The organism is Vibrio salilacus (genome assembly GCF_002811245.1).
Taxonomy (GTDB): Bacteria; Pseudomonadota; Gammaproteobacteria; order Enterobacterales; family Vibrionaceae; genus Vibrio; species Vibrio salilacus.
Genome location: NZ_NIVQ01000003.1, coordinates 115,343 through 230,685, shown reverse-complemented (window position 1 = coordinate 230,685; position 115,343 = coordinate 115,343). Strand labels below are relative to the sequence as shown.

Below are 115,343 nucleotides of genomic sequence, written 5' to 3'. Positions count from 1 at the left end.
GCATCAACATCGGTACGAAAATAGGCGCAGTTACCGCCCACTGAGCCGATGCAGAGCCGATCATCAAGTTGATGAAGCCACACATCAGGATGAAGGCGAAGAACAACATCGGCCCGGTTAAGCCAATGCTTTGCAGAAAGTCAGCGCCAGCAACGGCAAAGACTTGACCAAAGTTGGTCCACTTAAAGAAAGCAACGAATTGCGCCGCAAAGAACACCAATACGATGTACATACCCATTGACGACATAGACTTAGCCATAGCATCAATAACATCGCGGTCTGTCTTCATCGTGCCGACCACTTTGCCGTAGACAAAACCAGGAATCGCAAAGAAGACGAAAATGAACGCCACGATACTCTTAAGGAATGGAGAGCCTGCAACCGTACCTGCGTCAGAACGTAAAATACCGTCAGCAGGAACAATCGTCCACGCCAGTAGCGCAGAAACAACCACGATCGCAATGCCCGCCAGTTTTAGACCTTTTTTCTCAACTCCAGACAGTTTGCCCATCTTATCTTGAGACAGATCTTCCGCCGAATCGTCATCGTTGTACTTGCCAAGCTTTGGCTCAACAATTTTCTCTGTGACGAACGCGCCCATCCCTGCAATAAAGAAGGTTGATACAAACATGAAGTACCAGTTAACTTCAGGGCCAACCGTGTAAGACGGATCAATCATCTGCGCTGCCGTTTCAGTAATACCTGATAGAAGCGGATCAACAGTACCGATCAGTAGATTTGCAGAGTAACCGCCAGATACGCCAGCAAACGCGGCGGCGAGACCTGCAAGTGGATGACGACCTAAAGAGTGAAATAGCATCGCTGCCAGTGGGATAAGAACCACGTAGCCAAGCTCTGATGCCGTATTAGAAATGATACCTGCAAAAACGACGGTCACCGTAACCATGCGCTTAGATGCGCCCATCACCATGCCACGCATGGCCGCCGACAATAGACCTGAGTGTTCTGCAATCGCAACACCAAGCATCGCGACCAGCACGGTACCTAATGGCGCAAAACCAACAAAGTTTTTCACCAAGTTAGTCACGATCAACGCTAAACCGTCTGCATTCAGTAAACTAACGACATGAATCATGCCATCGGCAGCACGGCCTTTGGCACCTTCTGGGCGAGGATCCATCACCGAGACTTCAAAGTAACCGGCAATTCCGGAAAGCACCAGAATAGCAAGACAGAAGATGGCAAAAAGAGTAATTGGGTGAGGTAGAAGATTACCCAAATATTCAACAGTGTCCAAAAAGCGCGTGAACCATGGCTTTTGGGGAGTATTTTGTTTCATTGAAGCAGATGAACTCATCTGTTCCCTCCTTGTAGTTTTCCCTGAGCAAATGTGAAACAAATGTTCCAAGTGCGGGCGGAAGGTTACTGGACAAAACACTCAATTAGAAATCTAAAATGTCACAAACTGTGTGACAAATCATATTTTTTAACGTTAATTGTACATTTCATTAGCAATTAATACTAACTTAAACTCAATTATCAGAATTATAAGTCATACAAAACCATTAATTCTACTTATATCGCACTCGGTAAGTTGTTGAACCATAATAACGAGACAACACCTATTTACTTGGCAAACAATTGATTTAACCTACCACGCTTATCGAGTAAAACAGCATCACGTTTGCTCCTATAGCAAAGATAATTAACAATTATATTACAGCTCAAGTAGGTTATTTTTGAACCGCCTTAAACCTTGGGTTCGTTTTGCAAATTACGTATAAACGGCCTTTTCTTTTGACGATCTGACAATCTGGATGGCGACGCTTAGCACTTTTTAGCGACTTAACGACTTTCATAACCTTTCCTCTTGATTCTTTTATCCAACCGATTCACCGTCATTGTGCTCTTAAAGCCCAATGACTGTCTCTATGCGATGACTGAGTATTGATGTCACTGCGGGAAATAATGTTATGTTATAACATATCATTTGGCAATGATTATCAAAGAGAAACGTAAGTGCTTTTGTGATATTTTCTCCATCACCATTTTGAATAAAGTAGTCACCATGTACTCAATCGAGCCTATCGGCATTATTGAAAGTCCATATAAAGAGAAATTCGCAGTTCCTCGCCAACCGAAATTGGTTACTGCGGCGACCTCAAGAGTACGCTTACTAGGATCTGCAAACTGTCTTGAGTCTGTGCGAGGAATCGAGCAGTTTAGCCATATCTGGCTACTGTTTATGTTTGACCAAAATTTGCAAGCAGGATGGAAACCAACGGTGCGCCCTCCGCGTCTTGGGGGTAACGAACGTGTTGGTGTATTTGCTTCCCGTGCAACATTTAGGCCCAATGGCATCGGTATGTCTGCCATTCCATTGCACGGAGTTACTCAGCAAGCAGAGCAAATCTATCTCGATTTAGGCAACGTTGACCTTGTCGATGGTACGCCGATTATTGATATCAAACCGTATATTCCCTACAGCGATAACATCAGCAATGCCTGTGGCGGTTATGCCGAACAAGAGCCCGAGACGCTAGCGGTTGAGTTTTCAACTCAAGCCAAAATGACACTGGCAAAACGGCGCGATCAAGCAATGGAAACTCAAGTCATCGCCCAAGTACTGGCGCAAGACCCACGTCCTGCCTATAAGAAAGGTAAGCCAGATGATAAGCAATACGCGGTAAATTTGTTCGATTTGAACATAAGATTCAGCGTAAGCGATAACTTAGTAATGGTTACTGCAATTGAACGCTTTTGACAAAGCCAATAGGCTGATATTATAAACGGCTTAACTTTATTCCCCTTTCAATAAGGGAATGTCTGTCAAACATTAATAAACGGATACCATAGAATGCGTACCAGTAAATATCTTCTTTCTACTTTGAAGGAGACTCCAAACGACGCAGAAGTAGTGAGCCACCAGCTCATGCTACGTGCAGGTATGATCCGTAAGCTGGCTTCAGGTCTCTATACTTGGCTGCCTACCGGTCTACGTGTGCTGCGTAAAGTCGAAAACATCGTTCGTCAAGAAATCAATAATGCCGATGCTGTTGAAACCTTGATGCCCGTTGTACAACCGTTTGAACTATGGGAAGAGACAGGCCGCAGTGAAAAGATGGGCCCTGAGCTACTTCGCTTTACTGACCGCCATATGCGTCCGTTTGTTCTTAGCCCGACAGCTGAAGAAGTGATCACTAGCCTAGTGCGTAATGAAGTCAGTTCATACAAACAGTTGCCACTAAACCTGTACCAAATTCAGACTAAGTTCCGTGATGAACGCCGCCCACGTTTTGGCGTAATGCGTTCGCGTGAATTCTCGATGATGGATGCCTACAGCTTCGACATTGATAAAGCAGGTCTGCAAAAATCTTACGACGCAATGCACGATGCCTACTGCCGAGCATTTGATCGCATGGGTCTAGATTACCGTCCTGTACTGGCCGACAGTGGTGCGATTGGTGGTAGTGGCTCGCAAGAGTTCCACGTGCTTGCAGAAAGCGGTGAAGACTTGATTGCCTTCTCAACAGAGTCGGATTATGCCGCGAACCTTGAAAAAGCAGAAGCGCTAGCGCCTGCTGGCGAACGTGCACAGCCAACTCAAGCAATGACGCTGGTTGATACGCCAAATGCGAAAACCATCGCAGAACTTGTCGAACAGTTCGATCTACCTATCGAGAAAACTGTTAAGACACTGTTTGTTAAAGCCTCTGACGAGATTGAAGCACCAATTATCGCGCTTATTATTCGTGGCGATCATGAACTCAACGAAGTCAAAGCTGAAAACTTAAAACAAGTTGCAGCGCCACTTGAGATGGCTTCAGAGCAAGAAATTCGTGAGCTGATCGGTGCGGGTCCTGGCTCTCTTGGTCCTGTAGGTCTTAAACTGCCGTTTATCGTTGATCGCACCGTGGCAGCAATGAGTGACTTTGGCGCTGGTGCCAATATCGACGACAAACACTACTTCGGTATTAACTGGGGCCGTGATGTTGAACTGAGCCAAATTGAAGACTTACGTAACGTAGTCGAAGGTGATCTTAGCCCATGTGGTCAAGGTACAATTCAACTTAAACGAGGTATCGAAGTCGGTCACATTTTCCAGCTAGGTAACGCTTACTCTGAGAAAATGAACTGTGGCGTACTTGGGCCTGACGGTAAGAACGCCATTCTTGAGATGGGGTGTTACGGTATTGGTATTACCCGTGTGGTTGCCGCGGCTATCGAGCAGAACCACGACAAACACGGCATCATCTGGCCTGACGCACTGGCACCATTCCAAGTTGCGATTGTACCGATGAACATGCACAAGTCAGAAGAAGTACAGCAAGCCGCAAGCAAGCTGTACGATGAACTGACGGCCATGGGTATTGAGGTCCTATTTGATGATCGTAAAGAACGCCCTGGTGTGATGTTCTCTGATATGGAACTGCTGGGTGTACCACACACTGTCATTATCGGCGACCGTAGCATGAAAGAAGGCAACTTCGAGTACAAGAACCGTCGCAATGGCGAGAAATCTGCCGTAGCAATGACGGATATTGTTGAGCATATTAAAGCTCAGCTTGCTTAATTAATTAGGTACGCCAATAAACAAAAAAGGCTGATGTACAAACATCGGCCTTTTTTGTGGGTAACGGTCAGGTAGATACGATCGATACTGAAGCGGTTCTACTCGAGCGGCTGAGTCGGAGCCTGACTGGTCACCTTCTTCGGCGCAAAAGCAACCTCGGTCAGTTCGTCAGCATTGCCATCAACAATCTCACCAAAGTGGAATATCCCGAACTCACCGGGCTTCATTCGGTGCCACGCTTCATTGTCGGTCAGTGGTTGCGTGGCAATTACCGACACGATGTCATTGGGTGTTGTCTCTTCCTGGAAATTAATCTCTACGTCTTCGTCAATCAACGACGCTTTGCCAAACGGTGCACGACGCGTGATCCAATATAGGTGATTGGTGCAAAAGGTCATCACATATTGACCATCAGAAAGAAGCATATTAAACACTCCTTTCTGCTTGAGAATGTCACAACATTGAGCAATAAAACGAAACACACCGAGCATGTCTTGCGGCGGCTCTGGGTAACGATCTTCCATCTGTTTCAATAACCAGCAAAATGCCAATTCACTGTCCGTTTGTCCAACCGGTCGATGACGCCCTGTCACTAAATCAGCATAGTCGCTAAGCTGGCCATTATGAGCGAAAGTCCAATAACGTCCCCATAACTCACGGGTAAATGGATGAGTATTTTCTAGATTGACCGCCCCACGATTGGCTTGCCGAATGTGGCTGAGCACTGCGCGGCTTTTGATCGGATAGTTTTGCACCAACTCAGCAATTTTAGAGTCACAACTCGGTTTTGGATCTTTAAAATTACGAAAGCCTTTGCCTTCATAAAAAGTAATACCCCAACCGTCTCGGTGTGGTCCGGTATTCCCCCCTCGTTGCATCAACCCAGTAAAACTAAAACAGATATCCGTTGGTACATTGGCACTCATTCCGAGCAATTCACACATGGTTTACGACTCTCCTATGCAAACCACAGTATCGACATCGTTGCCGATACTGTTTAAACCAATATTGTCGTGCTTATTTTTCCATCTCTTTTTCAATTAACTGAATGATGATATGGATGATCTTAATGTGGATCTCTTGAATACGGTCGGCATAACCAAAGTGCGGTACACGGATTTCGATATCCGCAAGACCTGCCATTTTGCCACCATCTTTACCGGTTAAAGCAATGGTCTTCATGCCTTTTGCTTGCGCCGCTTCAATCGCTTTTAGAATATTACCCGAGTTACCTGACGTCGAAAGGCCAAATAACACATCGCCTTTCGAGCCAACCGCTTCAACATAACGCGAGAATACGTACTCGTAACCAAAGTCGTTGCTCACACAAGACAGGTGACTTGGATCAGAGATAGCAATACCAGGTAAGCCAGGTCGATTTTCACGATAACGTCCAGTTAACTCTTCAGCAAAATGCATCGAATCACAGTGAGAACCACCGTTACCACAAGAAAGTACTTTGCCGCCTTGCTTGAACGAATTGGCAAGCATTTTTGCCGCCGCTTCGATCTGAGCGATATTGTGGTCATCACTCAAAAACTGATTCAATACATCCGCCGCTTCCGTCAATTCACTTTTAATTAAATCCTGGTACATAGGTTTATCTCTAATCGTTGTCATAGATAGTTCTGCAATAAATACAGAAAGCGTTACTAACAGAGTTTACCCAAACATTTGTCACTGTCGATAGTGAGTTGAGAACAATTCCACTTTTGTCGTCACTCTTCGCTCATAAAACTGGCACCAGTTGGCATTTTTAGACTAACCACTCTACTTAGATCACTTTTTAAGCAATTATCCGTTTTACATTTCATTAATATTTTGATTACACTTAACTGGTTAGACCTCTTACTACTCATCGACGTAGAACAAACTAATAATCGTCGTAAAAGGAAACATATATGGACATCTTGCTCTCTATACTTGGCTTTATCGTGGTGCTCGCCACCTGCCTCTACCACCGTAGCTCACTATTGACTTCCATTGCTGCACTGACCATCACTATGGTGGTGCTTTCAGTGTTTGGCGGTGTCGGTTCACTAAGCTGGTTACTCTATATCGCCGCCATTGCTGTTTTAGCCGTGCCATCAATAAGACAATCTCTGATCAGTAAAAAAGCGCTATTGTTGTTCAAAAAAGTGCTGCCAGCGATGTCAAAAACCGAGAAAGAAGCACTCGACGCCGGCACAGTTTGGTGGGAAGCGGAACTATTCAAAGGCAAACCTGACTGGAAAAAACTCCATCAGATTCAAGATCCTAAGTTAAGCGCTGAAGAACAAGCGTTTCTCGATGGTCCAGTTAACCAAGTGTGTGCCATGGTTAATGACTATCAAGTAACCCATGAATTGGCCGATTTACCCCCCCATGTTTGGCAATACCTAAAAGATAACAAGTTTTTTGCCATGATCATCAAGAAGAAATATGGCGGCTTGGAATTTTCTGCTTACGCACAATCGTTAGTCTTACAAAAACTGACCGGCGTATCGGGTGTCCTGTCATCAACCGTTGGCGTACCGAACTCTCTTGGCCCTGGTGAACTATTACAGCACTACGGAACCACTGATCAAAAAGATTACTACTTACCTCGCCTCGCTCAAGGCAAAGACATTCCATGTTTCGCTCTCACTAGCCCAGAAGCAGGCTCAGATGCGGGATCAATCCCCGATTTCGGTGTGGTGTGTAAGGGCGAATGGCAAGGCAAAGAAGTGCTTGGTATGCGCCTGACCTGGAATAAACGCTACATTACGCTGGCACCTGTCGCGACAGTACTTGGTCTGGCGTTCAAGCTGCGTGACCCAGATGGCCTATTAGGTGACATTACTGACCTTGGCATTACTTGTGCATTGATTCCAACGGACCTTGAAGGGGTCGAGATTGGCAACCGTCACTTCCCGCTTAACGTGCCGTTCCAAAATGGCCCAACGCGTGCCGAAGACCTTTTTGTACCACTTGATTTCATCATTGGCGGACCTAAGATGGCAGGTCAAGGCTGGCGTATGTTGGTTGAGTGTCTGTCGGTAGGTCGTGGCATTACCTTGCCATCCAACTCAACGGGCGGCATTAAAACGGCCGCGTTGGCGACTGGCGCTTATGCCCGAATCCGTCGTCAATTTAAACAACCGATTGGCCACATGGAAGGCGTTGAAGAGCCGTTAGCGCGCTTAGGTGGTAACGCCTATGTGATGGATGCCGCCAGTGCACTCACAGTTGCGGGTATCGATTTAGGTGAAAAGCCATCGGTGATCTCGGCCATCGTTAAGTACCACTGTACTCACCGCGGTCAACAAAGCATCATCGATGCGATGGATATCGTCGGCGGTAAAGGGATCTGTTTAGGCCCATCAAACTTCCTTGCGCGAGGTTATCAAGGCGCGCCTATTGCTGTCACTGTTGAAGGGGCAAATATCCTCACCCGCTCGATGATCATCTTTGGCCAAGGTGCGATTCGTTGTCATCCTTATGTGCTTGACGAGATGAACGCCGCTTATTCGCAAAGTTCTGACGCTTTAGATAAATTCGATGCCGCGCTTGTCGGTCACGTGAGCTTTACGCTAAGTAATCTAGTCCGTAGTTTGTGGTTAGGTATTACCGATGGCCGCTTATCTGCCGCGCCAACCAATGATGCCACTAAGCGCTACTATCAACAGTTAAACCGCTACAGTGCGAACATTGCGTTCTTGTCGGATATCGCAATGGCGGTCTTAGGTGGCTCGCTGAAACGCAAAGAGCGCTTGTCTGCCCGCTTAGGCGATATACTAAGTCAGCTATACCTCAGCTCAGCAACGCTTAAGCGCTTTGAGTCAGAAGGTCGTCAGCAAGAAGATTTACCATTGGTACACTGGGGTCTTCAAGACAGCTTGCAACAAGCTGAGCATGCCATTGATGAGTTCTTAGCTAACTTCCCCAACAAACTGCTGGGCAAGGCTCTGCGTCTGGTGATCATGCCGTTTGGTCGCATACGCACGGCACCGAGTGACAAACTAGATAGCAAAGTCGCTCAAATCCTGCAAACACCAAGTGAGACACGTTCACGCATCGGCCGCAATCAATACCTTGAAGCCAGTGAATTCAATCCTGCGGGTAAAATCGAGCACGCGCTTGGGGTTATTTTGCAAGCGGAACCACTGTTCGATAAGGTATGTAAAGAAACTGGCCAACGACGTCCATTCTTGCGCTTGGATGAAGTCGCAGAACTGGGGCTAGAGAAAGGTATTTTAGATAAAGCGCAAGCCGAATTGCTTAAGCAAGCAGAACAGCAGCGTCTGTATGTGATTAATGTTGATGACTTTAGCCCTGAGGACCTCGCCGCAAAGCCAATGCCGGTGCATGCACCAAACATGGTTGAAGTCGCGTAAGCTGGAATAAAACAATTAGGGCTGCGATTGCAGCCCTTTTTTATCTTAGCTACATCTTTGTGTCTACTTTTTCGGCATCTCTAGCTGCATCTCTGGAACGACTTGCTTGCTTGCCCGTAGTTTACTGCGCACAAACCAGATAAGAATACCAAGGATAAGAGCAATTAAGTTGCCAACAGCGATGATAATAAAGCTGCGAGTGCGTTTTTCTTCGCGCATTTTGATCAGTTGCATCTCCTCCATCAATTTCTGCTGTTTGAGACGCTCTTGTTCCTGCAGACGGCGAGTGGCAGCGATATCGACCTCTTCAACCACACTATAGGTGTGTTCCGTCAGCGGGAAAATAAGCGGTCTATTTGAGCCCATTTCACTGGCAAACACTTTGCCCGTCCATGAATACAAGCCAATATTATCGCTATATGGAATTTCAAGTTCGAGTTTACTGCTTTCTTGTTGCGCTGAGCCTTGAATAGTAATGGCGTTGTCATCAGGATCGACATGTTCCACATGACCAACAATAGAGCCAGGTTTAATCATTCCCTGCTCACCGGAGAAAACCAATTTATTGGTGACCCCCTCTTCTCTTGACTGAACAAAAGTCGAGATAATTGGCATTGGATAAACCAGCACTTCTTGCTCCTGAGCACGCAAGAATACGCCATTGCCCGAGGTGATACGCACACGATATTTACCCGGCTCACTCGTAATTGGTAGAGCCACGGTAAAAATACCATCGCCAGCGACTTCATCAAGTTCTTGACCATCATCGGCAAACTCACCGATCACTTGTGGAATAGGTCGAGCTTCTTTGACTAAGGTCTCCTCGTTCTCAGTAAACTTAGTAAACGTAACTTTAAGTTTGACTCGGTCGAGGAAGTCCCTCAATACTAAGGGTTTATCATCTGACGTCAGACGCGCTTCAAATTTAAGTGACTCGCCTTGGAACAAACGCTTAGGCAGTACATCACTTGATAATTCGAGATGAGATATTAGCTTGATTTTATTTTTAGGCGTGACCTTACCAATCGCTTGCCAAGGTCCTGGCATTGGATCGTCTATCGAGATGATGTCCATTGAAGACTCTTGATACCAACGGACATTATCAGGGCTGCGCCAAGCGTAGTACTTTTTGCCATCCGGCCTGACCAACACCACCGGCTGTGAGCTTTGCGCTCGATAGATAACAAACGTAATCTGTTTGATCGACGGATCGACTCGAAAGCGATTGTCGAGCAGAGACATTGAGGAACTTTCGGCGCTGTAACAGAGCGCACTCAATAACAGACCAATGATGGTAATCCAGAACCTCAACATCCTTTCTCCTACTGACGCCAGAGGCAGCTTCCGCTCTTCTCGACGATATCTAATCTATTCTTATGGGCTTCTAATTCATCGGCGGATGCACGTAAAACCTTTAGCGCTTTTCGTCCGCTCGCGACACGTTTTATCTCTTCACCACCGCTGTCATTAGCATTGCCTGCGTTAAACTGCAGCGATGTTTGCCCACCGGTCATTAGAAGATAGACATCCGCTAGAATTTCAGCATCGAGCAAAGCGCCGTGCAAAGTACGATGCGAGTTATCAATTCCGTAACGGTCACAAAGCACATCAAGGTTATTTCGCTTACCCGGGAAAATCTTTTTCGCCATGGCAAGGGTATCGGTTACCTTGCAGTAATCCACCGTTTTCCCGATGCTAGGATCGAGCATCGCAAACTCAGAATCCATAAAGCCGACGTCAAAGGACGCATTGTGTGCGACCAGTTCGGCGCCTTTAATAAAATCTAAGAACTCAGCGTGAACCTCTCGATATTCTGGCTTATCGACCAAGAACTCATCGGTAATACCGTGAACTTCCACCGCTTCAGACTGAATTTGACGATCAGGTTTGATATAAACGTGAAAATGACGCCCAGTCAGTTTACGGTTAATGATCTCAACCGCACCGATTTCAATAATTCGGTGACCTTGATAATGAGGCCCGCCATCCAGGTTCATACCTGTGGTTTCAGTATCGAGAACGATGATGCGGTGCTGGTTTGAATTGCTGCTAGTATTCATAACAATATGTGTGTCAGACTATGCCAATAATGTGCTTAACCCAATAGTATCAAATCATGACGAAACAGGTGGAAATTTTCACTGATGGTTCTTGCTTAGGTAATCCAGGCCCTGGCGGTTACGGGATTGTATTACGTTACAAGCAGAAGGAAAAAACCTTAGCCAAGGGTTATACCCTGACGACCAATAACCGTATGGAAATGTTGGCGACCATCGTTGCGCTGAAAACCCTCAAAGAACCGTGTGACGTTATTTTAACTACCGATAGTCAATACGTTCGTCAAGGTATCACTCAGTGGATCCATAACTGGAAAAAACGCGGTTGGAAAACCGCCGACAAAAAACCGGTCAAAAATGCCGATTTATGGAAAGCCCTTGATGCCGAGGCAGAACGTCATAACATCGACTGGCGTTGGGTCAAAGGCCATGCCGGCCATCGCGAAAACGAAATGTGTGATGAGCTTGCACGTACCGCCGCTGAAAATCCAACCGAAGAAGACACCGGCTACATCCCCAACTAATCGCTGTTTTGGTGACGATTTTTTACATTATAATTGACGCCAAGTGGCGTCAATTTTCGTTTCAGCTGCCAATGTGGTTTAAGTAATTTAAGTGGGTAAGTACGCTTTCGTGCAACAATAAAGTACAAACTACCCATCGGTGACGACCACTCTCCGAGACTGTTTTCCAACCACGTCCACATGGTTCGATAGCGTTGCATCGGGAATAAAGCATAGCTGTCACATTCAATCACTTGATAATTGAGTAACCCGAGCCAATCCTTGATCCGGCCAGGCGTATACATCCGCCCACTCCAAGGTAAGTTGTTTTTTCGCCACGGCATCAAACTGGCAAGGCCAGTTAAACTTAACGGATTAAACCCGGTGATGACCAAGTAGCCATCATCCATCATTACCCGGTCGACTTCTCGCAATAGCCGATGCGGATCACGGCAATAATCCAGTTGATGCGCCATCAACACGGCATCAAAACTTTTCTCTAAGAAGGGCAGATCAAAGCTATCAGCAATCACATTGTGCAACGGATTGTGAATATCTAAATTAACTTGATGTTGAATGTTACAATTGAAGCTGGTTAACTCACAACTTAGGCCGCCAAGCTTAAGCAGATGGTAACCAAATAGTTTTGGGCACCACTCGTCGATGCGGGTCTGAATTGAGTCACTCACCCATTGACCATTTTTAAGCTGAGACCATGAATGTGGCTGCTCAAGCTTTTTCTTGCTACGGGCTGGTTTCATATATAACCTGCTCACTCTTGGTAACTGGAGGCACCACCATGTTGAATATCAAAAGCATACCTGCATTTAATGATAATTACATCTGGCTGATTGAAAATAGCGATCAGCGTTGTGCTGTGGTCGACCCAGGTGATGCGGCGCCAGTTTTAGCCTATTTAGAGCAACATCAACTCAGCCTAGAAGCGATTTTGATCACCCACCATCATAACGACCATATCGGCGGTGTGTCTGAGCTAGTGCGCCAATTTCCTCAGGTCAATGTGGTTGGCCCTACCAACGAGCCGATCCCAACGTTAACTCATGCGGTTGACGCAGGAGATCAAATCGAGCTGTTTGATGAAATTTTCCTCGTCCTCGGCCTTGAAGGGCATACATTAGGCCATATTGGTTACGTTGGAGACGGTAAACTGTTTTGTGGCGATGTGCTCTTTTCAGCTGGCTGTGGCCGAGTGTTTGAAGGCACCATGGATCAGATGCATACCTCATTGAGCAAATTAGTGGCGCTTCCTCAAGAAACTCAAGTGTTTTGTGCCCATGAATACACCGCCAGCAACCTCGCTTTCGCACTCGCTGTCGAGCCCGATAATCAGCAACTGCAACAGTATCGCGATCAAGTAAACCGCTTGCGCGCACAAAATCAACCCACACTGCCTACCACCATTGGTCGTGAAAAAAGCATTAATCCATTTTTGCGTACTGACCAACCAAGTATTATGCGTTCAGTAGCAAACCGTACCTCTCAAACCGACTCACTCGCCATTTTTACTGCATTACGTGAGTGGAAGAACGAATTTTAACGATTTGCTGCTTGTCACTGTGGGATTGTGACAAGTATTATCAGCAGCCAAAAAGAAAAAGGGCTGTGAAATGCGAGTAAAACACAGTTGGGTATTAGCGCTTCTGTTGACCGGTTGTCAGCTTACCCAGCCGACCGACACTGGAGAAGCCGTTACTCCAGACACCAACCAACCAACGACCATCAAGCCGTCTGAGTCGAGCACTCAAACGGCCAAACCTGCGGTCAAACCTATGCCAAAGGTGACTCCGCAAACACAGCAAGATGTGTGGCAACGTATCGCCATGCAGATGCGACTGCCTGTTCCCGAGCACAAAAGTGTTGATTACTATCGAACTTGGTATCTAAAGCATCCTAATCATCTTAAAACCGTCTCTAAACGTGCCCAACCTTTCCTCTACCTGATCACAGAAAAAATTGAACAACGTGGTTTGCCGCTTGAATTAGCCTTGTTACCTGTTGTCGAGAGCTCTTTTGACGCTTTTGCATACTCGCATGGCAGCGCGGCCGGATTATGGCAATTTGTGCCTGGCACCGGAAAGATGTACGGTTTAGAACAAAATTTCTGGTATGACGGCCGTCGTGACGTCGCGGCTGCAACCGATGCCGCCCTAGATTACCTGACCTATTTAAATAAGCGCTTTGATGGTGATTGGACACACGCGATTGCCGCCTATAACAGTGGCGGCGGCCGAGTGTCGAGTGCGATTCGAAAAAATACACGATTAGGTAAACCGACTGACTTCTTCTCACTTGACCTACCTAAAGAGACCAGTGGCTATGTACCTAAGCTGCTTGCTTTAGCAGACATTGTCGCTAATCAAGACAAGTATGGTATTGAAATACCAGCGATCGCCAATCATCCTGTGGTTGAGTTGGTTGACCCGAAAGAGCAGCTCGACTTAGCCATCGCAGCAGAGTACGCCGGAATTTCGGTCAAGCAGTTGCAGAGTTTAAACCCTGCCTACAACCAATGGGCCACTGCGCCAGAAGGTGCTCAAAAGCTGCTATTACCAAGCGAGAGCGTGGCGAAATTTAACCAAGCGGCGGCGGCTAATCGTGGTAAAGGGATGAAGGTTGTACGCTACAAAGTTAAATCAGGCGACAGTCTTGGCGTGTTAGCCAATAAATATAACACCACCACTGGCGTTATTCGCACCGCCAATAATCTTAGTGGCAACACTATCCGTGTTGGCCAACACCTGATGATCCCCACCTCAACCAAGGGTGATAATGCCTATGCGCTGAGCGCAAGCAACCGCCTAGCAAAAACCCAAGCAACGGCACGCGGTAAGTACAAACTTACCCATACGGTCCGCTCTGGCGACAGCTTATGGTCGATTGCCAAAGCCAATAAGGTTTCACATCAATCTTTAGCCAAATGGAACGGTATGGGCCCACGCGATACACTGCGCATCGGCCAGAAACTGGTCATTTGGAAAAACAGCTCTGATGGCGCCATTATTCGCACTGTGTTCTATAACGTGCGTAGCGGTGACACCATCAGCGGTATCGCTAATAAATTTAAAGTTAAATCGAGAGACATCGTGAAGTGGAATGATCTGAGTGCCCAGAAGTACCTTAAACCCGGTCAAAAGCTCAAGCTGTATATTGATGTCACTAAGGTAAGTGTATGAACCCGTCAAGTAACCCTTTAATCATGCTAGTGGATATTTTTCGCTCGCCTAGCGCCTGTTTCTTAGCCTTGTATCAACGAGGGGCTTGGGGTTGGCAGCCTTATATCTTTTTGATTCTGTCGCCGTTTCTATTTTGGGGCGCCTACTTTGACATGGTCAACGTTGAGTGGCTCAAACAAGCCTTGAGTGCTCAGTTGGCCGTTACCAATCCACAACAGTTGCAATTACTTGATGCTAACACGCTGATGGCGAGTGAAATCATTAGCGATATTGCAGGCCGAACTCTGACCATTTTAATGTTGGCCTTCTGGTTCAACTTAGCGACGAAGCCAAGCCAACATCAGCACGGTTTTTGGAAATGGTTTGCCGCTGGCGCGGTTATCACCTTTCCAGCAATCATTGGCGATCTGGCGAGCTACGTCAGTGTACTGCTCAAGCATGGACAAGTGATGGTCTACGCGGCTGACTTAAATAGTCTCAACGGCTTACTCAAACTTCCGCTGACCAATCCGTGGTCGCAGTTTGCAAGCTCGTTCCCGCTACTGCTCCCTTGGTATATCGCTCTTGGCTATGCCGCTGTTGGCACTTGGACGGAGTTTGAACGTGGTCAAGCATTGGTTATTTCTGCTCTACCATGGCTCGGTTACTATCTGATTTGGGCGCTGTACATCATCATTGCTTAATCGGATTTTTTAACCGAAAGTGAACCACTATCGGATTATGATCAGAGGCATCGGAAATCGGCGCCTCTGCTGTCTCGAGAGTTAAACCACGAAACAGAACATGATCCAGAGGCAACCCGGTGACAAACTGAGTTCGATGATCTGGGTTATAGCTCACCTCTTGTAACGCTAACCCTGCCAGCACTTGCATCATCACACTTAATCGCTCACGGCTCCAACTGTTAAAGTCCCCCGCGACAATGATCGGCCCTTGGTGCTGCTCAAGTTCTTTGGCTAATTTCTCTATTTGACGTCGATATTCAATCGTGCCGTAAGTAAAGTTAACCGCATGAATATTGACAACAGCGAGCTCTTCACCATTCGATAATGGGTAAGTTGCATACAAGGCAGACTTGGGCAGCCTTAACCAAGGTTCTAATTCAGTATACGCGCAGGCAAGACTTGGTGGCGCATAAGAGAGGTTTAACACCCCCGCAGTGGTTTTGAAGGCTTTGAATGCATCGACTTGGCTACCAAACCACTGATTACGCTCGATCCAGCCAACAAACTCAGGCGTCATACTCGCCTCTTGCAACAGCACTAATTGTTTATCCTGTGATAGCCGTGTGAGGCTTTGTTGCCAATTGGCGTTGCTCTGCTTGTAGATATTCCAGACCAATAAATTAAGCTGGCCCTGGCTGTCTAGCACGCTGGTGTTTTCGTTGTGATAACATTGCAACGAAAGCTGGACACCCTGCGCAGAAATCGAAGAGATGTGGGACTGCTTAGGCAAGGTAAAAATGCCCTGATAAGCAGAAAAGGCGACCAAAGCAATCACCACTGGAACAACGAGTAATCGAGTCTTTTTCATTACAGTCTACAAAAAGTAAAAAAGAGCCTAGCGGCCCTTCTTAATCAACCTGTTTAGATGGCGTCTTCGTCTTCTTCGCCAGTACGGATGCGAACGATGCGTTCAACATCAGTGATAAAAATCTTACCATCGCCAATCTTACCGGTTTGCGCGGTTTCAATAATGGTATCAACACACTGATCAGCCACTTCGTCTGTGACGACTATTTCTAGTTTTACTTTAGGCAGAAAATCGACCATGTACTCTGCACCACGGTATAGTTCTGTATGGCCTTTTTGACGGCCAAACCCTTTAACTTCGGATACCGTCATACCGGTAATTCCAACTTCAGCTAAGGCTTCACGGACATCGTCTAATTTAAACGGCTTAATAATGGCTTCGATTTTTTTCATGTTATTCCCTTAAACTGTCGTCAATGTTGCTATTATCCCATGATCATCGGCTAATAAAAAGCCCGAGCACTGCGGCTCGGGCCTAATTATCTAAGTATACTCATTTTAAGCTAGCGTAGTATGCCGCTAAGTTAGCAATATCGGCATCACTCAACATCGACGCTTGCGCTTGCATTACCACGGCTAAAGCGCCGTTACGCTGCTTTGCTTTATAAGCATTGAGTGAAGAGACGAGGTATTGCTCGTTCTGACCTTTAAGGTGTGGGTAACCGGGAATAACCGCCATACCATCTGCGCCATGACACGCCGCACATACCGCCGCTTTGGCTTTCCCTGCTTCAATATCACCAGCAGCCAGAGCTTGACCACTGAATAAACCTAAACCGATTATCATTCCAATAGCGATGTTCTTCATTGCTCTTCCTTATAATCCCATGATAGTTGGATGTTTTTATCTATATAGTTTTACACAAACCCTGCAGACTTGTCCCAGACTAGTTCACAATCTTGACCTATAAAGTGACGATCAATGAACAAATCACCAACGGCAACCACGTACTCACCGCAGAGGATTATAGGAGTTCTACGTCTCAACCAACTAGGGACATCATACTCTTGAAATAATTTTTTTAACTTGCGGCTATGACCACGATCGCTTGGATGGGCACTCAGTCCTTGTGGGTTAAACACCACGCGCAGTTCGGCCTTATTCAGCGCAGCCAATGACAAATTCCCCGCTTGAGCTTGACGTATATTCAATACCCCTAGGTGATCGGGAAGTTGAATCGGCTGATTGACCCTGATAAATTGCTGCCACTGTTCAAGTGATTGCCATTGACGCACCACGTACAAACGCTGCTGGAAACGACGCACCTGAACTTGTCCAAGCTGCAACTGAGGATTGGCGTCTTGCTGGGCAAGAGCGACTTGTTGCCAAATCAGAGTTAGTTGATCGCGCGAAGGCATTTTTAGCCCGCTTAACGCTAACCACATTCGGAGTAAACGCGTACGCACTTTGTCACTGACATTCATCACTGCGACAACTTTAATGCTGCCATCACGGTACAGCGCCTTACGCAAGGGTTCAGCTAACAACTCATCTAACAACTGCTCTTGTTCAGAGCAAAGTTCGGCCGTTCTTAGTACCGTTTGTTGGATATGCGGCCAGCGCTGAGTTAACTCAGGCGTAATACGATGGCGAATAAAGTTGCGATCAAAGCGTGTATCTTGATTGCTCTCATCGTCTACCCACTCTAATTGCTGGTGCTTAGCATAACGGGCAATATCAGCTCGGGTAACCGACAACAGTGGTCGAACGATCTTACCAGCAGCAAACGTCATCATAGGGGCCATCGCCGCCAAGCCTTTTGGTCCACTGCCTCGCTTAAGAGCTAATAAAAGCGTTTCTAATTGATCATCAGCGTGCTGCCCTGTTAGCAACAGATCATTGTGATTAATGTGTTTGGCTAATGCCGCATAGCGCGCCTCTCGAGCGCTCTCTTCAAGACTTTTCCCTTGACGCTCAATGCTGACAGACTCTAACAAAAAAGGCACACCGAGTAACTTACACCACTGTTGGCAACGCTCAGCCCACGCTTTCGCATTGACGCTTAAACCATGATCGACATGGACTGCCAAACAGTCGATCGACTGACTGCGTGCGTAGCTTGCCATCAATTCTAGCAATACGCGTGAGTCCATTCCGCCACTGAGTCCAAGGACCAAACGGCCATGGGCTTGAAGATGAGGTTCAATCGCGGCATTAAATGTGGTTTGTAGTGTCATAGTGGCTTTGGTTGTATAACGGAATAGCATTAGTTTATCACTGGCAACAAAAAAGGCTGAACCTAAGTTCAGCCTTTAAAGACAAAAATCGTGTTATCAGCAATAACCGTAGTTCATCAAACGCTGGTAACGACGTTCAAGCAATACTTCAGTATCAAATTGCTCAAGCTCTTCTAACTGACGAACCAAGGTTGCTTTCATATTTTTCGCCATCTGCTGATGGTTGCGGTGCGCACCGCCTAGTGGCTCTTCGATAATTTCATCGATAAGCTCAAGCTCTTTAAGACGAGGAGCAATCAGGCCCATCGCTTCAGCGGCTTGCGGCGCTTTATCAGAGTCACGCCACAAGATTGACGCACACCCTTCTGGTGAAATAACGGAGTAAGTCGAGTATTGCAGCATGTTGACATAATCACCAACGCCGATTGCCAGAGCGCCACCCGAACCGCCTTCACCAACAACGTTACAAATCACAGGCACAGTCAGACCGGCCATGGCTTTAAGATTGGTTGCAATTGCTTCTGACTGTCCACGCTCTTCTGCGCCAACACCTGGGTAAGCACCCGCTGTATCGATGAAAGTAATGATAGGCATGTTGAAACGCTCAGCCATTTGCATCAGACGCAGCGCCTTACGATAGCCTTCAGGCTTTGGCATACCAAAGTTACGTTTGACTTTCTCTTTGGTTTCACGACCTTTTTGATGACCAATAACCATCACTGGTCGGCCATCTAAACGCGCCATACCGCCAACGATCGCTTTATCATCCGCATAATGGCGGTCACCCGCTAACTCGTCGAATTCAGTAAAAGCATGCTCTAGATAGTCCAACGTGTAAGGACGCAGTGGATGACGAGCAAGCTGGGCCGTTTCCCAAGCACCAAGATCGCTGAAGGTTTTCTTCTTAAGCTCTAGGCTTTTCTTCTCTAACTGTTCAATCTCTTTGTCAAGATCAACACCAGAGTCACCACCATGACGCGACACGTCACGAAGTGCTTCAATTTTTGCTTCAAGCTCTGCGATTGGTTTTTCAAATTCTAAAAAATTCAGGCTCATCTATAGATCCTTTCTTATTTGGCAGCCACGCGCCAAACTTAGTTAAATTCGAGTTCTACCTGGCCTTTCCCAAGTAGTTGTTTTAAATCATCTAATAATGCGTCGCTTGGCGTTACTCGCCATTCTGTACCTAACGTTAAACGCGCCCGTGCATCTGAGCGTTGATAGTATACATGGACAGGGACGCTCCCCGCCCGATGAGGCTCTAGGATTTGACTAAAGCGCTCAAAAAATCGGTCATTGATTTGAGATTGTTCTATGGATATCGACAGGCCGCGAGCGTATTTTTCACGAGCGGTGCCGAGATCCATAACCTCACGCGCCGACATTTTAAGACCACCATTGAAATCATCAAAGCTGACCTGTCCGGAAATAACCAAAATTTTATCGTTTTCTAACAATTCTGCGTACCGATCCAGCGCATCGGAGAATAACATCACCTCCATCCGGCCACTTCGGTCATCGATCGTCATCAAACCAATACGTGTTCCACGCTTAGTGGTCATGACTCGCGCCGCAATCACCAAGCCTGCTATCGTGACACTTTGATCGCGACGAGTCGGCGTGGCATCTTTTAGTCGACAACTGGTGTACTTACTCAGTTCCTGCAAATAGGCATTTATTGGATGTCCAGTTAAATAAAGGCCGAGCGTATCACGTTCTCCCTCTAACCAGACTTTTTCTGGCCAAGGCTCCACTTTAGTGTATTTATGCTCAACTTCTTCAGGTGCTTCAGTCAATACACCAAATAGGTCGGTCTGGCCGAACGCTTCTGCTTGGTGATGTTGACTGGCCGCCTTTACCGCATCATTTAGCGAGGCCATCATTGCCGCTCGGTGTGGCCCCAACCTATCAAGAGCGCCGGCATAGATCAATTTTTCTATCACGCGCTTGTTAACCTTTTTCAAGTCAAGACGAGCACAGAAATCGAACAGATCTTTAAAATAACCACCTTTATTACGCGCTTCTAAAATCGCGTCAATCGGGCCTTCTCCGACCCCTTTAATCGCACCGATACCGTAGACGATTGCCCCTTCTTCGTTGACATTGAAGCGGTACAGGCCGGCGTTAATGTCTGGTGGCAACACTTTGAGCTTCATGCGTAAGCACTCGTCGACTAAGCCAACCACCTTCTCTGTGTTGTCCATATCAGCGGTCATTACCGCCGCCATAAACTCCGCAGGATAATGGGTTTTAAGCCACAAGGTTTGATAAGAAACCAACGCATAAGCGGCCGAGTGCGATTTGTTAAATCCGTAACCGGCAAACTTCTCTACCAAGTCGAAGATCTTCATCGCCAATTCGCCATCAACGCCGTTTGCTATCGCACCTTGTTCAAAGGTCGCCCGCTGTTTGGCCATCTCTTCTGGCTTTTTCTTACCCATGGCACGACGTAGCATATCTGCGCCACCTAAGGTATAGCCAGAGAGCACCTGAGCAATCTGCATGACCTGCTCTTGATAGAGGATAATGCCGTAAGTTGGTTCAAGAATCTCTTTTAGTGAGTCGTGTTGCCACTGTTCATCTGGGTAAGACACCGCTTCTCGACCATGCTTACGGTCGATAAAGTTATCAACCATGCCAGATTGCAATGGACCAGGCCGGAACAGCGCCACCAATGCGATGATGTCTTCAAAGCAGTCAGGTTGAAGACGCTTAATCAGCTCTTTCATACCGCGAGATTCGAGCTGGAAAACCGCGGTCGTTTCTGAATTTTGTAGTAAACGGAAAGACGCTTCATCGACCAAAGGGATCGACTCTATCCGAATTGGCTCTTTGCCCTCTTTCTCTAGGCGCGGGTTGATCAAGCCTAACGCCCAGTCGATGATCGTCAGAGTTCGAAGGCCTAAGAAGTCGAACTTGACCAGACCTGCGGTTTCGACATCATTTTTGTCAAACTGCGTGACCGGAAAATGCCCTTCTGCGTCGGCATAAATTGGCGCAAAATCGGTGATCGTCGTCGGAGAGATAACCACACCACCCGCGTGCTTACCCGCATTTCGGGTACAGCCTTCAAGAATGCGACACATGTCGATCAGCGCTTTGACATCTTCGTCGTTTTTATACAACTCAGGCAGCGCTGGCTCGACGTTGAACGCTTTCTCCAGCGTCATGCCAGGATCCGGCGGCACTAATTTAGAAATGCGGTCGACAAAACCAAAACCGTGCCCCAGCACACGACCGACATCTCGAATGACCGCTTTAGCCGCCATGGTGCCGAAAGTAATGATCTGAGATACGGCGTCACGACCGTACATTTCCGCCACGTGGTCAATAACTTTATCGCGCTTATCCATACAGAAATCGACGTCAAAGTCAGGCATCGAAACTCGCTCTGGGTTCAAGAAACGTTCGAAAAGCAGATCGTATTCAAGTGGGTCAAGATCGGTGATCTTTAACGCATAGGCCACCAGTGAACCAGCACCAGAACCACGCCCTGGACCAACAGGAATATCGTTATCTTTCGACCACTGGATAAACTCCATAACGATCAAGAAATAACCAGGAAAACCCATGTTATTGATCACTTCGAGTTCAATGTCTAGACGTTCGTCATACTCGGGGCGACGCTCAGCACGCACTTGTGGATCAGGGAACAGAAACTCTAAACGCTCTTCCAGACCCTGTTTGGATTTCATGACTAGGTATTCGGTCTCTTGCATGCCTTCTGTTGGGAAAGCTGGCAAGAAGTACTCATCTAAGCGAACTGTTACGTTACAGCGCTTAGCAATTTCGACACTATTTTCTAATGCTTCAGGGATGTCGGCAAACAGCTCACACATCTCTTCTTCCGTACGCAGATATTGCTGAGGACTGTAATTTTTTGGTCGGCGAGGATCGACTAAGGTGTAACCATCATGAATCGCAACACGAATCTCATGGGCATCAAACAGTGTTTCATCCAAAATCACCACGTCATTGGTGGCAACCACAGGCAGTTCAGCTTGCTCGGCAAGCTCTAAAGCGAAATGAAGATAGTTTTCCTCATCGGCGCGGCCGGTACGAGTCAACTCAAGATAAAAGCGATCGGCAAAATGGGTTTTATAGAAGGCGACGTTATCATCAACAATCTTCTGATTGCCTTTGAGCAGAGCGCGACCTATCTCACCACCTTTGCCACCAGAAAGAATAATGACTCCCTCTGATAGTTCCACCAGCCATTCTTTATCAATCACAGGCTTGTGTTGAACATGACCTCGCAAATAAGCTTTGGAAATCAATAGGGTGAGATTTTTGTAACCGATATTGTCTGCCGCAAGTACAGTTAACTTGGTCAGCTCATCGCCAAATTCAGGCGACTGCATCATGAAATCGGCGCCAATGATCGGTTTAACACCACAACCATGCGCCGTGCCATAGAATTTGACCAAACCACACAAGTTAGTAAAGTCGGTCAAGGCGACCGCCGGCATACCCAACTCGGCCACTTTCTTAACCAGTGGTGGCACTTTGGATAAGCCGTCAACCATGGAATAGTCACTATGTACTCGAAGGTGGATAAACTTAGGATCTGACATTATGGTTTCGCAAATAGGGCTTAATCGGAAAGATAGTCTGGGTATTTTACGTGATATAAGATCGGAGATATACCCTAATTCGGTAGGCTATTTCTCCGCTGAGCTTATTCAAGACCAAGAGCGCGCTTAACTGGCTTAAAACTCTTGCGGTGCTGAGCAATCACACCATGTTGCTCAATCGCTTCAAAGTGCGCTTTCGTCGGGTAACCTTTATGCTTGGCAAAACCAAATTGCGGATAAAGGGCATCGAGCGCTTCCATCTCTTGATCGCGCACCACTTTCGCGATTATCGAGGCCGCGCTGATTTGTGCAACCCGTAAATCGCCTTTCACCACCGCTAGCGAGTCCATCGGCAATGGAGGACAACGATTACCATCAATCAACGCCAAATCAGGCTGAATCTTGAGCCCTGCAATCGCTCGTTGCATCGCAACCATAGTCGCCTGAAGAATATTAAGCTGATCAATCTCTTCCGGCGAGCAGCGACCAACTGACCAAGCCAGCGCCTTGTGCTTAATTTCAGGAAACAGCGCCAAACGCTTTTTCTCCGATAGCTTTTTCGAATCATTCAAGCCGACAATCGGGTTATTCGGATCAAGAATAACTGCCGCCGTTACCACATCCCCAACCAGTGGACCGCGGCCGACTTCATCGACTCCGGCGATATATAGGTATCCTTGCGGGTACTCAAAAGCTGGCAGCTCTTTGGTTTGTTTAATCATTGTTACACTCTTTACCGATCAGTTTAAGTACTGCTCCAGCAGCTTGGGCGTCAGCATTTTTACGTATCATCTGATGCATTTGAGTAAAACGCTCAATTAAAGCATCATTATTGCTGCTTAACATAGTCTCTACTGCTGGGACTAAGTATTCAGGGGCACACTGTTCGAGAATCAATTCTTTCACCAGCTCTTCACCAGCGAGAATATTAGGCAATGACACATATTCGGTAATCGCCAGCTTCTTCACTAACCAGCCAGTGAGTCGATTCACTTTGTAACCGACGACCATTGGGCGTTTAAGTAACATACATTCCAACGCGACCGTCCCAGAGGCAAGAAGTACCGCATCAGAGGCTGTAATGACGTTACGCGCAGTATCTTGAACAATAACAAAATCGAGTTCTGGGGCCACCGCTTGCCAAATTTGTTCAAACTGTTGACGGCGTTTATCATTGACGGCCGCAACAACAAAACCAATCTCAGGATACTTAATCTTAATTTGACGACAAGTTTGAATAAAAGGTTCAGCGATTAACCCCATTTCACCGCCACGACTGCCCGGCAGTACAGCTAACCACTGTCGGTTTGGATCGAGTTCGAGCAGCTCTCTCGCTTGTTGCTGATCTGGATGGAGAGGAATAGCATCCGCTAAACTGTGACCAATAAATTCACAAGCGACATTATACTTATCGTAAAATGCTTTTTCGAATGGCAAAAAGGCCAACACGAGATCGGTCGCTGCATCGATTTTAAAGATACGTTTAGGTCGCCAAGCCCAAACCGAAGGACTCACGTAGTGGACGGTTTTAATGCCCGCTTGCTTCAGACTCAGCTCAAGTCGTAAGTTAAAATCGGGGGCATCAATACCGACAAATACATCAGGCGGATTATCAGTAAAATACTTGACCAACTGCGCTTTAACTTTAAGCAATCGCGGTAAACGGCCTAGCACTTCAACCAGCCCCATTACGGCCAGCTCTTCCATATCAAAAAGAGACTCGCAGCCTTGAGCGATCATTTTAGGTCCGCCAATGCCGACAAACTCAGCATTAGGATATTGCGCCTTCAGCGCTTTAATAAATCCTTCGCCTAAGGTATCGCCCGATAATTCACCCGCAACGATACCAATTCGTAATGGTTTATCCATTGTCCAATCACCTATTCATGGATTGCTATAAAACGCAAAAAAGACCGCAACCTTGTCAGGCGCGATCTTCTGTTATTGCTTTGCTATCAGCGTTAGCGAATAACGCCACGCTCAGAAGTTTCCACAAAATCAATAAAGTGCTTAATTGACGGCCACTCTTGCGCCATTTCTACCAGCACTTGCTTGGCTTCAGCTTGAGTCTTACCTGCACGGTAGAACTCCTTGTACGCATTGCGTAGCGCTCGAAGCTCAGCTTTCTCGAAGCCATTGCGTTGCAAGCCAACTAGGTTGAGACCAAATGGTGTAGCATGGTTACCCTGGGCTAACACATAAGGAGGCACGTCTTTCACCACGGCAGAACAGCCACCAATGTAGCTGTAGGCACCCACTTTACAAAACGGATGAATAGCAGAGAGCGCCATAACCCCGGCATGATCTTCTACCGTCACATGACCGCCTAGAATAGCGTTGTTACCAACGTGAGTGTGGTTACCAACGATCACGTCATGAGCAATATGCGCATTAACACACAGTAGATTGTCATTACCGATGACTGTGGTTGCTTTATCTTGAGTCGTACCGCGGTGAATCTGAACCGCTTCACGAATCACGTTGCGATCGCCAATCACTACCGTTGTCTCTTCCCCGCCATATTTCTTGTCTTGGTTCTCTTCACCAATCACAGCATGCGGGAAAATACGGTTGTCTTTACCAATCGTGGTGTGACCTTTTATCACAACATGCGACATAATTTCTGTCCCTTCACCAATCTCAATGTTTCCTGAGATATAAGTAAAAGGTCCAACCGTCACATTAGCCGCAAGGGTTACGTTACCTTCAATCACCGCTGAAGGATGAATTTGAGCCGTTTCATCAATCATATTAAAACTCTCGACGAGCACACTTAAGCTCGGCTGAACACACAACATCGCCATCGACTTTTGCTACGCCATTAAACGCAGCAATACCACGACGCTCTTTAATAAATTCGACTTCGATAATCAATTGGTCACCAGGAACGACAGGCTTACGAAACTTGGCTTTATCGACACTCGCAAAGTAGTAAAGTTCGTTGCCAGACGGCGCACCAAACGATCTAAATGCCAATAAGCCGGTTGCTTGAGCCATGGCTTCAAGGATCAACACACCAGGAAATACAGGCAGTTGAGGGAAATGACCGGTGAACTGAGGTTCATTCACTGAAACATTCTTAATCGCCGTTAGGTATTTCTCTTCTTGAAAGTCGATAACACGATCAATAAGCAAAAACGGGTAGCGATGAGGCAACAATTCCTGAATTTCAGTGATGTTCATCGTTTTATTTTCAGTAGTCAAAGTCATATTCCTATGTTGATGCAATTTTTATCTGTCAGGCATTATAGATGAAAAAGACTCGCGATACGCGAGCCTTTTGAGTCGACGATAAGGCATTAAGCGTCGGATGAATTCTCAAGCTGTTTTTCAACTGCTTTCAAACGCTTATTCATCTCATCAATTCGATGCACACGAGCGGCAGTTTTACGCCACTCTTTATTTGGCTGAAGTGGGATGCCCGAAGAGTACATGCCTTTCTCTTCAATACCACGCATGACCATACCCATTCCGGTGATCGTCACGCCATCAGTAATCTCGATGTGGCCATTGATGACCGTGCCACCGCCAATGATACAGTACTTACCAATTTTAGTACTGCCAGCAATAATCGTACCACCAGCGATGGCGGTACCATATCCGATGTGTACGTTGTGCGCGATTTGCAATTGATTATCGAGAATAACATTATCTTCAATAATCGTATCGTCTAAGGCGCCGCGGTCAACAGTGGTACAAGAACCGATTTCAACCCGATCACCAATTCGAACCGAACCGAGCTGTGGAATTTTAATCCACTCCCCTTTTTCATTGGCATAACCAAAGCCGTCGGAGCCAATGACTGAGTTTGCTTGCAGTAAGCAATCGCAGCCAAGCTCGACATCGTGATAGATACTGACATTTGACCACAGTTTTGTATTGGCACCAATTTTGGCATTTTTGCCAATAAAGCAGCCAGCACCAATCACGGCATTGTCACCCAGTTCGACCCCAGATTCTATAACAGCGTTTGCACCAATCGAGACATTACTGCCCAATTTCACATCCGCCGCAACAACGGCTGAAGGCGCTATTTCACTGGCAGGTAACGGTGTGGTGTCAAGCGCTTGAGCGACCCTAGCAAATGCGACGTAAGGGTCTTCAACCACTAAGACGTTACCCTTCGCATGATCACGTTGAGCTTCTTTAACCATAACAAGTGTCGCCTGGCACTCAGCTAAATGTTTCGCATATTTGGGATTAGACAAGAAGGTAACATGCCCTTGTTGTGCTTTATCCATTGGCGCTACCATGGTGACCGTTGTATTGCCGTCACCATAAAGCGTTCCCCCGGTAATTGTTGCCAAATCGGCTAAAGAGAGAGTAACCATAATGTACTATTTTAGTTGTTTAATAACTTGTTCAGAGATATTGAATTCAGGTTTACCGTACTGCATTGTTTGAATATCAACAATGATGTCATAGCCTTCTTTTTCAGCCACTTTTTGCACTGTATCTTGAATCACTTTAAATAGTTTTTGCTTCTCTTCCGCTTCACGACGGGCCGAGGCTTTTTCTAACGCTTGAGCTTTGATCTTGTACTTGCTATCAAGTTGACCAATTTCGATTCGTAATTTTTCAACCTCGTCTTGACCTAGCAGCTCGCCGTCACGTTGAAGTTTCTCAATTTTAGTCTTAGCTTCAGCTTGAATCGCTTTTAGCTCATCCGCTTTGTCTTTGAATTGCTCTTGCATTTGCTGCACAACCACTTCACGCTGAGGAAGCGCTTGAAACACTTGTGCAGTATTCACATAGCCTATTTTTTGCGCCGCTTCTGCTGCATTTGCAAAAAGTGAAGACGTCATGACTACTAGGCCTAAACCAGCCGCTTTGATTGTTTTATTCACTGTTACTTCCTCTAAATTAGAAGGTTCTTCCGATGGTGAAAGTGAAAAATTCTTCATCATCACCTTCGTAAATTTCGATTGGTTTCGCTACTGAGAATACCAATGGTCCCATTGGTGACATCCATTGCAGTGCAGCACCGTAAGATGCACGAAAGTTCATTGGATCCGAATAATCGTAGTAATACGGATCGTTCTGATGTCCAGGGTCAAAGGCAAATTCTGTATCCCACACGCTAGCTGCATCAACAAAGACACTGGTACGGATCTGGCTTCGAGCTTCCTCCGATGCAAACGGCGTTGGCACGATAACCTCAAGACTTGCTAGCGCGACAGCGTTACCACCTACAGAGTCATCGGTGGCAGAGACACAACTGGCGCTATTGCAAGTATCAGGATTACCATTCGTGCTGTACACCGCTTTCGGGCCCGCTGTATTTGAACCAAAACCACGCAACGTAGTAAAGCCACCTGCATAATAGTTTTCGTAGAATGGGAACAAGTTATCGTTACCATCCGTTTGACCATAGCCATTACCGTATCCCAAACGACCACGCATCAATAGGGTAAACTCGTGTTTCTTCGTTAGCGGGATGTACTGACGGACATCGTACTGCAATTTGAAGTACTGGGCATCAGAACTTGGCATCGTTGCTTTAGCAAAGGCGCGCTGATAGTTACCTGCAGTTGGGAAATAGCCTCGGTTAAGATTGCTGCGAATCCATGAAACATTCACATCAAAATCATTGGTTAGAATATCCCCGTCTTCTTGACCGATGCTTTGCGCAAAGCGCTGCGCTTGATCGTAAGTCGGAACATTACCAATTTTGTTGTGAGTATAACCCACGCCGAATTCAAAACGGTTAAGCTCATCAAACGGGAAGCCCCAGGTTAAACTCGCACCATAACTTTCGTTGGTATAGTCAACAATACCGGCTTCCGATGCTTCAAACTCATTGTAGAAAATTTTACCTCCCATACTGACACCATCTAGGTTCCAGTATGGGTCACGGTAATCTAGGCTGATATTCTTCTGATAGTCATTCATCATCGCATTGATACCGACGCGATTACCACTACCCACAAAGTTATCTTGCTGCAAGCCAACTTGGAAGCTAATACCAGATTCAGTCCCGTAACCAACACCGAAGTTGACACTACCAGAGTTGGCTTCTTTAACGTTGTAAACTAAGTCAACTTGATCTTCACTGCCGGGGACACGTACTGTCTGTACATCCACCGTTTCAAAGAAACCTAAACGGTTAAGACGATCTTTACCGGTTTGAATCGATTTTGAATTCAGCCAACTGGCTTCCATTTGACGCATTTCACGGCGTAAAACTTCATCTTTAGTTGCATTATTTCCAATAAAACGAATATCACGCACATAAATTCGATTACCCGCTTCGACATTGACAATTAAAGAAACAGATTGGTTTTCATCATCAAATTCAGGGATCGTACGTACTTGAGGGTACGCATAGCCTGCTTCGCCCAACAAGCGCTTAACTCGCTCTTCTAAACTGGTTACCGCCGATCCGTTATAAGTGTCACCGTACTCAAACGGAACAAGCGCTTCAAATTCGTCTTCTTTACCTAACAGCTCACCGCGGAATTTGACCTCCTTCACTGTGTATGGCATCCCTTCGTCTAATCCCAGAGTGATGTACACTCCTTTTTTATCCGGAGAGATCGCAACGTGAGTAGAGTCGATACGGAATTTGAGATAGCCGCGATCCAAGTAGTAAGACTTGAGCGCTTCAATATCACCCGCCAATACTTGTTTTTGATATTTATCATCAGCTAAGAAGTTCCACCACGCGACATCAACGTTCAAGTTAAAACGGCCGAGTAGTTCTTTGTCGGAAAACTGTTGATTACCTATAAAGTTAATCTGTTTAATCTTGGCCGATACACCTTCAGTGAACACGAATTTCAGATCAGAACGGTTACGCGGCAATGGCGTCACCACCGCTTTCACCCCAGCGTTGTATTTACCAACGCTATAGTAAAAATCTTCCAGACCTTTTTCAATGGTGGACAAGGTCGTACGATCTAACGCTTCACCGACGCGAACACCGGATGCATCTAGGTTCTGCTGCAGTTGCTCTTCTTTAATAGCTTTGTTACCAGAGAAAGAGATACTGGCGATAGTTGGACGCTCTTTGACCTGAACGACAAGCACGTCGTTGTCACGTAGGACCTTAATATCTTCAAAGTTGCCCGTTGCGTAAAGCGCACGGATCATCTCTGAAACATCTTGGCCATCGACAGAGTCACCAATTCGTACTGGCATTTTCAGCAACGCCGCACCCAATGCAACACGCTGTAAACCTTCAATTTGGATATCTTGAACTACAAAGTTCTCGGCACCGTTTGCGCTGACACTTGTTGCTAACAAGGATGCAAACAGAATATTTTTCATCGCCATATTTGTTTTAGTTATTCCTTACTTCAACCTATTGCTCTGTTACAAGCGAGCAAAATCATTGAAAATTGCCACAATCATGAGTGAGAAGATAATTGCCCCGCCCACGCGGTAGCCCATTTCCTGAACCTTTTCAGGTACAGGACGCTTTATTACAGCCTCAATGGCAAAAAACAATAGATGCCCACCGTCCAACATTGGCAACGGTACAAGGTTAATAATCCCTAAGTTAACACTAATCAGAGCTAAGAAGCCTAAGAAGTAAACTAAGCCATAATCGGCAGTTGTACCCGCTCCTTTCGCGATGGAAATAGGACCACTCAGGTTATTCAGCCCTACATCCCCAACAATGAGTTTCTTCAACATACTGACGGTAAGATTGATCACCTTACCCGTTTTCTCTACCGCTTTTCCGACTGATTCAACTACACCATATTGTAATTCAAAGCGATAGTTTTCTGGCCATTCTGCGACAGCAGGAGCGATTCCTGCAAAACCGATAACACGACCATCCGATAAATCTCGACTATCCGGAATCAACGTTAATAACAACGTTTGGCTTGCTCGTTCAACCGTTATGTTAACCGGCGTATTCGGGCTTTGTTGAATTTTTTCAACCACCTGCTGCCAAGACGTTACGTCTACCCCATCTAGCTTAACCAGTAAGTCACCAACCTGCAGGCCGGCTTTAGCGCCAGCACTATCTTGTGACACGTTGGTAAGCCTTGCCGTGATCTCTGGCGTATAAGGCATGAAGCCGAGCGCTGACATTGCAGACTCTTTTTCGGGATCAAAGTTCCAGTTGGTTAAGTCCAAACGCATGGTTTCTTCAATGCCGATGCCATCAACCGGAACCACTGTTAATGTCAGTTCCCTATCGCCGATGTGGGAGATAAGCCCCATATTCACCGATTCCCAATCCGCAGTTTGGACGCCGGAAACCGCTTTTAGTTCCATTCCAGATTGCAGGCCAGATTCAGCCGCTATCGAAGCCGGTGTGATCTGTCCTACCACCGGTTTTACCGCAGGCACGCCTATCAAAAAAACTAACCAATAAGCAAAAATTGCAAATAGGAAGTTGAACAGAGGCCCAGCTGCGACGATCGACGTACGCTTCCATAACGGTTTAGCATCGAAGGTGGTGTGTTTATCTTGCTCCGCCACGTCATCAACTCGACTATCGAGCATTTTGACATAGCCACCTAAAGGGATGACAGACAAGCTGTATTCGGTGCCGTCTTTTGCGACTCGGCTCCAAATCGACTTACCAAAGCCAATTGAAAATTTTTCAACTTTGACACCACAACGACGGGCGACCCAAAAATGACCAAATTCATGCACCGCGACCAAAATACCCAAGGCGACAACGAATGAAGCAAAGTTCCAAATAATACCGCTCATAACTGACGCTCACTTACGAAGTTGCTGGCAAGTCCTCTCGCCATTCTATCGAGCTCGAGTATGCTTTCCAAGTCACGACATGATGATGGGGTGTAAGTCGCGCAGACTTTATCCGCCACTTGTTGATTAACCAATGCGATATCGGTAAAACGCAGTCTTCGATTTAAGAACGCCTCGACCGCTATCTCGTTAGCTGCATTGAGTGCCGTCGTGGCATGCTGACCTTCGTAACAGGCATCCATTGCCAACTTCAGACAAGGATAACGCTGAAAATCAGGCTCTAAAAAGCTCAGTTCACCGACTTTGGTAAAGTCGAGAGGTGCAACGCCTGCGTCCACTCGCTGCGGATAGGAAAGTGTTAACGCGATCGGCGTCGCCATATCAGGTTCCCCCATTTGCGCCAGTACGGAGCCATCGCGATACTGAACCATTGAATGAATAACAGATTGGGGATGAATCAAGACCTTAAGCTGCTCTCGTTCGGTATTAAAAAGCCACTTAGCCTCAATATACTCAAGACCTTTGTTCATCATGGTCGCGGAATCAACCGATATTTTAGGCCCCATCGACCAATTGGGATGTGCAATCGCTTGCTCTGGAGTCACACGGCTGAGCGACTCAATATCGCTGTAACGAAATGGGCCACCAGAGCCGGTGAGGAGGATATGCGAGATACCGTGCTCAGTTAAAGAGCAGCGACCCAAATTGGTTTGAATCTCATTCGGTAGACACTGAAAAATAGCGTTGTGTTCACTGTCAACTGGCAATAGTTCAGCACCATAGTGTTCCACTGCATCGATAAACAGCTGACCAGACATGACTAATGCTTCTTTATTCGCTAATAGCACCCGCTTACCAGACTTTACCGCCGCCATAGTCGGTAACAGCCCTGCCGCGCCGACAATCGCCGCCATCACAGTGTCTACCTCATCCATTGATGACACCTGACACATCGCTTCAACCCCCGACATTACTTGGGTGTTGATGTTAAGCTCTGTCAACTGTGCTTTAAGGCGCTGGGCTGCAATATCACTCGCCATTACCGCATATTCAGGCAGCCACTTTTGGCAAAGTTCACGCATTTTGTCGACATTTTGCCCTGCAACGAGCGCAAAAATAGAGAATTTAGTAGGATTCTGTTCGATGACTTTAAGCGTACTAGCTCCGATAGAGCCAGTTGCACCAAGAATCGTTAACTTACGCATAGCAAGAACCAATGTATGAGCAGGACAAACCTAAACTCACCTTAAGAGATAAAGTACAAGAACGCAAAAACCGGGAAGGCAGCGGTTAAACTGTCAATGCGATCCAACACACCACCATGCCCTGGGATAATATTGCTACTATCTTTGATGCCTGATGCGCGTTTAAACATGCTTTCAACCAAATCACCCAACACTGAGATCACCACGGTGACTAAGGTGATAAGCACCATAGCCCATACGCTTGAAAATTGAATTTCAAACCACTCAGCCATCGCCCAGCCGACAATAATCGCAGTGATAATTCCACCGATGAGCCCTTCAATGGTCTTATTTGGGCTGACGTGAGGCGCCATTTTGTGTTTGCCCAAGCTCTTTCCAGCAAAATAAGCACCACTATCTGCTGCCCAGACAATCAGGCACACATACAGCACTAGCTTAGCGCCGTGATAAGGTTCAAGATCAATACCTTCAGCGCGCAACAAAAGAACACTCCAGAAAAAAGGCAATAGGGTCAGAAGACCAAAAATGTGGCGCAGTAAATTCGAGTGTTGCCAAAGCGATGAGGATTTAGGATAAGTGATAGCAAGCCCACTGGCGACTAACCACCAGACGCAGCCAAGCGTTAAAATGGCATAATGACTGCCACTAAGAAGGTTTAAACTGATGGCATCAAAAGGGACAAACCACAGGCTCGCGGCTCCTATGACCACCGCCGGTATAAGCGCTATCGTACGTGAAGATGCATTGACAAACTGAGTCCACTCCCAAAAGCCAATTAACGTTACCGCCGCAACGGCAAGGATAAAGAGGGGTAAAGAGAGCTTGAAAATTCCTAAAATCACCAGAGGAGCAAGGATAAGCGCCGTTATAATTCGTTGTTTCAAACTTTGATCCTTTATTCGCTTTCCATCAGTGCCTTAACTTGTTCACCGGTGCAACCAAAACGTCGCTCTCGATTAACAAACCAAGTCACTGCTTCGATTAAGCTGTTTTCATCGAACTCAGGCCAATAGATAGGCGTAAAGTACATTTCTGCGTACGCCATTTGCCAAAGCATAAAATTGCTAATGCGACATTCACCGCTGGTTCGAATCATTAAATCAACTTCAGGTAAATCTGCCATTGTCAGGTGTTGGCTAATCAGATCTTCAGTGATCTCATCAGTCTGCAATTCACCTGCGACAACCTTAGCTGAAATAGCTTTTGTTGCTTGCATGATATCCCACTTACCACCGTAATTCGCCGCAATATTAATGACCATACCACTGTTGGTTTGAGTCAATGCCTCAGCTTGAGCAATTTTCTTTTGTAGACGTTGACTAAATCGTGACGTATCACCAATCACTCGCAGACGTAGGTTATTCTTATGCAGTTTCTTAACTTCGGTTGATAGTACGCTGATAAACAGCTCCATCAACACCCCAACTTCTTCTTCCGGTCGGCGCCAGTTCTCGCTGCTAAAAGCAAACAGAGTGACCGCTTTAACCCCCAGTTTCGCTGAAGTTGAAATTGTTTTGCGCACCGCAGCAACACCATTTTTATGACCAAAAACACGGGGTTTACCTTGTGCTTTTGCCCAACGGCCGTTGCCATCCATGATGATTGCAATATGTTGTGGAAGTAATTCAGGGGAGAGTTGTGAATTTTGCATAAGACGTTGATTGGTAATCAGCAGGGGACAGAGAGTAGCATAAAAAAGCGCTGTACTGCGAGCACAGCGCTTTAAAAGCGAAAAGTTTGTGGATAAATCAGACTTCCATCAACTCTTTTTCTTTCGCAGCGAGAACGTCATCGACTTGTTTAACCGCAGCGTCCGTTAGTTTTTGAATCTCTTCTTGACCTTTGCGATCCTCATCTTCAGAGATTTCTTTGTCTTTTAGTAGTGCTTTAAGCTCACCGTTCGCATCACGGCGAATGTTACGAATCGCAACACGACCGCCCTCTGCTTCACCACGGACAATTTTCACTAGATCTTTACGACGCTCTTCCGTTAGTGGTGGTAGTGGTACGCGAATAACCGTGCCTGCTGACATTGGGTTTAGACCAAGATCTGACATCATGATCGCTTTTTCAACTTTTTGCGTCAGCTCTTTATCGAATACGGTGATAGCAAGAGTGCGTGCATCTTCAGCAACAACGTTCGCAATTTGGTTTAGCGGTGTCGCTGCACCGTAGTACTCTACGTTGATACCAGCAAGTAGGCTTGGATGCGCACGGCCAGTACGAATTTTAGAAAGGTTGTTTTTTAGCGCTTCAACGCTTTTATCCATGCGCTCTTGAGCGTCTTTTTTGATTTCGTTAATCACAATATCACCTTAATGTGTAAATCTTTCTTGAAGAAAGCCTAACTTGGAGTCTTCAAAAGGCAATACCGCAGCAAAAGTCCACCCCATGCTGCGGCGATTGGAATTACTCTGCGTCGCTGATTAGCGTGCCTTCTGCTTCACCCATTACCACGCGACGTAGTGCGCCTGGTTTATTCATATTGAATACACGAATTGGCATTTTGTGGTCACGAGCCAATGTAAATGCAGCCAAATCCATTACTTTCAGTTCTTTTTCAAGCACTGTATCGTATGAAAGCTTATCATACAGTTCTGCGTCTGGGTTTGCTACAGGGTCTGCGCTAAATACGCCATCTACTTTTGTCGCTTTTAGAACGACGTCAGCTTCAATTTCGATACCGCGCAAACAAGCAGCAGAATCGGTCGTGAAAAATGGGTTACCAGTACCTGCAGAGAAGATCACCACGCGGCCTTGACGAAGTTCACGAATCGCATCGGCCCAATTATAATCATCACACACACCTTTTAATGGGATGGCAGACATTACTCGCGCATTGACATAAGCACGGTGCAATGTGTCGCGCATCGCTAGGCCATTCATTACTGTCGCCAGCATCCCCATGTGATCACCAACAACGCGGTTCATACCCGCTTCTGCCAAACCGGCGCCACGGAACAAGTTACCGCCGCCGATAACCACACCGACCTGAACACCCAGTTCAACCAGTTCTTTTATTTCTTGGCCCATTCGGTCAAGGACCGCTGGATCGATACCAAAACCTTCCTCACCTTGGAGAGCTTCACCACTCAGTTTTAACAGAATACGTTGATATGCTGGTTTAGGGTTCGTAGTCATGGAGTTTACCTTCCAAAAGAGAGTTGTTGATTAACAGTCATGGATAAAGACTCTTATAGTCTGCATCCATCACCGCTAGACACTTCATCGTTAGTCATAAAAAGACCGCAGCCTTGGCTACGGTCTAAACTTTGTGCGCTTGCTCAGGATTAACCTTTTTGAGCTGCTGCTACTTCTTCAGCGAAACTCATGCCTTCCGCTTTTTCAATGCCTTCACCTACTTCTAGGCGAACGAATGTAGCAACTGAAGCACCGCGTTCTTTTAGAATTTCACCAACCGTCTTCTTAGGTTCCATAACGAACGCTTGACCTGTTAGAGAAACTTCGCCAGTGAACTTCTTCATGCGGCCAACAACCATCTTCTCAGCGATTTCTGCAGGCTTGCCTTCGTTCATTGCGATTTCAACTTGAACCGCTTTCTCTTTTTCGACAACGTCAGCTGGTACATCTTCTGGGTTTACGTAATCTGGACGAGAAGCAGCAACGTGCATAGCAACGTGCTTAAGCGTTTCAGCATCACCTTCACCAGCAACAACAACACCGATTTTCTCACCGTGACGGTAAGAAGCAATCGCTGCGCCTTCAACGTACTGTACGCGACGGATGTTGATGTTTTCACCAATCTTAGTCACAAGAGCAACACGCTCGTCTTCGAATTTAGCTTGTAGCTCTTCAGAAGTCGCTTTCGTTGCTAGTGCTTCAGCAGCAACTTTGTCTGCAAATGCAGTGAAGTTTGCGTCTTTAGCAACGAAGTCTGTTTGACAGTTCACTTCAAGAAGTACAGCAACGCCGTTCTCTTCTTTGATGATGATTGCGCCTTCAGCAGCAACGTTACCTGCTTTCTTAGCAGCTTTAGCAGCGCCTGATTTACGCATGTTTTCGATTGCTAGTTCAACGTCGCCGTTAGTTTCAACTAGCGCTTTCTTACATTCCATCATGCCTGCGCCAGTGCGGTCGCGCAGTTCTTTAACTAGAGCAGCAGTAACAGCCATTCTCTATTCCTCAGTTGATTCAGAATTTGGTAAAAAACAGGGGCCAATAATGTCGGCCCCTGTTGATAACTATAACTTAGTTAATGCGACAATTAGATGGCACATAAACTAAGTGTGACTTGGAGCCAGCTATTATTCAGCTTCTACGAAACCGTCTTTTTCAGCCGCTACAGCAACATCTTTATTACGACCTTCAGTTACCGCTTGAGCAGCAGCGTTAAGGTATAGCTGTACCGCACGGATCGCGTCGTCGTTACCTGGGATGATGTAGTCAACGCCGTCTGGGTTAGAGTTAGTATCTACCACAGCGTATACTGGGATACCTAGGTTGTTCGCTTCTTTAATCGCAATGTGTTCGTGATCAGCATCGATTACGAATAGAGCGTCTGGTAGGCCGCTCATATCTTTGATACCACCAAGAGATTTCTCTAGCTTCTCCATTTCGCGAGTACGCATTAGAGCTTCTTTCTTAGTTAGTTTATCAAAAGTACCGTCTTGAGATTGAGCTTCAAGTTCTTTTAGACGCTTGATTGACTGACGAACTGTTTTGTAGTTTGTTAGCATGCCGCCTAACCAGCGGTTGTTAACATAGTACTGGTTGCTTGCGATAGCAGCTTCTTTAACAGCTTCAGATGCAGCGCGTTTAGTACCTACGAATAGAACCTTACCTTTCTTCTCGCCTACTTTAGCTAGTTCAGCTAGAGAGTCGTTGAACATTGGTACAGTTTTTTCTAGGTTGATGATATGAACTTTGTTACGAGCGCCAAAGATGAATGGCTTCATTTTTGGGTTCCAGTAACGAGTCTGGTGACCGAAGTGAACACCAGCTTTAAGCATATCGCGCATTGATACAGTTGCCATTTTAAAATCCTCTATTGGGGTTAGGCCTCCACATCCCCCATAACTCCGACTAGGCTTCTGCCCAGCACCCCGGAATATGTGACGGAATGTGTGTGATTTAAAGATATAAGTTAGTTGGAAGTAATCGGCTTCGCCAATAAAATAGAATTTCACTAGAGACAACAGACCACATTTCCGGCGCGCTTTATACCATATTTTGACCCACTATGGCTAGAAAAAAAACCGCAACTGAACGCTTTTACCCCTTTTGCGTACAAGGTGTCGATGAAGAATAATTCTCATTATGTCCTCTTCCTGTTAGAATGCGGCCATTCGTACCAAGAGGTATAAAGAGCTAAGTAGAGAAAGCCAATGTCAATCAAGATTAAAACAGCTGAAGAAATCGAACGTATGCGAACCGCGGGCGCGTTGGCCGCTGAAATCCTAGAAATGATCGAACCACACATCAAAGAGGGTGTGACGACAGATGAGTTAAACCAAATCTGTCACGATTACGGGATCGAAAAAGGCGCCTATTCGGCTCCGCTTGATTATCATGGATTTCCTAAATCTATCTGTACGTCGATTAACCATATTGTCTGTCACGGCATTCCAGCCCAGCAAGACGAAGTGGGAAGTAATGGTCAACTCAAACCTGCCGTATTGAAAAGTGGCGACATCATCAATGTCGACATTACCGTAATTGTCCCCAATGAAGAAGGGGTCGACCTAAGCGTACGTCCAGAAGGCTACCACGGCGACACGTCTAAAATGTTCTTGGTCGGTGATGTTTCAGCTGCAGATAAACGTCTGTGCATGGTGACTCAAGAAGCCCTTTACGTGGGAATGCGTAAAGTCAAACCTGGGGCAACTGTTGGCGACATTGGTAGTGCGATTGAAAAATACATCAAAGAGAACAACAAAAAGAACCCACGTAACAAGTTCTCGATTGTCAAAGATTTCTGTGGTCATGGTATTGGCAATGAATTCCATGAAGAACCGCAAATCGTTCACTACAAAAACAGCGATCGCCGTGTATTAAAAGAAGGCATGTGTTTCACCATTGAGCCAATGATCAATGCTGGTAAGTTTGGGGTTACGGTTGATGCAGAAGATGACTGGACGGTCTACACCGGTGACGGTAAAAAATCTGCGCAATACGAGCACACTATCGTCGTAACTCGTGATGGCTGTGAGGTGCTGACGCTACGCAGCGATGACACCATTCCACGCCTAATGAATAACACCTAATCATTTATATCATTCCATATCCTCGCTCTGGCGGGGATATTTTTTATCGGTCGACCAAGTGCACGACAGTAAAACAACCACAAAATGGGTTGAGCTATTTAGCTTGGTAACGCACTTTGATAGATTAGTTCGTAACAGGACTATTTTGCATGGATTCGCTGTATGCCTTTACAATCACCACTGACACTCTCAGATCAACAAATCGTTATTAGTCAACTGAAACAACAATTGGAAAAGTTTGCTGACGTTCAAAAGCAAGAGTTTCTCGCTCACCATCCCGTCACCGATTTGGTGCTCGGACGCGCTGAATATATCGACTTACTCCTCAATCGGCTATGGCAACATTTTGGTTTTTCCTCACTGCCTAACCTTAGTTTGGTCGCCGTGGGCGGTTATGGCCGAGGAGAATTACACCCTCTGTCGGATATCGACATTTTAATTGTCTCACGCCAAGGTCTGCCAGAGTCATTATCCAGTAAAGTCAGTGAATTTATCACCCTATTGTGGGATCTGCGACTTGAAGTCGGTCATGCTGTACGCAGCGTTGAAGAGTGTGCCGCGATTGGCAGAGACGATTTAACCGTCGCAACCAACTTGCAAGAATCGCGCTTACTCTGCGGTTGTGAAGATACCTTTCATCAGCTCCAAATGGTGATTCATTCCGAATCCTTTTGGCCAAGTGAAGTGTTCTACAAAGCCAAAGTCCAAGAGCAACGCAACCGTCATGCGCGCTATCACGACACCACTTATAACCTTGAGCCCGACATCAAATCGACGCCCGGAGGTCTGCGTGACATCCATACCTTAAGTTGGGTGGCTCGACGCCACTTTGGTGCGACCTCTCTATTCGAAATGAGCCATTACGGTTTTTTAACCGATGCCGAATACCGTGAATTGGTCGAATGCCAAGACTTCTTATGGCGGGTGCGTTTCGCACTGCATATCGAACTTAAACGCTACGACAACCGCCTGACGTTTGCCCATCAAGCGCAAGTGGCAGAGAGTCTAGGCTATGTCGGCGAAGGCAACCGCGCCGTTGAGATGATGATGAAGGAGTTCTACCGCACGCTGCGCCGCGTGGCTGAGCTCAATAAAATGCTGCTCAAGTTGTTTGACCAAGCAATATTAGATAACGGTGTGGAAGCGAAGCCTGAAATTCTCAGTGATGATTTCCTTCGTCGCGGTCATCTGATTGAAGCGCGTAAGCCAGCCCTGTTTCAAGCTCGTCCAGAAACCATCTTGGATATGTTTTTGCACATTGCCAATGACTCAACTATTGAAGGGGTTGCGCCACCGACCATGCGCCAACTGCGCACCGCTCGACGACGTTTAAACAAATTCTTACACACCATTCCAGCAGCGCGGGAGAAGTTTCTCGACCTTTGTCGTCACCCAAATGCGCTGCATAAAGCGTTTGGTTTGATGCACAAACTTGGCGTATTAGCTGCTTACTTGCCTCAATGGAGTCAAATTGTTGGCCAAATGCAGTTCGACTTATTTCATGTTTATACCGTTGACGAACACAGTGTCCGTTTACTGAAGCACATCAATACGTTCGGCTACGCCAGCAATCACGATAAACACCCAATTTGCTGCGAAATCTACCCGCGCTTACAGAAAAAAGAGCTATTGATCATCGCGGCAATCTTCCACGATATCGGCAAAGGGCGCGGCGGCGATCACTCGATCATTGGTGAAACCGAAGCGTATGATTTTTGTCTTGAGCACGGATTATCAAAACCTGAGGCGAAATTGGTCTCTTGGCTAGTGCGCCACCACCTTTTGATGTCCGTGACCGCCCAGCGACGTGATATCTATGATCCTGAAGTGATCACCGAATTTGCCAAACAAGTTCGCGATGAAGAGTATCTTGAATACTTGGTCTGCCTAACCGTGGCGGATATTTGTGCCACCAACCCAGAGCTATGGAACAGTTGGAAACGCACCCTGCTCGCCGAGCTGTTTTATTCAACCCAGCGGGCACTGCGTCGAGGGTTAGAGAACCCGGTCGATGTGCGTGATCGCATTCGTCATAACCAGCAACTGGCTTCAGCTCAGCTGCGTAAAGAAGGCTTCAATGCCCGCGAGATTGAGGTGTTGTGGCAACGTTTTAAGGCCGACTACTTCTTGCGACATACCCACAAACAGATCGCCTGGCACTGTGGCAATCTACTGCGCCATCAAGATCACGCGCAGCCATTGGTGCTCATTTCCAAGAAAGCGACCCGTGGCGGCACAGAAGTATTTGTCTACAGCAAAGATCAACCCGCGCTGTTTGCGTCTGTGGTTGCCGAGCTCGATCGCCGAAACTTAAACGTTCACGATGCGCAGGTCATGACTAGCAAAGACGGTTATGTACTCGATACCTTTATGGTGCTCGATCAACATGGCGAAGTCATTGATGAAAGTCGCCACAAAGCCGTGATCAAACATCTCACTCATGTATTAGAAGATGGCCGACCAACCAAAATTAAAACGCGCCGTATTCCGCGAAATTTGCAACATTTCAAGGTAAAGACCAAAGTCGACTTCCTACCAACTAAAAGTAAGAAACGTACCTTACTTGAGTTCGTCGCCCTTGATACGCCAGGTTTACTGGCAACGGTTGGCGCCACCTTTGCTCAGCTCAATATCCACTTGCACGCAGCAAAGATTACTACCATTGGTGAACGTGCCGAAGATTTGTTCATTATCACCAGTCAAAATGGCGGCAAGCTAACGGAAGAGGAACAGCTTGAGCTGTGCGAAAAACTGATAAAAAACGTTGCGGAACTAGCACCTTAGGCGATCAAGAGCACAAGTTATTAACTTGCTTGAAAAAGCACTGTCTACCACGATCATAGACTGCTACATTAATAATTGATTGGTTATTCTCTGGCCGGTTGAGCCTGAGAATATTACTACAACACAATAGAGGTAGCCTATGTATCCACACCTCACAGGTTTAGGTATTCACGATCCTAAACAAATTGAGCGCTATTCCCTTCGTCAAGAAGCGCACAAGGATGTGTTAAAGATATATTTTCACAAACAAAAAGGTGAGTTGTTTGCGAAAAGCGTCAAATTTAAATATCCCCGCCAGATTAAGAATGTTCTCGTCGATAGTGGCAGTCATCAATACAAAGAGGTCACGGAAATAAACCGTAATCTTACCCTAGTGATCGACGAACTGAACAAGCTCACTAAGCCAGAGAAACCAACAGAAACAGACGTCAAGAAAAAAATCCTCTCTGATTTACGTCATTTAGAAAAAGTGGTCTTGAGCAAAATTGCTGAAATTGAATCAGATTTAGCGAAACTTAAATAGAAGTGAAATAATGATTAAGGGTTGACGTAACAGTGTCAACCCTTTTGATTTGTGTCGATTGCGTTGGTCATTAAAGGTTAAAGCCAACCTGCGTATTGTCCGACGAAATAAAGCACTATGCCCGCCATCACACCAGCAACAATATCATCGATCATAATACCTAAGCCACCGTGGACGCGCTTATCTAGCCAACCAATCGGCCACGGTTTCACCATATCGAAAAAACGGAACAAGACAAATCCCGTCACTAACCACTTCCAATCCATCGGATTCAAATTGAATAATGGCACCACTAGCATCGCAATCCAAAAACCAGCAAATTCGTCCCACACGATGCTACCGTGATCGTGTACGCCCATATCATCCGAGGTAACCTGACATATTTTAATGCCGAACAGTGATGCAACCACCACAGCCACCAGATACCAAGAGAGCGGCAGTTGAACTAACAGTAAATAGAAAGGGATTGCGGCTAACGTGCCCATAGTGCCAGGAATAATCGGTGACAATCCACTACCAAAGCCAGTCGCGAGTATATGCCAGGGATTTTTTAATGAGATGAGTGATAATGGATTTGTCATAATGAACTACTGCTGAGTAAAGTGATCATAACCGCTTAAAGACCAATCTATCGCTTGACCTTTATTATGCAGTTCAAAAGTACCGTATGGGCGAATTTGCCCAATACAGGTCGCCTTAACGCCACAATGCGCCAACGCACTTTCGATGGAACCTTTGTTCTGCTCTGGGAGTGTAAAGCAAAGCTCATACTCTTCCCCGCTGGTTAATGCGTATTGTTGCGCTTTGGTCATACAACCTAAAAACTGAACCAACTCATTAGAAACAGGAAGCGTGCTAACGTCAAGACTTACTCCAACCCCTGAGCGCTTGGCGATATGCTTAATGTCGGAAATCAAACCGTCCGAGATATCAATCGCTGAACTAGCCAGATTAAGCAATGCTTGTCCTGCCAATACTCTTGGGGTGGATAAATAATGACGTTGTTCAAGCTCTGCGGCAAACGGTGTACTGCGGCGTTGGGGGTCTAAGATGACATCTAACCCCGCTTTACTGTCACCGAGATTGCCCGTGACATAGACCCAATCGCCAACGCGAGCACCATCTCGACGCAGCGCTTTGTCCGCATCAACCAAACCTTGTACGGTTAGCGTGACGCTCAGCGGCCCTTTGGTGGTGTCTCCACCAATCAACTGAATACCGTAATAGTCCGCCAATTCAAAGAACGCCTCGCAAAATGGTGCTAGCCAAGTTTCATCGGGTGTCGGCATTGTTAAGGCAAGCGATACCCAAGCTGGCGTTGCGCCCATCGCAGCAAGATCACTGATGTTGGAGCATAGGGCTTTGTGCGCAACCCAAGCCGGATTCGCGTCACTCAGAAAATGGGTACCGGCGACCAAAGTATCGGTACTAATGGCGACAGAGAGGTTGTTAGGCACCTTAACTAAAGCGCAATCATCACCGGCGGCAAGCAAGACATCTTTGCGCTGTTTTTGCCGACCCACAAAGTATTTTTCTATCAGATTAAATTCACCAGGCATAGCGTGACCATTTACAACTTGTACCAACTTGTCTGTCGAGGTTGGTATTAAAAGACACTAGACATAAAAAAGGTCAGCGATTGCTGACCTTTTATAATCTTGGACGATTATTTTTTACGTACGTGCGGTGCAGCTTTATCTAGCACACCATTGATAAACTTGTGGCTCTCTTCTGCAGCGAAGACTTTAGCAAGTTCAATCGCTTCGTTGATGACCACTTTATAAGGGACATCTTCGCGACGTGTCATTTCATACATAGCAAGACGCAACAGAGCAAGCTCCATCATATCCAAATCTTGCATTGGACGCGCAGTATATGGACGAATTTTACAATCTAGCTCTGTGTGACTTAGCACAACACCTGTTAGTAGGTCACGGAAGTATGCAACATCTGTGTCTGGAGCAGAAAGTGCAGGTTCTTGAGCATGATGTTCTTCTTCATCATACTTACCACCTGACAAAAATTGCTCTTCAATCGTAGCAACATTTTCTTTAGTAATTTGCCAAGAGTAGATCGCTTGCAAAGCGAATCGACGTGCATTACGACGTGCGGCTGGTTTCACACTGGCCCCCATTAGGAATCGATTTCTGAAAGAACATTAATCATCTCAAGTGCGCTTAGTGCAGCCTCTGCACCTTTATTACCAGCCTTGGTTCCCGCGCGCTCAATAGCTTGATCAATAGTATCAACAGTCAGTACACCGAACGCAACTGGAAGGCTGTATTCCAGAGACACTTGTGCAAGACCTTTATTACATTCACTACAAACATAGTCAAAGTGTGGTGTTCCGCCACGAATTACTGTACCAAGCGAAACAATCGCATCGTATTTAGCGGTTTTCGCGACACGTTGAGCAACAAGAGGTAACTCAACTGCACCAGGGCAGCGAACTACGGTAATGTTGTCTTCGCTAACTTGACCATGGCGTTTTAAAGTATCGATTGCACCAGACAATAGACTTTCGTTAATAAAACTGTTGAAACGAGAAATAACGATAGCAATTTTTGCGTTTGGCGCTGGGAAGCCACCCTCGATCACTTTCATAAGCCTTCCTTTAACTATATTCATCAAGTGAGAACCGCCGGATTCTAGCACAATTGTGTGAGCAATATCTAATGGAAATTTAGCATTACTCACCGAGTTAACAACAGAGCGAAAACCAAAGGAGCAAATGATGGTGACCTTTGCCCTCAGGTACGATTAAGCCGAAACGATCAGTCGCTCACATATTCCACCACATTGAGGCCAAAACCGCCCAACGCGTGATACTTTTTGTTCGCAGACGAGAGTAAGCGCATATCGTGGACACCTAGATCGGCCAAAATTTGCGAGCCAACACCAACGCGGCGTGATGTTCCCTGCTTCTTGGCTAACGTCGGAGCTTGACCTTTATCTTGCGCTTCAAACATTTTCACGCGGTGAATCAACAGTTCGCTTGACTCTTCATTGCCCAAAATCACCAAGACCCCCCCTTCACTGCCGATGCGTTGCATTGCTTTGTCCAGTGTCCAACTGCGCTCTGCGTTGCGATCGCTATGGAGTAGATCGGTAAACGTATCTTGCAAATGAACGCGCACCAATGGCGTTTCTTTAGTCAGTTCGCCTTTACACAGTGCATAGTGAATTTGGTTATCGATAATGTCGCGATAAGTCACTAAGTTGAAGTCACCAAACTCGGTCGGTAAATGACACTCAGCAACGCGCTCTATCGTGGTTTCGGTATTATTACGGTACTCGATAAGATCAGCAATCGTACCGAGCTTAATACTGTGCTTTTCAGCAAAGACTTCGAGGTCTGGACGACGTGCCATGGTGCCATCATCGTTAAGAATTTCGACAATAACGCCGGCCGGTTCATAACCAGCCAAACGCGCTAAATCACAGCCGGCTTCGGTATGACCAGCACGGGTTAATACGCCACCCTCTTGCGCCGCTAAAGGAAAGATGTGACCTGGCTGCACAAGATCGGCAGCCTTAGCATCTTTAGCGACAGCCGCTTGAACAGTGCGCGCACGATCGGCCGCTGAAATCCCGGTGGTAACACCTTCTGCCGCTTCGATCGAGACGGTAAAATTAGTGGTGTACTGCGCATTGTTATCTTGCACCATTGGCGGCAAACCAAGGCGCTCACAACGCTCTTTAGTCATTGTCAGACAGATCAAACCACGCCCATGCATCGCCATAAAGTTGATCGCTTCCGGTGTAACGTGCTCGGCAGCCATGATCAAATCGCCTTCGTTCTCTCGGTCTTCGTCATCCATTAAGATAACCATTTTACCCAAACGAATATCTTCAATAATTTCTTGTGGCGTACTAATTGGCATAATTGTCTTCCTATTTTTGGCGTCTGCGGCGAATCGAGTCGGTTAGGTAATCGCTAACCTAAGCAAATCCATTTTGTTGTAAGAATTCCATGGTGAGGTTTGATTGTGGCTGCTCTGACTGACTGGTCAGTAGGCGTTCCATATAACGCGCCAACACATCGACCTCTAGATTGACCTTACGGCCAACATGAAAATCAGCGATGGTTGTTTCGTCTCCGGTGTGCGGAACAATCGTCAGTTTTAACCCGTTTTTACGCAGTGCATTAACCGTCAGGCTAATACCGTCCACTGTTATGGACCCCTTTTCCGCGACATATTTACTGATTTCGGCGGGCATCGCGATCCAAAATTCTATCGCTCGGCCAACGCTATTGCGCTCAACGATTTCACCCACACCATCCACATGACCAGACACGATATGTCCGCCAAATCGAGTGGTGGGTAACATGGCTTTTTCTAAGTTGACGCTATCCCCCACTTGATAGTGAGCAAAGCCCGTTTTTTGCAACGTTTCTAACGACAAATCTGCACTGTAATGACTGTCGCTATAGTCAACCACGGTCAAGCAGACACCATTTGTGGCAATGCTGTCTCCCAGTTTTACATCGGACATATCCAGTTTACCGACCTCAACCGTGACACTTATATCTTCGCCTTTTGGCGTAATGGCTGCCAGCTTACCAACAGCTTGAATAATACCTGTAAACATAGTTACGATTCTTTTTGGCTAATAGTGGCGATAATGCGGATATCTTTCCCCACTTGTCGAATATCTTTAATATCGAGATCAATCACTTGCTCCATCGCCTCTAAACCAAGTGCACCGAGTAAGCCTCGGCCATCACTGCCCATGATTTTGGGTGCCAAGTAAAGCACCAGTTCATCGACTAAATCAGCAGTAATTAAGCTACTTGCCAGAGTTGCACCAGCCTCAACCCAAAGGTGATTGATGTTATGTTGAGTAGCAAGCGTGGAAAACAGAGCGTTAAGATCAATACGTTGATCGTTATTCAATGGCGCAAAAATATCACCCTGTGGAGCAACAATCACGCGCTCGCCTGGAGTGTGAAACAGTTTTAGCGCGGATGTCAGTCTATTTTGACGATCTAAGATCACACGCTTAGGTTGACGCACATCGATTGGATTGTATTGTGCTTGCACATATTTGGGCAGTTCACTCCAACGCACGTTAAGCGAGGCGTCATCGTCAATGACCGTTTGGCTGGTTGATAAAATGGCGCCACTGCGCGCACGAAAAGCTTGGACATCTTTGCGCGCTTCAGCACCCGTTATCCATTGGCTTTGACCGTTGGCTAGTGCGGTCTGCCCATCAAGACTTGCCGCCATTTTTAGTTGTACAAACGGCATCTCGGTTTGCATACGTTTGATAAACGCAGGATTCAGTGCCCGAGCCTGATCTTCAAGTAGCCCAACTTCAACCTCAATTCCGGCATCACGCAACATTTGAATGCCGCGCCCAGCAACTTGGGGGTTGGGATCTTGCATCGCACATACCACTTTCGCCACGCGCGCTTTGATCAACCCTTCGGCACAAGGTGGGGTTCGTCCATAGTGAGAACAAGGTTCTAATGTTACGTAAGCCGTTGCGCCGATCGATTGATCCGCCGCCATGCGCAATGCATGCACTTCAGCATGAGGTTCACCCGCACGAAAGTGGCAGCCTTCACCGACAATGTCACTGTTTTTGGCAATCACACACCCTACATTAGGGTTTGGCGCCGTGGTGTAGATGCCGTCTTTCGCCAGCTCAATAGCCCGCGACATCATCTGATAATCTGTAGCAGTAAAGGTTACCATTACGCTGTCCAATTAATCTTCTAGTCTTGCGATTTCTTCGCCAAATTCACGAATATCTTCAAAACTACGGTAAACCGAAGCAAAACGAATGTACGCCACTTTATCGAGCTCTTTGAGTTGATCCATAACTAAGTTACCAATCATTTCGCTCGACACTTCACGTTCACCCGTCGCACGAAGCTGTGATTTTATCATGCTGATCGCCACATCAACCGCATCGGCGCTGACCGGGCGTTTCTCTAACGCACGCTGCAGACCACCAACCATTTTATCTTCATTGAAAGGCTCTCGGTTGCCATTGGATTTAATCACTCTTGGCATCACCAATTCAGCGGTTTCAAATGTCGTAAAGCGCTCGCTGCACGCTAAACATTGCCGACGACGGCGGACTTGATGGCCGTCGGCAACCAAACGCGAGTCGATCACTTTGGTGTCGTTTTCAGAACAAAAAGGACAATGCATATCACCTCCTAAACTATGCCGGATAGTTTACCGGATTAACTAAAGCTAAGAAAAGCAAAAGGGGCTAGATAGCCCCCTTTTCAATCAATGTTTAACCAGATCTGTTAACTACGCGGCAAGTAGTTTGCTTTACCGACCCATTTGTAGCTAGTGAGCTCTTCAAGCCCCATTGGTCCACGTGCATGCAGTTTCTGGGTTGATACCGCAACTTCAGCACCAAGGCCAAATTGAGCACCGTCGGTAAAACGGGTTGATGCATTGACATACACCGCGGCAGAACCCGCTGAGTTAATAAATAACTCGGCATTTTCTAAACTATCGGTCATGATCGCATCTGAATGACTGGCGTTGTGTACGCGCATATGGTCAATGGCTTCTTTCACATCCGCAACCACCTTGACGCCTAAAGTGTAAGCAAGCCATTCGGTATCAAAATCTCCATCTCCCGCTTGACGAAGTTGTGTTGCTGCTGACATCAACGCTTGCGCTTTTGGTTCTGCCACGAAGCTAACTTTATCATTCATACGCTCAACGATAAGCGATAAAAACTCGGCGGCCACTTTCTCATGCACTAGCAGTGTATCTAGCGAGTTACATGCCGAAGGACGCTGCACTTTGGCGTTTTCGACCACATCGAGTGATTTCTCTAGATTTGCGCTGTCATCGACAAAGATGTGGCTGATACCAAACCCACCAATAATCACAGGAATAGTACTGTTTTCTTTGCACATTTTGTGCAGGCCTGCGCCACCTCGTGGAATGATCATGTCAACATAATCGTCCAACTTAAGCAGTTGAGAAACCAGTTCACGATCTGGCTTTTCAATGTATTGCACCGACGCGGCAGGTAACTCCGCTTTTGCCAACGCGGATTGAATCACTTTGACCAATTCCATATTGGAGAAAAAGGTCTCTTTACCACCACGGAGAATACTCGCGTTACCGGTTTTTAGACACAAAGCAGCAATATCAATGGTGACATTTGGTCGCGCTTCATAAATCACCCCAACTACGCCAAGCGGCACTCGGCGACGTGAAAGCGACATTCCATTTTCAAGCACCTTACTGTCAAGCTCACTGCCCACCGGGTCATTAAGGCTAATAACATTACGCACATCATTGGCAATGTCCGTTAAGCGCAATTTATTAAGCAGCAGTCGATCTAACAGGGCATCAGTTAAACCTGCTTTACGACCATTCTCAATGTCTTTGCCGTTAGCGGCCAAAATTGTCTCGGCATTAGCTTCAAGTTCATCGGCAATAATGGCCAGAGCTTGGTTCTTTTGCGCCGTTGATGCCGTTGCTAATTGGAAAGCCGCTTCTTTCGCTGCTTTACCCATAGAAATCAATTGCATGTATATTGTCCTTTATTCCTGAATTACGACCATATCATCACGATGCAGCACTTGATTGCCGTAGTCATAACCTAATATTCCAATAATGTCTTTACTGTGTTTGCCGACGATTCTGGCCATATCATGACTTGAGTAGCTTGCAATACCACGAGCGATCAGCTTGCCGTGGCGATTAGTGACTCGCACCACATCCCCGCGGGCGAATTGACCACCAACGTGAACAACGCCTTTTGCTAGCAAGCTACTGCCTTTCGCGACAACGGCATTGACCGCACCATCGTCGATCATGATGTCTCCCGATGCCGCTGGCCCGGCAAGAATCCAGCGCTTACGATTTTCAAGCGCTTCTTCGCACGGTAGGAAACGAGTGCCTTGCGGGCTATCGCTAAGAGAATCAAACACCACATTCGGCGCGCTGCCTGCGGCAATAATCACTTCGATCCCTGCACGACGTGCGATGTCTGCCGCTTGCAACTTAGTCGCCATTCCGCCCGTACCCAGCGTAGTACCACTGCCACCAGCAATTTTACGCAGAGTGTCGTCAATGGTTTTGACTTCTTTGATCAGCTCAGCATTAGGGTCTTTACGTGGGTCGGCGGTAAATAAGCCTTTTTGATCGGTCAGCAGCAGTAGCTTGTCTGCACCACACAAAATACCGACTAATGCGGACAAGTTATCGTTGTCACCCACTTTGATTTCACTGGTTGCCACCGCATCGTTTTCATTGACGATCGGGATGATGCCGTTGCCAACCAAAGCATTAATGGTATCTCGCGCATTAAGGAAACGTTCACGATCTTCAAGATCAGCACGCGTTAGCAACATTTGGCCAATTTTGAGCCCATAAATCGCAAACAAAGATTCCCATACTTGAATCAACTGGCTTTGGCCAACAGCCGCCAATAATTGTTTGCTTGCCATAGAGTTGGGCAATGCGGGGTAGTCTAGGTGCTCTCGGCCTGCCGCAATTGCGCCAGACGAAACCATCACCACAGAGTGACCTTGCTTGTTCAGTTCTGCACACTGGCGAACTAACTCAACCATGTGAGCTCGGTCTAACGCTAAAGTGCCACCGGTTAAAACACTCGTACCGAGTTTAACGACCACGGTCTGTAACTGTGGTGCTTTTCCACTTTCTTGATTCATTGCCTTTCTACTATGAAAAATTAAAAATCGTCACGATCTTATTTGCCATACATTGGCGCCAAAGATTGATTAGACCTGATGTTTTAGCAATCAACTAACAAATTCACAAGTAGAAAAGGCGCTAAAAAGCGCCTTTTTGGGGAATAACAACTATAAGCTGGAAAATCTAGACGAATTCAACCGATTCTTCATGCATGACCACCGCAATATCAAATTCTTTTTTCAAGGTATCTATCAGCTTTTGGTGGAACACTTCTTGAGTACGAGTCACATCGGCGAGTGCTTTTTTGGGTAAGGCTTTGTCTTTCCAGTCTCCCGTCACATCATACAGACCGGAACGGTAACGAGCTTCAAAACCTTGCTCGTTAGCGGTTAATTCTAACCACCAACCCCAAAACTCACGTTGTTCGGGTGATTTTTTATCATTAACGCACACCGATAAACAATCGAAAAGGTAGTCGCCTTCTTGGCTTTGTGATTCGCGTAAATAAGGGCCAATGGCCCTTAGCGTTGATAACAAACGGTAATGGGTAGGACTTTTGATCTGCTCAGACATAATGAATCTCCATATTCATTGACTTATTGTTGTACGTAACCCAGGACCTGATAGTTTGGGTAGTACGTTTAAATAAGTGTCATCTAAATTAGCAGAAATGTCATCTCATTAGCTCATCTTCCAACCACTTTATCGCTAAATCGAGGGATTGCTCATACCCTTGTGTAATTGTTTTTGCACTGATTTTCTTCGCTTTACCATAATCACTAAACAACGCGACCATTTGGTTATCACTAAATGGCGAGATGGGATCATTCTCTAAACTCATGGCCAGAATCGGCACACGAGTTTTACGATTGGATAAAATTCCCTGAACTTTTAATGACCAAGCCATCAATTGTCCAGCCAAGCTATGAATATCAACCACCGATTTTCCCAACCGAGATGCTAAGACATCAAGATACATTTTGGGCATCTGTTTGAGCTTTTCTGGCGACGACAGCACCTCATGGATAGGTGCACCTAATGACACACATGCTTTGACTTTATCCGGGTCCATAAATGAGAGGCGCACCATGGTATTGCCACCAAAACGAAAGCCAATCAGGCCGACTTTATGGTGGTCAACCCAAGGAATGTTATACAGTTCATTTAGCACAGCCTGATGTAAGCGCGATGTATCTTCCGTTAGATTCCAATGAACATTATGACCGATTGATGGCATGTCGACGGTCAGCATCGCGATATCTTTTTTCGCCAAGTGATCACGAAACAAACTCCACAAATCAGTTTGCAAACTATCTAGCCCCGCCGTTACGATGACCACAGGTTGAGGCTTATCGGTTTTGGTCAGATGCAAGTGCGCAACAATGTGCTTGTTCTGGTAAGGGATCTCTAAACGTTTAATGGTGTACTTGGTTTTTTTCGCCGCTTCACTATAAGCGCTACTGGCCAATACCTGCGCTTGAATAGCCAAGTTATCATTTTTTAAATGTGGATAGCCCGCGATACTAAAACAAAGTGATGCGTTAAACATTTCGTCAGCGGCCTGTTCGCCCTTAAATTCATTCGAACGTTTTTGATGTAACATACCCAGCTTGGTCCATTCATAGGTCCAATTTCCACTGTGATAGCCCATCACTGTGTCGAGCCACTGCTCATTGGTACGAGAGTGTTTTGAGGCAGCAATCTTTGCCAATACTGATTCAATCTCTATCGGATCAAGCCCCTGCCATGCCCACTGCATACGACGCAAGTTGCGATACCATCGGTAGCCATCTTGCTGCTGTTTTTGCTCTAAAAACGTCTGACTGGTTGGCATATATTGAGTCAAAGCAGAGGTCTCTTTCGCCTGCTTATGTTTAACAAACAGAGTTTCAGAGAGATTTTTGCTTACTTCCTCGGACATGGATACGACCTAAATAATGGGGTTTGATAAATAGTAATAAAAAAAATGACCCAATAAAGGGTCATTTATCAAGAAATCGTTGCTTTGTTGCTCAATCAATTACTTTTGTTTGCGATTAATTGGCTCAACGTACTGGATGGACATATCCCACGGCTGCTCAATCCAGGTATCTTGTGCGATATCGACAACATAGTCATCGAGTAACTCCATACCTGCAGGCTTAGCACAAACGGCAATCAGTTTCGCTTTAGGGTACATTTCGCGCAATTTTCGCGCCGTGTCACCGCTGTCGACTAGGTCTTCAACGATAAGAAAACCTTCACCATCACCCTCTGGTGCTTTCACTACCGTCATATCACGCTGATGATCATGATCGTAACTGGAGATACAAATCGTATCGACATGACGAATGCCGAGTTCACGCGCAAGAATGGCACCAGGAACGAGACCGCCACGGCTCACAGCCCAAATACCTTTCCATTGTTCTGCTGGCATCTGTTTTTCTGCCAATTCGCGACAAAATGCGTGCATTTGATCCCAAGTGATAATGAATTTCTTTGCCATTGTAATAACCTAATAATTGATAAAGTCTGCAACCCCAAAATAACGCCAATACACACTGACGATTGCCTAGAGCAAGTGAGGGGAAAAGCTACGCAAACGATTATTTTAACGCAGCCGCTCTACAATACCAATGGCGAATTTATTTGGGATAAAAATATCGCCATAACCGTCACATGATTATGGCGATAGTGCTCGAAAATATGATTCGGCATCACTACAAAGCGGGGTTACACCACCAAGTATTTAATGATGAATACTGCCGAGAGTACCCAAACACTGATCGATACCTGACGACCTTTACCGCTTAGCAGTTTGATTGCCGCATAAGAGATAAAGCCAAGCGCAATACCTTCAGCAATCGAGTAAGTCAATGGCATCAGTAAACAAGTGACCACGACAGGAGCCGCTTCTGTTAAATCGCGCCAATCAATGCTCACCAGGCCTGACATCATCAAAATGGCGACGTAGAACAGCGCACCAGCAGTAGCATAAGCTGGAATCATTCCTGCCAATGGCGAGAAGAATAAGGCTAATAGGAATAGCACACCCACCACAACCGCAGTCAGGCCTGTGCGCCCTCCAGCAGCAACACCCGCAGTAGATTCTACATATGAAGTCGTACTTGAAGTGCCTAACATAGCTCCGACAGATGTGGCAGTAGAGTCAGCCAGCAACGCTTTACTCAAACGAGGTAATTTGCCGTCTTCTTTAATCAAATCCGCTTTTGTTGCAACGCCTACTAAAGTGCCAGCCGTATCAAACAGGTCGACAAATAGGAAAGCAAACACGACAGAAATCATACCCACTTCAAACACATCTGCGATGTTCATTTGCATCAAGGTTGGAGCAATACTTGGTGGCGTCGACATCACACCACCCCATTGAACATCACCCAGCATCAAACCTAGCGCTGTGATGATCAAAATAGCAATCATCACGGCACCACGTACGCCTCGGTATACTAGACCAATGGTGAGGAAAAAGCCCAATGCCGCCAAGGCTGGTTGAAGACCTGTAATATGACCAAGGCCAACCAAGGTTGCTGGGTTGTCCACCACAATGCCTGAGTTTTGCAAGCCGATAAACGCAAGGAAAAGACCAATACCAGCCGAGATCCCAGTACGCAATGACATCGGGATTGAGTTAATGATCCATTCGCGAACCTTAAAGACACTCAGCGCCATAAAGATGAGACCTGAGACAAACACCGCCCCCAGTGCGACTTGCCAAGTGTGCCCCATTCCTAGCACAACTCCGTAAGTGAAGAAGGCATTTAGCCCCATACCTGGTGCCAGTGCAATTGGGTAGTTAGCAACAAAGCCCATAATGAAACAGCCAATCGCTGCAGCAAGACAGGTAGCGACAAATACCGAACCTTTGTCCATTCCAGCGTCTGCCAGCATCGCAGGATTAACAAAGATGATATAAGCCATCGTCAGGAAGGTGGTAATACCTGCGATGATCTCAGTTTTGACGTTAGTACCGTGTTCACTGAGCTTGAACAGTTTTTCGAACATGATCAAATCCTAAAGGGTAAAAAGTAAACGGTTGCGTAATCGATTGGCGCGAATTATAAAGTCATCAAATAGTAAATTCCAGATAGAATTATGACTCTAATCAATATTTCTATTTATAAATGAAATATTCAAACATATAACGGCGTGGTATAAATATCATTTTATCTTATTTTTCAACAAGTAAATGTGTAATTAAAGTTACTATTCAAATGATGTTTTTTTGCACTGTGTTTTAAACTTTCAGCGCTGCTAGCGCTCGTTCAATCAAAGCTGATAGGTGCTTATACGAATATTATTCGCACAATAAGGCCAGTTTGGAGAAACTAGCAGTAAATTGAGGGGGGATATCGAGATAAAAAAACGCCACTCAATTTGAGTGGCGGTTGAATCATGTCAGCAAATAAACGCTGTAAATAAATTCCAATAATAGGGGGTGAACAAAACTGTTCGAGACAAGCTTATGGGTTAGTAACCGAAGCTTGTTGGGTAAGTAAAGCTGCTGGTATAAACAGAGCTGTTTAACCAAAATGCTGCACTTGGTAAACCTTTCATAACTATCACCTTCTAAATCAATTAAAACAGATTAAATACATTGATTTCTCGGTTCCCTGGAGGCGACAAATCGGACTCATCCTTTGAGCATTTTTTCTTCGCTATCGAAGTTGGTTACTAATATACCTCATAGAAATTTTATTACAACCATTAAAGTGATAAAGGTCACAAAAAATTCATAAATAGGCTAAAAATAGACCTGTCATGTAATTTAATTACAAGAATATCAATTATTCATAGGCTGTTTCGACACGACTTACGCCTATTAACAGGATTGGCTCATGATGTGATTATCGGTTCTGTGATAATGACTCGAGATTTACTCAGTGCTTTTACTACACCCAACTCGCGGTGAATGCTATTCTTCTCTTCTCTCATCAATAGGCCATCTGCGGGTTTTTGTTCTATCTATAGACAATATTACCTCGTCATGATCTGGCATTATTATTTTAAAGGAGTCATCCGTGTCTGAATTCCATTCTGAAATTAGCAACTTATCACCCGCTTCATTATGGCAGTTTTTCGATAAGATCTGTTCTATTCCACACCCTTCAAAGCATGAAGAAGCGTTAGCGCAATACATCGTCCACTGGGCAACCGAGCAAAACCTTAACGTTCGTCGAGATCCCACTGGTAATGTGTTTATCAAAAAGCCAGCAACGCCAGGAATGGAAAAGAAAAAAGCTGTCGTGCTTCAAGCCCATATCGATATGGTGCCACAGAAGAACGAAGACACCGACCATGACTTCGCTAAAGATCCAATCCAACCCTATATTGATGGTGAATGGGTAACGGCAAAAGGCACCACACTTGGGGCAGATAACGGCATTGGCATGGCATCTTGTCTTGCGGTTCTGGCATCGAAAGAGATCAAACATGGCCCTATCGAAGTGTTGTTGACCATTGATGAAGAAGCAGGCATGACTGGCGCTTTTGGTCTTGAGGCAGGTTGGCTAGACGGTGATATTCTACTTAACACTGACTCAGAGCAAGAAGGCGAAGTCTACATGGGTTGTGCTGGTGGTATTGATGGGAAAATATCCTTTACAATCACACGTGAGCCACTACCTGCGGGCTTTGTGGCTCGTCAGTTGATCCTGAAAGGTTTGAAAGGCGGCCACTCAGGTTGTGATATCCATACCGGTCGCGGTAATGCCAACAAATTAGTCGCACGATTTTTAGCAAGCCATGCTCAAGAGCTCGATCTGCGCTTGATCGAATTCCGAGGCGGCAGCCTACGAAACGCCATCCCACGTGAAGCCTTTGTTACGGTTGCCATCCCAGCAGAAAACGAAACTAAGCTGGCACAACTCTTTGAGCTCTATACTTCGCTACTCCAATCAGAACTTGGCAAGGTCGAGACAGAGATTGTCTCTTTCAACCACGCGATCGAGAGCGATGAGCAGGTGATTTCTATCGCGGATCAGCAACGCTTTATCGCCGCAATGAATGCCTGCCCTAACGGTGTCATTCGCATGAGTGATGAAATCGAAGGTGTCGTAGAAACGTCTTTGAATGTTGGTGTGATCACTACAGACAAGGATACGATCAACGTACTTTGCCTTGTTCGCTCATTGATTGACTCTGGTCGCCAACAAGTTGAAGGAATGCTGACTTCAGTGGCTGAGCTTGCTGGCGCACACATCGAGTTCTCGGGCGCATACCCTGGTTGGAAACCTGATGCAGACTCGGAAATCATGGCAATTTTCCGTGATATGTATCAAGGCATCTATGGACACAAGCCTAACATCATGGTTATCCATGCTGGTCTTGAATGTGGCCTATTTAAAGAGCCCTACCCAACGATGGATATGGTGTCGTTTGGCCCAACCATCAAGTTTCCTCATTCTCCGGATGAAAAAGTAAAAATTGATACTGTGTCTCTTTTCTGGGACCAAATGGTTGCCCTGCTGGAAGCCATCCCTGAAAAAGCTTAATACGCCGTTAACTTTGACTTAGAAAATCTTATCGATAAAGCCAGCTAATTTCGCTGGCTTTATCGTTCGCGAGCTTTCTAAGCATAAATTTTTTTTGTCGTAACGGTGATTAATTTTCGTTAGTCACTGATAAATAAGGCTGATAAATTCGCCGACCTTGAAGCTTCTCAGGGGAAACCATCTTCTCCCCTTCAAGATTAGTGTGCGGTGTATTCCAATTGCTTACTGTAAAGAGTGCTATAGTCTCTTAGCACTTGTTCCAACTTCCCAAACTGAAATCGTTACTGTGATGAAAGAAAAAATCGTTGTTGGCTGGCGTGAAACCGTTAGCTTGCCAGAACTTGGCATTCATAAAATTAATGCAAAAATTGATACTGGGGCCAGAACTTCATGTTTGCATGCTTTCAAGGTAGAAACATTTAATAAAGACCATGCCTTGTGGGTACGCTTCTGGCTCCATCCAAATCAGCACGACACCGAAGTAGAGGTGGTATGTGAGGCGGCGGTGATTGACGAGCGTATTGTTCGCGACTCAGGTGGACACGAAGAGTCCCGCTATGTCATTTCATCGATGTTTTCGATCGGAGGTGAAAGTTGGCCAATTGAGATCACGCTGACAAACCGCGAAAATATGGCCTTTCGTATGTTGTTAGGACGCACTTCGATGCATCACCGCATCATGGTTGATCCGGTTGAATCATTTTTAATCCCTTTCGAGGAAAACAAGTCATGAAAATTGGTATTCTGTCACGCAACGCCAAGCTCTACTCAACCAAGCGCTTGATTGAAGCGGCGAAAGAACGCGGTCATGAAGTGAAAGTAATCGATGCACTACGATGCTACATGAACATCAATTCAGATAAACCTGAAATTCACTTTAAAGGTGAAGAACTATCTGGTTTTGATGCAGTCATTCCTCGTATCGGGGCTTCCGTTACCTTTTACGGTACGGCTGTATTACGCCAGTTTGAAATGATGGGCGTTTACCCAGTCAATGAATCGGTGGCAATTACACGCTCACGTGACAAGTTACGTTCAATGCAGTTGCTATCACGAAAAGGGGTCGGCATGCCGATCACCGGTTTTGCCAGCAAGCCCGATGACGTTAAAGATCTGCTCGATATGGTTGGGGGCGCGCCTGTGGTGATCAAACTTCTTGAAGGTACTCAAGGCATTGGTGTTGTCCTTGCAGAAACACGCAAAGCCGCTGAAAGTGTTGTCGAGGCCTTTATGGGTCTTAAAGCTAACATTATGGTTCAGGAATACATCAAGGAAGCTGGCGGTGCGGATATTCGTTGCTTTGTCATTGGTGACAAGGTGATTGCGGCAATGAAACGTCAAGGGGCAGAAGGTGAATTCCGCTCAAACTTGCACCGTGGTGGTAGCGCCTCTTTGGTAAAAATCACCCCAGAAGAACGTCGCACTGCGGCAGCGGCAGCAAAAATTATGGGCTTGAACGTCGCAGGTGTCGACCTACTGCGTTCTGCGCGCGGCCCGTTAGTCATGGAAGTGAACTCATCTCCTGGTTTAGAAGGTATCGAGGCTGCTACCGGTAAAAATATCGCGGGAATGATTATTGAGTTCATCGAGAAGAATGCGGCAAGCAAAAGGACCAAAACTCGTGGCAAAGGCTAAGAAAAATAGCGCATTTGAATTTCTCGGCGAGTTTGTCTCGCCGGGAGAAAGAAAGGTCATTGAGTTAGAGGCGGCTAGGCTCTATACGCACTCACCGCTGTCTATCCCTGTCGAAATCATTAATGGGCATCAAGCGGGGCCGGTTCTTATGATCAATGCGGCCATCCATGGTGACGAGCTCAACGGGGTAGAAATCGTACGCCAAATGATCGACACCATTGATCCTAGCAAGCTTAAAGGCACCTTGATCGCCGTGCCAATCGTCAACGTATTTGGCTTTATTCACAAATCTCGCTATCTCCCAGATAGACGAGATCTCAATCGTTGTTTCCCTGGCAGTGACAAAGGATCGCTGGCTTCACGCATGGCGCACACTTTTTTCTCTCAGGTTGCGAAACGGTGTGATTACATTATCGACCTGCATACGGGAGCGATTCATCGCACCAACTTGCCTCAAGTCCGTGCCGATTTAAGTAATCCAGAAACGCTGCGAATTGCTCAGGCTTTCGCAACGCCCGTAGTGATTGACTCGCCATTAAGGGAGGGCTCATTGCGAAGCGAAGCTGAACGTCTCAATATACCAGTGCTGACGTATGAAGCAGGCGAAGCATTACGCTTTGAGCCCATCTGTATCAATGCCGGCTATTTAGGTGTCAAACGCGTTATGCAGGCGATTGGCATGTTACGCAAAAGCCGTAAGCGTCTGCCCACTTCGGTGATAGCCAAATCAACCAGTTGGTTACGTGCCGAAAGTAACGGCATTTTGCGTACCGTCGTAACCCTTGGCGAAAAAGTAACGCGAGGTCAGGTGTTGGCCTATATTAGCGCCCCATTAGGACACAGTGAAATTGAGCTGAAAGCACGTAAGGGCGGGATTGTAATCGGACAACAGACACTCCCCTTGGTCAACGAAGGAGACGCCATTTTCCACTTGGCGTATTTTGAACAAGACGACCAAGAGGTAGAACAGGTAGTAGAAGATTTTATCGGTGAAGTTTCTGATGCCGATCTTGAGCCACTCACGACCGGCCAAATTCATACCCCGTCATAAATCATATTAAGCCCGCTTATCGCGGGCTTAATCGTTATTGGGGCGCTTAATTAACCAAACGAGGCCCAAATGACAGTTGCCACTAACATCGGGCAGACAAACTTGACATAAATAGGCCATAGCTTGCCAAACCAGCCCTGAGAAAATTCTGGGCAGCCTTGCTCAAGTTCTTTGACTTTTGCTTGACGGCTCCACACCCAACCACCAAAAAGACAAAACAGTAGCGCCGCGAGTGGTTGTAAATACTGAGTAGCGACCATCGCCACTAAGCCAAATAGCGCAACAAAATTATAAACAATGACAATACTGAATGAGGCAATGAAAGCGCCAAGCACCCAGCTTGTGATGCCACGTTTGGTCTCAAAGCGTTCACTGACTAATGCCACTGGGCACTCTAACATCGAGATAGAAGAGGTCAATGCGGCAATCGTTAACAACAAGAAGAATACGATCGCAAACAACTGTCCTAATAAGCCTAAACTATCAAACATCAAAGGTAGAACCGTAAACACTAACGTATCTGAGCTCAAAAGTGAGCCGTCTTGCGCATAGATCTCGACGCCACTTTGCATTGCCACAAACATCGCAGGCATCACCACTAAGCCAGCAATAAAAGCTACCGCAGTATCCACCAAGGTGACATTCATCGCCATTTTCGGCAAATTCTCTTTTTTACTGAGATAAGAGCCGTAGATCAGCATTGAACAGCCGCCGATCGTCAACGAGAAAAAGCCTTGGCCCATGGCTGCTAATATTAGCTTGCGATCCATAACTTTCGTAAAGTCGGGGATCAAATAATGCTTTAGTCCCTCCATCGCACCATTCTGCGTCATGATGTAAACAAACAACAGCGCAAACAATACAAACAGGGCTGGCATCAAACGTGTCGACCATTTCTCGATCCCTTGTTTAACCCCACCTTGAACAATTAAGATCGTGAGCACATAAAAGATTACCGTACCGAATAAGTTGCGCTCAACGCTAAAGCCTTTAAACCAAACAGTGGCTGCTTCCATTCCCAAAACATCAGTCACAGCGCCAAACAAGAAGCATATTAGCCAACCACCAACAATGCTATAAAACGCCAGAACCGCACTGGGCACACTGAGACCAACCCAGCCTACCGCTGCACCTAATTTTTTGCCAATAGGGTTGTTGGTAAGTGAGCGCATACTATCAACTGGGTTTGCCTGCCCATGACGACCGATGGCCATTTCCACCACCAGCATTGGAAAGGCGACAATGAGAATCATCAGTAGGTAGACAAGCAAAAATGCCCCACCACCATTGCTCGCCGCTTGAGTTGGAAAACCCCAAATATTGCCTAAGCCAACCGCAGCGCCCGCTGCCGCTAATATAAATCCAAGACGTGAGCCAAAATGTTCACGTGTTTGAGCATTGTCACTCTGTGTCATACTACTTTAACCGAACTTACAAACTAGTTAGCTAGTACATTAAAGTAAAATGTTGTCGATAACAATAAACCTAGTCAATTCTACAGGCAAGTTGGCTAAAGTTTAGTTTAAATGACTTGTAAATATTTTATGACATGGCTGTTCATCGATAACCTCAACTCAGTTGCGACCAAGTGATAGGGCAATGCACTCGCTCATTGAGCACGAATCAAACACAATCAAGCATTATCTGTCTAGATAAAGAGCGCGTTATGCGCTCTTTAAGTTGAAAAGCTCAACAATCAAAGGGTCTGAACAGCGGTAATCTTAGATTGTAAAAATCTGATAATCCTTCAACTGAGGAACTTTTTGATGCAGTTGCTGCTCTTGATCCGCTAATTGATCCAATGAATCACAAAACTCTGCGCTTTGCTCTTCTACTTGCTGGACGTGCTCCGCCAAGCGCTCAGAAATTCGTTGCTTTAACTCACTCATCGCATTGGCCATTTCAGTCAAGTTCAAACCGCCTTCTGCTTTCATCTTTTCAGACATTGCATCAAACGCACTACTAATAAACTCTTCGTTAAATAACGCTTTAGCTTTATCGAAATCTTGAGCCCAGCTTTCGGTTAATGTATTAAAGCTATCGGCTGGCAGGATAAGATCGCCTTCTTTGTAATAGCGCGATTCAATCTCAGCATAAAACTGCTGCATGGATTGCTTGACACTTGCAAAGGCCTCTGGCGCATCAAAGCTCTGCGCTACATCATCAACAATATCGTTCGCAAGCGCTAAGCCTTCTTGTGCCATCTGTTTCGCTCGCGGCAGATACTCGTTGAGACTGTCACGATACTGAGCAATTGCTTGCTGCTGATCGCTATTAAGCTCAATGCGCTCACCATGGATAGTCAAAGTATTATCACTATCAACAACGGCCGTTTCTCCTCCAGCCTGCTGGATTTCCAACCGTTGTTCATTAAGGTGAATTTCATTTTTCAAATCAATGTTGCATTGAGCGGCAAACAACTGACTGGACACCAATAGTAGTGGTAACGTCACTAATTTCTTTTTCATCATCCTACCCTTTTTTTGCAACCCATAGCTTATCAACTGAACATTAGCCATTGTCAGACAATGGTTTCTATTTCGTAACAATAATCACTGCCAGCAATATGATAGTGAATTTCATCACCAATCTGTTTCGATTTTAGTGCCTTTCCGAGTGGTGACTCAAAGGTGACTAATCTCACATCTTGATTGTCAAACCACACTTTCATCCCCCCCGAACAAGGCGAGGTAAAAAACCAGCGGCGATGGTCTTCCTCATCTAACAGCAATACCGCACAACCTAATGCAACTTGTTGTGGTGAGTCACTCAGTGGTAATTGCGTAATAAGTGCAATCTCCTGCTCGCACTCTTGGACTCGCATCGCTTGTCCATGGGCTAAATAAGATGCCTCAAGCGCTAACGTATCGTATTTATGCTCTGGGACCGTCTCTTCATCCGTTGCCGATTCGAAAGCTCGTTGAGCGGAACGCTGAGCAACATGCAATTTCTGCTGTAACAAGGTTAAGATTGTCTGACGCAGTTCCAACTTATTCATACTAAAATCATATTCCAACGCAGAAATTATCTTTAGAATACCTGCCAATAGTGAATAAAAAAAGCAGGAATAAATAACTATGGGTGACGTTTCTATCACGCAAAAGATCGAACAAACGCTTAAGCACACTTTTGGTTTTGATCACCTTCGTCCTGGTCAGCAACAAGCGATTGAAACCATTTTAGCGGGGCGATCGAGTGCAGCAATTTTTCCTACCGGTTCAGGGAAATCACTCTGCTATCAATTACCTGCACTGATGCTTCCCCATCTAACGTTAGTGATTTCACCCTTGCTGGCCTTGATGAAAGATCAATTGGCTTTTCTCCAACGTCATAATATATGCGCTGCTTCGATTGATTCGAGCCAGACTCGAGAACAAACCCAATCGGTGATGAATCAAGCCCGTAGCGGTGAATTGAAGATCTTGATGATCTCAGTCGAACGCCTTAAGAATGAGCGATTTCGTCAATTTATTAAGCAAATTCCGATTTCATTGTTAGTGGTCGATGAAGCGCACTGTATTTCAGAGTGGGGACACAACTTTCGCCCTGACTACCTTAAACTTCCTCACTATCAACAAGAATTCGCAATCCCTCAATGTTTGTTGCTGACGGCGACCGCGACCAATGCCGTGATCGATGATATGCGCAACAAATTCTCCATCGCCGATCAAGATGTCGTCACAACCGGTTTTTATCGTGCCAATTTAGATTTGAGTGTTATTCCCTGTCGTGACGAGGAGAAGAATGAGGCTTTACTGAATGCTCTATCTCCTGGCGCAACTCAGCCCTCTATCGTCTACGTCACTTTGCAAAACAGTGCCGAGTCATTGGCAAACATGCTACGCGAGGCAGGAATTAACGCTCAGGCTTACCATGCGGGGCTCGATTCTGATATTCGCCAACGCATCCAAGAGCAGTTCATGAGTGGCGACATTGATACTATCGTCGCTACCATTGCATTTGGTATGGGGGTGGATAAAGCCGATATTCGTCGTGTCATTCATTACGACTTACCCAAATCTATTGAAAACTATGCTCAAGAGATTGGTCGCGCTGGTCGTGATGGCCAACCTTCGCAATGCATCTTGATCGGTAACAAAAGTGGCATCTGCACGTTGGAAAATTTTGTTTATGGCGACACACCAGAACCCAATGAAATTGCAGCAGTCATCGAGCAAGCGCAGTCTAATGCCCCGCAATGGGAAGTGGTGATATCTCGTCTTTCAAGCGAAACCAATATCCGCCAACTGCCACTGAAAACTCTGTTGGTTTATATGGAAATGTTCGCTTTGATTGCCGCCAAGTACAGCTACTTTGCCGACTATCGATTTAAGTTTATTCAAAATAAATCATTCATTATCGAACAGTTTGATCCTCAACGTAGCGATTTTGTGCGCGCTCTTTTTGATTGCTCAACTCAAGCTAAAGTCTGGTGTCAGGTCGATTTTGATGCGCTTTGGCAACATTTTTCTGGTGAAAGACAACGCGCCATCGCCGCACTCGATTATTTCCATGAAAAGGGTTGGATAGAGCTCGAAAGTAAGCTCATGACTGAAGTGTATCAAGTTAATCCAAGTGATCAGTCTGTCGAGCAGTTAACCCAACAGTTATGGGCTCTGTTTAATGAGAAAGAACGTAGTGATATTGAACGGATCGACAACCTATTAGCGCTGTTTGAATCTGACCAGTGTCTGAGTTTTAAGTTGGCGAGTTACTTTGGTGATGCACAAGCACCAAAACTATGCGGCCATTGCAGTGTCTGTCGTGGTGAGGTCGCCACCCTGCCTAAATCTATTGTACCAGATGCGACTGACGCGCAAATACAGACTTGGCTTAATGAGTTACAACAACGGGCTCAGCAGCCGCTTTCTAGAGCTTTACAAGCTAAATTTTTGTGTGGCATTGCCACGCCGATACTTGGCAAACTCAAAGCGCGCAGTTTGAGCGGCTTTGGCAAACTTGAAAGAATACCTTTTGCTCAGGTCACAGATTGGCTTGAACAACACCAAGCGAGTTAAAAGAAACTAAGCTGTTTGGCGAGTTCTTCTGGCTTGAGCATCACACTCAAGCCAAGTAATCGAATTTCACGTCCTTGCTGACGCTTTAATACATCATGCAGTAGCTGCTTGAAATCTTCCAACTCAAGACAAGGATGGATATGCTCAATCGTAGTCTGTTGGAAGTCAGCGAATTTGACCTTAATTCCCTGTTTAATGATTGCTTTATCGGGTGAAGATTTACTCAAACGTCGTTCCAGTTCAGGATAAAGCTTACTCTCGATCACTTGCCAACATTGATCGTACGTGAAAATGTTGTGACTGAATGTACGCTCAACGCCGACGGACTTACGCTCTCTTTCAACCACGACTGGTCGATGATCAATGCCATGACTTTTGTTCCATAGCGAGGCGCCCAAACGGCCAAACTGGAGTAAAAGGGCGCGGTAATCACTCCGCTTGATATCGGCGCAGACATAAAACCCAGCTTGATGAAGCTTCTCTAAACTGACTTTACCTACACCGGGTATTTTTTCTAACGCTAGTTTATCGACCTCTTGCTGAACACGCTCTGGTGGGATCACATACTGGCCATTGGGCTTATTCATATCTGACGCCACTTTGGCAAGAAACTTGACGGGTGCAACACCTGCTGAAGCGGTTAATTGCAATTCATTCAATATATCGCGCCGAATGGCTTCAGCAATCAAGGTTGCCGACCCTTGGCACTGAGTTGCATCGGTGACATCAAGGTATGCTTCATCAAGTGACAGCGGCTCAATCAGCTCAGTGTAACGTGAAAATATCTCACGAATCTGTTTAGACACCTGCTGGTAAACCTGCATACGTCCGGGGACAACAAGTAACTGGGGGCAAAGTTGCAGTGCCCGAGCGGTTGGCATCGCACTGCGAATTCCATACTCACGAGCTTGATAGTTACAGGTACTCAACACCCCACGTTGCTTTTCATGTCCACCGACAGCCAGTGGTCGATCGCGGTAACTTGGATTATCACGCATTTCAACCGCAGCGTAAAAGCAGTCCATATCAACGTGAATGATTTTATTTGTACGCACTGACATGCATTTGACCACTGTAGTACTGGTTAAAAATACAGTATAAATAATTTATCGGTCTCTGGAAACCGATATAAACCATCAACAAATTACCAGGCGACTATCGAGCCGCTTTGCTTTTTAGTCTCGCAGCATCACATCCAACTGATCGACCGTTTCTGCCCAATCTGCATCTTCTTCTATCGCCTGCTTAAGAAATGCCGCTTGAGACTTGCTCCAGAAGCTTGCCTCATGCAGTAATTCAGCATCTCGACGCTGTCGGTTTTGCGCAACAAACTGGTTAATCTCTTGGTCTGAACTTCCTAGTCCGAGTTGTTTAAACAAATGAGACATATCGTGTTGATATAGCTCCATGCTACCTCCAAAAATGTACTTATGATGATGATGATGAGTATAGCTGACCTCAACTGCTTATCATTAAAGCTATCGTGTTGTTTTTTTGGCTATCTATATAAACTACAGTTAAAAAATAACCCGGACTCTGCCGGGTTATAGAAAATCAACTTAACAAAAACAGGCTATTAAGCAATTCTGTCTTTTTCCCAAGCTGAGAGCTTTTCTGCTCGAGCAGCTTCGCGCGCTTCACGCTTTTTACGCGCGTCACAAGGTTCTGGGCAGTTACAGACCTTTTCGATGCCAACGGCACCTAAGCCGCCACAGCTGCCTTTTACTACTTTTTTCTGGATGATATAGCCGATTGACATTGCTGCAATCACTGCCATAAATACACCAAACGTAATCAGAAATGTACTCATAATAGGCTCACTCAGATTTAATTAATTCATGTATCGCAGATACGCCGTCGACGCAAGCTCTTGATACCCATTGTCGGTTTTGACGATCATCAACACTGGGATATTATGCTCTTCGGCTACCTTCATTCCTTGAACGTCACCCAACACCATCAAGCCGGTTGCAAGCCCATCCGCTGTCATTGAAGACTTATCTAAAACAGTCACAGACACCACTTTATTGTTAATTGGCTTGCCTGTATTAGGGTCAATGATGTGAGAATAACGCACACCATCATGCTCGAAATAGTTACGGTAGTCACCAGAAGTCGCAATGGCCATGTCGCCAGGCTCAATAATTTCTTGAATCGCTCGTTCTTCAACCGAAGGCTTTTCAATCGCTATACGCCAAGCAACACCCTCACGATTGACGCCTTTGAGGCGCATCTCCCCTCCAACCTCTACCATATAGTTTAGGATACCTTGCGATTGAATGTAATCAGCGACTACATCAACCCCCCAGCCTTTAGCGATCGTTGAAAGATCGACGTAAAGATTTGGAATGTCTTTGCGTAACATATTGCCTTCAACCGTTAAGTGATGAATCCCCGTTATCGCTCGACGTTCACTGAGTTCGGCATCAGTTGGAACGATCTCTGGACGCCCTTCGGGTCCAAAACCCCACAAGTTAACTAGTGGGCCTACCGTCACATCTAAAGCACCTAAAGTCAGACCGTTTAAACGCAGCGCTTCTTTCACGACAGTGGCGGTTTGTGGCGACACCTCAAACGCAGCCGAAGCATCACTTTGATTAAACAAGCTCAGTTCTGAATCTTTACGATAAGTCGACATCTGATCGTTCACTTGTTCGAGAAGACGATCGATCTCTTTTTGCAGCAGATCCGCAGAGGGCTGCCCTTGTGCGGTAATGTATTTGATGTTGTAAGTCGTACCCATTGTTGGGCCGCTTAGGTGGATTTGTTCAGTCGGTTTTTCACAACCAACTAGAACCAATAAAGAAGCAAATGCAACAAGCCACTTTTTCACTTGTTAGACTCCTGTAATTTGAGGAACGGGAATAGCGCATGCGTCTGTATCTAACGCATCGACTATTACCATTCTTAGAAAAAGCAATGGCTGACTAATAAGCAGTCAGCCATCTTATATATTCAATTTCAAGTAGTTAGAGACGTAGCAAAGCGGCAAATAAACCCAAGCCTATGAACATAGAACTTCTATGTAATTAGGTTGGGTTTATGAAGCCAACAACGCTACAGCTTCAAATCTGCTGAAATTTAGCCGCCGAAGTCATCCAGTAGGATGTTTTCGTCTTCTACACCAAGATCTTTGAGCATACCAATAACGGCCGCATTCATCATCGGTGGACCACACATGTAGTATTCACAATCTTCAGGCGCTTCATGGTCCTTCAGGTAGTTTTCGTACAATACGTTGTGGATGAAACCGGTGTAACCATCCCAGTTATCTTCTGGCATTGGATCAGACAGAGCACAGTGCCAAACAAAGTTGTCGTTTTCTGCTTGTAGGCCGTCGAAATCTTCTACATAGAACATTTCACGCTTAGAACGTGCACCGTACCAGAAAGACATCTTACGTTGAGACTTAAGACGCTTTAGTTGGTCGAAGATGTGTGAACGCATCGGCGCCATACCAGCACCACCACCAACAAAAACCATTTCGTTGTCTGTATCTTTAGCGAAGAACTCACCAAATGGACCAGAAATGGTACACTTATCGCCTTCTTTCAGCGACCAGATGTATGAAGACATGATACCAGGCGGTACCTCAGGGTTATTAGGCGGCGGCGTAGCAATACGCACGTTTAGCATAATAATGCCTTCTTCTTCTGGGTAGTTCGCCATAGAGTAAGCACGGATCGTCTCTTCGTTGACCTTAGACTCGTAACGGAAAAGATTGAATTTATCCCAATCTCCACGGTACTCCTCAGGTACATCGAAGTCAGCGTATTTAACATGGTGAGCAGGTGCTTCAATCTGGATGTAACCACCGGCACGGAAAGGTACGGTTTCGCCATCAGGAATTTGTAGCTTAAGCTCTTTGATGAATGTCGCTTGGTTATCGTTAGAGATAACGGTACATTCCCACTTTTTAACGCCAAAGATCTCTTCAGGAAGCTCGATATCCATGTCAGTTTTCATTGCAACCTGACACGCTAGACGCTCACCTTCACGCGCTTCACCTTTAGTAATATGGTCAAGCTCGGTCGGTAGAATGTCACCACCACCTGATTTAATTTTTACGCGACACTGACCACAAGAGCCACCGCCACCACAGGCAGAAGAAACAAATACACCCGCGCCAGCAAGTGCGCTAAGTAGTTTACTACCTGGTTGTGTAACGATCGCCAGTTCAGGGTCACCGTTCACAGAAATTGTAATGTCACCTGTTGGTACAAGCTTAGACTTAGCGAAAAGAATCACTAGTACTAGCGCCAGTACGATCAGAGTAAACATCACGACACCAAGAATAATGTCCATTGACTATTCCTTTATTGTTGCGGTTTACCCGACTTACAGTTGAACACCAGAGAAAGACATAAAGCCTAACGCCATTAAACCTACCGTGATAAAGGTAATACCTAGACCACGTAGACCCGGAGGTACGTCAGAGTACTTCATCTTCTCACGGATACCTGCAAGAGCAACGATTGCTAACATCCAGCCCACACCTGAGCCGAAACCGTATACAACCGATTCAGCAAAGTTGTAATCACGCTGTACCATGAAAGATACACCACCGAAGATTGCACAGTTTACCGTGATCAACGGAAGGAAGATGCCTAGCGCGTTGTACAGAGGTGGGAAGAAACGGTCGAGAACCATCTCTAGAATCTGTACAAGTGCTGCGATTACACCGATGAAGGTGATGAAGTTTAGGAAGCTAAGATCGACACCTTCAACTAAAGCATTTTCTCGTAGTACTAGGTTGTAAACTAAATTGTTGACTGGAACAGCGATGGTTAGCACAACCACAACTGCAACACCTAGACCAAAAGAGGTCTTTACTTTCTTAGATACGGCAAGAAACGTACACATACCCAAGAAGAAAGACAACGCCATGTTTTCGATGAAAATCGATTTAACTAACAGACTAATGTAATGTTCCATGACGTCCTTACTCCTTCGCTTCTACTTGTTCTGGTTTCAGAATACGGATTACCCAGATTAAGAAACCGATTAGGAAGAATGCAGATGGCGCAAGTAGCATCAAGCCGTTTGGCTGATACCAACCACCATTGCTCACTAGAGGTAATACTTCCAGGCCAAATAATTTGCCCGAACCAAATAGTTCACGGAAGAAACCAACAGTGATAAGAACGAAACCGTAACCAAGGCCATTACCGATACCATCAATTAACGAAGGCACTGGTGCCGACTTCATCGCGAAAGCTTCAGCCCGGCCCATCACGATACAGTTAGTGATGATTAGGCCGACAAATACCGATAGCTGCTTAGAGATATCATATAAGTAGGCTTTTAGCACTTGGTCTACCACGATTACTAGTGATGCGATAATTGCCATCTGAACGATAATACGCACGCTGTTAGGAATGTGGTTACGGATTAATGATACCGAGAAGTTAGACAGAGCAGTTACAAAGGTTACTGCCAGCGTCATAACAAACGCAGTCTCTAGTTTGGTGGTCACTGCCAACGCAGAACATACACCAAGAACTTGTAGCGCGATTGGGTTGTTATCCAATACTGGCGCTAGAATGCTCTTTTTAACATTTTGTGCACTAGACATTAGTTCAGACCTCCGTCACGAACTTTTGCTAGGAATGGACCAAAGCCCATATCGCCTAACCAGAAGTCAAATGTGTGTTGAACACCGTTACTAGTTAGTGTTGCACCTGAAAGGCCGTCAACACCGTGTTCAGAGCCTGCTGGAGCACCACCTTTAACCACTTTGATTGCTGGTTTATGGTTGTCATCAAACAGTTTTTTACCCACGAACTGATCACGCCAAGATGGGTTCTCAACTTCACCACCCAATCCTGGTGTTTCACCTTGCTCGTAGTACGTCATCGCAGATACTGTGTTACCGTCAGTTTCTACAGCAACGAATGCATACATCATTGACCATAGACCATTACCGTGTATAGGCAGGATGATCTTAGATACGGCATCGCCATCTTTCACTAGGTATACAACACCCGTGTTTGCGCGACGTAGGATCTTCGCTTTATCTTGGTCAGCGGTTAGCTTGGTAGATTCTGCAGAATCTTTTGCAGCTTTACGTTGGTCGTAAGTTGCTGCATTGCCGTCAACAAAAGCGCCAGTTTTGAAGTCTACAAGACGAGGTTCGATGTATTGTGCAAAAAGCTCAGGTACTTTCTTTCCTTCAGTCTCAATACCAGCAACTTCAACGATTTTCGTTTGCTTATCGAGTACCGCGTTAGCTTGTTGCTTAGGTTTAAGAACAACTGCAGCTGTTGAAACGATGATTGAGCACACTAAGCTCAACCCGACAACAACACCCAGCGTCTTTTTAATGCTGTCGTTATTACTTGCCATAGCGTGCTAGTCTCCGCTTGATGTTCTTCTCGATGACTATGTGGTCGAACAAAGGTGCAAACAGGTTCGCAAATAGAATCGCCAGCATCATACCTTCTGGGTAGGCTGGGTTAACTACGCGGATTAGTACACACATTGCGCCAATTAGAGCGCCGTACCACCACTTACTTTTATTGGTAAATGAAGCCGATACTGGGTCTGTCGCCATAAAGAACATACCAAATGCAAAGCCACCAAGAACAAGGTGCCAATGCCATGGCATATTGAACATTGGGTTGGTATCTGAACCGACCACATTAAACAGCGTTGCTGTCACAATCATCCCGATCATTACACCAGCAATGATACGCCATGATGCGATTCTCATGTAGACGATCATCGCAGCGCCAATCATCAGAGCAAGCGTCGATACTTCACCGATAGAACCAGGGATATTACCGATGAATGCATCCATCCAGGTAATTGGAGCACCAGAGACCGTGTTCATCAGCGCGCCGTTACCACCTTGAGCCCATTGGCTCAGTGCAGTTGCACCAGAGAAGCCATCTGCTGCAGTCCAAACAACATCGCCCGAGATTTGCGCTGGGTATGCAAAGAATAGGAATGCACGGCCAGCCAGAGCTGGGTTAAGGAAGTTACGACCAGTACCACCAAAGATTTCTTTGGCCACAACCACACCAAAGGTAATACCCAGTGCTGCTTGCCATAGAGGAAGAGTCGGTGGGACAATCAGTGCAAACAAAATAGAAGTAACAAAGAAACCTTCGTTTACTTCATGCTTACGTACCATACAGAACAGCACTTCCCAGAAGCCACCAACGATAAATACCGTTGCATAGATTGGCAGGAAGTAAGTCGCACCAAGTAATAGCTTACTACCGACCCCCGCATCTGCAGCAATCGTACCGCCGAACATTTCAGTCAGCCAGTAATGCCAGTTACCTGCAACAACCGTTGCTAATTGGTCAGCTGAATGCATGTGAGTGAGTGCTGCGATAGCTTGGCCACCCGCGTTGTACATACCCCAGAACATTGCAGGGAATACTGCGAACCAAACCATAATCATGATGCGTTTTAAATCAACACTGTCACGAACGTGCGAGCTTTTCTTTGTGATTAGACCAGGTGTGTAGAACACTGTTGCTACAGCTTCGTACAGGGCAAACCACTTTTCGTGTTTGCCACCAGGTTCAAAATGATGCTCGATGTCTTCAAGAAACTTTTTAAGTGCCATGAGAATTACCCTTCCTTCTCGATTTTATCTAGGCATTCACGAAGGAGTTCACCGTACTCGTATTTACCTGGACAAACAAAGGTGCACAACGCTACATCGTCTTCATCTAGCTCTAGGGCACCTAGTGCTTGCGCACTGTCGGTGTCACCTGCACATAGATCGCGAAGCAGTAATGTTGGCTCCATATCTAAAGGCATTATACGTTCGTAGTTGCCAATTGGGACCATCGAACGATCACTACCATTGGTCGTAGTGGTCATATTAAATAGCTGACCTTTGAAGACATGACCAAGGAATGAGCGAGTGATAGAGAACTTGTTCTTACCAGGCATCGCCCAGCCAAACAGCTCTTTCTCACGGCCTTCACGTAATACAGAAATCTGCACGTGGTAACGACCTAGGTATGCGTGAGGCCCTGTTGCATGTGTACCTGATAGTACCGAACCGGAAATCACACGAACCTCGCCTGGCATTAACTCGTTGTCCGTAATGTCATCTAGGCTAGCACCTAGTGTCGTACGAATTAAACGAGGGTTATTCACCACAGGGCCTGCTAGAGAGATAACACGATCAGTGTATAGCTCACCAGTTAGGAATAACTGACCAAACGCAATCACGTCTTGGTAGTTAATGCTCCACGCCACATTCTCTATATTCACTGGATACAGGAAATGCATGTGAGTACCAGCAAGGCCTGCTGGGTGAGGGCCATCAAAAACGTGCTCTTCAACATTAGGTTGAGAAGAACGAGGAAGACTTGTACCAGATTTACAAACGTAAACCTTGCCATCAGTCAAAGTTGAAAGTACATCCAAACCAGCGACAAACGCTTCTTGTTGCTCATTAATGATCAACTCAGGCTGTGCTGCTAACGGATTGGTATCCATCGCAGTGACAAAAATTGCCTTAGTAGAAGACTCGATTGCTGGAACCTTGCTGAACGGACGAGTACGTAAAGCGGTCCAAAGGCCAGAATCAACCAGCTGAGTCGTCACCGTGTTACGGTCTAGACTTGCTAGTTGGCCAGCTTCGAACTTATCAAACGTTACCTGCTCTTCGCCTGACACTTCAATCACAACAGATTGAAGGACACGTTTAGCGCCACGGTTAACTTCGATCACTTTACCAGCTGCCGGTGAAGTAAATTTCACCCCAGGGTTCTTCTTATCTTCAAAAAGAATCTGAGCTTTTTTTACTTCATCGCCTACGCGGACATGCATGGTTGGACGCATGCCGATGTACTCTTCGCCAAGCAAGGCGACTTTCTTGATGGTTTTACCATCATTAATCACCTGGGATGGAGTCCCTGCCACTGGCAGATCCAACCCTTTCTTTATTGTAATCATACGCACTTGCACTACTTTTATCGGGAAAAAGATTCTTTAATTGCGTAACTTTTAGACACGACACTAGTGTCCGGTTTTGGTGATACTTAAACACCAAAATCGCAACATCCTATTAAAAACCTCGCGACAGAAAGGCAGCGAGATTTATCAGGTGCGATAGTCTATCATCTTTTTAGATTTGGATGCCATGATGAATCACAGAGTAAAGCGTGATATTTGGAAGTAATTGAGTTTAAAAGGCTAAGGAATAGTCATAACTTTGAGCCACCGCACAAACCGAGATATTGGCGAAATTGGGCAGAAAAAACATTCATTCACACACTGAAACATTTTGTTTTAAAAACAATTACTGGGCCAATTTGTTTCTAGCTTGTTAATGCTTACTATGAGTAAGGATAAAGGGCTACATTGCCCTTTATAAAGCGATGATTACTTAGAGCCCCCCAAACACATAGGACTGTCCGGCGCAATGCCCTGCTGCTCTTGCCACTCCTTTGTTGTATATGCGTGAATCGAAAGTGCATGGATATGATTTGACAGTTCATCTGCAAGCGTCTGATTGATTTGACGATGACGTGCGATTAAACGCATCCCTTCAAAATTGTCACTAACCACCACGACTTTAAAATGGCTTTCAGACCCCGCGGGGACATTGTGCATGTAGCTCTCATTAACCACATTCAAATACGCAGGTTCAAAACTATGTTGGAGTTTGCTTTCTATTACTTCTTGCAGCATCTTGCTTCACCATCAGATATAAACAATAGAGTAAACTCGATAATAATCTCGATAGGCACAAAGCTAAAGGTTTTAGTTTTCACATGCAGTTGCTTTTGCGACAATCGCGCCATTACGGATCACCTGAATCCCACTATTAACGAAAACTGAGTTAGTATTATGAAAACTGAGTTAGCGCTCCACGAGCGTACCCTCTCGCTACATCGATACCCCAAGCGAAATAATGAAACGCTTCAGGCTTGGGACGCGGGCGATGAGTACCTTATCAATCATATCGAGGCAATGAACCTCGACACGCCAAAGCACATTGTTATTCTTAATGACAACTTCGGTGCTCTGAGCTGTTGGTTTAGTCACCAACACCGCATTACTATGATGAGCGACTCTTATATCGCTCATCAGGCAGCCAAAGCAAATTTAGCACTCAATGATGGCCCACAGATCACATTGGCAACGACCATGGATCCTATTCCTCATGATGCTGACTTAGTACTGATGCAATTACCCAAAAGCAATCGTCATTTAGTGTGGCAACTTAGTCAGCTACACTCTGGATTGAAAGCGTCGGTCCCGATTATCGCGGTCAATAAAGCCAAGGAGATTCATAGTTCTACCCTTAAACTGTTTGAAAAGCATCTTGGTGAAACCAAAACGTCATTAGCGTGGAAAAAACACCGCCTAGTGTTTAGCTATGCCACTGATAAACAACCGACGCCTGTCAGTGCTGATACCCGTTGGCAAGTCGATAACGAAAATATCGAACTCAACAACTTACCCAATGTCTACTCGGGAGAGAGCTTAGATTTAGGCGCACGTTTTATGCTCCAGCACCTGCCGCAAAGTTCTCACTTACAACATGTGTTAGATTTAGGCTGTGGCAATGGCGTATTGTCGGTTAAACTGGGGAAACTCAACCCACAGCTAAAAATCACCTGTGTTGATGAGAGTTTTATGGCGGTCGAGTCGGCCCGCCAAAACCTAAAGTCAAACCTCGGTGATGAGCGTGATATCACCTGCATCGCCAATAATTGCTTAGACGGTATGGTGGCACAAGACATCGATTTAATTGTCTGTAATCCACCCTTCCACCAGCAGCAAGCTATTACTGATCACATCGCTTGGCAGATGTTCTGTGATGCAAAGCAAATTCTTACCTCTGGTGGGCAATTATTAGTTATCGGTAACCGCCACCTCGGCTACGATGGAAAGTTAGCAAGACTGTTTGGTAAGTCAAAGATCAAGGTTGCTGCGTCGAACAATAAATTTGTTATTTTACAAGCGACTAAATAGTCCACTATTATCTGTCTGAACATTTGAAAGCTCTCAGAGATACCAAAGAAAGGAAATTGTAATGAGAAAACTGGTTATCGCCGCTTCTATGGCATTACTTGCTGCCTGTTCAGCGCCGCAACATGAGCAAATTAGCTTTATGCCAAAGGCTGTACTGAGCAATAGCGATTTAGTTCAAGGTGCGACCTTTACCCTAACAAGTAAAGACGTTCGTTCCGCACAATATGTAGCTCTAGTTGACAGTGGTCGTTCTAATATCGAGCCGATTCACTCCAAGCAAAATGTTCGAATTTCTATTGAAAACGCATTATTGGAACAATTCCAATCCCAAGGCTTCCGCAGCACAGTTAACAGTGAAAACTCACTGCAAGTTGAGGTTCAAGAAGCACTGGTTTCTGTTAAGCATACAGTCATGGAAAACGAGATGGATGGTAAAGTCGTACTCGAAATCACCGCTGAGACGCCGCAGGGAAAATTGATCAAAACTTATACGGGCACAGCAAAGCGTACTAGTGCACTTAGTGCGTCTAATGAAGAGATTGAGACCGTGCTCAATGACGTCATTAACTTAGTCATGCAAGAAATTGCCAATGACCGCGAGCTACAAAACTACATGCAGGAGCGTTTCTAATGTGGAAAACGGCCATCGCCTCACTTGCGCTCGTCACCAGCGTTGCGTTTGCAGGACCGAAAGTCGCTTTTGAAACCAATCTTGGTTCGTTTACGGTTGAACTTAACCAAGAGAAAGCACCTGTAACGGTCGCTAACTTCATTAAATATGTTGAAGATGGCAGCTATGTAGGCTCTCAGTTCCATCGCGTTATTCCTGGCTTCATGGCTCAAGGCGGTGGTTTTGATAAAAACATGCAGTCACTACCAACATACTCACCAATCAAGAACGAAGCAGCGAATGGACTAAAAAACGCGACAGCAACCGTTGCTATGGCGAGAACCAATAATCCAGACTCAGCGACTCGGCAATTTTTCATCAATTTCACTGACAACAGCTTCTTGGATTACGATCAGCGCCCTCCTGGTTATGCGGTTTTCGGTAAGGTCACTCAAGGATTTGATGTCATTCAAAATATGGCACAACAACCCACTCAGTCCGTCGGACGCTATCGTGACGTCCCTGTTAGCCCCATCATTATAACTCAAGCGACACTTCTAAAATAACGGCTAAGGCTCTACCCACAGTGGCTAGAGCCTTCATTTTCTTGCTGTCCCAATTTCAAACAAGGAATAGAGTATGTCCTCTAACTCTACATCGATGTCTTGGCTAGAGACTATTCGCAGTTACATGGATAGACGCCTCATGTGGGTGTTTATGCTCGGCTGCTCCAGTGGTTTTCCGTGGGTGCTGATCGGATCCAATATGTCAGGCTGGCTGAAAGACGCAGGGCTAACTCGCTCGGCGATTGGCTATTTCGGCAGTGTATTTGCTGTGTATGCGATTAATTTTCTTTGGGCGCCATTGGTTGACCGTGTCAAGCTCCCTGTTTTACACCGCTTACTTGGTCAACGCAGAAGCTGGGTTTTTCTCTGTCAGTCACTGGTACTGGTCTGCACACTCTTTATTGCAGGGGTCAACCCGGCAGAGAATCTGATGCTGACCTCGATTTTTGCACTGGGCATCGCCACCGCATCAGCGACGCAAGACATTGCCATTGACGCTTATCGTATCGACTCTTTCCCTAAGTCAGAATCTTCTAAGCTGCCGCAAGCTTCTGCAATGGCCGTGATCGGTTGGTGGACAGGTTACTCTGTGCCAGGTTATCTGGCGTTTATTAATGCGGATGCGATTGGGTGGAATGGTGTTTATTACGGCATGGCCGCGATCGTCGCTCTACTGATGCTATTTACTCTGTTAGTTGGAGAACCCGTCACCAAGCGCGACTCACTCCAAGCAGCGGCAGAACAACGTCATACACAAGTGGTGGGTAATAAGGCAATTGCTTGGCTAACGGTTACCGTGGTCGAACCCTTTTTAGACTTCTTTAAACAAAATGGCGTGCGCGTTGCTTTAACACTGCTGTTATTCGTGTTCTTGTTTAAAATTGGCGAAGCCTTCTTAGGGCGAATGTCTATCGCTTTCTATAAAGATATCGGTTTCTCCAACGAACAAATTGGCTACTACTCTAAATTGATTGGCTGGGGGCTAACTATTTTGTTTACCCTAATTGGCAGTATGGTCAATGTGAGGTTTGGTATCGTTCGCGGCCTAATGATCGGCGGTATCGCCATGGCCTCAAGTAACTTAATGTTCGCTTGGATAGCCAACGTCGGGCCAAATGAACACTTATTCTTGGCCACTCTAGCTGTGGACAACTTCACCTCGGCATTTTCAACCGTGGCGTTTGTTTCGTTCTTAACGGTCGTCACCGGGCAAGCTTTCTCTGCCACCCAATACGCTTTACTCGCCTCACTCGGAAACTTCGGCCGCACTACCTTAGCCTCTTTTTCCGGAGAATTAGTCGACTACCTCAATGATTGGTCGACCTTCTTTATTGTCACAGCGTTGATGGTTATTCCAAGCTTGATCATGCTCTACTCACTGCGCCACTACTTTGCTGATATTCTTAATAATGCCAGCAAAAGGGACGAGAAAGAGTCACAGGCTGAAGGATAAACAACAAAGGCTTGGTCAATTACCAAGCCTTTATTCTATCTTCGTTGCAGGTTTAAATAAGACCTAGCGATTAGGGGTACAATCCTTTGCCAAACAGATTAAACATTCTAGCAACGCCTTGAGTAAAAATCATCGGTTCGGTGAGAACGGTTAAGCATAGACAATCTTCGCCGACTTTGGTGCTTGGGCTATGTTTGATCGATGCGTCTTTCAATAGGAAATCACCCACTTCGTAGTGGCCATCTTCGTCACTAAAGCCGCCGTGCAGCACCAACGTTGATTCTAAACCTTTATGGGTGTGTTGAGGGATCGACACATTTTCAGTAATGTACATCAAACTGACACGGGCATCGTTTGAAATGTCGATTGACGCACTGAACACCTTACCGCCGTAACTTTTCCACTCTCCTACTTGGTCACGAAAACGCGACAAAGAGAGCGGCAAACGGAACGATTTGCCATTTACTTCAATATAAGTAGGCTGTCTTTGCGGACGAAACGGCTTATCGTTTTGTTCCAATGATACAATTTGATTGAACATATCATCAAAATTGTCTTGTGAAGCTACTGGAGCTGCAAAAAGGGCCTCGCCACATTGTGCTTCAAACTGCGCTACTTGTCGCTGGCATTGTGGACAGCCTTCAATATGCGTTGCGACCGTAAAGGCACTCACATCATCCAGGGTACCTTGCGCATAAGCTTGAAGAAATTCGGCTTGTGGATGAAAACTCATAATTTATCTACCTCTATGGTATTGCGTAACTTTTCCACGGCCAAACGCAAACGTGATTTGACAGTGCCGAGCGGAATATCGAACATGTCGGCTACCTGCTGATGAGGGAGGTCTTCAAGGTAGACAGCTTTAACGACTTTCTTTTGCGCATCAGGCAACAAATCAAGATATTTTACGATTTGCTGTTTAAGCATCTCTGTTTCAGGAGAATAATGTTCAACCATGTCTGGCGGGCAATAGTCGTTTGGCCAAATATCTTCTGAGTGGATGTGCATTTCTCTACCCTTCTGCTTTCTCAACGTGTCAAAACAGAGATTTCGCGCAATCGTGTAGATCCAAGTCGATAACGAACTTTTACTGCCGTCAAATAACATACTTTTCTGCCACACTGTCGCTAGCGCGTCTTGGACTATCTCTATAGCGACTTGTTCATTGCCCATGTGACGGTAAACAAACTGTTTTAATCGGGGAGAAAAGTGAGTAAACACCAATGCAAACGCTTGTTTGTCTTTCTGTTTGACTTTTTCCATACACAAAGCCCAGTCTGCTTTTTTAAAAGCTTGGGTGTCTATTTCGGCCATCTCGATATCCTTAATGGGAGCCCTCTAATCATTGTATACGATGCTGAACACTAACCGATCACTGAACCTGAGTATTATTCAATGTTCGTTTTAAAAATTCGATCGCTCCACTGCAATCGGCCTGAGTAACTAATGAGTCAAACTTTTGATTACTCATAGGTAAAATCTCTAACCACCGCTGGCTGACCCAACTAGCATCATCAAAAAAACGTTGCTGGTAAAGTTCGCCCAAATCTGGGAATTGTTGATAGATTTTGGCTAGCCCCTGACTCAAAGGTTCTGCTTGGTAATCCAAACTAGTCACATCCCAATTAGAAAGTGACTCGATGCGCGCCAATCTCAGCCCATCGTATTCGACTCTAACCCGTTGAATTCGAAACTTGTTTAATCCCGTGACTGAAATGCCCAACAGCCCATCATCCAAAGATTCGAAATCGGTAATTTTCACTAATGTACCGACCGCTGACAATTCGCCACTTGATTTGGCTTGTGCCGGGTCAAACAGACAAATACCGAAACAACCATCAGATTTGAGCGCTTGCGAGATCAGGCGCTTGTACCTTGGTTCAAAAATACGCAGACGCATTTTTCCTTCAGGCAAAACGACCGAACTCAGTGGGAACAACATAATTTCAGGCATAAATGACAACTCCTAAACTGCTTGGTAACAATTACGTTACCTCGCTGCAAAGGGATCATTTACCGATCCTGTTGGTTATTAGACAAACGCCAAATTAAAGAGCGATCGATTGCGTAATCGATACCTTTGTCATTTTTTGTGCAACGAAATGAAAGTTCCGCTACATCTTATTTTTTTACTTGTTAATGAGATGCAGATCACCCGTTTTATGTTTTTTTAGCACTGTTGCACATGGAATTTGAGAATAATATCGATATTATTCGCCTCAACAAAGCGCAACAAAGATTGCGCTATTAAGTAAATATTGAATCAACATTTAAGTTAACAAACATAGAGAGTTTCTATTATGCGTAAATCACTTTTAGCTCTGGGTGTTGTTGCAGCGATTTCTGCTCCTGCAATGGCTGCTGATTATTCTGATGGCGATATCCACAAGAACGACTACAAATGGATGCAATTTAACCTAATGGGCGCATTCGATGAAAAAGGTGCTGGTGCTGAATCAACACATGACTATCTCGAAATGGAATTTGGTGGCCGCTCTGGAATCTTTGACCTATATGGCTACGTTGATGTATTTAACTTAACATCAGATAAAGGTAGTGATAAAAACGGGCAAGAAAAGATCTTTATGAAGTTTGCACCCCGCATGTCTTTAGACGCATTGACTGGTAAAGACCTTTCTTTTGGCCCTGTACAAGAAGTATATCTGTCAACTCTGATGGAGTGGGGCGGCAATTCTGGTGTTAACTCTCAAAAAATTGGTGTGGGTTCAGATGTTGAGCTTCCTTGGTTTGGTAAAGTAGGCCTTAACTTCTACGGTACTTATGATTCAAATCAAAAAGATTGGAACGGTTTCCAAATTTCGACCAACTGGTTTAAACCTTTCCACTTCTTTGAAAACGGTTCGTTTATCTCTTACCAAGGTTACATTGATTACCAATTTGGTATGGAAGATAAAGCAACGTATCAATCAAGCAATGGCGGTGCGATGTTCAACGGCATTTACTGGCACTCAGATCGCTTCGCTGTAGGTTACGGTCTAAAACTATATAAAGATGTCTACGGCTTCGAAGATGGCGCAGCACTACCATGGGCACCAGAAGCACAATCTTCAGGCGTTGGCCACTACGTAGCAGTAACGTACAAGTTCTAATTGAACACTATCGATTAGCGCAAAAATGGCACCTTCGAGTGCCATTTTTATTTGCTTTCCTGTTAGCGCTCATTATCCTTGCTGAAAATAGTTTGCTAGGTGAGTAAAGCGTGAATATTGTTATTCTTGGTCCGGGTGCCATCGGTGCACTTTGGGCAACACACTTTCACCATGCTGGCCATAAGGTGTCAGTCTGGTCAACATCAAAAGCCAGTGAGCTTGTAATTACTCTTGATAACCGGCCCAGTATTGCGTTCCTCAATTGCGACCTTTTATCCGTTCGACAGGCCGATCTGATTTTAGTGGCAGTCAAAGCGTGGCAAGTCGAGAAAGCTCTAGCTCCGCTGCAAGACGACATCAATGCCGATACCATGATTATGTTGATGCATAATGGCATGGGCAGTGCACAAACCACCGCCAAACGCTTTGCGGCCAACCCTCTCATACTTGCGACCACCACTCATGGCGCTTATAAACCGGAACCATTACGCGTTCTCCATACTGGTCAAGGTCAAACCCACATTGGCGGTTACAATTCAACAGGAAAGCAGTGCCAGTTTTTAGCTGACGTGATGGATCACGCGTTACCTCGGGTGGTATGGAACCATACTATCGAACAGGCGTTGTGGACCAAGCTTGCTATCAACTGTGCGATTAACCCTTTGACCGCCATCGAGCAAATTACCAATGGCGAGCTAAGCCATCCACGCTATCAAACCCAGCTTGCCGCGTTGCTCGATGAAGTGTGCCAAGTGTTGAACGCTGAAGGCATTCCCTGTCAGCGAGCAGAACTAACACAAACGGTCAACGAAGTCGTACAAGCGACGGCAAGTAATCACTCATCGATGCAGCAAGATATTGCCCATCAGCGGCGAAGCGAGATAGACTTCATTAGTGGTTATTTGATTGAGCGTGCCGCCGTTCATGGCATCGACACTCCCATCAATCAACACCTATATCAACAGATTAAACAGATCGAGCAGAGTTGGAAGCAGCAATGAGTAAGAAAGTACTGGTCCCTATCGCACCGGGCAGCGAAGAAATGGAAGCCGTCACCATCATCGATATTATGGTGAGAGCAGGTTACGACGTGGTCGTCGCCAGCGCAGACTTCGACGGTCGATTAAGCTTCAAAGCTTCTCGCGGAGTGACTTTAACCGCCGATTGTAAACTGGTCGATATTGCCGATGATGAATTTGATGCAGTAATCTTACCCGGTGGCGTTCAAGGAGCCGAAGTTTTTCGCGACAGCACAGTACTGATCGAGATTATCCGCCAACAAATGTACGAAGGGAAACTGGTCGCCGCTATTTGCGCAGCACCCGCTTTAGTATTGGCTCATCACAACCTTTACCCTGACGCTTTGATGACTTGCCACCCTAGTTTTGAGTCGCATATTGAGAAGAAAAACTGGCGAGTGAAACGTGTCACTTATGATGTAAATCACCGTTTATTAACTAGCCAAGGGCCAGGCACGGCATTGGAGTTTGCGATAGAAATTATTATAAACCTGTCAGGAAAAGCACTCGCTTGGCAAGTTGCAGAACCTATGGTGACACTACCAACGTTGCACTACTCAAAACTCGGTGAAGCGTAATGCTTGATATACGCCAGATTTGCGCTCAATTCCCCGCTTTAAACCAACAGGTTAATGAGCAGCGCTTAGTCTATTTAGACAGCGCGGCAACGACGCAGAAACCCCAGTGCGTGATTGATACTATCAGTCACTACTACAGCCAAGCCAATGCCAATGTCCATCGCGGTAACCATAGTCTTACCGCTCAGGCAACCAGTCAATTTGAGCAAGCTCGACAGACCATCACTGACTTTATTGGTGCTCACTCAACTAAAGAGGTGATTTGGACACGCGGCGCAACTGAAGCGATCAATTTGATTGCTCAAACCTACGCACGTAATACATTAAAGCCAGGTGATGAAATATTGGTCGGTGAGATGGAACATCATGCCAATATTGTCCCGTGGCAAATCGTCGCCGAGCAAACAGGGGCAAAAGTGGTCAAGATACCAATGCTGCCTGGCTGCCAACTTGACCTTGATGCCTTCAGACAGCAACTGAGTAGTGCGACTAAAATCGTCGCCATAGCGCATATCACCAATGTCACCGGAACTCGCCAGCCGATAGAGCTGATGATTAAGCTCGCTCATGCTGTTGGGGCAGTGGTCGTGATTGATGGCGCTCAAGGCGTCGTGCATGAACCTGTCAATGTACAAACACTGGATGCCGATTTTTATGTTTTCTCCGGCCATAAACTGTTTGCGCCGGCTGGTATTGGGGTTTTGTATGGCAAACTCGCACTACTAGAGGCCATGCCACCTTGGCATGGTGGCGGAAAGATGGTGGAGCGCGTCTCTTTTGCCGCAACCACTTTCAGCCAGTTGCCCGGAAAGTTTGAAGCAGGTACGCCCAATGTGGCTGGCGCCCTTGCGTTAGCAAAGGCTATCGAATGGGTTCAAACCTTCAACCACAAGCAGGTTGAGCAATATGTCCATCAACTCGTTAAGCAAGCTCACCAAGGACTCTCTCAACTAGAGGATGTTCGCATCATTGGCTATCAACCCAATGCTTCGGTTATCTCGTTTGTGGTTGACGGCGTGCACCATCAAGATGTAGCAACGTTACTCGATCAGCAAGGTATCGCGGTGCGTGCTGGCAACCACTGCGCACACCCTTTGATGGATGCTCTGGGCGTTAAGGGCACCATTCGCGCCTCTTTTGCTTTGTACAACACACAACAAGATGTAGAAAGGCTGGTAGCAGCGGTAGAGAAAGCCGTAGATATGTTATAGCAGGCGACTGAAACTTAACGCCAAACGGGTCATTCTGAACAACGAGGCACGAGTGTGATTCAGAATCTAAGTGGTTAACTCACAGTATCGATTCCTGATAACTCGTCCCTCGTTTCTGGCATGATACCTCAGTTTCATTTCATCTATAATTCGTCAAACGCTTCAATCGCCTCAGAGAGTTTCTTCACACCATGAATTTGCATCCCCGCAATACCGCCTTTGGGCATATTGGCAGAGGGCACAATCGCTCTTTTGAAGCCATGCTTAAAGGCTTCATTCAAACGCTCTTGTCCACTCGGCACTGGGCGAATTTCTCCTGCTAGACCGACTTCGCCAAACACCACCACGTCTTTAGGTAACGGTCTATCACGAAAGCTCGATAACAGCGCCATCACTAACGCTAAATCGGCACTGGTTTCGGTCACTTTAACGCCACCAACGACATTGACAAACACATCTTGGTCGGCCATTTGTAAGCCACCGTGCTTGTGTAATACCGCCAACAGCAAAGATAAGCGGTTTTGCTCGAGCCCGACCGTAACCCGACGCGGATTAGCCAATTGTGAGTAATCAACCAAGGCTTGAATTTCGACTAATAAGGGCCGCGTACCTTCCCAAACGACCATCACCGAACTGCCTGACGTCTCTTCCTCGCCGCGCGACAAAAAGATCGCCGATGGATTACTGACCTCTCTTAGCCCCTGCTCCGTCATGGCAAAAACCCCCAGCTCATTGACCGCACCAAAACGATTCTTATGGCTCCGCAGTGTACGGAAACGGGTATCAGTGCCACCATCAAGCAACACCGAGCAGTCAATAATATGTTCGAGCACTTTAGGCCCAGCCAGTGAACCATCTTTCGTGACATGCCCAACCATAAACACCGACACATTATTCTGTTTAGCATAACGAGTTAAAGCGGTCGCCGCCTCACGGACCTGAGCAACACTACCGGGTGAAGATTGAACATCCGCCACATGCATGACCTGGATCGAGTCAATGACTATCATTCGTGGCTGCTCTTTTTCAGCGATTTGACAAATACGATCGACATTGGTTTCTGACAGCATTTTGAGATTATCTTTCGGCAAACCAAGCCGTGAGGCACGCATCGCGACTTGTTGCAACGACTCCTCACCGGTAACATACAGCGTGGGCATTTGCGATGCTAAGTAACACATGGTTTGTAGCAGTAATGTCGACTTGCCTGCACCAGGGCTACCACCAATCAAAATCGCCGCACCGGGGACGACCCCGCCACCAAGTACTCGGTCAAACTCTTTGAAACCACTGGTAAAACGCGGTACTTCTTGCAGATCAATGTCTGACAAAACCTGAACCTGCGTTTCACTGGTTGCTCCGGCATAACCAGACAATCGCTCATGTCTTGCGACCGTCGGAGACGCCGCTAAACGGACCTCACTGATGGTATTCCATGCACCACAGGCATTACATTGTCCTTGCCAACGGGGAAAATCCGCCCCACAGTCATTACAGACGTATGCTCGTTTCGCTTTTGCCATGTATCCTCAGACTTATAAATAGTTTAATTGTGACGTAAACAACACACTGACGTGTTTATCCCACGGTGTCGACTTGACCCGCAGTAACATATCATTAAAGATCTAGATATCAAGGTCGATATGTTGGGTAAGGGACACTCTAACAAAAAAATATGCAGCAACCAGAAATTCTCTCACTGGCTGAGCGGCTAATCCCCGTTTACCATTCGCAAGATTTTGAATTCCTCCTTGGTCAAATGACTGAGGACGATCCGCCGTCGGTCAAGATATTGGTTAAGATGGAACTTAACCGTGTTATGGCACCATGCACAAAACCCATCGACTTACGTGGTCGAGTAAAGGGCGAATGTCGCGAGTATGAGCTCGATGGCCTCAAGCATTGGCTAGATGATGTCGCCTTTAATGCTTACCATAAAAATACTCGTAAGTTCGGTGGTTATACGGAAGGGGTGTGGGAAGCTCTGTCTAACACTCACAATAACTTTCGTGTCATGCAGCAACGTGGCCGACCTATCGATAATGACGCAAACCCTAACATTGAAGGTGGGATCAACGTTGAGGCGATTAACCTTGGCTATGACCTTAAGCGGCGTGAAAACCGCCTCAAGCTGTCGTCTCAAATTGAGTTAAAACTAGACAAGGGTCAAGTTATTCATGGCGTAACGGTTGATCTATCACCGTCTGGCGCAAGATTTAAAGTCCCCTCTGCGTTTGACTATAAACTCGGTGAAGAGATCAGCGTAAAACTGGTTGAATTAAGTCAAAAAATCGACGTCGAGGGAATCGAAAAAGCGATTCCTTATCGAATTGTCGGTATTGATGAATCTTACGAAAATGATGCGGTTAAATTTTTACGCCTACTGAAACTTGATACCAGTAAGATTATAGAGTCGGTGATTGCTGATGTACTCAACAGTGATAACCAAAAAGCACGTCACGACAATCAAGATAAAGTCATTAGAGCCCGTTCACGAGGTTTTGAGCACACCTACCTTAAGCACACCTGTAACTTACCGGTGTTTTTTAGTGGCAATGAGTTAAAACTCACCTTGATGACGGAAAACAATCTTCCTATTTGGCAATACTGGCACGATGAAAGAAACCAGCAAAACCTGAGTAATCTTTTCAATCCACAACGTATGTCACATCTCACTGCTTCAGGCTTACGTGGCAGCAGTAATGTTATCTACTCCTTTACCCATGAACATAAAGAGAAAAAACTGTTCTTTTCGATGATGATGCCAGAGGCGAATCGAGAACAAAGGCAGTTATTTTGGCATATTGGGGCCAAAAAAGAGAGTTGGAAAGCCTTTCGTTTATCAGTATTTGAGTTGTCCGATGAAGAGCGTAGCGCGCTCGCCGAACACTCAAACGAGTTGGGTTTAGAGACGAACAGTTTGACCCATTGTGGGATACTGCAAGAGATTGCCGATCACACCAGTCGAGATGATTACCTGCTGACCGACAAACCGCGCCTCGCGAGTAGTGAGCTTAATCGCTTCCGCCACGCACGTAATCCAGAGAGTAACCCAGCTTGCATCTACTTCGATGCTCAATCTCGACGTAAAGAGCTAAGATATGAATTTAAATCTCCGGTGGCGCTGTCAATGCTTGATGGCTCAGTTTACGAAGGCACCAGTATTGATATATCGAAACATGGCATCAGCCTGGCCTTGAATACCCCTAGCCCACTCAAGGCGGGAGAAAGTTGTAGCATCAACTTTAAAGAGTTACAACTTTACGATAAAAAACTACCACTTAACCAAGTTCCTTACACGGTTATTCGCATCAGCCCAAGTGGTAAACAGTTGCAGCTCGCGATTACCGAAGACAGTCAGGTTATGCGTACGATTGCGTTTTTCGGTAAGTTAATCGATCACAACCAAGAAAAACTGGTTGCCAAGAAAGAATTACTGCCAAGTAATGAATTACTAGAAGGGTTGCATGATATCTTACTCGACAAAATGGTCAGCTCACCACTTTATGTCGAGAAAAAAATGGGCGGTTTGCACCCCAAAGCAATCGGGGTTAATTATCCGCTAAAGCCTTATTTAGCCATTTTAGCCAAACTGGGCAAAAACAAAACCTTTTCACTGGCTCCAATCTACAAAGGGCGCACCAATACCCTGCTAGCACAACCGATGAAACATATCCAAGGTTCGGTACCTCAATACCATGAACTCTACCTTACCGCCGTAAAGTTTGGCTCTCGCATTCAGTCAATAGAAACCAAACTGAGTAACGAGTTTGAAACGTTAAAACAACGCTTAGTGTTCGTTAAAAAAGCGCAAAGCATCGGTGAGTTTTATGCCATACGTATTTGTGGTGCGCCGGTCTTTGACCCCATCACAGCGCTAGTGCGCAAAGATCTCAATGAGCTCACTCAGATCAGTCTACATCAGGCACGGAGTCTCGAAAAAGAACTGATGAGTATTGTCGGCTACGGCGAACTGACCGACATCACAGAAGAAGTGTTGATACGTTTAGAGCTAACACAATAAGTAAAGCGAGGCAATCGCCTCGCTTTTGATTGTTTTTAGGCTTGTGTCTGATAGCTGACGCGTTTTTGCTTAACCAGTAGCGCCGATAGGATACACACTATACCACCTAAACCAGCATACCTAACCGCGCTTTGCGCCTCACGCTCAACTTTAGATTTAGCATGATAGGCAATGCCTAGGCCGGAGGTCTTCATCATCAGCAAATCATTCGCGCCATCCCCTACTGCAACGGTATTGTGCAGTTCAATATCGTACTGCTCAGCCAGTTGAACAAGAATGTCTGCTTTGGTTTGCGCGCTCACTACATCACCTAGTACTTGACCGGTTAATTTACCGTCAACAATCTCCAGTTGGTTTGACTGGGCATGATCTAAATCCAGTAACTGCTGCAGGTGATCTGAAAAATAGGTAAAACCGCCCGAGGCAATGGCCGCCTTCCAACCGAAATGGTGCAATGTCGCAATCAGCTCAGGTAACTCCGGCATTAAGGGTAATGTTGAACAAACCGTTTCCAGTATCGACTCGTCAGCGCCGGCCAACTTTGCCACGCGCTGACGCAAGCTTTGCTCAAAATCAAGCTCACCTTGCATGGCTCGTTCGGTCACTTGTGCGACCTCTTCACCGACGCCAGCCAATTTGGCGATTTCATCAATGCATTCGATCTGAATCGCTGTCGAATCCATATCAAGTACAATCAGCCCTGGCTTTGACAGCTCCGGGATATCATACAAAGTCGAATAATCAAGTCCTAGAGCTTGCAAGATCTCTTCATGCTGATCCGTCAACTCACCAGCCATAAGCGCAACTTCATATTTGCCCACTTTCCAGACATCGACCACTGGGTTGTAACAACCGACGTAAAAGTCGATATCTTCAAATTTACTCGGGCAGAGGTAATCACCAAAAACCACCCAACCTGCCTTGGCTTTATCAAACTGTGTGGCAAAGCGGGTTTCTGGCAAGCGGTTGATAAGCGGGATGTGTTTACGTATAGAGAGTGTCTTCAACGTGTCCATGTTTACCATTCCTATAAAATATCTCAACACGTTAACCTATTGCAATTTAAATGCGCAAGTCTCAATATGCACTTAAGTATAATTAAACTCTATATTAGGTGAAAAGTGGACTCATCCTTGTTTTCATTTCGGATCGCCATAAAAATGTTGAGCACACTCTCGTTGATCGCTATGGTGGTCACGATTGCCATTAACAGCGTTAAAATCAGTCAAGGCAACGAGCAGATCCAAGCTAATCAGTTAGAGACTCTAACCCACATTCTTATCTCACAAGCCTCTCTATCTGCTAACGATAAAATCGTCGAACAAGATCAAGAAAAATTGCTTAAATTGGCCAATCAATTAGCGCAAGATGATTTGGTTGTTGATGCCACCATCTATGATGCTGAAGGGGTAAAACTGGCCGCAAGTGACAACGCGAAGTCAGTACGCGAGATGCTCGGTTTAGATACTCCGCTACAAACCGCGCGTATCGGCAAACAGCAGCTCATAGAGCCCGTCATTCGTGACAAAAATGTGATTGGTTTTGTGCGTGTCACTTTTGAAACGGGTAAGCTGACGGCATTTTCTGATCATTATTACCGTAAAAGCGATCGCTATATGTATACCATGGTCGGACTGAGTTTTATCGCCGGAATGTTAATTGTCTTAATCTTCCGTCGTAAGCCAAACAAACGCAAAGGCGACAACCTGCTGCTGAAAGATATGCAGCAGGAAACAAGATAAATTTAAGGGTTGACACTAAGTGTCAACCCTCTTCTTTTCAATCTAGATAATTGAGCAATAACAAATACCACCGCTGCTGGCAACGTTCGATTTGCTAATAATCCCAACCGTTCTAGAAGGACGAAGTCCGTTCCCGAGCCTCGCAGGGCGAAACCCGATCTCGGAGCGAAGCGTTGTTACTCGGCATCACCAAGAAGAACTGAGTCTAACGCAATGATCATCATATCGTTAAAGGTAGTTTGACGCTCATCCGACGTAGTTTGCTCACCCGTCTTGATATGATCAGACACCGTACAGATAGTCAGCGCTTTCGCACCATATTCGGCACATACACCATAAATACCAGCCGCTTCCATTTCAACACCGACGATGCCGTACTTGTCCATAACATCAAACATTTCTGGATCTGGCGTGTAGAACAGCTCAGCAGAGAATAAGTTACCCACTTTTACCTCAATGCCGCGCGCTTTGGCCGCATCTTCTGCAGCGCGAACCATTTTATAGTCAGCAATTGCCGCAAAATCATGATCTTTAAAGCGAATACGATTCACTTTCGAGTCAGTACATGCGCCCATGCCGATCACAACATCGCGAACTTTAATATCTTCACTAACCGCACCACAGCTACCGACACGGATAATTTTCTTAACCCCGAAGTCTTTGATTAGCTCAGTGGCATAAATTGAGCACGATGGAATACCCATACCGTGGCCCATAACAGAAACTTTACGACCTTTATAAGTGCCCGTGAAACCGTACATATTGCGTACGTCACATACCTGTACAACATCTTCTAGGAAAGTTTCTGCAATGTATTTGGCACGTAGGGGGTCGCCTGGCATAAGAACGACATCGGCGAATGCGCCCATTTCTGCATTGATATGTGGAGTTGCCATGATTGAATGTCCTTAGTTAACAATAACAAGAATAATAGAGGGGCAGGCCCTCTATTAATATGGATAGTGATTACAGAAAGTTCTTACCGTAATCCATTGGTGACATGCCGAAGTAACTGGCCAGCGTTTGACCAATATCAGCAAAACTTTCGCGCAAACCCAGTGAACCTGCGGGAACTTTCGGCCCATAGACGAGAACAGGAATGTGCTCGCGAGTATGATCGGTACCTGGCCATGTTGGGTCACAGCCATGGTCAGCGGTCAAGATCAAGACATCGTCTTCTTTCATCATTTCGATGACTTCGTTGATTCGACCATCAAAGTACTCTAGTGCTGCTGCATAGCCTGCAACATCGCGGCGATGGCCGTACGCTGAGTCAAAGTCGACAAAGTTTGTGAAGACAATGGTGTTATCAGCCGCGACTTTGATCGCTTCTTTTGTCGCTTCAAACAGTGCAGGAATACCCGTTGCTTTGGTTTTTTGCGTAATACCGCAGCCAGCATAAATATCGGAAATTTTACCGATTGAGTGAACCTGACCACCCTTCTCATCGACCAGTTTTTGCAACACTGTCGCTGATGGTGGCTCTAGAGAAAGGTCTCGGCGGTTGCCAGTACGCTCAAATTGGCCTTTGCCTGGGCCAATAAATGGACGCGCGATAACACGGCCAATATTGTAATCTTCAAGCTCTTCACGCGCAATTTGGCACAGCTCTAACAAGCGATCGAGGCCAAACGTCTCTTCGTGACAAGCAATTTGAAATACCGAGTCAGCAGAAGTATAGAAAATAGGTTGCCCTGTCTTCATATGCGCTTCACCTAAGTCATCCAGCACTTGTGTACCCGATGCATGGCAGTTGCCAAGGAAGCCATCCAAACCTGCACGCTCTAAAATACGATCGGTCAGCTCTGTAGGGAAGCTGTTCTGTTTATCCGTGAAATACCCCCAATCAAACAATACCGGCACACCCGCAATTTCCCAATGACCAGATGGCGTGTCTTTGCCTGAAGATAACTCAGCCGCATGACCATAGGCACCGATGATCTCTGCGTTAGCGTCTAGACCCGGAGCAAAACGGCCTGTTGACTCTTTGTGCGCCATCGCCAACCCCAATTTAGACAGGTTTGGCAGTGTCAGCGGGCCGCGACGATCAGCATTGTCAGCTAAGCCTTGAGCACACTGTTCAGCGATATGACCGAGAGTGTCTGCTCCAACATCACCAAACTTATCAGCATCAGCGGTTTCACCGATACCAAATGAATCTAGTACTAAAATAAATGCTCTTTTCATTGCTCTCTTCCTTTAACTGGTCGAGAGCAAATGCTCAATCGACCAATCTTGTTAATATTATGTTACCCCTTAAATAATTAAAGTTATAGCTAGGCGACAAGCTCATTCAACCCTATGAGCATAGAGGCTCTATGTAATTAGGGTGAATTTTCGCCGTCAACAACGCTGCAACTTCAAGTATGACGGGGTTAAATGTCTTCAGGGCGAATCTGACGATAAATCTCTGGCGTCGGCGTGTATTCACCACCAACGGTGATCGCTTGTTTCAATGCATCCGCAGCTTCTTGCCACTGCGCTTCATTGCGAGCATGAATGACCGCCAAAGGCTTATCACTTGACGCTTGTTCACCAAGGCGAATGAAGTGGTCAAAACCCACCGCATAATCAATCGTATCGGTTGCCACGCGGCGACCACCACCCATTCCGACGACGGCCATACCAATAGCGCGCGTATCCATCGCCGAAACGACGCCCGACTCATCCGCATAAACAGGTTTGATGATGTCTGCTTTACCAAGGTAGTTATCGTAGTTCTCAACGAAATCTGCCGGGCCACCTAAGCCTGCGACCATTTTACCAAAGCACTCGGCTGCTTTACCGTTGTCCAGCACTTGCATCAATTTTGCACGCGCGTCTTCGGTGTTATCAGCCAGCTTGCCAAGCACTAACATCTCTGCACATGACGCCATGGTCACTTCAAGCAAACGTGGGTTACGGTATTCACCGGTAAGGAATCGTACCGCTTCACGCACTTCAACCGCGTTACCTGCTGAAGATGCAAGAACTTGGTTCATATCCGTCAAGATTGCAGTGGTCTTAGTACCCGCACCATTAGCCACGGCGACAATTGATTTGGCAAGTTCTTCAGACGCCTCATACGTTGGCATAAATGCGCCAGAACCGACTTTGACATCCATCACCAACGACTCAAGACCCGCCGCTAGTTTCTTAGACAGAATTGACGCAGTAATCAGTGAGATGTTGTCGACTGTCGCAGTAATATCACGTGTTGCGTAAACACGCTTATCTGCCGGGGCAAGATCGCCCGTTTGGCCGATGATAGCCACACCGGCGTCTTTAGTCACATCACCAAACACTTCATTGGTTGGAGTAATGTTGTAGCCTGGAATAGACTCAAGTTTATCAAGTGTACCGCCAGTGTGACCAAGGCCACGACCCGAGATCATGGGTACAAAACCACCACATGCGGCCACCATAGGGCCAAGCATCAGTGACGTTACGTCACCGACACCACCGGTTGAGTGTTTATCAACGATTGGACCACCGAAGTTCTTGTGGCTCCAATCAATCACCATGCCTGAATCACGCATTGCACACGTTAAAGCAATACGTTCAGGCATGGTCATTTCATTAAAAAATATCGTCATGGCAAACGCTGCAATCTGACCTTCAGAGACGCTATTATTTGCCACACCTTGAATAAAGAAGTTAATTTCGTCGGCAGTGAGAACTTCGCCGTCTCGTTTTTTACGGATGATTTCTTGAGGTAGATACATTAGATCCTCCCACGCTAAAGAAAGCGATGGTTGTCGATTAAGAGGTAGGGTGGAACGACAAAATGCCGCCCCACCAAACAGACTTTATTTTCATCAATTCTCTAAATATTTGTCGCTGCGGCGTCAAATATGACGAGAAAATTAGTAAGCTGCTGGATCAGCAGTCTCGTCTGTGACTTCTAATGTATTAAGTAGGTTCGTTAGTAGGCTTGACGCTCCAAAACGGTAATGACGAGCATCCACCCAGTTGTCACCTAGGATCTCATCTGCCATTGCCAAATACGCTTGTGCATCTTCAGCCGTACGAACGCCACCAGCAGGTTTGAAACCCACACTTTCGGCAACGCCCATGTCACGAATCACTTCTAGCATCATGCGCGCGTATTCTGGAGTTGCGTTTACTGGCACTTTACCTGTTGAGGTTTTGATGAAGTCGGCACCCGCTTTGATACAGATTTCAGAAGCCTTTTTGATCAGCGCTTCTTCTTTGAGCTCACCGGTTTCGATGATCACTTTAAGCAAAATGTCTCCGCAAGCCGCTTTACATTGCTTAACAAGCTCGAAACCCACTTCCTCGTTACCTGCCATCAGCGCACGGTATGGGAATACCACGTCGACTTCATCGGCACCGTACGCCACTGCTGCTTTTGTTTCAGCCACGGCGATGTCAATATCGTCATTTCCATGTGGGAAGTTAGTGACCGTCGCAATACGAATCTCTGGTGTGCCTTGCTCACGAAGTGTTTTCTTCGCAATCGGAATAAAACGAGGGTATATACAGATTGCAGCTGTGTTACCTACTGCTGATTTAGCGTCATGACAAAGTGATATAACTTTCGCATCAGTGTCATCATCATTCAGCGTGGTTAAGTCCATAAGTTTGAGTGCACGTAGTGCTGCTGCTTTTAAATCGCTCATTTCTATCTCCGATCAATATTCAAAAAGTGACAGTTCTAAATACATTTTAGAACTGCAGTCATTTATGAACGGACTTGGTTCCTTGAAGACTCGACATAGTCAGCGAAACTATGCCAATTGCTATCCCTGTCACCGCACAGTACCAGTTTGGTCTATGGCACAACAATCTGCGATTGCGGTGTATAACGTCTATGGGCTCAGCCCAAGCAACTCATGTTGCCGCTATCAATAATCATACTCCTGTATCGATTATCTCTAGCTAAAAAAATTATCAATGATCCATTGATAAGTTAGGCCACCTAAGTAAACCCCTACAATGCCCATAATGCCCGACAAAACAGGCGGGGCTGGTATAGGTAACTTAAGCGCCGAAAACAGGACTCCAACAACAAAACCCGCCAAGGTTGCGAGGATAACTTCATTCATGAGTTTTACCCTACTTTCTATAGTTAACTACATTATAGATATTTATCGCGGAACTGTAGTCACTCATAGAGCGCAAACGGTTTGTATCTCAAAAAAGATTCAGCTTAACGTTTACTCAATCTTATCGATCTCCTAACGTTGCGAACCTATTGCCTAAATCTAATTAGGCAGATCTCTTTCTAAGTATTTTGCTCGCTAACAAAACAAAAAAATATTCACCGTTAGCGGGCAAATGCGACGAAAGAAAACAAAAAAACCCGTAGCACACAGTGTGTGGCTACGGGTTTTTTAAAATGGCGTCTATATAATCTTTCTTACTTAATTAGAAAGATAGGAAGAAGCCAGCGATTGTCGCTGCCATCAAGTTAGATAGTGTACCAGCACAAACCGCTTTAACACCCATACGAGCGATATCGTGACGACGGTTTGGCGCTAGACCACCTAGACCACCGAGTAGAATCGCTACAGAAGAAAGGTTGGCGAAACCACATAGTGCGAATGAAATAATGGCTTGTGTTTTCTCAGACATTACAGCGCCTGTCGAAGCAACTATTTGCGCGTTCTCACCAACGTAAGGAACGAAGTTTAAGTAAGCTACGAATTCGTTCACAACCAATTTTTGACCGATAAATGAACCGGCAACAACTGATTCTTCCCATGGAACACCGATAAAGAATGCTAGAGGTGCGAACAGATAACCTAGAAGCAATTCAAGTGTTAGCTCTGGCATACCGAACCAACCACCAATACCACCAAGCATACCGTTAATTAAGGCAATCAAACCAACAAAGGCAAGAAGCATCGCACCAACGTTTAGTGCCAGTTGCAAGCCTACTGAGGCGCCACCTGCGGCTGCATCGATAACGTTAGCCGGTTTATCATCACCGTCCATATCCTTGCCTAGATTCTCATCTGGCGTATCCGTTTCAGGTTTGATGATTTTAGCAAACAATAGTCCACCAGGTGCTGCCATGAATGACGCTGCAACAAGGTACTCTAGAGGAACGCCCATAGACGCGTAACCTGCTAGTACGCCACCAGCAACAGACGCTAGACCACCACACATTACGGCAAATAGCTCAGATTGAGTCATTTTAGGTACAAACGGACGAACCACGAGTGGCGCTTCTGTTTGACCAACAAAAATGTTCGCGGCTGCAGACAAAGACTCGGCGCGTGAAGTACCTAGTGCTTTTTGTAGACTACCACCAAGAATCTTGATAACCCATTGCATAACACCAATGTAGTAAAGTACAGAGATAAGTGCAGAGAAGAAGATTAGTGTTGGGAGTACTTGGAATGCAAAGATGAAACCGATACCGTCAACTGAGAAGTTAACAAGGTTACCGAATAGGAAACCAGTACCGTCTTTTCCGTAATCGATGACGTTCTGTACACCAGCTGAGAAGCCAGCCAGTAGGTCGCGACCCCATGGTACGTAAAGAACGAAACCACCGATGATAAATTGGATAGCAAAAGCGCCACCCACAGTTCTTAGATTGATAGCTTTGCGGTTATCAGACAGTAGTAATGCAAGTCCTAGCAATACTGCCATGCCGACTAGGCTCATAAACAGGCTCATAGTTTATGACTTCCTTATAGGTTATTTATTGGCGTGTAACAAAATGGTGCTCATAAGAAGCCGCAATTATACTCATCCGTCCATTGATAAAGTAATGCCGCCTTCACAGTTTCTGATAAGATTCATCATGCATTCACTCGGTTACGTGAATTAAGTCACACTTAGATGTACCTGCATTCATCAAATAAACAATTTATTTAGGATTTATTCGCAAATACCGAACGCCAAATTGCTATTTTCCCAAACGTTCTCAGCAACCGTTTGCTTAGGCATTTCCTTTAATTCCGAGAGGCAGGTTAATATTTGAACTATCATTTTAGGATGATTAGGCTTGCCTTGATGGCCATTCAATGGCATGTCGGGGGAATCGGTCTCTAAAACGATATGCTGTAAGGAAAGCTGAGCGATCGCATCACGAGTTTTCTGCGCACGTGGATACGTGATCACGCCGCCGACGCCAATGAAAAAACCATGCTCAACCCACTGCATTGCTTGTTGGTAACTACCAGAAAAACCGTGCACCACTCCACCTTGATCGAAACGAAGTTGCTTTAACAATTGCAACAATCGTGGCTGACTTTTCCGACAGTGAATCACCAGGGGCAATTGGCTCTGCTGGGCTAAGCGAACTTGAGCAATAAACAGTTTCTCCTGCCACTGCGGGTCGATGTTAATCATAGCGTCTAGGCCACACTCACCTACCGCAACGCATTTGTTATCACGCTCATCAAGCTGCTTTTCAAGTTGTGTGATCGAGGCATCGAGAGTTAAAAAATAGGGGTGAAAACCAAGCGCATAGTAAAGAGAAGAATGTCGACGAGCTAAATCGCGCACTGATTGCCAATTTCCTGATCCAATAGAGGGCAGCATAATCCTCTCAACACCGACGCTATGGGCCTGTTCGAGATGGGCAGTAACATCATCAGCAAAAGGAGCAAAATCAAAATGGCAGTGGGTATCAAAAAGGCGCACTAGGTCTACGCCTCAGAATTATCAGAGTCATGATGAGATGGGTCGCGACGATAAGGCACACAGCGACGCCTATTCTCCGGCGTTAATCCCATCGATAGGCACCAAACGTCGTATCGTGCGATTAAGCGTTTAAGCCAGTTGATCATGATCCCCTTCCTCTCTTTGCTATGACTGCTCTTCGCGCTTAAACACCAATTCAGTCGGTGTTGATTCCTGCTCGGCAAAGTAATACCCGGCCGTATCAAACTGAGTTAAGTCAGCGACACTAGAGATTCTGTTGTCGATAATATAGCGCGCCATCATACCGCGTGCTTTCTTGGCGTAGAAACTGATCACTTTATATTGCCCCTTCTTGCAATCTTTAAATACCGGGGTAATCACTTGCGCATCAAGCGCTTTGGGTTTGACCGCTTTAAAGTACTCATTCGACGCTAAGTTAATCAGTACATTGTCACCTTGCTTGGCAATCGCCTGATTAAGTTTATCGGTGATCACACTGCCCCAAAACTGGTAGAGGTTACTGCCTTTGTCGCTGACTAGTTTAGTTCCCATCTCTAGGCGGTATGGCTGCATAAGATCAAGTGGCCTAAGTAACCCATAGAGACCAGATAGCATCCGCAGGTGATCCTGAGCATAAGCGAAATCGTCTTCCGACAAAGACTCGGCGTCAAGGCCAGTATAAACGTCACCTTTAAATGCCAAGATAGCTTGACGTGCATTGTCTAATGTAAATGTATCACTCCACTCCTGGAAACGACCAACATTGAGATCAGCAATTTTATCACTGACTTTCATCAAACTGGCAACATCAGCAGGTGTTAATTGACGGCAAACTTCAATTAACTGTTGTGAATAGTCAAGCAACTCTGGCTGGGTATACTTCTGCGTTGCGAGTGGTGATTCATAATCTAAGGTTTTCGCTGGTGACACGACAACTAACATGACTTTACTCTATCTATTGTACGTTGAGCTATAGGTTACAAAAAAAGCCATGCAATGTCTGCATGGCTTTTTAAATCGTTTTGATAGGCAAATCTGAAAACCTAAATAATTGGAGTTGCAGCTAGGCGGCATGTCCATTCCGCCCTATGAGCATGTGTCCCTATGTGATTAGGGGAATTGACGCAGGCAACAACGCTACAACTTCAAGTATGACGGTTATATTAGTCTTTTTTGCTCTGATCCCAAATACCTTCTTCGAGCTGAGATTTCAACTCAGGAAAGTCATTCGAATCAAAGGTTGGCAATTTACCTTCATCCAGTTGACGGTTGTAATCTTTTGCCAGTTTAATCACGATACCTGATAGCAGCAAAATCGCCACCAAGTTGACAATCGCCATCAGGCCCATGGAAACATCGGCCAAAGCCCAAACAACAGGCAGTGATGCCATGGCACCAAACATTACCATGCCTAGTACGATAATACGGAAGATACCCAGGCCTGCTTTATGGTTGTGCTCCAAGAAGATCAGGTTGGTTTCTGCGTACGAATAGTTAGCAATAATTGAAGTGAAGGCAAAAAAGAAGATCGCCACGGCAACGAAGATCCCCCCCCAATCACCGACTTGCGAACTTAATGCCGCTTGAGTCAATTCGATACCAGTGATTTCACCGTGCGGTACATACTCACCCGACATCAAGATAATGGCCACCGTTGAAGAGCAGATAACCATAGTGTCCATGAAGACACCAAGCATCTGTACGTAACCTTGTGAAGCAGGGTGTGGCGGGTAAGGCGTTGCCGATGCCGCCGCATTCGGTGCCGAACCCATACCCGCTTCATTCGAAAATAGACCACGTTTGATACCATTGATCATCGCTTGAGCAATCGCGTAGCCCAGACCACCAGCTGCGGCTTCTTGCAAGCCAAAGGCACTCTTAAAGATAAGCGTTAATACTGCAGGTAACTTCTCAAAGTTAGTGACCATGATAAACATCGCCAGCAGCAGATAGGCAAGCGCCATAATAGGTACGATTAGCTCTGCAACGCGTGCAATGCGTTTAATGCCACCAAAAATAACCACAGAAGAAAGTAGAACAACGACAACACCTACATAGGCATTATCCCAGCCAAATGCATTGTGCATCGCGTTGGCAATCGAGTTCGCTTGTACCGCATTGAACACTAGACCAAAGGCAATAATAAGGAATACTGAGAACAATACGCCCATCCAGCGCATACCTAGGCCTTTTTCCATGTAGTAAGCAGGGCCGCCACGGTAGTTGCCATCGTCGTCTTTGGTTTTATAGAGTTGTGCTAGTGTGCTCTCGGCAAACGATGTTGCCATACCGAGCATTGCAATTAGCCACATCCAAAAAATAGCGCCTGGTCCACCAGCGGTGAGCGCAACAGCAACACCAGCCATGTTACCAGTACCAACACGAGCAGCTAGACTAGTACAAAGTGCTTGGAAAGATGAGATACCCGCTTTGTCTGCTTTACGACTGTTCTTCAATACTGAAAACATATGGCCGAAGTGGCGGAATTGGATAAAACCTAAACGGACCGTAAAGTAAACCCCAACACCGACGAGTAGATAAACAAGAATCGACCCCCAAAGTAGGTCATTCATTAAGTTAATTAAATCTGTCATAACATCCTCATAGTGAGTTATCGCTGACCTTTGCTTCCTAGCCATCCATCTAACTGCCCAACAAGTGTCAATCGTTCATATCATGTTGGTGTCATTGTGTATGCAGTTTAGATCTGTAAAACTCGCTTCATGCTTCCATTTTACGTATCAACATTTTTTGACGGGCGGATAATGCAGCGAAGAACAAGAAAAATCAATATGAATCAATCTTCATTTAATTGTTATTTTTCACTATATAATCACCATCAATTAACACAAGACAACACAAGAAACCAACAAACAATCAATGTCACGACAATAACCCCACAACATTTCACAATAAACGAAACATAGCACCCTAGTCTCTTACATTCGGTTACGAAACCTTAGCCACCAAGGTCTAACATCGTACGGTAAAATAAGTGTACTCTGTATCAGCGCGTAAACGATTATCGCAATAACCTCCCAGTTGCATACTAGCCCAGTTACTCACCCAACGAGTACCTCATTAACAATTCGGCACCGCTAATTTAATCGTTTACTTAAAGCTAAACGAACAGAAATTCACCAGACTTCTGTCAGTTTTTTGTGAATCCCTCGCACAATCTCAGTAAAAACTTCATTGAAACGTAACAAATGAGAAACTAATCAAGGTTAAATTTCTTATTTATATGGTATTAAAAAAATTCCTCATCAAGAGGGATAGACATAGAAAAGAGGTCGCTTATGGAAGGCTTAAACTTTGAAGAAATTTTTGAACTGGATTTTCCTAAAGGAAGAGGAAGTCGCTCAAAACCGATGAAGCGAAAATGGCGTGAAATAGAGGCAATCAAAGACCGCCAACGTCTGCAAAAAGAACTGATGGACATGGATATTGGTTACGACGACTTAAACAAGGTCGAGTTTTAGAAGAAAGAGGCGTTTTCGCCTCTTTTTTATCGAACAATAACGCATCGCTAAGTGCACTCGCGCTCGGTCTGATGCACGCGTCCTGCCAACTGTTGATACTGCTCGGCAATGGTGGAACCGAATACGGGGTCGTCCTCGCACACACTCCAACGCTCCTCGACGGCTTGCCAATCCTTAACGGTAAACTTATCAATTAAGTACGGGAAGATGTACTTTTCTTCAGTTTCTAGATGCTTTTTCTGCGCGTCTAAGAATGACTCTAGCTGTTCAATAAACATATCCTGAGGGATGACCGCGTCTTGCAGCACCATCTCAACTACATCTAAAAACGCATGGCTTTTCTCTGACAAGGTTGTGTGTTCAAGCTCGAGGTTATCAATTTCATGATGATGACCATAGTGCTCTATATAATAGTGGTACAGGATATCTTCTTTAGGATGATGAACTTTTTCTGCGTGATTAGTGAGGTAGTCAACTAACTCACGCAAAATACCATAATTAACTTGGCGCTCACTTTTGAGCATATTGAGCTTATGTCGTAGTAGGGCTAGTAGGCGTACCATATAGCCATGTTCGCGTCGGATCCTTTCTATCATCATAGCGTTTCTCCTTACACTTCATTTTTTAAGTGTATAAGAGAACAACTAGTGTCGCTTTGACACTGTTCGAAAAACGCACAAGTTAATACAAATAAAACCTTTATAGCGTTAACGGCAGGCGCCACTCAATCGACGGTTTGCCTTGCTGGTTCAAAATTTGATTAGTTTGAGAGAAGTGACGACATCCCAAAAAACCGCGATGTGCTGACAGTGGTGATGGATGAGGCCCCGCAAGAACATAATGTCGAGAGCGATCAATAAAGCGTCCTTTTTTCTGCGCGTGTGCCCCCCACAATAAAAATACCACCCCCGACTGATGGAGATTAATTGCTTCAATGATTTTATCTGTAAAAGTCTCCCACCCCGACTTAGCGTGAGAATGAGCTTTACCCTGCTCAACCGTCAATACGGTATTAAGCAATAACACACCTTGCTCAGCCCAGCTTTGTAAGTAACCATGCTGAGGAATGTCAAAGCCAGCAATATCTTGTGCAAGCTCTTTATACATATTAAGCAATGAAGGCGGTGTTTTTACACCGGGTAACACAGAAAAACACAAACCATGGGCTTGGTTCGGTCCGTGATACGGATCTTGACCGATGATAACCACTTTAACGTCATGAAACTCAGTGGCCTTAAACGCATTAAACACATCCTGCCTTGGCGGGTATATAACCTTGCCCGCAGCGCGCTCGGTTTCAACAAACGCGAGCGTGTTCTGGAAGTAGTCCTGCTGTTTTTCAGCGCCAATAACGTCATGCCAGCTTAGTGATGAAGTCATGCTCTATTCCTTCTACTGTTCATACGCTGTGATTGTCGCAGAATAAATAGAAGGAACAAAGAGGTTAGTGTTTTTGTGGCGTGCGGTAGTGCCCCTGCCCTGTAACATGACGGTTTGGTGTTGGTAAACGCATAGGACGTGCAGTGAAGTATGAGTGTGAAAAAGGCATAATGGCATCCTCAATGTTGTGCGATTCCATCACTACCATGAAAAAATGATGCCACTTTTGCACTTCACGGCTATTACGCCAGCGTCTGAAGGTGAAACTGGCGCAGCTTGTTGATCTCTTGTGACCAAGTATCAGGATCGATTGTTTCTAAAATCAATGGGATATCATCAAACCTTGCATCTTTAGCAATATATTCAAAACAGTCCCAACCAATCTCACCTTGACCGAGTAAATGATGCCTATCGACTTTGCCACCCAAGGCTATGTTTGAGTCATTAATGTGCATCGCTCTTAAATAGCGCATGCCTAAGTTGATTCCCTGCCGTGTTCTCTATTACAGCAATCACTTTTGACTTTCAGTTCACTGACCTAATTACAACGAATTATCTAATTCATTTCAAAATTATCGATAACATTGTGGTAAATTTACTACATAAAGGCAATTAAACTATTTTTTATAATATAAAATCTTTTTAAACCTGTTGATTTTTAATGTTTTGTTGATTTTAAACAACAAAGTGACCTTTCATATTTTAATGTTTTGGCTTGTTTTTTGACTTAAATCAATACTATTTAAGGGGATATTCGCTATATATTACGTAGCTCAACAAGATTCGAAAATTAACACCAAATAACCATAAATGTGGACTAGGAGATAGTGATGATCCAAGGTATTCAAATTACTAAAGCAGCAAACGACGATCTACTTAACTCTATCTGGCTACTTGATAGCGAGAAAAACGAAGCGCGTTGTGTTGCAGCCAACTCTGGCTTTGAAGCTGACCAAGTGATCGCAGTGAGCGATCTTGGTGAATACGAAAGTCGCGAGGTTGCCATCGAAATGGCACCACGCATCGAAGGTGGTCAACACCTCAACGTAAACGTGCTTAAACGTGAAACACTGGAAGACGCTGTCGCTCACCCAGAGAAATACCCACAGCTAACCATTCGCGTGTCAGGCTACGCAGTGCGTTTTAACTCACTGACGACAGAGCAACAACGTGACGTTATCGCTCGTACTTTTACTGAGTCTCTATAAGTCTCAGCATCAAGATTGAAGACGGCGCTCCTTGAGCGCCGTTTTTTTATCCGCTAAAGTAACCGAGTCAATTACCTCATGAGCAATAAAGATGCTATTGGAAGGCATAGAAACCTTATTAGTGCTAAGTAAAGCGAAAACGATGAGTCGCACGGGGAGTTTACTCTATATTAGCCAATCGGCAGTCAGTAAGCGCATCGCTAATCTTGAAAAGAGATTAGGCAAGAAACTGATCCTTCCAGATGGGCGCAATGTCCAACTGACTCAGGATGGGATAAACCTGATTGAAAGTATAGGTCCAACATTCAATGAGTTACGCGGACTTATCTATGAGCAACAATCGATAGTCGATAATAGCATTCTAAGCCTTGACTGCTCGGAAACATTAGTCGCAGGTTATCTATCCGAGATTTTTGGCCAACACGTTCAGCGCGATCCTCATATCACGATTACCACCAACCATACTCCGAGGATCATTGAACATGTTCAGTCAGGCAAGGCACATTTAGGTGTTTGTGCCGGTCACCTACCAGCTCATCATGGCCTGAACACGTATCACCTGCTAGACGAGCCATTTTATGTCGTTTGCGCGAGTCGCTTGGATTGCTTACCGCAAGCGATCATTACCAATGATCTCAATAATTCCGCCAACACCTATCAACTGGCGATCTTAGACAAATTAAACATGTATCCTGTAATGCAGATGGACTCTTACTCTGCCGCCGCCCAGCTTGCACTCTCGGGTATTGCGCCCGCTTTAGTGCCATTATCTGTGGTTAAAACATTAAAAATCGACGCGGCTCATTGCCATCACTTTGAACAGATTAAACCGCTTTATCGACCTATTCATATCTGTGTTCGCTCAGCATCACTGCGTAACCCTAGGATTAAAGCAGTGATAGAAGTAATGGCTGATGCTGTTGCCAAAGTAGCTTCAGTGCCATTAACATCGACATTGTAATCACCACAGGGCGCACCCACTTTTGCCCTCTACTGATCACCACTTTAGCTCCTAACCTTGCACCGATAAAGCCACCAATCGCCATCACCAACCCAAGCTCCCAAATTGGCAGCCCCGCCAGAATAAAAAACAACAGCGCAGCGATGTTAGAGGTGAAATTGAGAACCTTGGTCCGTGCAGTGGCATCGACTAATGAAAAGTTCCCCAAAGCAACAAAGCAGACGGTAAAAATAGAGCCTGTTCCCGGTCCAAAAAAACCGTCGTAAAAACCTACCCCTCCACCGACAGAGAAGGCGAACACGGCTTGTGACAATGTTGCCTCACCCGAGAGACTTTGAGCTTTAGGCATTAATAAAAAGTACGCCGAGATGGCGATCAAGAGTAGTGGTATTAAGCTCGTTAGTAGGGTGGCGTCAATATACTGGACCGTTTCAGCGCCAACAGCCGCTCCGATAAAAGTACAAATGATCGCTAAACGCAGCGACTTTAGATCCACAATCCCGCGCCGAACAAAATACCAACTGGCCGAAAAGCTACCAAATGAGCTTTGCAACTTATTGGTGGCCAGCGCTTGTGTCGGAGGGACACCAGCTGCAAGCAGCGCGGGAAGCGTCAATAACCCTCCGCCGCCTGCCATCGCATCTATAAATCCCGCGACCGACGCCACAAAAAAGAGTAAAGTGAGAATATCTAGTGAAAGTTCCATTTATTTTCATAAGCTTAACTGTAAGTAAGCTTAAATTATCACTCCTAGAACACTATCCGTTAGCGAAAGGTTCGATTGAGACCAATTCCTATAATTCATCAATACTCTACCGTTTATCAAACAAAAAAGCCCGCTCGATGAGCGGGCAATGAGGTTGTCATATAGGCTCATCTATGGAGCCTACTGATTATTATGCTTCGTTGTTAGCAACTCTTGCGTGTAGCTCTTGAACTGAAGTAACTGACGTCTTCGCATCTGCAGTGTGCGCCATACAGGTCGCGAATGCCGCATTTAGCGTAGTGGTATAGTTCACTTTTTCAGCCAATGCACCACGACGTAAGATTTTCGAATCTTCGATTGCCTGACGACCAGCTGCGGTATTGACAATATAGGTGTACTCATTGTTCTTGATACGGTCAAGAATATGAGGACGACCTTCGTGTACCTTGTTGACCAAGCGTGGATTGATACCCGCTTCGCCAAGGATAACCGCAGTGCCGTGCGTTGCGTCTAGCTGGTAACCAAGCTTAGATAGCTTAGATGCTAGGTCAACCACACGCTCTTTGTCACCTTCACGAACTGAAAGCAGTGCACGACCACCTTCTGGGTAGACGTTGCCACAACCCAATTCCGCTTTAGAGTACGCTTCAGCGAACGTCGCACCAACACCCATCACTTCACCAGTAGAGCGCATTTCTGGGCCTAACAGTGGGTCTACGCCAGGGAATTTGTTGAATGGTAGTACAACTTCTTTCACTGAGTAGTATGGTGGGATGATTTCTTTGGTAAAGCCTTGAGATTCTAGCGATTGTCCAGCCATGACACGTGCTGCAATCTTAGCGATGGGTGCGCCAGTTGCTTTCGAGACGAACGGTACAGTACGTGCAGCGCGAGGGTTAACCTCGATGAGGTACACTTCGTTGTCCTTAACTGCAAACTGGGTATTCATCAAGCCACGAACACCCAACTCGAACGCTAGCTTTTCAACTTGTTCGCGCATGACGTCTTGGATTTCTTGGCTTAGTGTGTAGGCAGGAAGAGAACATGCTGAGTCACCCGAGTGAACACCCGCTTGCTCGATATGCTCCATGATACCGCCGATCACCACGCGCTCGCCGTCACAAATCGCATCTACGTCGACTTCAATAGCGTCATCTAGGAAGCTATCAAGTAGTACTGGTGATTCGTTAGATACGCTTACCGCTTCGTTAAAATAACGACGCAGGTCTTGCTCGTCGTAGACAATTTCCATCGCACGACCACCAAGGACGTAAGAAGGGCGAACAACTAGAGGGAAGCCAATTTCGCGAGATTTCTCAACCGCTTGCTCCATTGTTGTGACCGTCGCGTTTTGTGGCTGTAGAAGACCAAGACGGTCAACAGCAACTTGGAAACGCTCACGGTCTTCTGCGCGGTCAATGGCGTCTGGGCTAGTACCGATAATTGGTACACCAGCAGCTTCAAGAGCACGAGCCAGTTTCAGTGGTGTTTGACCTCCATACTGAACAATAACGCCTTTTGGCTTCTCAACACGAGCGATTGCTAGTACGTCTTCCAGGGTGACTGGTTCAAAGTACAGACGGTCAGAAGTGTCGTAATCGGTTGAAACTGTCTCAGGGTTACAGTTAACCATGATAGTCTCAAAGCCATCTTCACGTAGTGCTAGTGAGGCGTGTACACAACAGTAGTCAAATTCAATACCTTGGCCGATACGGTTTGGACCGCCGCCCAAGATCATGATCTTGTCTTTGTCTGTTGGGTTCGCTTCACACTCTTCATCGTAAGATGAGTACATGTAAGCCGTATCAGAAGAGAACTCCGCCGCACACGTATCAACACGCTTGTAGACCGGGTGAATATCGTATTGGTCACGCATACGACGGATTTCGCTTTCTGCGACTCCTAGAATCTTAGATAGGCGCGCATCAGCAAAACCTTTGCGTTTAAGCTGATTCAGTGAGTCTTTGTTTAGACCAGCAAAGCCTTTCGCTTTCAGTTCTTGCTCTAGTTTAACGATGTCTTCGATTTGAACTAGGAACCAACGGTCGATTTGCGTTAGATTGAAGACACCATCGACAGACATACCAGCACGGAATGCATCCGCGATGTACCAAATACGATCAGCGCCCGCTTCTTTCAGTTCATGACGAATCGTTGTTAGAGCATCTGGTGCGTCTAGGTCTACCATTTCGTCAAAACCAGTCGCGCCCACTTCTAGGCCACGCAGTGCTTTTTGTAGCGACTCTTGTTGGTTACGGCCGATAGCCATCACTTCACCAACCGACTTCATTTGCGTCGTTAGACGGTCGTTAGCGCCTGCAAATTTCTCGAAGTTAAAACGAGGAATCTTAGTGACTACGTAGTCGATTGTTGGTTCGAATGATGCAGGTGTAGCGCCGCCAGTGATGTCATTCATTAGCTCGTCTAGCGTGAAGCCAACTGCCAGTTTCGCGGCAATCTTAGCGATTGGGAAACCCGTTGCTTTAGAAGCAAGTGCCGAAGAACGAGATACACGTGGGTTCATCTCGATGATAACCATACGGCCATCTTTCGGGTTGATACCAAACTGGACGTTTGAACCACCCGTTTCAACACCAATCTCACGCAGTACTGCCAATGATGCATTACGCATTAGTTGGTATTCTTTGTCTGTCAGCGTTTGCGCTGGAGCCACCGTAATTGAGTCACCGGTGTGAATACCCATTGGGTCAAAGTTTTCAATCGCACATACGATGATGCAGTTGTCGTTTTTGTCACGAACCACTTCCATCTCGTACTCTTTCCAACCGATAAGTGATTCATCGATAAGAAGTTCGTTGGTTGGTGATAAATCCAAACCACGACGACAGATTTCTTCAAATTCTTCTTTATTGTACGCGATACCGCCACCCGTACCACCCATGGTGAACGATGGGCGAATGATACAAGGGAAGCCAACCATGTCTAAAACTTTGTACGCTTCTTCCATGGTTTTCGCAGTATCAGCGGTTGGACATTCAAGACCAATCGATTTCATTGCTTTATCGAAGCGTGAACGGTCTTCTGCTTTATCGATCGCGTCAGCCGTTGCACCAATCATCTCAACACCGAACTCGGCAAGAACGCCATGCTTCTCTAAATCAAGAGCACAGTTCAACGCAGTTTGACCACCCATGGTCGGTAGAACCGCATCAGGACGCTCTTTTTCGATGATTTTACGCACCACTTCCCACTGGATTGGCTCGATGTAAGTCGCATCGGCCATGTCAGGGTCAGTCATAATAGTGGCTGGGTTAGAGTTGACCAGAATAACTCGGTAGCCTTCCTCACGAAGCGCTTTACATGCTTGGGCGCCAGAGTAGTCAAACTCACATGCCTGACCGATAACAATCGGACCAGCACCAAGAATTAGAATACTTTGAATGTCAGTACGTTTTGGCATTATCTACTACTCCGAATTAAGCGCTGTGTTGTTTAATTAGTTCGATAAAGTGGTCAAATAGCGGAGCTGCGTCGTGGGGACCTGGGCTCGCTTCAGGGTGACCTTGAAAACTAAATGCTGGTTTGTCAGTACGATGAATACCTTGTAAAGAGCCATCAAATAGTGAAACGTGTGTGGCGCGAAGGTTTTCAGGTAACGTCGCTTCATCCGCAGCAAAACCATGGTTTTGTGAAGTAATCATGACAACATTACGATCTAAATCTTTGACCGGATGGTTCGCACCATGGTGACCAAACTTCATTTTCACCGTTTGTGCACCAGACGCTAACGCGAGAATTTGGTGACCAAGGCAGATACCAAAAATTGGCAGCTCTTTCTCAAGGAAAGTTTTGGTCGCCTCAATCGCGTAAGTACATGGTTCTGGGTCACCAGGGCCATTTGATAAAAATATGCCATCTGGATTAAGAGCCAGCACATCTTCAGCCGAAGTTTCAGCAGGAACAACCGTTAAACGGCAACCCCGATCAACGAGCATGCGTAGGATGTTGCGCTTGGCGCCAAAGTCATAAGCAACGACGTGATAAGGCAGTTCGCTATCATCTTGCGCTTGTGGCAGACCCCCCTGCAGGGTCCACGAACCTTGCTTCCATGGATACGCTTCTTTGGTCGTGACTTCTTTCGCCAGATCCATGCCTTTCAATCCAGGGAACGCTTTCGCTTTTGCTAATGCTAAGGCTTCATCAAGATTATTGCCCGCCAAGATACAACCATTTTGCGCACCCTTTTCACGCAGAATACGAGTTAGCTTACGCGTATCGATGTCTGCAATGCCGACAATATTTTGCGACTTTAGGTAATCAGAAAGAGATTGTTCATTTCGGAAGTTAGAAGCGATAAGTGGGAGATCGCGGATCACAAGGCCTTGTGCATGGATGGAAGAGGATTCTTCGTCTTCGGTATTAGTACCGGTATTGCCAATGTGGGGATAAGTAAGGGTGACGATCTGTTGAGAATAGGAAGGATCAGTGAGGATTTCTTGGTACCCCGTCATCGAGGTATTAAAAACGACTTCACCAACGGATGACCCATCTGCTCCAATGGAAACACCGTGGAACACTGTCCCATCTTCTAGGACTAACAGTGCTGATTTACTCAAGACAACCTCCAGAATAAAAATGCAAAAATAATAAATTTAACTGCAAACTTGCCTTCCATAACGCAATAAACACGCGAAAATAGGTATTTGAGACAAATTGGCGGTATTCTAATGATACCTTTGACTTGTGTCAACATAGAGTCGAAAATAAATTTATCATTTAACACACTTAAGAGCAAAAAGGCATCAAAAGCGTTAAAAACACAAGTTTAACTCGACCTACTGGCCATCAAGATGATTTTTAGTAAAAACCGACCCTCTACAGCAAACTCTAGATCACACTTTTTGTCAACTCATTTGCGCAATCGTTGCACACCAAGATAAAAGTTGCTTTTTTGCAGTTCTTAATGAAAAACCACGCCTTAACACCCAAAACAAGCAACAAAAACTCAGCATGCAAAGGCACTCATTAATAGTACGACACCCTCTATAATAGGCAGAATACAAAAAACGCCGGGCAAGCCCAGCGCATAAATATCTAATTCGACATTTCATTTAGTCGTGAAGAAATCTCACTAAACTCAACCGCTATAGAGCATTTAGGCCCAAAACGTCAGTCATGGTATAAAAACCAGCCGGTTTACCTTTAAGCCACACGGCTGCTTTGACCGCGCCATTGGCAAATGTCATGCGATCTGTCGCTTTGTGGGTAATTTCAACCCGTTCGCCGATATCTGCAAACATGGCAGTGTGCTCACCAATAATGTCACCAGCACGAATGGTGGCAAAACCTATCTCATCTTTGCTACGTTCACCCGTAATGCCTTCACGCGAATAAACCGCCACATCATTCAGTTTATTGCCCATTGCGCCAGCAATCGCCTCACCCATTCCAATCGCTGTGCCTGATGGCGCATCAACTTTAAACCTGTGGTGCGCTTCGACTATCTCGACATCACAATAGTCTCCCATCACTTGCGCCGCTTTTTCGAGTAACTTAAACACCAAGTTAACGCCAACCGAATAGTTTGGCGCCATCACAACAGGGATTTGTTGCGCCACAGCATCAATGTGCTGACGTTCTTGATCAGAAAACCCAGTGGTGCCGATTACAATGGCTTTACCGTGCTGACGACACAGCTCTAGATTCGCAAGGGTACTCACAGGTGCCGTGAAATCAATAATCACATCAAACTGTTCAATCTCTTTGGTAAGATCATCGGTGACAACGACATCAAACTTTCCTTCACCGCATAGTTCACCTAAGTCGACGCCCACTAAAGAAGATTCTGGACGCTCAGAGCCAGCAGCCACGGTAGCATTTTCGTTATTGTATGATGCTTTTACTAAGTTGCGACCCATACGACCTGCCGCACCTGCAATTGCAATTCTTACCATTGCATTGTTCTCCGTTGTTTTTATCCCTGCTATTTCGCAGCCATTCCAATTTGTCTCACTAAACTATCAACATTCACGTGACGTGACCAGACGTTAAGCAAACTCTTTTATCACTCGCTCGAGGATCGGTACGTTGGCTTCTGGGAATGTATAGTCCTTCAGCGCTTTAACCTCAACCCACAGACCTTGTTGTCCCTCTTTGCCATAAGGCTGGTGGTCAAATTGTGACACCAAGATAAAATCGAATTTTAGCGACTTATCTGAATAATCAAATTCAAGGTGCTCAAAATGACTTTGCTCAGTCACCACAATTCCGATCTCTTCTGCTAACTCGCGTTGCATCGCTTGTTCAATCGTTTCTCCCGCTTCAACTTTACCACCAGGAAACTCCCAAAATCCCCCTTTGTGCTTATCATCAGGTCGTTTAGTAATAAAGATCTCGGATTTGTCTTGATTAAAAATAATCCCCGCGACGATATGAACTCTTTTCATCGATTTTTCCTTAAAAAAAGAGCCGCCTAAGCGACTCTTGATATTTAATGACACAGATCTAATTAGTTAATTTGACCGTGACACTGCTTGTATTTTTTGCCGCTACCACACGGGCAAGGCTCATTACGACCAACTTTACGATCTTCACGAACCATAGGTTGGTGAGCGCCTTGAGACTCTTCGTCATCAGCCAATTGGTTTTCAGCCGAAGCGTGCTGCGCTTGTGCGCGGCGGGCTGCTTCTTCAGCTTGAGCTCGACGTTGAGCTTCCATGCGCTCAACTTCTTCTTGCTGCTGAACACGAACTTTCGACAAGATAGTAATCACATCCGTTTTCAGTGCTTCTAACAAGCCTTCAAACAGTTCAAACGACTCTCGCTTGTACTCTTGTTTCGGGTTCTTCTGAGCATAACCACGTAGGTGAATACCTTGACGAAGATGATCCATGGCGGCCAAATGCTCTTTCCACAATGAATCGAGCGTTTGCAGCATCACCGATTTTTCGAAGTTACGCAGTACTTGAGCACCCACTACTGCTTCTTTCTGTTTGTAGACTTCAACAGACGTCGCTAGGATTTTCTCACGCAGTGCTTCTTCGTACAGCTTGTCATCTTCTTCAAGCCATTGCTTGATCGGTGCATCGATATCGAAGTCGTTCTTCAAACGCTCTTGTAGCCCTTCAACATCCCACATATCTTCTAAAGATTGTGGCGCAATGTACTCATCAATCACAGCAGTAAGCACATCTTGACGGTTGTGTTCGATCATCTCACTGATATCATCAGCACTCATCAACTCGTCACGCAATTCATAAACCACTTTGCGCTGATCGTTGGCAACGTCATCGTACTCTAGCAGCTGTTTACGAATATCAAAGTTACGGCCTTCAACTTTACGTTGCGCTTTCTCAATCGAACGAGAGAGCATTTTCGATTCAATCGCCTCACCCTCGTCCATACCACTTTGGATCAAGCTCGCCATACGATCCGAAGTAAAGATACGCAGCAGTGAGTCTTCCATCGATAGGTAAAAACGAGAAGAACCCGCATCACCTTGTCGGCCAGAACGACCACGTAACTGGTTATCGATACGACGAGATTCGTGACGCTCAGTACCGATAATATGCAGACCACCGGCCTCGAGCACTTGGTCATGAACAACTTTCCATTGTGCTTTAATTTCGTCGATCTGCTCTTGAGTCGGATTGTCGAGCATGTCGACTTTCGCTTGCCAGCTACCACCAAGCACAATATCCGTACCACGACCCGCCATGTTGGTTGCAATCGTGACCGCGCCAGGCATGCCCGCTTCAGCAACAATTTCTGCTTCGCGTTCGTGGAACTTCGCGTTTAGGACATTGTGTTTAATCTTAGCTTGCTTAAGTGCATTGGAAAGTAGCTCTGATTTTTCAATCGACACGGTACCAACTAAGGTTGGTTGACCTTTCTCAACACGCTGTTTGATATCTTCAATGATCGCCGCAAACTTTTCTGCTTCAGTGCGGTAAACGACATCCGGCATATCGTCACGGATCATAGGTTTGTTGGTCGGAATAACCACAGTTTCCAGACCATAAATCGACTGGAACTCGAAGGCTTCTGTATCAGCGGTACCTGTCATACCAGAAAGTTTTTCATACAGACGGAAGTAGTTCTGGAAAGTGATCGAAGCTAAGGTTTGGTTTTCGTTTTGGATCTTAACGCCTTCTTTTGCTTCCACCGCTTGATGCAAGCCTTCAGACCAGCGACGACCCGGCATGGTACGACCGGTATGTTCGTCAACGATAACCACTTCGCCCTCTTCGTTGATAATGTAATCAACGTTCTTCTCAAACAACACGTGTGCACGTAGTGCGGCATTGACGTGGTGAAGTAGGCTAATGTTGGTTGGCGAATAAAGGGTATCTCCCTCCTCCATTAAGCCATTTTTGACCATCAAATCTTCAACAAACTCTTGACCCGTTTCGGTCAAGTAAACTTGCTTAGATTTCTCATCAACGGTGTAGTGACCGTCGCCGCGGTACTCTTCTGAATCTTCTTTATCTTGCTGCTGCAGAAGAGGAATCAAAGTATTAATGCGGGCGTAAAGCTCAGAGCTATCTTCTGCAGGTCCCGAAATAATCAATGGTGTACGCGCTTCATCGATTAAGATTGAGTCGACCTCATCCACTACGGCAAAGAAACGCTCACGCTGGACGCGGTCTTCCGTGCGGAAAGCCATGTTGTCACGTAGGTAGTCAAAACCAAATTCATTGTTGGTACCGTAAAGAATGTCCGCCTGATAAGCTTGTTTCTTTTCTTGCGGCGGCATATTTGGCACATTAATGCCGACCGTCATACCTAAGAATTCAAATAGTACTCGGTTAGTTTCCGCATCACGCTTCGCTAGATAGTCGTTGACAGTCACGACGTGAACCGCGCCTTTAAGCGCGTTTAAGTAAGCAGGTAACGTTGCTGTTAGGGTCTTACCTTCACCAGTACGCATCTCTGCGATTTGGCCAGCATTCAGAACCATACCACCAATAAGCTGCACATCGAAATGACGCATACCATACACACGCTTCGAAGCTTCACGTACCGTTGCAAATGCTTCAGGTAAAAGCTTATCTAAGGTGTCGCCTTGCTCTAAGCGTTGGCGGAATTCAATGGTCTTAGCTTTTAGCTCTTCATCTGAAAGGGCTTCAAACGTAGGCTCGTAATTATTAATCTCTTTGACAATTTTTTTCAAGCGGCGCAGTGTTCGGTCATTGCGACTGCCAATTACCTTTGTCAGTAGCTTAGTTATCATTTGCTATGAATCTCTCTTTATTCAGATCGGGCCCGATCTACTTTTTTAATGCCTTCAGTCTCTAACAGTTTTGAACTAAGAATACTGAGATAAATCACTTTACTCAGATATTGAGATGAGAACGTTAAATTTCAAGGCTTATATCATTATAAGTGGTGGGTAGTTTATGAGATTTTTACCCTAACAACCAATAACATGATGATTTGTTTGAAGCATTCTTTATTATTTGACCTTCTATGAGAAAGTTTATTCATCCTTTGCTCTATCTTCGCTGCACTCCATTGACTAAAATGGGGTGGTTGAATTTAATTGAGGTGCGTGATGAGAGATCACCGTCCTACACTCGGCGATGAAATTATCGCCGAT

109 protein-coding genes and 1 pseudogene (2 of these 110 running past the window's edge) are annotated in these 115,343 nt (G+C 45.8%); 29 read left to right on the top strand and 81 right to left on the bottom strand.

Annotated features, from left to right (window positions below; genetic code table 11):
• Positions 1–1,318, bottom strand: partial view of an AbgT family transporter gene (locus tag CDZ87_RS03650; protein ID WP_100752214.1) — the 5' portion only. 269 nt of this gene lie to the left of the window's left edge; the window shows 1,318 of its 1,587 coding nt (coding positions 1–1,318); the start codon lies at positions 1,316–1,318; the stop codon falls past the left edge of the window.
• Positions 1,319–1,694: 376 nt separating this feature from the next.
• Positions 1,695–1,820, bottom strand: a complete 126-nt coding sequence (gene ykgO, locus CDZ87_RS03645) for a type B 50S ribosomal protein L36 (RefSeq protein WP_100752213.1) — start codon at positions 1,818–1,820, stop codon at positions 1,695–1,697.
• 209 nt (positions 1,821–2,029) lie between these two features.
• Between ykgO and tsaA the strand changes: the two genes are divergently transcribed.
• Together tsaA and CDZ87_RS03635 are read left to right on the top strand one after the other, a co-directional pair.
• Positions 2,030–2,725 carry a tRNA (N6-threonylcarbamoyladenosine(37)-N6)-methyltransferase TrmO gene (gene tsaA, locus CDZ87_RS03640; protein ID WP_100752227.1) on the top strand — a complete coding sequence of 232 codons (696 nt, stop codon included), beginning with the start codon at positions 2,030–2,032 and terminating at the stop codon, positions 2,723–2,725.
• A gap of 93 nt (positions 2,726–2,818) precedes the next feature.
• On the top strand, positions 2,819–4,534 hold the full coding sequence (locus CDZ87_RS03635) for a proline--tRNA ligase (protein ID WP_100752212.1): 1,716 nt from the start codon (positions 2,819–2,821) through the stop codon (positions 4,532–4,534).
• 98 nt (positions 4,535–4,632) lie between these two features.
• On the opposite strand, the gene CDZ87_RS03630 is transcribed toward CDZ87_RS03635, so the two are convergent.
• Together CDZ87_RS03630 and lpcA are read right to left on the bottom strand one after the other, a co-directional pair.
• On the bottom strand, positions 4,633–5,478 hold the full coding sequence (locus CDZ87_RS03630) for a class II glutamine amidotransferase (protein WP_100752211.1): 846 nt from the start codon (positions 5,476–5,478) through the stop codon (positions 4,633–4,635).
• A 73-nt stretch (positions 5,479–5,551) separates the two neighbouring features.
• Positions 5,552–6,130, bottom strand: coding sequence for a D-sedoheptulose 7-phosphate isomerase (lpcA, locus tag CDZ87_RS03625; protein ID WP_100752210.1), 579 nt, complete (start codon positions 6,128–6,130; stop codon positions 5,552–5,554).
• 305 nt (positions 6,131–6,435) lie between these two features.
• Here lpcA and fadE point away from each other — a divergent pair, with 305 nt between their 5' ends.
• Positions 6,436–8,889 (top strand): acyl-CoA dehydrogenase FadE, encoded by a 2,454-nt coding sequence (gene fadE / locus CDZ87_RS03620; protein ID WP_100752209.1) that lies wholly within the window; start codon positions 6,436–6,438, stop codon positions 8,887–8,889.
• Positions 8,890–8,952: 63 nt separating this feature from the next.
• Here the strand turns inward: fadE and CDZ87_RS03615 are convergent, their stop codons facing one another.
• On the bottom strand, positions 8,953–10,203 hold the full coding sequence (locus CDZ87_RS03615) for a TIGR03503 family protein (protein WP_100752208.1): 1,251 nt from the start codon (positions 10,201–10,203) through the stop codon (positions 8,953–8,955).
• 8 nt (positions 10,204–10,211) lie between these two features.
• Entirely contained in the window at positions 10,212–10,949 is a 738-nt protein-coding gene (gene dnaQ, locus CDZ87_RS03610) for a DNA polymerase III subunit epsilon (protein ID WP_038173996.1), read from the bottom strand.
• A 56-nt stretch (positions 10,950–11,005) separates the two neighbouring features.
• Between dnaQ and rnhA the strand changes: the two genes are divergently transcribed.
• On the top strand, positions 11,006–11,470 hold the full coding sequence (gene rnhA / locus CDZ87_RS03605) for a ribonuclease HI (RefSeq protein WP_038173997.1): 465 nt from the start codon (positions 11,006–11,008) through the stop codon (positions 11,468–11,470).
• Here rnhA and CDZ87_RS03600 read toward each other — a convergent pair.
• Entirely contained in the window at positions 11,467–12,210 is a 744-nt protein-coding gene (locus CDZ87_RS03600) for a class I SAM-dependent methyltransferase (protein ID WP_100752207.1), read from the bottom strand. The two genes, rnhA and CDZ87_RS03600, sit on opposite strands and share 4 nt — an antisense overlap.
• A gap of 38 nt (positions 12,211–12,248) precedes the next feature.
• Here CDZ87_RS03600 and gloB point away from each other — a divergent pair, with 38 nt between their 5' ends.
• The 3 genes from gloB (at position 12,249) to CDZ87_RS03585 (ending at position 15,326) form a co-directional block, all read left to right on the top strand.
• Complete coding sequence (gene gloB, locus CDZ87_RS03595; RefSeq protein WP_100752206.1) at positions 12,249–13,007, top strand: hydroxyacylglutathione hydrolase; 759 nt, start codon at positions 12,249–12,251, stop codon at positions 13,005–13,007.
• 70 nt (positions 13,008–13,077) lie between these two features.
• The gene (locus tag CDZ87_RS03590; RefSeq protein WP_100752205.1) at positions 13,078–14,643 is read left to right on the top strand and encodes a lytic transglycosylase; all 1,566 of its coding nucleotides are present in this window, start codon (positions 13,078–13,080) and stop codon (positions 14,641–14,643) included.
• Positions 14,640–15,326, top strand: a complete 687-nt coding sequence (locus tag CDZ87_RS03585) for a YIP1 family protein (protein WP_100752204.1) — start codon at positions 14,640–14,642, stop codon at positions 15,324–15,326. Before CDZ87_RS03590 ends, CDZ87_RS03585 begins: the two co-directional genes overlap by 4 nt.
• Here the strand turns inward: CDZ87_RS03585 and CDZ87_RS03580 are convergent.
• The 21 genes from CDZ87_RS03580 to rpsB all read right to left on the bottom strand — a co-directional run bounded on the left by CDZ87_RS03580 (position 15,316) and on the right by rpsB (position 37,799).
• Positions 15,316–16,176: an endonuclease/exonuclease/phosphatase family protein gene (locus CDZ87_RS03580; RefSeq protein WP_100752203.1), complete on the bottom strand. Its 861-nt coding sequence runs from the start codon at positions 16,174–16,176 to the stop codon at positions 15,316–15,318. The genes CDZ87_RS03585 and CDZ87_RS03580 overlap by 11 nt on opposite strands.
• A 53-nt stretch (positions 16,177–16,229) precedes the next feature.
• Entirely contained in the window at positions 16,230–16,568 is a 339-nt protein-coding gene (glnB, locus tag CDZ87_RS03575) for a nitrogen regulatory protein P-II (protein WP_004415234.1), read from the bottom strand.
• Between the two features lie 100 nt (positions 16,569–16,668).
• Positions 16,669–16,983, bottom strand: coding sequence for a c-type cytochrome (locus tag CDZ87_RS03570; RefSeq protein ID WP_100752202.1), 315 nt, complete (start codon positions 16,981–16,983; stop codon positions 16,669–16,671).
• Between the two features lie 50 nt (positions 16,984–17,033).
• Complete coding sequence (gene tilS / locus CDZ87_RS03565; RefSeq protein WP_100752226.1) at positions 17,034–18,353, bottom strand: tRNA lysidine(34) synthetase TilS; 1,320 nt, start codon at positions 18,351–18,353, stop codon at positions 17,034–17,036.
• Positions 18,354–18,449: 96 nt separating this feature from the next.
• A complete protein-coding gene (gene accA, locus CDZ87_RS03560; RefSeq protein ID WP_100752201.1) occupies positions 18,450–19,409 on the bottom strand; it encodes an acetyl-CoA carboxylase carboxyl transferase subunit alpha in 960 nt (319 codons plus the stop codon).
• A gap of 38 nt (positions 19,410–19,447) precedes the next feature.
• Positions 19,448–22,927, bottom strand: coding sequence for a DNA polymerase III subunit alpha (gene dnaE, locus CDZ87_RS03555; protein WP_100752200.1), 3,480 nt, complete (start codon positions 22,925–22,927; stop codon positions 19,448–19,450).
• A gap of 104 nt (positions 22,928–23,031) precedes the next feature.
• Positions 23,032–23,649 (bottom strand): ribonuclease HII, encoded by a 618-nt coding sequence (gene rnhB, locus CDZ87_RS03550; protein ID WP_100752199.1) that lies wholly within the window; start codon positions 23,647–23,649, stop codon positions 23,032–23,034.
• On the bottom strand, positions 23,642–24,796 hold the full coding sequence (gene lpxB / locus CDZ87_RS03545) for a lipid-A-disaccharide synthase (RefSeq protein WP_100752198.1): 1,155 nt from the start codon (positions 24,794–24,796) through the stop codon (positions 23,642–23,644). The genes rnhB and lpxB overlap by 8 nt, the downstream gene beginning before the upstream one ends.
• Before the next feature lie 92 nt (positions 24,797–24,888).
• On the bottom strand, positions 24,889–25,677 hold the full coding sequence (lpxA, locus tag CDZ87_RS03540; RefSeq protein ID WP_038174010.1) for an acyl-ACP--UDP-N-acetylglucosamine O-acyltransferase: 789 nt from the start codon (positions 25,675–25,677) through the stop codon (positions 24,889–24,891).
• A gap of 1 nt (position 25,678) precedes the next feature.
• Positions 25,679–26,131 carry a 3-hydroxyacyl-ACP dehydratase FabZ gene (fabZ, locus tag CDZ87_RS03535; protein WP_100752225.1) on the bottom strand — a complete coding sequence of 151 codons (453 nt, stop codon included), beginning with the start codon at positions 26,129–26,131 and terminating at the stop codon, positions 25,679–25,681.
• Between the two features lie 95 nt (positions 26,132–26,226).
• A complete protein-coding gene (gene lpxD / locus CDZ87_RS03530) occupies positions 26,227–27,258 on the bottom strand; it encodes a UDP-3-O-(3-hydroxymyristoyl)glucosamine N-acyltransferase (protein ID WP_100752197.1) in 1,032 nt (343 codons plus the stop codon).
• A 6-nt stretch (positions 27,259–27,264) separates the two neighbouring features.
• Complete coding sequence (locus tag CDZ87_RS03525) at positions 27,265–27,774, bottom strand: OmpH family outer membrane protein (protein WP_100752196.1); 510 nt, start codon at positions 27,772–27,774, stop codon at positions 27,265–27,267.
• A gap of 16 nt (positions 27,775–27,790) precedes the next feature.
• Positions 27,791–30,202: an outer membrane protein assembly factor BamA gene (gene bamA / locus CDZ87_RS03520; RefSeq protein ID WP_100752195.1), complete on the bottom strand. Its 2,412-nt coding sequence runs from the start codon at positions 30,200–30,202 to the stop codon at positions 27,791–27,793.
• A 39-nt stretch (positions 30,203–30,241) separates the two neighbouring features.
• Positions 30,242–31,600: a sigma E protease regulator RseP gene (rseP, locus tag CDZ87_RS03515; protein WP_100752194.1), complete on the bottom strand. Its 1,359-nt coding sequence runs from the start codon at positions 31,598–31,600 to the stop codon at positions 30,242–30,244.
• Positions 31,597–32,805 carry a 1-deoxy-D-xylulose-5-phosphate reductoisomerase gene (gene ispC, locus CDZ87_RS03510; protein WP_100752193.1) on the bottom strand — a complete coding sequence of 403 codons (1,209 nt, stop codon included), beginning with the start codon at positions 32,803–32,805 and terminating at the stop codon, positions 31,597–31,599. Before ispC ends, rseP begins: the two co-directional genes overlap by 4 nt.
• Before the next feature lie 41 nt (positions 32,806–32,846).
• Positions 32,847–33,689: a phosphatidate cytidylyltransferase gene (locus CDZ87_RS03505; RefSeq protein WP_100752192.1), complete on the bottom strand. Its 843-nt coding sequence runs from the start codon at positions 33,687–33,689 to the stop codon at positions 32,847–32,849.
• An 11-nt stretch (positions 33,690–33,700) separates the two neighbouring features.
• Positions 33,701–34,456, bottom strand: coding sequence for an undecaprenyl pyrophosphate synthase (locus tag CDZ87_RS03500; protein ID WP_100752191.1), 756 nt, complete (start codon positions 34,454–34,456; stop codon positions 33,701–33,703).
• Positions 34,457–34,553: 97 nt separating this feature from the next.
• The gene (gene frr, locus CDZ87_RS03495) at positions 34,554–35,111 is read right to left on the bottom strand and encodes a ribosome recycling factor (protein WP_100752190.1); all 558 of its coding nucleotides are present in this window, start codon (positions 35,109–35,111) and stop codon (positions 34,554–34,556) included.
• Positions 35,112–35,214: 103 nt separating this feature from the next.
• Positions 35,215–35,946 carry a UMP kinase gene (gene pyrH, locus CDZ87_RS03490; protein ID WP_100752189.1) on the bottom strand — a complete coding sequence of 244 codons (732 nt, stop codon included), beginning with the start codon at positions 35,944–35,946 and terminating at the stop codon, positions 35,215–35,217.
• A 149-nt stretch (positions 35,947–36,095) separates the two neighbouring features.
• Positions 36,096–36,938: a translation elongation factor Ts gene (tsf, locus tag CDZ87_RS03485; protein WP_100752188.1), complete on the bottom strand. Its 843-nt coding sequence runs from the start codon at positions 36,936–36,938 to the stop codon at positions 36,096–36,098.
• Positions 36,939–37,070: 132 nt separating this feature from the next.
• Positions 37,071–37,799 carry a 30S ribosomal protein S2 gene (rpsB, locus tag CDZ87_RS03480; protein WP_100752187.1) on the bottom strand — a complete coding sequence of 243 codons (729 nt, stop codon included), beginning with the start codon at positions 37,797–37,799 and terminating at the stop codon, positions 37,071–37,073.
• Positions 37,800–38,150: 351 nt separating this feature from the next.
• Here rpsB and map point away from each other — a divergent pair, with 351 nt between their 5' ends.
• From map to CDZ87_RS03465, 3 genes are all read left to right on the top strand, one after another.
• Positions 38,151–39,029 carry a type I methionyl aminopeptidase gene (gene map, locus CDZ87_RS03475; RefSeq protein WP_100752186.1) on the top strand — a complete coding sequence of 293 codons (879 nt, stop codon included), beginning with the start codon at positions 38,151–38,153 and terminating at the stop codon, positions 39,027–39,029.
• Between the two features lie 162 nt (positions 39,030–39,191).
• Complete coding sequence (gene glnD / locus CDZ87_RS03470) at positions 39,192–41,813, top strand: bifunctional uridylyltransferase/uridylyl-removing protein GlnD (RefSeq protein ID WP_100752185.1); 2,622 nt, start codon at positions 39,192–39,194, stop codon at positions 41,811–41,813.
• 139 nt (positions 41,814–41,952) lie between these two features.
• Positions 41,953–42,336, top strand: coding sequence for a DUF3461 family protein (locus CDZ87_RS03465; protein ID WP_100752184.1), 384 nt, complete (start codon positions 41,953–41,955; stop codon positions 42,334–42,336).
• Positions 42,337–42,413: 77 nt separating this feature from the next.
• Here the strand turns inward: CDZ87_RS03465 and pgpA are convergent, their stop codons facing one another.
• The 15 genes from pgpA to vcdP all read right to left on the bottom strand — a co-directional run bounded on the left by pgpA (position 42,414) and on the right by vcdP (position 55,538).
• On the bottom strand, positions 42,414–42,917 hold the full coding sequence (gene pgpA / locus CDZ87_RS03460) for a phosphatidylglycerophosphatase A (protein WP_100752183.1): 504 nt from the start codon (positions 42,915–42,917) through the stop codon (positions 42,414–42,416).
• Positions 42,918–42,923: 6 nt separating this feature from the next.
• Positions 42,924–43,895, bottom strand: a complete 972-nt coding sequence (gene thiL, locus CDZ87_RS03455; protein ID WP_100752182.1) for a thiamine-phosphate kinase — start codon at positions 43,893–43,895, stop codon at positions 42,924–42,926.
• A 107-nt stretch (positions 43,896–44,002) separates the two neighbouring features.
• On the bottom strand, positions 44,003–44,470 hold the full coding sequence (nusB, locus tag CDZ87_RS03450) for a transcription antitermination factor NusB (RefSeq protein WP_100752181.1): 468 nt from the start codon (positions 44,468–44,470) through the stop codon (positions 44,003–44,005).
• A complete protein-coding gene (gene ribH / locus CDZ87_RS03445) occupies positions 44,470–44,940 on the bottom strand; it encodes a 6,7-dimethyl-8-ribityllumazine synthase (protein WP_038174031.1) in 471 nt (156 codons plus the stop codon). The genes nusB and ribH overlap by 1 nt, the downstream gene beginning before the upstream one ends.
• A 170-nt stretch (positions 44,941–45,110) precedes the next feature.
• Positions 45,111–46,220: a bifunctional 3,4-dihydroxy-2-butanone-4-phosphate synthase/GTP cyclohydrolase II gene (gene ribBA / locus CDZ87_RS03440; protein WP_100752180.1), complete on the bottom strand. Its 1,110-nt coding sequence runs from the start codon at positions 46,218–46,220 to the stop codon at positions 45,111–45,113.
• Positions 46,221–46,278: 58 nt separating this feature from the next.
• Positions 46,279–46,929, bottom strand: coding sequence for a riboflavin synthase (locus CDZ87_RS03435; RefSeq protein WP_100752179.1), 651 nt, complete (start codon positions 46,927–46,929; stop codon positions 46,279–46,281).
• A 2-nt stretch (positions 46,930–46,931) separates the two neighbouring features.
• On the bottom strand, positions 46,932–48,038 hold the full coding sequence (gene ribD / locus CDZ87_RS03430; protein WP_100752178.1) for a bifunctional diaminohydroxyphosphoribosylaminopyrimidine deaminase/5-amino-6-(5-phosphoribosylamino)uracil reductase RibD: 1,107 nt from the start codon (positions 48,036–48,038) through the stop codon (positions 46,932–46,934).
• A gap of 12 nt (positions 48,039–48,050) precedes the next feature.
• Positions 48,051–48,500 (bottom strand): transcriptional regulator NrdR, encoded by a 450-nt coding sequence (nrdR, locus tag CDZ87_RS03425; RefSeq protein ID WP_038174036.1) that lies wholly within the window; start codon positions 48,498–48,500, stop codon positions 48,051–48,053.
• Positions 48,501–48,604: 104 nt separating this feature from the next.
• Positions 48,605–49,855, bottom strand: a complete 1,251-nt coding sequence (locus CDZ87_RS03420) for a glutamate-5-semialdehyde dehydrogenase (protein ID WP_100752177.1) — start codon at positions 49,853–49,855, stop codon at positions 48,605–48,607.
• A gap of 12 nt (positions 49,856–49,867) precedes the next feature.
• Complete coding sequence (proB, locus tag CDZ87_RS03415; RefSeq protein WP_100752176.1) at positions 49,868–51,001, bottom strand: glutamate 5-kinase; 1,134 nt, start codon at positions 50,999–51,001, stop codon at positions 49,868–49,870.
• 166 nt (positions 51,002–51,167) lie between these two features.
• Positions 51,168–51,557, bottom strand: a complete 390-nt coding sequence (gene crl, locus CDZ87_RS03410) for a sigma factor-binding protein Crl (protein ID WP_038174039.1) — start codon at positions 51,555–51,557, stop codon at positions 51,168–51,170.
• Positions 51,558–51,657: 100 nt separating this feature from the next.
• Positions 51,658–52,905 (bottom strand): esterase FrsA, encoded by a 1,248-nt coding sequence (gene frsA / locus CDZ87_RS03405; RefSeq protein ID WP_100752175.1) that lies wholly within the window; start codon positions 52,903–52,905, stop codon positions 51,658–51,660.
• 99 nt (positions 52,906–53,004) lie between these two features.
• Entirely contained in the window at positions 53,005–53,469 is a 465-nt protein-coding gene (gene gpt, locus CDZ87_RS03400; RefSeq protein ID WP_038174041.1) for a xanthine phosphoribosyltransferase, read from the bottom strand.
• A 227-nt stretch (positions 53,470–53,696) separates the two neighbouring features.
• Positions 53,697–54,986 (bottom strand): NCS2 family permease, encoded by a 1,290-nt coding sequence (locus CDZ87_RS03395; RefSeq protein ID WP_100752174.1) that lies wholly within the window; start codon positions 54,984–54,986, stop codon positions 53,697–53,699.
• Between the two features lie 465 nt (positions 54,987–55,451).
• Positions 55,452–55,538, bottom strand: a complete 87-nt coding sequence (vcdP, locus tag CDZ87_RS17625) for a small protein VcdP (protein WP_483855390.1) — start codon at positions 55,536–55,538, stop codon at positions 55,452–55,454.
• A 464-nt stretch (positions 55,539–56,002) separates the two neighbouring features.
• Here vcdP and CDZ87_RS03390 point away from each other — a divergent pair, with 464 nt between their 5' ends.
• From CDZ87_RS03390 to CDZ87_RS03375, 4 genes are all read left to right on the top strand, one after another.
• Positions 56,003–57,475 (top strand): aminoacyl-histidine dipeptidase, encoded by a 1,473-nt coding sequence (locus tag CDZ87_RS03390; RefSeq protein WP_100752173.1) that lies wholly within the window; start codon positions 56,003–56,005, stop codon positions 57,473–57,475.
• A 289-nt stretch (positions 57,476–57,764) separates the two neighbouring features.
• Positions 57,765–58,208 (top strand): ATP-dependent zinc protease family protein, encoded by a 444-nt coding sequence (locus CDZ87_RS03385; protein ID WP_100752172.1) that lies wholly within the window; start codon positions 57,765–57,767, stop codon positions 58,206–58,208.
• Complete coding sequence (gene rimK, locus CDZ87_RS03380) at positions 58,205–59,110, top strand: 30S ribosomal protein S6--L-glutamate ligase (RefSeq protein ID WP_100752171.1); 906 nt, start codon at positions 58,205–58,207, stop codon at positions 59,108–59,110. Before CDZ87_RS03385 ends, rimK begins: the two co-directional genes overlap by 4 nt.
• Positions 59,070–60,161, top strand: coding sequence for a succinylglutamate desuccinylase/aspartoacylase family protein (locus CDZ87_RS03375; protein WP_100752170.1), 1,092 nt, complete (start codon positions 59,070–59,072; stop codon positions 60,159–60,161). The genes rimK and CDZ87_RS03375 overlap by 41 nt, the downstream gene beginning before the upstream one ends.
• 50 nt (positions 60,162–60,211) lie before the next feature.
• Here the strand turns inward: CDZ87_RS03375 and CDZ87_RS03370 are convergent, their stop codons facing one another.
• The 3 genes from CDZ87_RS03370 to CDZ87_RS03360 all read right to left on the bottom strand — a co-directional run bounded on the left by CDZ87_RS03370 (position 60,212) and on the right by CDZ87_RS03360 (position 63,159).
• Positions 60,212–61,576, bottom strand: coding sequence for a sodium-dependent transporter (locus tag CDZ87_RS03370; RefSeq protein WP_100752169.1), 1,365 nt, complete (start codon positions 61,574–61,576; stop codon positions 60,212–60,214).
• Between the two features lie 306 nt (positions 61,577–61,882).
• Complete coding sequence (locus CDZ87_RS03365) at positions 61,883–62,629, bottom strand: YggN family protein (RefSeq protein ID WP_100752224.1); 747 nt, start codon at positions 62,627–62,629, stop codon at positions 61,883–61,885.
• A 53-nt stretch (positions 62,630–62,682) separates the two neighbouring features.
• On the bottom strand, positions 62,683–63,159 hold the full coding sequence (locus tag CDZ87_RS03360; RefSeq protein ID WP_100752168.1) for a GreA/GreB family elongation factor: 477 nt from the start codon (positions 63,157–63,159) through the stop codon (positions 62,683–62,685).
• A gap of 79 nt (positions 63,160–63,238) precedes the next feature.
• Here CDZ87_RS03360 and CDZ87_RS03355 point away from each other — a divergent pair, with 79 nt between their 5' ends.
• Positions 63,239–65,179 (top strand): RecQ family ATP-dependent DNA helicase, encoded by a 1,941-nt coding sequence (locus tag CDZ87_RS03355; protein WP_100752167.1) that lies wholly within the window; start codon positions 63,239–63,241, stop codon positions 65,177–65,179.
• On the opposite strand, the gene dinB is transcribed toward CDZ87_RS03355, so the two are convergent.
• The 11 genes from dinB to bolA form a co-directional block, all read right to left on the bottom strand.
• Complete coding sequence (dinB, locus tag CDZ87_RS03350; RefSeq protein WP_100752166.1) at positions 65,176–66,240, bottom strand: DNA polymerase IV; 1,065 nt, start codon at positions 66,238–66,240, stop codon at positions 65,176–65,178. The two genes, CDZ87_RS03355 and dinB, sit on opposite strands and share 4 nt — an antisense overlap.
• Positions 66,241–66,354: 114 nt before the next feature.
• Entirely contained in the window at positions 66,355–66,588 is a 234-nt protein-coding gene (locus tag CDZ87_RS03345) for a DUF2789 domain-containing protein (protein ID WP_100752165.1), read from the bottom strand.
• A 167-nt stretch (positions 66,589–66,755) separates the two neighbouring features.
• On the bottom strand, positions 66,756–66,989 hold the full coding sequence (gene nqrM / locus CDZ87_RS03340; protein WP_100752164.1) for a (Na+)-NQR maturation NqrM: 234 nt from the start codon (positions 66,987–66,989) through the stop codon (positions 66,756–66,758).
• A 21-nt stretch (positions 66,990–67,010) separates the two neighbouring features.
• A complete protein-coding gene (locus CDZ87_RS03335) occupies positions 67,011–68,012 on the bottom strand; it encodes an FAD:protein FMN transferase (protein ID WP_100752163.1) in 1,002 nt (333 codons plus the stop codon).
• A 248-nt stretch (positions 68,013–68,260) separates the two neighbouring features.
• Complete coding sequence (nqrF, locus tag CDZ87_RS03330) at positions 68,261–69,484, bottom strand: NADH:ubiquinone reductase (Na(+)-transporting) subunit F (RefSeq protein WP_100752162.1); 1,224 nt, start codon at positions 69,482–69,484, stop codon at positions 68,261–68,263.
• Between the two features lie 33 nt (positions 69,485–69,517).
• On the bottom strand, positions 69,518–70,114 hold the full coding sequence (nqrE, locus tag CDZ87_RS03325) for an NADH:ubiquinone reductase (Na(+)-transporting) subunit E (protein ID WP_014232790.1): 597 nt from the start codon (positions 70,112–70,114) through the stop codon (positions 69,518–69,520).
• Positions 70,115–70,121: 7 nt separating this feature from the next.
• On the bottom strand, positions 70,122–70,754 hold the full coding sequence (locus CDZ87_RS03320; RefSeq protein ID WP_005380269.1) for an NADH:ubiquinone reductase (Na(+)-transporting) subunit D: 633 nt from the start codon (positions 70,752–70,754) through the stop codon (positions 70,122–70,124).
• Positions 70,754–71,524, bottom strand: coding sequence for a Na(+)-translocating NADH-quinone reductase subunit C (locus tag CDZ87_RS03315; protein WP_100752161.1), 771 nt, complete (start codon positions 71,522–71,524; stop codon positions 70,754–70,756). Before CDZ87_RS03315 ends, CDZ87_RS03320 begins: the two co-directional genes overlap by 1 nt.
• The gene (locus CDZ87_RS03310) at positions 71,514–72,758 is read right to left on the bottom strand and encodes an NADH:ubiquinone reductase (Na(+)-transporting) subunit B (protein ID WP_100752160.1); all 1,245 of its coding nucleotides are present in this window, start codon (positions 72,756–72,758) and stop codon (positions 71,514–71,516) included. The genes CDZ87_RS03315 and CDZ87_RS03310 overlap by 11 nt, the downstream gene beginning before the upstream one ends.
• 5 nt (positions 72,759–72,763) lie before the next feature.
• Entirely contained in the window at positions 72,764–74,104 is a 1,341-nt protein-coding gene (locus CDZ87_RS03305; protein WP_100752159.1) for a Na(+)-translocating NADH-quinone reductase subunit A, read from the bottom strand.
• A 429-nt stretch (positions 74,105–74,533) separates the two neighbouring features.
• Entirely contained in the window at positions 74,534–74,842 is a 309-nt protein-coding gene (gene bolA, locus CDZ87_RS03300) for a transcriptional regulator BolA (RefSeq protein ID WP_100752158.1), read from the bottom strand.
• Between the two features lie 159 nt (positions 74,843–75,001).
• Between bolA and CDZ87_RS03295 the strand changes: the two genes are divergently transcribed.
• The 4 genes from CDZ87_RS03295 (at position 75,002) to CDZ87_RS03280 (ending at position 78,761) form a co-directional block, all read left to right on the top strand.
• Positions 75,002–76,132, top strand: coding sequence for a methyltransferase (locus CDZ87_RS03295; protein ID WP_100752157.1), 1,131 nt, complete (start codon positions 75,002–75,004; stop codon positions 76,130–76,132).
• Between the two features lie 61 nt (positions 76,133–76,193).
• Positions 76,194–76,763: a YajG family lipoprotein gene (locus tag CDZ87_RS03290; RefSeq protein ID WP_100752156.1), complete on the top strand. Its 570-nt coding sequence runs from the start codon at positions 76,194–76,196 to the stop codon at positions 76,761–76,763.
• Positions 76,763–77,308: a peptidylprolyl isomerase gene (locus CDZ87_RS03285; RefSeq protein WP_100752155.1), complete on the top strand. Its 546-nt coding sequence runs from the start codon at positions 76,763–76,765 to the stop codon at positions 77,306–77,308. Before CDZ87_RS03290 ends, CDZ87_RS03285 begins: the two co-directional genes overlap by 1 nt.
• 73 nt (positions 77,309–77,381) lie before the next feature.
• Entirely contained in the window at positions 77,382–78,761 is a 1,380-nt protein-coding gene (locus CDZ87_RS03280; protein ID WP_100752154.1) for an AmpG family muropeptide MFS transporter, read from the top strand.
• Positions 78,762–78,831: 70 nt separating this feature from the next.
• On the opposite strand, the gene CDZ87_RS03275 is transcribed toward CDZ87_RS03280, so the two are convergent.
• From CDZ87_RS03275 to CDZ87_RS03265, 3 genes are read right to left on the bottom strand one after another with little or no spacing between them, the layout of a single operon-like run.
• Positions 78,832–79,494, bottom strand: coding sequence for a ChrR family anti-sigma-E factor (locus tag CDZ87_RS03275; RefSeq protein WP_100752153.1), 663 nt, complete (start codon positions 79,492–79,494; stop codon positions 78,832–78,834).
• The gene (locus CDZ87_RS03270) at positions 79,491–80,075 is read right to left on the bottom strand and encodes a sigma-70 family RNA polymerase sigma factor (RefSeq protein WP_100752152.1); all 585 of its coding nucleotides are present in this window, start codon (positions 80,073–80,075) and stop codon (positions 79,491–79,493) included. Before CDZ87_RS03270 ends, CDZ87_RS03275 begins: the two co-directional genes overlap by 4 nt.
• Before the next feature lie 58 nt (positions 80,076–80,133).
• Entirely contained in the window at positions 80,134–80,715 is a 582-nt protein-coding gene (locus CDZ87_RS03265; protein WP_100752151.1) for an LON peptidase substrate-binding domain-containing protein, read from the bottom strand.
• A 346-nt stretch (positions 80,716–81,061) separates the two neighbouring features.
• On the opposite strand from CDZ87_RS03265, the gene CDZ87_RS03260 reads away from it, so the two are divergent.
• The 4 genes from CDZ87_RS03260 to csdA all read left to right on the top strand — a co-directional run bounded on the left by CDZ87_RS03260 (position 81,062) and on the right by csdA (position 84,679).
• Positions 81,062–81,871, top strand: coding sequence for a nucleoside-specific channel-forming Tsx family protein (locus CDZ87_RS03260; protein ID WP_100752150.1), 810 nt, complete (start codon positions 81,062–81,064; stop codon positions 81,869–81,871).
• Positions 81,872–81,981: 110 nt separating this feature from the next.
• Positions 81,982–82,872: a 2-dehydropantoate 2-reductase gene (gene panE / locus CDZ87_RS03255; RefSeq protein ID WP_100752149.1), complete on the top strand. Its 891-nt coding sequence runs from the start codon at positions 81,982–81,984 to the stop codon at positions 82,870–82,872.
• Positions 82,869–83,468, top strand: coding sequence for a DJ-1 family glyoxalase III (locus CDZ87_RS03250; RefSeq protein ID WP_100752148.1), 600 nt, complete (start codon positions 82,869–82,871; stop codon positions 83,466–83,468). Before panE ends, CDZ87_RS03250 begins: the two co-directional genes overlap by 4 nt.
• Positions 83,468–84,679: a cysteine desulfurase CsdA gene (csdA, locus tag CDZ87_RS03245; RefSeq protein ID WP_100752147.1), complete on the top strand. Its 1,212-nt coding sequence runs from the start codon at positions 83,468–83,470 to the stop codon at positions 84,677–84,679. Before CDZ87_RS03250 ends, csdA begins: the two co-directional genes overlap by 1 nt.
• 143 nt (positions 84,680–84,822) lie before the next feature.
• On the opposite strand, the gene radA is transcribed toward csdA, so the two are convergent.
• Entirely contained in the window at positions 84,823–86,202 is a 1,380-nt protein-coding gene (radA, locus tag CDZ87_RS03240) for a DNA repair protein RadA (protein ID WP_100752146.1), read from the bottom strand.
• A gap of 152 nt (positions 86,203–86,354) precedes the next feature.
• Between radA and CDZ87_RS03235 the strand changes: the two genes are divergently transcribed.
• A complete protein-coding gene (locus CDZ87_RS03235; RefSeq protein WP_100752145.1) occupies positions 86,355–88,703 on the top strand; it encodes a PilZ domain-containing protein in 2,349 nt (782 codons plus the stop codon).
• Positions 88,704–88,738: 35 nt separating this feature from the next.
• Here CDZ87_RS03235 and serB read toward each other — a convergent pair whose 3' ends face one another.
• Positions 88,739–89,719, bottom strand: a complete 981-nt coding sequence (serB, locus tag CDZ87_RS03230; protein ID WP_100752144.1) for a phosphoserine phosphatase — start codon at positions 89,717–89,719, stop codon at positions 88,739–88,741.
• Between the two features lie 105 nt (positions 89,720–89,824).
• Here serB and CDZ87_RS03225 point away from each other — a divergent pair, with 105 nt between their 5' ends.
• A complete protein-coding gene (locus CDZ87_RS03225; protein WP_100752143.1) occupies positions 89,825–90,445 on the top strand; it encodes a YtjB family periplasmic protein in 621 nt (206 codons plus the stop codon).
• A 176-nt stretch (positions 90,446–90,621) separates the two neighbouring features.
• On the opposite strand, the gene deoD is transcribed toward CDZ87_RS03225, so the two are convergent.
• From deoD to CDZ87_RS03180, 10 genes are all read right to left on the bottom strand, one after another.
• On the bottom strand, positions 90,622–91,341 hold the full coding sequence (gene deoD / locus CDZ87_RS03220) for a purine-nucleoside phosphorylase (protein WP_038174087.1): 720 nt from the start codon (positions 91,339–91,341) through the stop codon (positions 90,622–90,624).
• 70 nt (positions 91,342–91,411) lie between these two features.
• The gene (locus CDZ87_RS03215) at positions 91,412–92,632 is read right to left on the bottom strand and encodes a phosphopentomutase (protein WP_100752142.1); all 1,221 of its coding nucleotides are present in this window, start codon (positions 92,630–92,632) and stop codon (positions 91,412–91,414) included.
• Between the two features lie 188 nt (positions 92,633–92,820).
• Positions 92,821–94,149, bottom strand: a complete 1,329-nt coding sequence (deoA, locus tag CDZ87_RS03210; protein WP_100752141.1) for a thymidine phosphorylase — start codon at positions 94,147–94,149, stop codon at positions 92,821–92,823.
• A gap of 141 nt (positions 94,150–94,290) precedes the next feature.
• Entirely contained in the window at positions 94,291–95,067 is a 777-nt protein-coding gene (gene deoC, locus CDZ87_RS03205) for a deoxyribose-phosphate aldolase (RefSeq protein ID WP_100752140.1), read from the bottom strand.
• 255 nt (positions 95,068–95,322) lie between these two features.
• The gene (locus tag CDZ87_RS03200; protein WP_100752139.1) at positions 95,323–95,493 is read right to left on the bottom strand and encodes a XapX domain-containing protein; all 171 of its coding nucleotides are present in this window, start codon (positions 95,491–95,493) and stop codon (positions 95,323–95,325) included.
• 322 nt (positions 95,494–95,815) lie between these two features.
• Entirely contained in the window at positions 95,816–97,075 is a 1,260-nt protein-coding gene (locus tag CDZ87_RS03195) for a NupC/NupG family nucleoside CNT transporter (RefSeq protein ID WP_100752138.1), read from the bottom strand.
• Between the two features lie 204 nt (positions 97,076–97,279).
• Positions 97,280–98,047 carry a TatD family hydrolase gene (locus tag CDZ87_RS03190; RefSeq protein ID WP_100752137.1) on the bottom strand — a complete coding sequence of 256 codons (768 nt, stop codon included), beginning with the start codon at positions 98,045–98,047 and terminating at the stop codon, positions 97,280–97,282.
• Between the two features lie 5 nt (positions 98,048–98,052).
• Positions 98,053–98,193: a DUF5363 family protein gene (locus CDZ87_RS17220; protein WP_216639374.1), complete on the bottom strand. Its 141-nt coding sequence runs from the start codon at positions 98,191–98,193 to the stop codon at positions 98,053–98,055.
• A gap of 19 nt (positions 98,194–98,212) precedes the next feature.
• On the bottom strand, positions 98,213–98,989 hold the full coding sequence (gene yaaA, locus CDZ87_RS03185) for a peroxide stress protein YaaA (RefSeq protein WP_100752136.1): 777 nt from the start codon (positions 98,987–98,989) through the stop codon (positions 98,213–98,215).
• A gap of 221 nt (positions 98,990–99,210) precedes the next feature.
• Positions 99,211–100,641 carry an alanine/glycine:cation symporter family protein gene (locus tag CDZ87_RS03180; protein WP_100752135.1) on the bottom strand — a complete coding sequence of 477 codons (1,431 nt, stop codon included), beginning with the start codon at positions 100,639–100,641 and terminating at the stop codon, positions 99,211–99,213.
• Between the two features lie 705 nt (positions 100,642–101,346).
• Here CDZ87_RS03180 and CDZ87_RS03175 point away from each other — a divergent pair.
• Complete coding sequence (locus CDZ87_RS03175; RefSeq protein WP_100752134.1) at positions 101,347–101,529, top strand: DUF3545 family protein; 183 nt, start codon at positions 101,347–101,349, stop codon at positions 101,527–101,529.
• A 47-nt stretch (positions 101,530–101,576) separates the two neighbouring features.
• On the opposite strand, the gene CDZ87_RS03170 is transcribed toward CDZ87_RS03175, so the two are convergent.
• The 3 genes and pseudogenes from CDZ87_RS03170 to CDZ87_RS03160 all read right to left on the bottom strand — a co-directional run.
• Positions 101,577–102,128, bottom strand: coding sequence for a hemerythrin domain-containing protein (locus CDZ87_RS03170; protein WP_100752133.1), 552 nt, complete (start codon positions 102,126–102,128; stop codon positions 101,577–101,579).
• A gap of 100 nt (positions 102,129–102,228) precedes the next feature.
• Complete coding sequence (ung, locus tag CDZ87_RS03165; protein ID WP_100752132.1) at positions 102,229–102,909, bottom strand: uracil-DNA glycosylase; 681 nt, start codon at positions 102,907–102,909, stop codon at positions 102,229–102,231.
• Positions 102,910–103,151: 242 nt separating this feature from the next.
• Positions 103,152–103,388: pseudogene (locus CDZ87_RS03160) on the bottom strand (TIM barrel protein); the annotation flags it as partial.
• A gap of 351 nt (positions 103,389–103,739) precedes the next feature.
• On the opposite strand from CDZ87_RS03160, the gene grcA reads away from it, so the two are divergent.
• Both grcA and CDZ87_RS03150 read left to right on the top strand, forming a co-directional pair.
• Positions 103,740–104,117 carry an autonomous glycyl radical cofactor GrcA gene (gene grcA / locus CDZ87_RS03155; RefSeq protein WP_038174105.1) on the top strand — a complete coding sequence of 126 codons (378 nt, stop codon included), beginning with the start codon at positions 103,740–103,742 and terminating at the stop codon, positions 104,115–104,117.
• Positions 104,118–104,208: 91 nt separating this feature from the next.
• Positions 104,209–105,078 (top strand): LysR family transcriptional regulator, encoded by an 870-nt coding sequence (locus CDZ87_RS03150; protein WP_100752131.1) that lies wholly within the window; start codon positions 104,209–104,211, stop codon positions 105,076–105,078.
• Here CDZ87_RS03150 and CDZ87_RS03145 read toward each other — a convergent pair.
• The 6 genes from CDZ87_RS03145 to secA all read right to left on the bottom strand — a co-directional run bounded on the left by CDZ87_RS03145 (position 105,005) and on the right by secA (position 114,977).
• The gene (locus CDZ87_RS03145) at positions 105,005–105,784 is read right to left on the bottom strand and encodes a TSUP family transporter (RefSeq protein WP_100752130.1); all 780 of its coding nucleotides are present in this window, start codon (positions 105,782–105,784) and stop codon (positions 105,005–105,007) included. The two genes, CDZ87_RS03150 and CDZ87_RS03145, sit on opposite strands and share 74 nt — an antisense overlap.
• Positions 105,785–105,974: 190 nt before the next feature.
• The gene (gene carB / locus CDZ87_RS03140; RefSeq protein WP_100752129.1) at positions 105,975–109,205 is read right to left on the bottom strand and encodes a carbamoyl-phosphate synthase large subunit; all 3,231 of its coding nucleotides are present in this window, start codon (positions 109,203–109,205) and stop codon (positions 105,975–105,977) included.
• A 16-nt stretch (positions 109,206–109,221) separates the two neighbouring features.
• The gene (carA, locus tag CDZ87_RS03135) at positions 109,222–110,361 is read right to left on the bottom strand and encodes a glutamine-hydrolyzing carbamoyl-phosphate synthase small subunit (RefSeq protein ID WP_100752128.1); all 1,140 of its coding nucleotides are present in this window, start codon (positions 110,359–110,361) and stop codon (positions 109,222–109,224) included.
• A 528-nt stretch (positions 110,362–110,889) separates the two neighbouring features.
• Positions 110,890–111,699, bottom strand: coding sequence for a 4-hydroxy-tetrahydrodipicolinate reductase (dapB, locus tag CDZ87_RS03130; protein WP_100752127.1), 810 nt, complete (start codon positions 111,697–111,699; stop codon positions 110,890–110,892).
• Between the two features lie 93 nt (positions 111,700–111,792).
• Positions 111,793–112,191, bottom strand: coding sequence for an 8-oxo-dGTP diphosphatase MutT (mutT, locus tag CDZ87_RS03125; protein ID WP_100752126.1), 399 nt, complete (start codon positions 112,189–112,191; stop codon positions 111,793–111,795).
• A gap of 62 nt (positions 112,192–112,253) precedes the next feature.
• Entirely contained in the window at positions 112,254–114,977 is a 2,724-nt protein-coding gene (secA, locus tag CDZ87_RS03120) for a preprotein translocase subunit SecA (RefSeq protein ID WP_100752125.1), read from the bottom strand.
• A 321-nt stretch (positions 114,978–115,298) separates the two neighbouring features.
• Here secA and CDZ87_RS03115 point away from each other — a divergent pair, with 321 nt between their 5' ends.
• Positions 115,299–115,343 carry the beginning of a DUF721 domain-containing protein gene (locus CDZ87_RS03115; RefSeq protein ID WP_038174114.1) on the top strand. The gene runs 408 nt beyond the window's last position, so 45 of the gene's 453 nt are visible here — the first part of the coding sequence; its start codon is at positions 115,299–115,301; its stop codon lies beyond the right edge, outside the window.

Excerpts from the sequence above, each read along its gene's own strand:
- ykgO (WP_100752213.1), bottom strand. The coding sequence starts at position 1,820 with ATGAAAGTCGTTAAGTCGCTAAAAAGTGCTAAGCGTCGCCATCCAGAT.
- tsaA (WP_100752227.1), top strand. The coding sequence starts at position 2,030 with ATGTACTCAATCGAGCCTATCGGCATTATTGAAAGTCCATATAAAGAG.
- CDZ87_RS03635 (WP_100752212.1), top strand. The coding sequence starts at position 2,819 with ATGCGTACCAGTAAATATCTTCTTTCTACTTTGAAGGAGACTCCAAAC.
- CDZ87_RS03630 (WP_100752211.1), bottom strand. The coding sequence starts at position 5,478 with ATGTGTGAATTGCTCGGAATGAGTGCCAATGTACCAACGGATATCTGT.
- lpcA (WP_100752210.1), bottom strand. The coding sequence starts at position 6,130 with ATGTACCAGGATTTAATTAAAAGTGAATTGACGGAAGCGGCGGATGTA.
- fadE (WP_100752209.1), top strand. The coding sequence starts at position 6,436 with ATGGACATCTTGCTCTCTATACTTGGCTTTATCGTGGTGCTCGCCACC.
- CDZ87_RS03615 (WP_100752208.1), bottom strand. The coding sequence starts at position 10,203 with ATGTTGAGGTTCTGGATTACCATCATTGGTCTGTTATTGAGTGCGCTC.
- dnaQ (WP_038173996.1), bottom strand. The coding sequence starts at position 10,949 with ATGAATACTAGCAGCAATTCAAACCAGCACCGCATCATCGTTCTCGAT.
- rnhA (WP_038173997.1), top strand. The coding sequence starts at position 11,006 with ATGACGAAACAGGTGGAAATTTTCACTGATGGTTCTTGCTTAGGTAAT.
- CDZ87_RS03600 (WP_100752207.1), bottom strand. The coding sequence starts at position 12,210 with ATGAAACCAGCCCGTAGCAAGAAAAAGCTTGAGCAGCCACATTCATGG.
- gloB (WP_100752206.1), top strand. The coding sequence starts at position 12,249 with ATGTTGAATATCAAAAGCATACCTGCATTTAATGATAATTACATCTGG.
- CDZ87_RS03590 (WP_100752205.1), top strand. The coding sequence starts at position 13,078 with ATGCGAGTAAAACACAGTTGGGTATTAGCGCTTCTGTTGACCGGTTGT.
- CDZ87_RS03585 (WP_100752204.1), top strand. The coding sequence starts at position 14,640 with ATGAACCCGTCAAGTAACCCTTTAATCATGCTAGTGGATATTTTTCGC.
- CDZ87_RS03580 (WP_100752203.1), bottom strand. The coding sequence starts at position 16,176 with ATGAAAAAGACTCGATTACTCGTTGTTCCAGTGGTGATTGCTTTGGTC.
- glnB (WP_004415234.1), bottom strand. The coding sequence starts at position 16,568 with ATGAAAAAAATCGAAGCCATTATTAAGCCGTTTAAATTAGACGATGTC.
- CDZ87_RS03570 (WP_100752202.1), bottom strand. The coding sequence starts at position 16,983 with ATGAAGAACATCGCTATTGGAATGATAATCGGTTTAGGTTTATTCAGT.
- tilS (WP_100752226.1), bottom strand. The coding sequence starts at position 18,353 with ATGACACTACAAACCACATTTAATGCCGCGATTGAACCTCATCTTCAA.
- accA (WP_100752201.1), bottom strand. The coding sequence starts at position 19,409 with ATGAGCCTGAATTTTTTAGAATTTGAAAAACCAATCGCAGAGCTTGAA.
- dnaE (WP_100752200.1), bottom strand. The coding sequence starts at position 22,927 with ATGTCAGATCCTAAGTTTATCCACCTTCGAGTACATAGTGACTATTCC.
- rnhB (WP_100752199.1), bottom strand. The coding sequence starts at position 23,649 with ATGATTAAACAAACCAAAGAGCTGCCAGCTTTTGAGTACCCGCAAGGA.
- lpxB (WP_100752198.1), bottom strand. The coding sequence starts at position 24,796 with ATGGATAAACCATTACGAATTGGTATCGTTGCGGGTGAATTATCGGGC.
- lpxA (WP_038174010.1), bottom strand. The coding sequence starts at position 25,677 with ATGATTGATGAAACGGCTCAAATTCATCCTTCAGCGGTGATTGAAGGT.
- lpxD (WP_100752197.1), bottom strand. The coding sequence starts at position 27,258 with ATGGTTACTCTCTCTTTAGCCGATTTGGCAACAATTACCGGGGGAACG.
- bamA (WP_100752195.1), bottom strand. The coding sequence starts at position 30,202 with ATGGCGATGAAAAATATTCTGTTTGCATCCTTGTTAGCAACAAGTGTC.
- rseP (WP_100752194.1), bottom strand. The coding sequence starts at position 31,600 with ATGAGCGGTATTATTTGGAACTTTGCTTCATTCGTTGTCGCCTTGGGT.
- ispC (WP_100752193.1), bottom strand. The coding sequence starts at position 32,805 with ATGCGTAAGTTAACGATTCTTGGTGCAACTGGCTCTATCGGAGCTAGT.
- CDZ87_RS03500 (WP_100752191.1), bottom strand. The coding sequence starts at position 34,456 with ATGCAAAATTCACAACTCTCCCCTGAATTACTTCCACAACATATTGCA.
- pyrH (WP_100752189.1), bottom strand. The coding sequence starts at position 35,946 with ATGACTACGAACCCTAAACCAGCATATCAACGTATTCTGTTAAAACTG.
- tsf (WP_100752188.1), bottom strand. The coding sequence starts at position 36,938 with ATGGCTGTTACTGCTGCTCTAGTTAAAGAACTGCGCGACCGCACTGGC.
- rpsB (WP_100752187.1), bottom strand. The coding sequence starts at position 37,799 with ATGGCAACTGTATCAATGCGCGATATGCTTAAAGCTGGTGTTCACTTC.
- map (WP_100752186.1), top strand. The coding sequence starts at position 38,151 with ATGTCAATCAAGATTAAAACAGCTGAAGAAATCGAACGTATGCGAACC.
- glnD (WP_100752185.1), top strand. The coding sequence starts at position 39,192 with ATGCCTTTACAATCACCACTGACACTCTCAGATCAACAAATCGTTATT.
- CDZ87_RS03465 (WP_100752184.1), top strand. The coding sequence starts at position 41,953 with ATGTATCCACACCTCACAGGTTTAGGTATTCACGATCCTAAACAAATT.
- pgpA (WP_100752183.1), bottom strand. The coding sequence starts at position 42,917 with ATGACAAATCCATTATCACTCATCTCATTAAAAAATCCCTGGCATATA.
- thiL (WP_100752182.1), bottom strand. The coding sequence starts at position 43,895 with ATGCCTGGTGAATTTAATCTGATAGAAAAATACTTTGTGGGTCGGCAA.
- nusB (WP_100752181.1), bottom strand. The coding sequence starts at position 44,470 with ATGGGGGCCAGTGTGAAACCAGCCGCACGTCGTAATGCACGTCGATTC.
- ribH (WP_038174031.1), bottom strand. The coding sequence starts at position 44,940 with ATGAAAGTGATCGAGGGTGGCTTCCCAGCGCCAAACGCAAAAATTGCT.
- ribBA (WP_100752180.1), bottom strand. The coding sequence starts at position 46,220 with ATGCCAATTAGTACGCCACAAGAAATTATTGAAGATATTCGTTTGGGT.
- CDZ87_RS03435 (WP_100752179.1), bottom strand. The coding sequence starts at position 46,929 with ATGTTTACAGGTATTATTCAAGCTGTTGGTAAGCTGGCAGCCATTACG.
- ribD (WP_100752178.1), bottom strand. The coding sequence starts at position 48,038 with ATGGTAACCTTTACTGCTACAGATTATCAGATGATGTCGCGGGCTATT.
- nrdR (WP_038174036.1), bottom strand. The coding sequence starts at position 48,500 with ATGCATTGTCCTTTTTGTTCTGAAAACGACACCAAAGTGATCGACTCG.
- CDZ87_RS03420 (WP_100752177.1), bottom strand. The coding sequence starts at position 49,855 with ATGCAATTGATTTCTATGGGTAAAGCAGCGAAAGAAGCGGCTTTCCAA.
- proB (WP_100752176.1), bottom strand. The coding sequence starts at position 51,001 with ATGAATCAAGAAAGTGGAAAAGCACCACAGTTACAGACCGTGGTCGTT.
- crl (WP_038174039.1), bottom strand. The coding sequence starts at position 51,557 with ATGTCTGAGCAGATCAAAAGTCCTACCCATTACCGTTTGTTATCAACG.
- frsA (WP_100752175.1), bottom strand. The coding sequence starts at position 52,905 with ATGTCCGAGGAAGTAAGCAAAAATCTCTCTGAAACTCTGTTTGTTAAA.
- gpt (WP_038174041.1), bottom strand. The coding sequence starts at position 53,469 with ATGGCAAAGAAATTCATTATCACTTGGGATCAAATGCACGCATTTTGT.
- CDZ87_RS03395 (WP_100752174.1), bottom strand. The coding sequence starts at position 54,986 with ATGTTCGAAAAACTGTTCAAGCTCAGTGAACACGGTACTAACGTCAAA.
- vcdP (WP_483855390.1), bottom strand. The coding sequence starts at position 55,538 with ATGAAAGGTTTACCAAGTGCAGCATTTTGGTTAAACAGCTCTGTTTAT.
- CDZ87_RS03385 (WP_100752172.1), top strand. The coding sequence starts at position 57,765 with ATGAAAGAAAAAATCGTTGTTGGCTGGCGTGAAACCGTTAGCTTGCCA.
- rimK (WP_100752171.1), top strand. The coding sequence starts at position 58,205 with ATGAAAATTGGTATTCTGTCACGCAACGCCAAGCTCTACTCAACCAAG.
- CDZ87_RS03375 (WP_100752170.1), top strand. The coding sequence starts at position 59,070 with ATGCGGCAAGCAAAAGGACCAAAACTCGTGGCAAAGGCTAAGAAAAAT.
- CDZ87_RS03370 (WP_100752169.1), bottom strand. The coding sequence starts at position 61,576 with ATGACACAGAGTGACAATGCTCAAACACGTGAACATTTTGGCTCACGT.
- CDZ87_RS03365 (WP_100752224.1), bottom strand. The coding sequence starts at position 62,629 with ATGAAAAAGAAATTAGTGACGTTACCACTACTATTGGTGTCCAGTCAG.
- CDZ87_RS03360 (WP_100752168.1), bottom strand. The coding sequence starts at position 63,159 with ATGAATAAGTTGGAACTGCGTCAGACAATCTTAACCTTGTTACAGCAG.
- CDZ87_RS03355 (WP_100752167.1), top strand. The coding sequence starts at position 63,239 with ATGGGTGACGTTTCTATCACGCAAAAGATCGAACAAACGCTTAAGCAC.
- dinB (WP_100752166.1), bottom strand. The coding sequence starts at position 66,240 with ATGTCAGTGCGTACAAATAAAATCATTCACGTTGATATGGACTGCTTT.
- CDZ87_RS03345 (WP_100752165.1), bottom strand. The coding sequence starts at position 66,588 with ATGGAGCTATATCAACACGATATGTCTCATTTGTTTAAACAACTCGGA.
- nqrM (WP_100752164.1), bottom strand. The coding sequence starts at position 66,989 with ATGAGTACATTTCTGATTACGTTTGGTGTATTTATGGCAGTGATTGCA.
- nqrF (WP_100752162.1), bottom strand. The coding sequence starts at position 69,484 with ATGGACATTATTCTTGGTGTCGTGATGTTTACTCTGATCGTACTGGCG.
- nqrE (WP_014232790.1), bottom strand. The coding sequence starts at position 70,114 with ATGGAACATTACATTAGTCTGTTAGTTAAATCGATTTTCATCGAAAAC.
- CDZ87_RS03320 (WP_005380269.1), bottom strand. The coding sequence starts at position 70,754 with ATGTCTAGTGCACAAAATGTTAAAAAGAGCATTCTAGCGCCAGTATTG.
- CDZ87_RS03315 (WP_100752161.1), bottom strand. The coding sequence starts at position 71,524 with ATGGCAAGTAATAACGACAGCATTAAAAAGACGCTGGGTGTTGTTGTC.
- CDZ87_RS03310 (WP_100752160.1), bottom strand. The coding sequence starts at position 72,758 with ATGGCACTTAAAAAGTTTCTTGAAGACATCGAGCATCATTTTGAACCT.
- CDZ87_RS03305 (WP_100752159.1), bottom strand. The coding sequence starts at position 74,104 with ATGATTACAATAAAGAAAGGGTTGGATCTGCCAGTGGCAGGGACTCCA.
- bolA (WP_100752158.1), bottom strand. The coding sequence starts at position 74,842 with ATGCTGCAAGAAGTAATAGAAAGCAAACTCCAACATAGTTTTGAACCT.
- CDZ87_RS03295 (WP_100752157.1), top strand. The coding sequence starts at position 75,002 with ATGAAAACTGAGTTAGCGCTCCACGAGCGTACCCTCTCGCTACATCGA.
- CDZ87_RS03290 (WP_100752156.1), top strand. The coding sequence starts at position 76,194 with ATGAGAAAACTGGTTATCGCCGCTTCTATGGCATTACTTGCTGCCTGT.
- CDZ87_RS03285 (WP_100752155.1), top strand. The coding sequence starts at position 76,763 with ATGTGGAAAACGGCCATCGCCTCACTTGCGCTCGTCACCAGCGTTGCG.
- CDZ87_RS03280 (WP_100752154.1), top strand. The coding sequence starts at position 77,382 with ATGTCCTCTAACTCTACATCGATGTCTTGGCTAGAGACTATTCGCAGT.
- CDZ87_RS03275 (WP_100752153.1), bottom strand. The coding sequence starts at position 79,494 with ATGAGTTTTCATCCACAAGCCGAATTTCTTCAAGCTTATGCGCAAGGT.
- CDZ87_RS03270 (WP_100752152.1), bottom strand. The coding sequence starts at position 80,075 with ATGGCCGAAATAGACACCCAAGCTTTTAAAAAAGCAGACTGGGCTTTG.
- CDZ87_RS03265 (WP_100752151.1), bottom strand. The coding sequence starts at position 80,715 with ATGCCTGAAATTATGTTGTTCCCACTGAGTTCGGTCGTTTTGCCTGAA.
- CDZ87_RS03260 (WP_100752150.1), top strand. The coding sequence starts at position 81,062 with ATGCGTAAATCACTTTTAGCTCTGGGTGTTGTTGCAGCGATTTCTGCT.
- CDZ87_RS03250 (WP_100752148.1), top strand. The coding sequence starts at position 82,869 with ATGAGTAAGAAAGTACTGGTCCCTATCGCACCGGGCAGCGAAGAAATG.
- csdA (WP_100752147.1), top strand. The coding sequence starts at position 83,468 with ATGCTTGATATACGCCAGATTTGCGCTCAATTCCCCGCTTTAAACCAA.
- radA (WP_100752146.1), bottom strand. The coding sequence starts at position 86,202 with ATGGCAAAAGCGAAACGAGCATACGTCTGTAATGACTGTGGGGCGGAT.
- CDZ87_RS03235 (WP_100752145.1), top strand. The coding sequence starts at position 86,355 with ATGCAGCAACCAGAAATTCTCTCACTGGCTGAGCGGCTAATCCCCGTT.
- serB (WP_100752144.1), bottom strand. The coding sequence starts at position 89,719 with ATGGACACGTTGAAGACACTCTCTATACGTAAACACATCCCGCTTATC.
- deoD (WP_038174087.1), bottom strand. The coding sequence starts at position 91,341 with ATGGCAACTCCACATATCAATGCAGAAATGGGCGCATTCGCCGATGTC.
- CDZ87_RS03215 (WP_100752142.1), bottom strand. The coding sequence starts at position 92,632 with ATGAAAAGAGCATTTATTTTAGTACTAGATTCATTTGGTATCGGTGAA.
- deoA (WP_100752141.1), bottom strand. The coding sequence starts at position 94,149 with ATGTATCTACCTCAAGAAATCATCCGTAAAAAACGAGACGGCGAAGTT.
- deoC (WP_100752140.1), bottom strand. The coding sequence starts at position 95,067 with ATGAGCGATTTAAAAGCAGCAGCACTACGTGCACTCAAACTTATGGAC.
- CDZ87_RS03200 (WP_100752139.1), bottom strand. The coding sequence starts at position 95,493 with ATGAATGAAGTTATCCTCGCAACCTTGGCGGGTTTTGTTGTTGGAGTC.
- CDZ87_RS03195 (WP_100752138.1), bottom strand. The coding sequence starts at position 97,075 with ATGAGCCTGTTTATGAGCCTAGTCGGCATGGCAGTATTGCTAGGACTT.
- CDZ87_RS17220 (WP_216639374.1), bottom strand. The coding sequence starts at position 98,193 with ATGATCAACTGGCTTAAACGCTTAATCGCACGATACGACGTTTGGTGC.
- yaaA (WP_100752136.1), bottom strand. The coding sequence starts at position 98,989 with ATGTTAGTTGTCGTGTCACCAGCGAAAACCTTAGATTATGAATCACCA.
- CDZ87_RS03180 (WP_100752135.1), bottom strand. The coding sequence starts at position 100,641 with ATGACAGATTTAATTAACTTAATGAATGACCTACTTTGGGGGTCGATT.
- CDZ87_RS03175 (WP_100752134.1), top strand. The coding sequence starts at position 101,347 with ATGGAAGGCTTAAACTTTGAAGAAATTTTTGAACTGGATTTTCCTAAA.
- CDZ87_RS03170 (WP_100752133.1), bottom strand. The coding sequence starts at position 102,128 with ATGATGATAGAAAGGATCCGACGCGAACATGGCTATATGGTACGCCTA.
- ung (WP_100752132.1), bottom strand. The coding sequence starts at position 102,909 with ATGACTTCATCACTAAGCTGGCATGACGTTATTGGCGCTGAAAAACAG.
- grcA (WP_038174105.1), top strand. The coding sequence starts at position 103,740 with ATGATCCAAGGTATTCAAATTACTAAAGCAGCAAACGACGATCTACTT.
- CDZ87_RS03150 (WP_100752131.1), top strand. The coding sequence starts at position 104,209 with ATGCTATTGGAAGGCATAGAAACCTTATTAGTGCTAAGTAAAGCGAAA.
- CDZ87_RS03145 (WP_100752130.1), bottom strand. The coding sequence starts at position 105,784 with ATGGAACTTTCACTAGATATTCTCACTTTACTCTTTTTTGTGGCGTCG.
- carB (WP_100752129.1), bottom strand. The coding sequence starts at position 109,205 with ATGCCAAAACGTACTGACATTCAAAGTATTCTAATTCTTGGTGCTGGT.
- dapB (WP_100752127.1), bottom strand. The coding sequence starts at position 111,699 with ATGGTAAGAATTGCAATTGCAGGTGCGGCAGGTCGTATGGGTCGCAAC.
- mutT (WP_100752126.1), bottom strand. The coding sequence starts at position 112,191 with ATGAAAAGAGTTCATATCGTCGCGGGGATTATTTTTAATCAAGACAAA.
- secA (WP_100752125.1), bottom strand. The coding sequence starts at position 114,977 with ATGATAACTAAGCTACTGACAAAGGTAATTGGCAGTCGCAATGACCGA.